The 114,602-nt window shown below is 64.5% G+C and carries 115 protein-coding genes and 1 tRNA gene (1 of these 116 running past the window's edge); 84 read left to right on the forward strand and 32 right to left on the reverse strand.

What is annotated here, in order from left to right; all coding sequences use genetic code 11:
- Window positions 1-256 precede the first annotated feature (256 nt).
- On the forward strand, window positions 257-1,465 hold the full coding sequence (locus DL891_RS11390) for a VIT1/CCC1 family protein (RefSeq protein ID WP_111720568.1): 1,209 nt from the start codon (window positions 257-259) through the stop codon (window positions 1,463-1,465).
- A gap of 147 nt (window positions 1,466-1,612) precedes the next feature.
- Here DL891_RS11390 and DL891_RS11395 read toward each other — a convergent pair whose 3' ends face one another.
- The 4 genes from DL891_RS11395 to topA form a co-directional block, all read right to left on the reverse strand.
- Window positions 1,613-3,166: an alpha/beta hydrolase gene (locus tag DL891_RS11395; RefSeq protein ID WP_111720569.1), complete on the reverse strand. Its 1,554-nt coding sequence runs from the start codon at window positions 3,164-3,166 to the stop codon at window positions 1,613-1,615.
- Window positions 3,166-4,353, reverse strand: coding sequence for a DNA polymerase III subunit delta' (locus tag DL891_RS11400; RefSeq protein ID WP_111720570.1), 1,188 nt, complete (start codon window positions 4,351-4,353; stop codon window positions 3,166-3,168). Before DL891_RS11400 ends, DL891_RS11395 begins: the two co-directional genes overlap by 1 nt.
- Before the next feature lie 69 nt (window positions 4,354-4,422).
- Entirely contained in the window at window positions 4,423-5,046 is a 624-nt protein-coding gene (gene tmk, locus DL891_RS11405) for a dTMP kinase (RefSeq protein WP_111720571.1), read from the reverse strand.
- Window positions 5,047-5,049: 3 nt separating this feature from the next.
- The gene (gene topA / locus DL891_RS11410; protein ID WP_111720572.1) at window positions 5,050-7,956 is read right to left on the reverse strand and encodes a type I DNA topoisomerase; all 2,907 of its coding nucleotides are present in this window, start codon (window positions 7,954-7,956) and stop codon (window positions 5,050-5,052) included.
- A 330-nt stretch (window positions 7,957-8,286) separates the two neighbouring features.
- Here topA and DL891_RS11415 point away from each other — a divergent pair, with 330 nt between their 5' ends.
- Window positions 8,287-8,541 (forward strand): hypothetical protein, encoded by a 255-nt coding sequence (locus DL891_RS11415; RefSeq protein WP_111720573.1) that lies wholly within the window; start codon window positions 8,287-8,289, stop codon window positions 8,539-8,541.
- A 468-nt stretch (window positions 8,542-9,009) separates the two neighbouring features.
- Here the strand turns inward: DL891_RS11415 and DL891_RS11420 are convergent, their stop codons facing one another.
- The 6 genes from DL891_RS11420 to DL891_RS11445 form a co-directional block, all read right to left on the reverse strand.
- The gene (locus tag DL891_RS11420; protein WP_157962483.1) at window positions 9,010-9,381 is read right to left on the reverse strand and encodes an Rv3654c family TadE-like protein; all 372 of its coding nucleotides are present in this window, start codon (window positions 9,379-9,381) and stop codon (window positions 9,010-9,012) included.
- Complete coding sequence (locus DL891_RS11425) at window positions 9,381-9,710, reverse strand: TadE family type IV pilus minor pilin (RefSeq protein ID WP_232819131.1); 330 nt, start codon at window positions 9,708-9,710, stop codon at window positions 9,381-9,383. Before DL891_RS11425 ends, DL891_RS11420 begins: the two co-directional genes overlap by 1 nt.
- A 256-nt stretch (window positions 9,711-9,966) precedes the next feature.
- Entirely contained in the window at window positions 9,967-10,248 is a 282-nt protein-coding gene (locus tag DL891_RS17800) for a DUF4244 domain-containing protein (RefSeq protein WP_368665630.1), read from the reverse strand.
- Window positions 10,217-10,900: a pentapeptide repeat-containing protein gene (locus DL891_RS17805; protein ID WP_111720576.1), complete on the reverse strand. Its 684-nt coding sequence runs from the start codon at window positions 10,898-10,900 to the stop codon at window positions 10,217-10,219. The genes DL891_RS17800 and DL891_RS17805 overlap by 32 nt, the downstream gene beginning before the upstream one ends.
- A complete protein-coding gene (locus tag DL891_RS11440) occupies window positions 10,819-12,111 on the reverse strand; it encodes a type II secretion system F family protein (RefSeq protein WP_111720577.1) in 1,293 nt (430 codons plus the stop codon). The genes DL891_RS17805 and DL891_RS11440 overlap by 82 nt, the downstream gene beginning before the upstream one ends.
- A 3-nt stretch (window positions 12,112-12,114) precedes the next feature.
- A complete protein-coding gene (locus DL891_RS11445; protein ID WP_368665631.1) occupies window positions 12,115-13,395 on the reverse strand; it encodes a CpaF family protein in 1,281 nt (426 codons plus the stop codon).
- Window positions 13,396-14,040: 645 nt separating this feature from the next.
- Here DL891_RS11445 and acs point away from each other — a divergent pair.
- Window positions 14,041-15,999 carry an acetate--CoA ligase gene (gene acs, locus DL891_RS11450; RefSeq protein WP_111720578.1) on the forward strand — a complete coding sequence of 653 codons (1,959 nt, stop codon included), beginning with the start codon at window positions 14,041-14,043 and terminating at the stop codon, window positions 15,997-15,999.
- 130 nt (window positions 16,000-16,129) lie between these two features.
- Here the strand turns inward: acs and DL891_RS11455 are convergent, their stop codons facing one another.
- Together DL891_RS11455 and DL891_RS17130 are read right to left on the reverse strand one after the other, a co-directional pair.
- Entirely contained in the window at window positions 16,130-16,600 is a 471-nt protein-coding gene (locus DL891_RS11455; protein ID WP_111720741.1) for a RidA family protein, read from the reverse strand.
- Window positions 16,601-16,790: 190 nt separating this feature from the next.
- Entirely contained in the window at window positions 16,791-16,955 is a 165-nt protein-coding gene (locus tag DL891_RS17130) for a DUF4177 domain-containing protein (protein ID WP_157962484.1), read from the reverse strand.
- A 71-nt stretch (window positions 16,956-17,026) separates the two neighbouring features.
- Here DL891_RS17130 and DL891_RS11460 point away from each other — a divergent pair, with 71 nt between their 5' ends.
- The 33 genes from DL891_RS11460 to map all read left to right on the forward strand — a co-directional run bounded on the left by DL891_RS11460 (window position 17,027) and on the right by map (window position 41,807).
- Window positions 17,027-19,648 carry a transglycosylase domain-containing protein gene (locus DL891_RS11460; RefSeq protein WP_111720579.1) on the forward strand — a complete coding sequence of 874 codons (2,622 nt, stop codon included), beginning with the start codon at window positions 17,027-17,029 and terminating at the stop codon, window positions 19,646-19,648.
- Window positions 19,649-19,673: 25 nt separating this feature from the next.
- Entirely contained in the window at window positions 19,674-20,651 is a 978-nt protein-coding gene (locus DL891_RS11465) for a metallophosphoesterase (RefSeq protein ID WP_232819143.1), read from the forward strand.
- A gap of 80 nt (window positions 20,652-20,731) precedes the next feature.
- Window positions 20,732-20,805 (forward strand) — tRNA-Pro (locus DL891_RS11470).
- A gap of 378 nt (window positions 20,806-21,183) precedes the next feature.
- Complete coding sequence (rpsL, locus tag DL891_RS11475; RefSeq protein ID WP_111720580.1) at window positions 21,184-21,558, forward strand: 30S ribosomal protein S12; 375 nt, start codon at window positions 21,184-21,186, stop codon at window positions 21,556-21,558.
- On the forward strand, window positions 21,558-22,028 hold the full coding sequence (gene rpsG / locus DL891_RS11480) for a 30S ribosomal protein S7 (RefSeq protein WP_111720581.1): 471 nt from the start codon (window positions 21,558-21,560) through the stop codon (window positions 22,026-22,028). Before rpsL ends, rpsG begins: the two co-directional genes overlap by 1 nt.
- 124 nt (window positions 22,029-22,152) lie before the next feature.
- Complete coding sequence (gene fusA / locus DL891_RS11485; RefSeq protein WP_111720582.1) at window positions 22,153-24,267, forward strand: elongation factor G; 2,115 nt, start codon at window positions 22,153-22,155, stop codon at window positions 24,265-24,267.
- A 160-nt stretch (window positions 24,268-24,427) separates the two neighbouring features.
- Window positions 24,428-25,618: an elongation factor Tu gene (gene tuf, locus DL891_RS11490; protein WP_111720583.1), complete on the forward strand. Its 1,191-nt coding sequence runs from the start codon at window positions 24,428-24,430 to the stop codon at window positions 25,616-25,618.
- A gap of 203 nt (window positions 25,619-25,821) precedes the next feature.
- Entirely contained in the window at window positions 25,822-26,361 is a 540-nt protein-coding gene (locus DL891_RS11495; protein WP_157962485.1) for a hypothetical protein, read from the forward strand.
- Window positions 26,362-26,564: 203 nt separating this feature from the next.
- On the forward strand, window positions 26,565-26,774 hold the full coding sequence (locus DL891_RS11500) for an Rv0909 family putative TA system antitoxin (protein WP_111720585.1): 210 nt from the start codon (window positions 26,565-26,567) through the stop codon (window positions 26,772-26,774).
- Between the two features lie 372 nt (window positions 26,775-27,146).
- Window positions 27,147-28,109, forward strand: a complete 963-nt coding sequence (locus DL891_RS11505) for a type IV toxin-antitoxin system AbiEi family antitoxin domain-containing protein (protein ID WP_111720586.1) — start codon at window positions 27,147-27,149, stop codon at window positions 28,107-28,109.
- Between the two features lie 874 nt (window positions 28,110-28,983).
- A complete protein-coding gene (gene rpsJ / locus DL891_RS11510; RefSeq protein ID WP_038295541.1) occupies window positions 28,984-29,292 on the forward strand; it encodes a 30S ribosomal protein S10 in 309 nt (102 codons plus the stop codon).
- Window positions 29,293-29,300: 8 nt separating this feature from the next.
- The gene (gene rplC / locus DL891_RS11515; RefSeq protein WP_111720587.1) at window positions 29,301-29,960 is read left to right on the forward strand and encodes a 50S ribosomal protein L3; all 660 of its coding nucleotides are present in this window, start codon (window positions 29,301-29,303) and stop codon (window positions 29,958-29,960) included.
- A 3-nt stretch (window positions 29,961-29,963) separates the two neighbouring features.
- Complete coding sequence (gene rplD, locus DL891_RS11520; RefSeq protein WP_111720588.1) at window positions 29,964-30,641, forward strand: 50S ribosomal protein L4; 678 nt, start codon at window positions 29,964-29,966, stop codon at window positions 30,639-30,641.
- The gene (gene rplW, locus DL891_RS11525; protein ID WP_111720589.1) at window positions 30,638-30,937 is read left to right on the forward strand and encodes a 50S ribosomal protein L23; all 300 of its coding nucleotides are present in this window, start codon (window positions 30,638-30,640) and stop codon (window positions 30,935-30,937) included. Before rplD ends, rplW begins: the two co-directional genes overlap by 4 nt.
- Window positions 30,938-30,962: 25 nt before the next feature.
- Entirely contained in the window at window positions 30,963-31,799 is an 837-nt protein-coding gene (gene rplB, locus DL891_RS11530) for a 50S ribosomal protein L2 (RefSeq protein WP_111720590.1), read from the forward strand.
- A gap of 15 nt (window positions 31,800-31,814) precedes the next feature.
- Window positions 31,815-32,096, forward strand: a complete 282-nt coding sequence (gene rpsS, locus DL891_RS11535) for a 30S ribosomal protein S19 (RefSeq protein ID WP_111720591.1) — start codon at window positions 31,815-31,817, stop codon at window positions 32,094-32,096.
- A gap of 25 nt (window positions 32,097-32,121) precedes the next feature.
- On the forward strand, window positions 32,122-32,565 hold the full coding sequence (gene rplV / locus DL891_RS11540; protein ID WP_111720592.1) for a 50S ribosomal protein L22: 444 nt from the start codon (window positions 32,122-32,124) through the stop codon (window positions 32,563-32,565).
- The gene (rpsC, locus tag DL891_RS11545) at window positions 32,565-33,335 is read left to right on the forward strand and encodes a 30S ribosomal protein S3 (RefSeq protein WP_111720593.1); all 771 of its coding nucleotides are present in this window, start codon (window positions 32,565-32,567) and stop codon (window positions 33,333-33,335) included. Before rplV ends, rpsC begins: the two co-directional genes overlap by 1 nt.
- A gap of 2 nt (window positions 33,336-33,337) precedes the next feature.
- Window positions 33,338-33,757: a 50S ribosomal protein L16 gene (gene rplP / locus DL891_RS11550; RefSeq protein WP_111720594.1), complete on the forward strand. Its 420-nt coding sequence runs from the start codon at window positions 33,338-33,340 to the stop codon at window positions 33,755-33,757.
- Window positions 33,757-34,095: a 50S ribosomal protein L29 gene (gene rpmC, locus DL891_RS11555; RefSeq protein WP_111720595.1), complete on the forward strand. Its 339-nt coding sequence runs from the start codon at window positions 33,757-33,759 to the stop codon at window positions 34,093-34,095. The genes rplP and rpmC overlap by 1 nt, the downstream gene beginning before the upstream one ends.
- Entirely contained in the window at window positions 34,095-34,394 is a 300-nt protein-coding gene (rpsQ, locus tag DL891_RS11560) for a 30S ribosomal protein S17 (RefSeq protein ID WP_111720596.1), read from the forward strand. The genes rpmC and rpsQ overlap by 1 nt, the downstream gene beginning before the upstream one ends.
- 34 nt (window positions 34,395-34,428) lie before the next feature.
- Window positions 34,429-34,797 carry a 50S ribosomal protein L14 gene (gene rplN, locus DL891_RS11565; RefSeq protein ID WP_111720597.1) on the forward strand — a complete coding sequence of 123 codons (369 nt, stop codon included), beginning with the start codon at window positions 34,429-34,431 and terminating at the stop codon, window positions 34,795-34,797.
- Window positions 34,798-34,799: 2 nt separating this feature from the next.
- A complete protein-coding gene (rplX, locus tag DL891_RS11570) occupies window positions 34,800-35,159 on the forward strand; it encodes a 50S ribosomal protein L24 (protein ID WP_111720598.1) in 360 nt (119 codons plus the stop codon).
- Window positions 35,159-35,752 carry a 50S ribosomal protein L5 gene (gene rplE, locus DL891_RS11575; protein ID WP_111720599.1) on the forward strand — a complete coding sequence of 198 codons (594 nt, stop codon included), beginning with the start codon at window positions 35,159-35,161 and terminating at the stop codon, window positions 35,750-35,752. The genes rplX and rplE overlap by 1 nt, the downstream gene beginning before the upstream one ends.
- A gap of 131 nt (window positions 35,753-35,883) precedes the next feature.
- Complete coding sequence (rpsH, locus tag DL891_RS11580) at window positions 35,884-36,282, forward strand: 30S ribosomal protein S8 (RefSeq protein WP_111720600.1); 399 nt, start codon at window positions 35,884-35,886, stop codon at window positions 36,280-36,282.
- A 6-nt stretch (window positions 36,283-36,288) separates the two neighbouring features.
- Window positions 36,289-36,825: a 50S ribosomal protein L6 gene (gene rplF, locus DL891_RS11585; protein WP_111720601.1), complete on the forward strand. Its 537-nt coding sequence runs from the start codon at window positions 36,289-36,291 to the stop codon at window positions 36,823-36,825.
- Between the two features lie 2 nt (window positions 36,826-36,827).
- The gene (gene rplR / locus DL891_RS11590; protein ID WP_111720602.1) at window positions 36,828-37,199 is read left to right on the forward strand and encodes a 50S ribosomal protein L18; all 372 of its coding nucleotides are present in this window, start codon (window positions 36,828-36,830) and stop codon (window positions 37,197-37,199) included.
- Between the two features lie 80 nt (window positions 37,200-37,279).
- Window positions 37,280-37,927, forward strand: coding sequence for a 30S ribosomal protein S5 (rpsE, locus tag DL891_RS11595; RefSeq protein ID WP_304598467.1), 648 nt, complete (start codon window positions 37,280-37,282; stop codon window positions 37,925-37,927).
- Window positions 37,927-38,112: a 50S ribosomal protein L30 gene (rpmD, locus tag DL891_RS11600; RefSeq protein WP_111720604.1), complete on the forward strand. Its 186-nt coding sequence runs from the start codon at window positions 37,927-37,929 to the stop codon at window positions 38,110-38,112. The genes rpsE and rpmD overlap by 1 nt, the downstream gene beginning before the upstream one ends.
- A complete protein-coding gene (gene rplO, locus DL891_RS17525) occupies window positions 38,112-38,900 on the forward strand; it encodes a 50S ribosomal protein L15 (protein WP_111720605.1) in 789 nt (262 codons plus the stop codon). Before rpmD ends, rplO begins: the two co-directional genes overlap by 1 nt.
- A gap of 93 nt (window positions 38,901-38,993) precedes the next feature.
- Window positions 38,994-40,316 carry a preprotein translocase subunit SecY gene (secY, locus tag DL891_RS11610; RefSeq protein WP_111720606.1) on the forward strand — a complete coding sequence of 441 codons (1,323 nt, stop codon included), beginning with the start codon at window positions 38,994-38,996 and terminating at the stop codon, window positions 40,314-40,316.
- Window positions 40,313-40,948 (forward strand): adenylate kinase, encoded by a 636-nt coding sequence (locus DL891_RS11615; protein ID WP_111720607.1) that lies wholly within the window; start codon window positions 40,313-40,315, stop codon window positions 40,946-40,948. Before secY ends, DL891_RS11615 begins: the two co-directional genes overlap by 4 nt.
- 13 nt (window positions 40,949-40,961) lie before the next feature.
- Window positions 40,962-41,807 carry a type I methionyl aminopeptidase gene (map, locus tag DL891_RS11620; protein WP_111720608.1) on the forward strand — a complete coding sequence of 282 codons (846 nt, stop codon included), beginning with the start codon at window positions 40,962-40,964 and terminating at the stop codon, window positions 41,805-41,807.
- A gap of 13 nt (window positions 41,808-41,820) precedes the next feature.
- On the opposite strand, the gene DL891_RS11625 is transcribed toward map, so the two are convergent.
- Window positions 41,821-43,563, reverse strand: a complete 1,743-nt coding sequence (locus tag DL891_RS11625; protein WP_157962486.1) for a hypothetical protein — start codon at window positions 43,561-43,563, stop codon at window positions 41,821-41,823.
- A 106-nt stretch (window positions 43,564-43,669) separates the two neighbouring features.
- Here DL891_RS11625 and DL891_RS11630 point away from each other — a divergent pair, with 106 nt between their 5' ends.
- From DL891_RS11630 to DL891_RS11695, 14 genes are all read left to right on the forward strand, one after another.
- Entirely contained in the window at window positions 43,670-44,164 is a 495-nt protein-coding gene (locus DL891_RS11630) for a MarR family winged helix-turn-helix transcriptional regulator (RefSeq protein ID WP_111720610.1), read from the forward strand.
- The gene (locus tag DL891_RS11635; RefSeq protein ID WP_111720611.1) at window positions 44,161-45,411 is read left to right on the forward strand and encodes an MFS transporter; all 1,251 of its coding nucleotides are present in this window, start codon (window positions 44,161-44,163) and stop codon (window positions 45,409-45,411) included. The genes DL891_RS11630 and DL891_RS11635 overlap by 4 nt, the downstream gene beginning before the upstream one ends.
- 235 nt (window positions 45,412-45,646) lie before the next feature.
- Window positions 45,647-45,868 (forward strand): translation initiation factor IF-1, encoded by a 222-nt coding sequence (infA, locus tag DL891_RS11640; RefSeq protein ID WP_111720612.1) that lies wholly within the window; start codon window positions 45,647-45,649, stop codon window positions 45,866-45,868.
- A gap of 82 nt (window positions 45,869-45,950) precedes the next feature.
- On the forward strand, window positions 45,951-46,064 hold the full coding sequence (gene rpmJ, locus DL891_RS11645) for a 50S ribosomal protein L36 (RefSeq protein WP_030148013.1): 114 nt from the start codon (window positions 45,951-45,953) through the stop codon (window positions 46,062-46,064).
- A 176-nt stretch (window positions 46,065-46,240) separates the two neighbouring features.
- On the forward strand, window positions 46,241-46,615 hold the full coding sequence (gene rpsM / locus DL891_RS11650) for a 30S ribosomal protein S13 (protein ID WP_111720613.1): 375 nt from the start codon (window positions 46,241-46,243) through the stop codon (window positions 46,613-46,615).
- Between the two features lie 43 nt (window positions 46,616-46,658).
- Window positions 46,659-47,057, forward strand: a complete 399-nt coding sequence (rpsK, locus tag DL891_RS11655) for a 30S ribosomal protein S11 (protein ID WP_111720614.1) — start codon at window positions 46,659-46,661, stop codon at window positions 47,055-47,057.
- 178 nt (window positions 47,058-47,235) lie between these two features.
- Window positions 47,236-48,225, forward strand: coding sequence for a DNA-directed RNA polymerase subunit alpha (locus tag DL891_RS11660; protein WP_111720615.1), 990 nt, complete (start codon window positions 47,236-47,238; stop codon window positions 48,223-48,225).
- A 53-nt stretch (window positions 48,226-48,278) separates the two neighbouring features.
- Entirely contained in the window at window positions 48,279-48,857 is a 579-nt protein-coding gene (gene rplQ, locus DL891_RS11665; RefSeq protein WP_111720616.1) for a 50S ribosomal protein L17, read from the forward strand.
- 152 nt (window positions 48,858-49,009) lie between these two features.
- Entirely contained in the window at window positions 49,010-50,014 is a 1,005-nt protein-coding gene (locus tag DL891_RS11670) for a tRNA pseudouridine(38-40) synthase TruA (RefSeq protein ID WP_232819132.1), read from the forward strand.
- A gap of 381 nt (window positions 50,015-50,395) precedes the next feature.
- Window positions 50,396-50,842: a 50S ribosomal protein L13 gene (rplM, locus tag DL891_RS11675; protein ID WP_111720617.1), complete on the forward strand. Its 447-nt coding sequence runs from the start codon at window positions 50,396-50,398 to the stop codon at window positions 50,840-50,842.
- 38 nt (window positions 50,843-50,880) lie between these two features.
- Complete coding sequence (gene rpsI, locus DL891_RS11680) at window positions 50,881-51,366, forward strand: 30S ribosomal protein S9 (RefSeq protein WP_111720618.1); 486 nt, start codon at window positions 50,881-50,883, stop codon at window positions 51,364-51,366.
- 28 nt (window positions 51,367-51,394) lie between these two features.
- Window positions 51,395-52,756: a phosphoglucosamine mutase gene (gene glmM, locus DL891_RS11685; RefSeq protein WP_111720619.1), complete on the forward strand. Its 1,362-nt coding sequence runs from the start codon at window positions 51,395-51,397 to the stop codon at window positions 52,754-52,756.
- A gap of 451 nt (window positions 52,757-53,207) precedes the next feature.
- Entirely contained in the window at window positions 53,208-53,666 is a 459-nt protein-coding gene (locus tag DL891_RS11690) for a hypothetical protein (RefSeq protein ID WP_111720620.1), read from the forward strand.
- 52 nt (window positions 53,667-53,718) lie between these two features.
- Entirely contained in the window at window positions 53,719-54,927 is a 1,209-nt protein-coding gene (locus tag DL891_RS11695) for an alkaline phosphatase family protein (protein ID WP_232819133.1), read from the forward strand.
- Between the two features lie 32 nt (window positions 54,928-54,959).
- On the opposite strand, the gene coaA is transcribed toward DL891_RS11695, so the two are convergent.
- A complete protein-coding gene (coaA, locus tag DL891_RS11700) occupies window positions 54,960-55,925 on the reverse strand; it encodes a type I pantothenate kinase (protein ID WP_111720621.1) in 966 nt (321 codons plus the stop codon).
- Window positions 55,926-55,967: 42 nt separating this feature from the next.
- On the opposite strand from coaA, the gene glmS reads away from it, so the two are divergent.
- From glmS to DL891_RS17730, 9 genes are all read left to right on the forward strand, one after another.
- Complete coding sequence (gene glmS, locus DL891_RS11705) at window positions 55,968-57,815, forward strand: glutamine--fructose-6-phosphate transaminase (isomerizing) (RefSeq protein ID WP_111720622.1); 1,848 nt, start codon at window positions 55,968-55,970, stop codon at window positions 57,813-57,815.
- A 16-nt stretch (window positions 57,816-57,831) separates the two neighbouring features.
- A complete protein-coding gene (locus DL891_RS11710; protein ID WP_111720623.1) occupies window positions 57,832-58,191 on the forward strand; it encodes a holo-ACP synthase in 360 nt (119 codons plus the stop codon).
- Entirely contained in the window at window positions 58,188-59,474 is a 1,287-nt protein-coding gene (gene alr / locus DL891_RS11715) for an alanine racemase (RefSeq protein ID WP_111720624.1), read from the forward strand. The genes DL891_RS11710 and alr overlap by 4 nt, the downstream gene beginning before the upstream one ends.
- Entirely contained in the window at window positions 59,471-60,190 is a 720-nt protein-coding gene (gene tsaE, locus DL891_RS11720) for a tRNA (adenosine(37)-N6)-threonylcarbamoyltransferase complex ATPase subunit type 1 TsaE (RefSeq protein ID WP_368665632.1), read from the forward strand. The genes alr and tsaE overlap by 4 nt, the downstream gene beginning before the upstream one ends.
- 3 nt (window positions 60,191-60,193) lie before the next feature.
- Entirely contained in the window at window positions 60,194-60,817 is a 624-nt protein-coding gene (gene tsaB, locus DL891_RS11725) for a tRNA (adenosine(37)-N6)-threonylcarbamoyltransferase complex dimerization subunit type 1 TsaB (RefSeq protein ID WP_111720625.1), read from the forward strand.
- The gene (gene rimI / locus DL891_RS11730; protein WP_111720626.1) at window positions 60,817-61,311 is read left to right on the forward strand and encodes a ribosomal protein S18-alanine N-acetyltransferase; all 495 of its coding nucleotides are present in this window, start codon (window positions 60,817-60,819) and stop codon (window positions 61,309-61,311) included. The genes tsaB and rimI overlap by 1 nt, the downstream gene beginning before the upstream one ends.
- Window positions 61,312-61,316: 5 nt before the next feature.
- Complete coding sequence (tsaD, locus tag DL891_RS11735; protein WP_111720627.1) at window positions 61,317-62,417, forward strand: tRNA (adenosine(37)-N6)-threonylcarbamoyltransferase complex transferase subunit TsaD; 1,101 nt, start codon at window positions 61,317-61,319, stop codon at window positions 62,415-62,417.
- A gap of 194 nt (window positions 62,418-62,611) precedes the next feature.
- The gene (locus DL891_RS11740; protein ID WP_111720628.1) at window positions 62,612-62,953 is read left to right on the forward strand and encodes a DUF4190 domain-containing protein; all 342 of its coding nucleotides are present in this window, start codon (window positions 62,612-62,614) and stop codon (window positions 62,951-62,953) included.
- Window positions 62,954-63,127: 174 nt separating this feature from the next.
- Window positions 63,128-63,799 carry a DUF4190 domain-containing protein gene (locus DL891_RS17730; protein WP_198668871.1) on the forward strand — a complete coding sequence of 224 codons (672 nt, stop codon included), beginning with the start codon at window positions 63,128-63,130 and terminating at the stop codon, window positions 63,797-63,799.
- Window positions 63,800-63,841: 42 nt separating this feature from the next.
- Here DL891_RS17730 and DL891_RS11750 read toward each other — a convergent pair whose 3' ends face one another.
- A complete protein-coding gene (locus DL891_RS11750) occupies window positions 63,842-65,029 on the reverse strand; it encodes a class I SAM-dependent methyltransferase (RefSeq protein ID WP_111720629.1) in 1,188 nt (395 codons plus the stop codon).
- A 132-nt stretch (window positions 65,030-65,161) separates the two neighbouring features.
- On the opposite strand from DL891_RS11750, the gene groES reads away from it, so the two are divergent.
- The 4 genes from groES to DL891_RS11770 all read left to right on the forward strand — a co-directional run bounded on the left by groES (window position 65,162) and on the right by DL891_RS11770 (window position 68,842).
- Window positions 65,162-65,458 carry a co-chaperone GroES gene (gene groES / locus DL891_RS11755; RefSeq protein ID WP_111720630.1) on the forward strand — a complete coding sequence of 99 codons (297 nt, stop codon included), beginning with the start codon at window positions 65,162-65,164 and terminating at the stop codon, window positions 65,456-65,458.
- Between the two features lie 84 nt (window positions 65,459-65,542).
- Window positions 65,543-66,529 (forward strand): EamA family transporter RarD, encoded by a 987-nt coding sequence (rarD, locus tag DL891_RS11760; protein ID WP_232819134.1) that lies wholly within the window; start codon window positions 65,543-65,545, stop codon window positions 66,527-66,529.
- 43 nt (window positions 66,530-66,572) lie between these two features.
- Window positions 66,573-67,376: an ABC transporter substrate-binding protein gene (locus DL891_RS11765; RefSeq protein ID WP_111720632.1), complete on the forward strand. Its 804-nt coding sequence runs from the start codon at window positions 66,573-66,575 to the stop codon at window positions 67,374-67,376.
- Between the two features lie 188 nt (window positions 67,377-67,564).
- Complete coding sequence (locus DL891_RS11770) at window positions 67,565-68,842, forward strand: ABC transporter substrate-binding protein (RefSeq protein ID WP_111720633.1); 1,278 nt, start codon at window positions 67,565-67,567, stop codon at window positions 68,840-68,842.
- Between the two features lie 488 nt (window positions 68,843-69,330).
- Here DL891_RS11770 and DL891_RS11775 read toward each other — a convergent pair whose 3' ends face one another.
- The 4 genes from DL891_RS11775 to DL891_RS11790 all read right to left on the reverse strand — a co-directional run bounded on the left by DL891_RS11775 (window position 69,331) and on the right by DL891_RS11790 (window position 73,345).
- The gene (locus DL891_RS11775) at window positions 69,331-70,134 is read right to left on the reverse strand and encodes an ABC transporter ATP-binding protein (RefSeq protein ID WP_111720634.1); all 804 of its coding nucleotides are present in this window, start codon (window positions 70,132-70,134) and stop codon (window positions 69,331-69,333) included.
- A complete protein-coding gene (locus DL891_RS11780; RefSeq protein ID WP_232819148.1) occupies window positions 70,121-70,969 on the reverse strand; it encodes an ABC transporter ATP-binding protein in 849 nt (282 codons plus the stop codon). The genes DL891_RS11775 and DL891_RS11780 overlap by 14 nt, the downstream gene beginning before the upstream one ends.
- A 67-nt stretch (window positions 70,970-71,036) precedes the next feature.
- Window positions 71,037-72,020 (reverse strand): branched-chain amino acid ABC transporter permease, encoded by a 984-nt coding sequence (locus tag DL891_RS11785; RefSeq protein WP_111720636.1) that lies wholly within the window; start codon window positions 72,018-72,020, stop codon window positions 71,037-71,039.
- Between the two features lie 8 nt (window positions 72,021-72,028).
- The gene (locus DL891_RS11790; protein WP_368665633.1) at window positions 72,029-73,345 is read right to left on the reverse strand and encodes a branched-chain amino acid ABC transporter permease; all 1,317 of its coding nucleotides are present in this window, start codon (window positions 73,343-73,345) and stop codon (window positions 72,029-72,031) included.
- Window positions 73,346-73,609: 264 nt separating this feature from the next.
- On the opposite strand from DL891_RS11790, the gene guaB reads away from it, so the two are divergent.
- A complete protein-coding gene (gene guaB, locus DL891_RS11795) occupies window positions 73,610-75,112 on the forward strand; it encodes an IMP dehydrogenase (RefSeq protein WP_111720637.1) in 1,503 nt (500 codons plus the stop codon).
- 29 nt (window positions 75,113-75,141) lie between these two features.
- Here the strand turns inward: guaB and DL891_RS11800 are convergent, their stop codons facing one another.
- Window positions 75,142-76,287, reverse strand: coding sequence for a MalY/PatB family protein (locus DL891_RS11800; RefSeq protein ID WP_111720638.1), 1,146 nt, complete (start codon window positions 76,285-76,287; stop codon window positions 75,142-75,144).
- Window positions 76,288-76,503: 216 nt separating this feature from the next.
- On the opposite strand from DL891_RS11800, the gene DL891_RS11805 reads away from it, so the two are divergent.
- The 6 genes from DL891_RS11805 (at window position 76,504) to guaA (ending at window position 88,053) form a co-directional block, all read left to right on the forward strand.
- Window positions 76,504-77,622 (forward strand): GuaB3 family IMP dehydrogenase-related protein, encoded by a 1,119-nt coding sequence (locus DL891_RS11805; protein ID WP_111720639.1) that lies wholly within the window; start codon window positions 76,504-76,506, stop codon window positions 77,620-77,622.
- A gap of 45 nt (window positions 77,623-77,667) precedes the next feature.
- Window positions 77,668-79,410, forward strand: a complete 1,743-nt coding sequence (locus tag DL891_RS11810; protein WP_111720640.1) for a glycerol-3-phosphate dehydrogenase/oxidase — start codon at window positions 77,668-77,670, stop codon at window positions 79,408-79,410.
- A gap of 378 nt (window positions 79,411-79,788) precedes the next feature.
- A complete protein-coding gene (locus tag DL891_RS11815) occupies window positions 79,789-85,014 on the forward strand; it encodes a cell wall-binding repeat-containing protein (protein ID WP_198668873.1) in 5,226 nt (1,741 codons plus the stop codon).
- Between the two features lie 185 nt (window positions 85,015-85,199).
- On the forward strand, window positions 85,200-86,015 hold the full coding sequence (locus tag DL891_RS11820; RefSeq protein WP_111720642.1) for an SURF1 family protein: 816 nt from the start codon (window positions 85,200-85,202) through the stop codon (window positions 86,013-86,015).
- A 9-nt stretch (window positions 86,016-86,024) separates the two neighbouring features.
- The gene (locus DL891_RS11825) at window positions 86,025-86,468 is read left to right on the forward strand and encodes a DUF3817 domain-containing protein (protein ID WP_111720643.1); all 444 of its coding nucleotides are present in this window, start codon (window positions 86,025-86,027) and stop codon (window positions 86,466-86,468) included.
- A 13-nt stretch (window positions 86,469-86,481) separates the two neighbouring features.
- Window positions 86,482-88,053, forward strand: coding sequence for a glutamine-hydrolyzing GMP synthase (gene guaA / locus DL891_RS11830; protein WP_111720644.1), 1,572 nt, complete (start codon window positions 86,482-86,484; stop codon window positions 88,051-88,053).
- Window positions 88,054-88,201: 148 nt separating this feature from the next.
- Here the strand turns inward: guaA and DL891_RS11835 are convergent, their stop codons facing one another.
- From DL891_RS11835 to DL891_RS11850, 4 genes are all read right to left on the reverse strand, one after another.
- Window positions 88,202-89,812, reverse strand: a complete 1,611-nt coding sequence (locus DL891_RS11835; RefSeq protein ID WP_111720645.1) for an ABC transporter permease — start codon at window positions 89,810-89,812, stop codon at window positions 88,202-88,204.
- Window positions 89,809-90,765 (reverse strand): ABC transporter ATP-binding protein, encoded by a 957-nt coding sequence (locus DL891_RS11840; protein ID WP_111720646.1) that lies wholly within the window; start codon window positions 90,763-90,765, stop codon window positions 89,809-89,811. Before DL891_RS11840 ends, DL891_RS11835 begins: the two co-directional genes overlap by 4 nt.
- Window positions 90,762-91,406 (reverse strand): TetR/AcrR family transcriptional regulator, encoded by a 645-nt coding sequence (locus tag DL891_RS11845; RefSeq protein ID WP_111720647.1) that lies wholly within the window; start codon window positions 91,404-91,406, stop codon window positions 90,762-90,764. The genes DL891_RS11840 and DL891_RS11845 overlap by 4 nt, the downstream gene beginning before the upstream one ends.
- A 258-nt stretch (window positions 91,407-91,664) precedes the next feature.
- Window positions 91,665-92,453 carry a Bax inhibitor-1/YccA family protein gene (locus DL891_RS11850; RefSeq protein ID WP_111720648.1) on the reverse strand — a complete coding sequence of 263 codons (789 nt, stop codon included), beginning with the start codon at window positions 92,451-92,453 and terminating at the stop codon, window positions 91,665-91,667.
- Between the two features lie 203 nt (window positions 92,454-92,656).
- Here DL891_RS11850 and DL891_RS11855 point away from each other — a divergent pair, with 203 nt between their 5' ends.
- The 3 genes from DL891_RS11855 to DL891_RS11865 all read left to right on the forward strand — a co-directional run bounded on the left by DL891_RS11855 (window position 92,657) and on the right by DL891_RS11865 (window position 97,678).
- Window positions 92,657-93,733 (forward strand): glycerophosphodiester phosphodiesterase family protein, encoded by a 1,077-nt coding sequence (locus DL891_RS11855; protein ID WP_111720649.1) that lies wholly within the window; start codon window positions 92,657-92,659, stop codon window positions 93,731-93,733.
- 52 nt (window positions 93,734-93,785) lie between these two features.
- Complete coding sequence (locus DL891_RS11860; RefSeq protein WP_232819135.1) at window positions 93,786-95,090, forward strand: LssY C-terminal domain-containing protein; 1,305 nt, start codon at window positions 93,786-93,788, stop codon at window positions 95,088-95,090.
- A 146-nt stretch (window positions 95,091-95,236) separates the two neighbouring features.
- A complete protein-coding gene (locus tag DL891_RS11865) occupies window positions 95,237-97,678 on the forward strand; it encodes an ATP-dependent helicase (RefSeq protein ID WP_232819150.1) in 2,442 nt (813 codons plus the stop codon).
- On the opposite strand, the gene DL891_RS11870 is transcribed toward DL891_RS11865, so the two are convergent.
- The 5 genes from DL891_RS11870 to DL891_RS11890 form a co-directional block, all read right to left on the reverse strand.
- The gene (locus tag DL891_RS11870) at window positions 97,679-98,110 is read right to left on the reverse strand and encodes a hypothetical protein (protein WP_111720651.1); all 432 of its coding nucleotides are present in this window, start codon (window positions 98,108-98,110) and stop codon (window positions 97,679-97,681) included.
- Window positions 98,097-98,291 carry a helix-turn-helix transcriptional regulator gene (locus DL891_RS11875; RefSeq protein WP_111720652.1) on the reverse strand — a complete coding sequence of 65 codons (195 nt, stop codon included), beginning with the start codon at window positions 98,289-98,291 and terminating at the stop codon, window positions 98,097-98,099. Before DL891_RS11875 ends, DL891_RS11870 begins: the two co-directional genes overlap by 14 nt.
- A 210-nt stretch (window positions 98,292-98,501) precedes the next feature.
- Window positions 98,502-99,989: a serine hydrolase gene (locus DL891_RS11880; protein ID WP_157962487.1), complete on the reverse strand. Its 1,488-nt coding sequence runs from the start codon at window positions 99,987-99,989 to the stop codon at window positions 98,502-98,504.
- 116 nt (window positions 99,990-100,105) lie between these two features.
- A complete protein-coding gene (locus DL891_RS11885) occupies window positions 100,106-100,846 on the reverse strand; it encodes a YggS family pyridoxal phosphate-dependent enzyme (RefSeq protein WP_111720654.1) in 741 nt (246 codons plus the stop codon).
- 20 nt (window positions 100,847-100,866) lie between these two features.
- A complete protein-coding gene (locus DL891_RS11890) occupies window positions 100,867-101,472 on the reverse strand; it encodes a DUF4232 domain-containing protein (protein WP_111720655.1) in 606 nt (201 codons plus the stop codon).
- A gap of 60 nt (window positions 101,473-101,532) precedes the next feature.
- Here DL891_RS11890 and DL891_RS17350 point away from each other — a divergent pair, with 60 nt between their 5' ends.
- Window positions 101,533-101,691, forward strand: a complete 159-nt coding sequence (locus DL891_RS17350; RefSeq protein ID WP_198668874.1) for a hypothetical protein — start codon at window positions 101,533-101,535, stop codon at window positions 101,689-101,691.
- Between the two features lie 39 nt (window positions 101,692-101,730).
- Here DL891_RS17350 and DL891_RS11895 read toward each other — a convergent pair whose 3' ends face one another.
- Window positions 101,731-102,549 (reverse strand): oxygenase MpaB family protein, encoded by an 819-nt coding sequence (locus DL891_RS11895; RefSeq protein ID WP_232819136.1) that lies wholly within the window; start codon window positions 102,547-102,549, stop codon window positions 101,731-101,733.
- Window positions 102,550-102,688: 139 nt separating this feature from the next.
- On the opposite strand from DL891_RS11895, the gene sucC reads away from it, so the two are divergent.
- From sucC to DL891_RS11925, 6 genes are all read left to right on the forward strand, one after another.
- Window positions 102,689-103,858, forward strand: a complete 1,170-nt coding sequence (sucC, locus tag DL891_RS11900; protein ID WP_111720656.1) for an ADP-forming succinate--CoA ligase subunit beta — start codon at window positions 102,689-102,691, stop codon at window positions 103,856-103,858.
- A gap of 33 nt (window positions 103,859-103,891) precedes the next feature.
- A complete protein-coding gene (sucD, locus tag DL891_RS11905; RefSeq protein ID WP_111720657.1) occupies window positions 103,892-104,779 on the forward strand; it encodes a succinate--CoA ligase subunit alpha in 888 nt (295 codons plus the stop codon).
- Between the two features lie 254 nt (window positions 104,780-105,033).
- Window positions 105,034-105,534, forward strand: coding sequence for a hypothetical protein (locus DL891_RS11910; RefSeq protein WP_157962488.1), 501 nt, complete (start codon window positions 105,034-105,036; stop codon window positions 105,532-105,534).
- Window positions 105,535-105,705: 171 nt separating this feature from the next.
- Window positions 105,706-107,019: an ion channel protein gene (locus tag DL891_RS11915; protein WP_111720659.1), complete on the forward strand. Its 1,314-nt coding sequence runs from the start codon at window positions 105,706-105,708 to the stop codon at window positions 107,017-107,019.
- The gene (locus DL891_RS11920; RefSeq protein ID WP_111720660.1) at window positions 107,019-107,900 is read left to right on the forward strand and encodes a potassium channel family protein; all 882 of its coding nucleotides are present in this window, start codon (window positions 107,019-107,021) and stop codon (window positions 107,898-107,900) included. Before DL891_RS11915 ends, DL891_RS11920 begins: the two co-directional genes overlap by 1 nt.
- A 266-nt stretch (window positions 107,901-108,166) precedes the next feature.
- On the forward strand, window positions 108,167-108,829 hold the full coding sequence (locus DL891_RS11925) for an endonuclease/exonuclease/phosphatase family protein (protein ID WP_232819137.1): 663 nt from the start codon (window positions 108,167-108,169) through the stop codon (window positions 108,827-108,829).
- A gap of 25 nt (window positions 108,830-108,854) precedes the next feature.
- Here DL891_RS11925 and DL891_RS11930 read toward each other — a convergent pair whose 3' ends face one another.
- Window positions 108,855-109,295 (reverse strand): Lrp/AsnC family transcriptional regulator, encoded by a 441-nt coding sequence (locus tag DL891_RS11930; RefSeq protein WP_232819138.1) that lies wholly within the window; start codon window positions 109,293-109,295, stop codon window positions 108,855-108,857.
- Window positions 109,296-109,451: 156 nt separating this feature from the next.
- Between DL891_RS11930 and pdhA the strand changes: the two genes are divergently transcribed.
- The 4 genes from pdhA to DL891_RS11950 all read left to right on the forward strand — a co-directional run bounded on the left by pdhA (window position 109,452) and on the right by DL891_RS11950 (window position 113,862).
- On the forward strand, window positions 109,452-110,564 hold the full coding sequence (gene pdhA / locus DL891_RS11935) for a pyruvate dehydrogenase (acetyl-transferring) E1 component subunit alpha (RefSeq protein WP_111720662.1): 1,113 nt from the start codon (window positions 109,452-109,454) through the stop codon (window positions 110,562-110,564).
- A gap of 2 nt (window positions 110,565-110,566) precedes the next feature.
- The gene (locus tag DL891_RS11940) at window positions 110,567-111,592 is read left to right on the forward strand and encodes an alpha-ketoacid dehydrogenase subunit beta (protein WP_111720663.1); all 1,026 of its coding nucleotides are present in this window, start codon (window positions 110,567-110,569) and stop codon (window positions 111,590-111,592) included.
- A complete protein-coding gene (locus DL891_RS11945; RefSeq protein WP_111720664.1) occupies window positions 111,592-113,073 on the forward strand; it encodes a dihydrolipoamide acetyltransferase family protein in 1,482 nt (493 codons plus the stop codon). Before DL891_RS11940 ends, DL891_RS11945 begins: the two co-directional genes overlap by 1 nt.
- Before the next feature lie 114 nt (window positions 113,074-113,187).
- Window positions 113,188-113,862, forward strand: coding sequence for an HhH-GPD-type base excision DNA repair protein (locus tag DL891_RS11950; RefSeq protein WP_111720665.1), 675 nt, complete (start codon window positions 113,188-113,190; stop codon window positions 113,860-113,862).
- Between the two features lie 53 nt (window positions 113,863-113,915).
- Here DL891_RS11950 and fgd read toward each other — a convergent pair whose 3' ends face one another.
- Window positions 113,916-114,602: the 3' portion of a glucose-6-phosphate dehydrogenase (coenzyme-F420) gene (fgd, locus tag DL891_RS11955; RefSeq protein WP_111720666.1), read on the reverse strand. The gene runs 318 nt beyond the window's last position; 687 of the gene's 1,005 nt are visible here — the last part of the coding sequence; the start codon falls outside the window, past its right edge; it ends in the stop codon at window positions 113,916-113,918.

The raw sequence follows: 114,602 nt of genomic DNA on the forward strand, positions 1-114,602 counted from the left end.
GCCCTGGCGAAGAAGCCCGCCGCGGTCAAACCAGCCGTGAACCAGGCCTTCGTTCGGTGACCCCTCCGGAGGTTTCCATTTGAGGCAATGAATAACCTTCCCGGAGGTATTGACATGAGGCAATAGGACACTCACGGCCAGCACCCAGAGCGGTCGTGCCTACTCGGGCCGCAGATCGCAGGAAGCCTTGAGCCCCGCGGCGAACAGCCCGCTCGGACAGAGGTGGGATCGGGTCAACCCTGTCAGACTTGACCCTGTGACCCACCACTCTGCTCCACCTGCCGACGACCCGCGAGCGTCTGCGTCATCTGCCCCCACGGCAGCCGACATCGCCCGGTGGAAGCTGTATCTGGCGGATGAACGCGCAGAGGCTGCGGTCTACCGCGACCTCGCCCAGCGGCGTGCCGGTGAGGAGCGTGAGATCCTGCTGGCACTCGCCGAGGCCGAGGGCCGGCATGCGGCCCACTGGGAGACCCTGCTCGGCGAAGACGCCGCCGGGGTGACGAAGCCGCGCCTGCGCAGTCGTGTGCTGGGTTTCTTCACCCGCCAGTTCGGCTCGGTGTTCGTGTTGGCGCTCGCACAGCGGGCCGAGGCGCGCTCGCCGTACAGCCGGGATCATGATGCCACGCAGTCGATGGCCGCCGACGAACGCATCCATGAGGAGGTCGTGCGCGGCCTTGCTGCGCGCGGGCGCAACCGGCTCTCCGGCTCGTTCCGGGCTGCTGTGTTCGGAATGAACGACGGTCTGGTCTCCAACCTCGCGCTGATGCTCGGGGTGGGCGCAACCGGGGTTCCCACTGGTGCCGTCCTCATCGCAGGGCTTGCCGGGTTGCTGGCCGGTGCTCTCTCGATGGGGGCAGGCGAATACGTGTCGGTGCGCTCCCAGCGTGAACTGCTGGAGGCATCGAGCCCCAACAGCGACACCAGCACCGCATACCCCCACCTCGACGTCAACGCGAACGAACTCGCGCTGGTCTACCGCGCCCGCGGCATGAGCGCCGATGAGGCCACCGCCCAGGCGAACGCCGTACTGCGCGGCCACAGCATTGATCCAGGCAGCATGGATCCAGGCAGCATGGATCCAGGCAGCATGGATCCGCACAGCGCGGATCCGCACGCCAGGAGCGCGGCCGGGGGAGCGTTGGCAGCGGCGCAGGCCGAGGAACCCACCGATGAGCACGAGACGATCGGAACCGCTTTCGGTGCCGCCATGGCGAGTTTCTGGTTCTTTGCCTCCGGCGCGATCATCCCGGTTCTGCCCTACCTGTTCGGAATGGAGGGCATCCCGGCGCAACTGGTCGCGACCGGGCTGGTGGGGATCGCCCTGTTGGTCACCGGCGCGGTCGTCGGCCTGCTCTCTGGCGGCCCACCGCTCAGGCGCGCCCTTCGCCAACTCACGATCGGGTTCGGGGCGGCCGCCGTGACCTGGCTGCTCGGGCTGGTGCTCGGCCGAACCATCGGCTGACGACCCCGATCGCTGCGGCTCAGCCCGCAAGCTCCGTGAGTGAGAGAATTCGTGCCTTCCCATCCGAGGCGAAGGCACTTGTCTGCTCATTCAGTGAAACCCGGGTGGGGCAAGGGGGATGAAAGAAAGGGGACAGGCAGGGGGGCGTCAGCACATGGGGTCGGTGGCCGGCACCTCGCCGCGCAGCAGGAAGTTGTCGACGGTGTCGTTCACGCACTTGTTCGACTTGTTGTAGGCCGTGTGCCCCTCACCGTGATAGGTGAGCAGGTGCCCGTTCTCGAGTTGCTTGGCCAGGTTCTGCGCCCACACGTACGGGGTGGCCGGATCGCCCGTGGTGCCGACCACCAGTATCGGCGGGGAGCCCGCAGCCTGGATCGGTGCCCGGGTACCGGTGAACTTCGCCGGCCAGACCGAGCAGAGAATGTCGCCGTAGGACATGTACTTGCCGATCACCGGGGCCGCCTGCTCCAATTCGGCTGCTTCTGCGCGCATGCGCTCGACAGCAGCGTCGTAGGCGTAGTCGGTGCAGTTGATCGCAATGAACGCCTCGGTGGAGTTGTCTTTATAGGTTCCGTCGGCGTTGCGCCCGTTGTAACCGTCGGCGAACTGGAAAGCGACCGAGGCGTCTCCCTGCATGACCGAGGCGAACATGGCGCTCAGGTACTCCCACGAGGTGGCGTCGTAGAGCGGGTAGATGATCGCCGTGACGAGGGTGTCGGCGCCCAACTGCCGGCCGTCGGCGTTGCGGATCGGGCTCGCATCGACCGCAGCCAATAGCGCCGAGATCTTCGCCATTGCGGTGTCGACGGTGCCGGAGAACGGGCACGAGGTGCGGGTGAGACAGTCGGTGAGGTACGCCTTGAGGGCGTTCTCGAAGCCGACCGCCTGGGTGCGGGTCACCTCGAAGTTGGTGGTCGACGGATCGATCGCGCCGTCGAGAACGAGACGACCGGCCTTCGCGGGCTCCAATCCGGCAAAGGTCGCACCGAGGAATGTGCCGTAGGAATAGCCGAGATAATGCAACTCGCTGTCACCCAGCACGGCGCGCAGCAGGTCGAGGTCGTGTGCCGCGCTGACCGTGTCGACGTGCTGCAGAAGGTCGCCCGAGTTCTGCTCACAGGCATCCGCGAACTCCTGGCTCGAGTTGGTCTGCTCGGTGATCCACGCGTCGGATCCCCGCTCCGCCGTGGACAGGCCGTAGAGGAAGTCGTCCATCTTCTTGGGTCCGTAACAGGTGACGGCGGTGGAGCGGCCGACACCGCGCGGGTCGAAGCCCACCACGTCGTACTGCTTCTGCAGCGCGGCGTCGGTGGCGTAGTCGACCGAGTCGAGCACGAAGTCGTACCCTGACCCACCGGGCCCACCCGGGTTGACCAGCAGTGACCCGATGCGGTTCTTGCCGGTGGCCGGCTTCCGAACCACCGCCAACTCGACCTTGTCGGCCGAAGGCTTCGCCCAGTCGAGCGGGGCCATCACCGTGGTGCACTGCATCCTCTTGCCGCAGTCTGACCACGACAGTTTCTGGTGGTAGAACGGCGTCAACTCGGCGGAGACATTCTCACCGGTCGGCGTCGACGGCACTGTGCCGGTGCCGATACCCACACCCGGCGGGGCAAATGTCGTGCAGCCTGAGGCGATCACGGCCACGGCTGCGAGCAGCGCAACCAAACCGAAGCGGCGGGGACGGGGCATGCGGGGCATCAGCCCTCCTTCTGAACGGCTGTGACGAGCATTGATTCGAGTGCGAGTGCGGGGGCGACGTTGGCACCGATGCGTGCGCGGGCGAGAGCGATCGCGTCCATGGTCGCGAGGGTGGCTGAGGGGGTGGATGCCGATGCGGCCGACCTCACGTCTGAGTCGAGTTCGGTATTGACGAGGTCGCCGCCAGATCCCAGTTGCACCTTCATCACGTCACGGTACAGGGAGAGCAGGTCGACCAGAATGCGGTCGATCCCGTCGCGCAGGCTTCTGGTGGCCCTTCGTTTCTGGTCTTCTTCCAACTGTCGGATGTGCGAGCGCAGCGCCATGGGAACGGCAGCGCCCGGTTCCACGCCCAGCGAGCGCAGGGTGTGTTCGCGTTCTTCGGCATCGCGCTCGGCGGTGATCGCCTTCGCATCGTCGCCGGCGATCTGCAACAGGCGGGCGGCCCCGATCACCGCATCAGACACACTGCGCAGGTCAAGGGCGATCCGCAGGGTTTCTGCGCGTCGGTCACGCGCCTCGGGGTTGGTGGCCAGTCGCAACGCCATGCCGATGTGGCTCTGGGCCTCGCGGGCGGAACGCAGGGCGGTCTGCTCGTCGACGTCGACGCGGCGAAGAATGAGCTCGGCCACGTCGGCCACGTCGGGCACGCGCAGGCGAACGGTGCGCACCCGGGAGCGGATGGTCGGAAGGAGGTCTGCGGCACTGGGGGCGCAGAGTATCCAGACGGTGCGCGGCGGCGGTTCCTCCAGCACCTTCAGCAGCAGGTTCGAGGTGCGTTCGGTCATGCGGTCGGCGTCTTCGACCACCATCACCCGGTAGCGGCCGACTGATGGCGAGAACTGGGCGCTGGTCACCAGGCGGCGCACCTCATCGATGGTGATGATCACCCGGTCGGTGGCGAGTGCCGCCAGGTCGGGGTGGGTGCGGGCGGCCACCTGCTGGCAGTGCGGGCAGACACCGCAACCGGCGTCCGGGCAGAGCAGTGCCGCCGCGAACGCGTAGGCGAGGTTGGAGCGCCCCGAGCCGGGGGGGCCGGTGATCAGCCAGGAGTGGGTCATCGAACTGCGAACGGATGCCTCGTCGCCGCGGGGCTCGGCACTTTCCCCGGCCGAGGGCACAGTGGCCGCCGCCCGAAACACGGCGATCGCGTCGGACTGTCCCGCCAGATCGTCCCACACAGTCATGCGCCTAACCTACCGTGCGAAAGGGGACTCTGACTGAGTGTGGGGTGACCGATGCACACGTGATATCTGTCAGAGCAACGGCTCGACCCGGGCGCGGATTGCCGCGGCAATCGCGGCCGGTTCATCGGACGCATCCAACACGATGAAACGCTCCGGTTCGGCCGCAGCCAGCGCCAGGTAGGCGTCGCGCACCCGGCCGTGGAAATCCAGCTTCTCGGCCTCGAGCCGGTCATACCGGGTGCGGGCCCCGTCGAGGCGGGTGCGGGCGGAGGCCGGGTCGAGATCGAGCAGGATGGTGACATCCGGCAGCAGTCCCTCGCTTGCCCAGAGGGAAAGATCGCGCACCTGAACGGCATCGAGCACGCGCCCGGCGCCCTGGTACGCGACGGAGGAGTCGAGGTAGCGGTCCTGGACGACGACCTGGCCGTCGGCCAGCGCTGGTCGCACCTTTGTCTTGATGTGGTGCGCCCGGTCGGCGGCGTACAGCAGGGCCTCCGCTCGGGGCGCGATGTCTCCGCGGTGGTGCAGCACGATCTCACGGATCTCGTCGCCCACCTCGGTGCCACCGGGCTCCCTGGTGCGCACCACCGAGCGGCCGCGGGTGACCAACCATTCGGTGAGCAGTTCGGCCTGGGTGGTCTTGCCGGAGCCGTCGCCGCCCTCGAGGGTGATGAACAGCCCGCGCGAGCCCACCGCCTAGCCTTCGCTCGACGTGCTCGGCAGCCCGGACTTCCCAGCCGGCGTGCGTGCGGCCGCTTTCTTCACGACGGTAGTGGCGCCGGTCTTCGTGGCTGCAGGCTTTTTCGCCGCCGGCTTCTTGGCCGCGGGTTTCTTCACGGCCAGCTTCTTGGCGGGTGCCTTTTTCGCCGGTGCCTTCTTCACGACCGGCCCCTTGGCCCGCTTATCGGCCAGCAGCTGCACCGCGCGATCGAAGTCGATGTCATCGATCGATTCGCTCTTCGGAATGGTCGCGTTGGTGATCCCATCGGTCACATAGGCGCCGAACCGGCCGTCCTTGATCAGGATCGGCTTGCCCGACTCCGGATCCTCCTCGAACTCCTTCAGATGGCTGGCCGCACGACGGGCCCCATACTTCGGCTGCGCGAACAGTTCCAGAGCCCCGGCCAGGTCGATGTCGAAGATCATCTCCTCACTGGTCATCGACCGGCTGTCTGTGCCCTTCTTCAGGTACGGCCCGAACTTGCCGTTGTAGGCCAGGATCGGCTCGCCCGACTCCGGGTCGACCCCGACCTCGCGAGGCAACGACAGCAGTTTCAGCGCCGTGTCCAGGTCGATCGTCGCCAGATCCATCGATTTGAAGACCGACGCCGTGCGCGGCTTCACGGCCGCGGCTTTCGCCGTTTTCTTCGGCTTGGCGGCGGTGGCTGCCTCGGTCACCTCTCCTGTGGCCGGGTTCACCGCGCCCACCTCGGCCACGGCCTCCACCGGCGGATCGATCTCGGTCACGTAGGGGCCGAACCGGCCGTCCTTTGCGACAATGTTCTTGCCGTTCTCGGGGTTGACGCCGATCACACGATCGGTGACCACGGGAGCATCCACGAGTTCTTGGGCCTTCGCAGGCGTGAGCTCGTCCGGCGCCAGGTTCTGCGGCACGTTGATGCGCCGCGGCTTGGCCGGTTCTCCATCGGCGGTGGGGGCCGCATCCGGATCCGGCACCTCCAGGTACGGCCCGAACTTGCCGATGCGCAGGGTGATGTCATCGGTGATCTGGATCGAGTTGATGCTGCGTGCGTCGATCTCGCCGAGGTTGTCGATCACCTGGCGGAGGCCACGGTTCTCCTCGTCGCCGAAGTAGAACTCGGTCAGCCAGTGCACCCGGTCGGTCTCGCCACCGGCGATGCGGTCGAGGTCGGCCTCCATCTCGGCGGTGAAGTCGTACTCGACCAGATCGGCGAAGTGCTGCTCGAGCAGGCGCACCACCGAGAAGGCGATCCAGTTCGGAACCAGGGCGGTGCCGCGCGGAGAGACATAGCCGCGGTCGATGATGGTCGAGATGATCGCGGTGTACGTCGAGGGGCGGCCGATGCCGAGCTCTTCGAGCGCCTTTATCAGGCTCGCCTCCGTGTAGCGCGGTGGCGGCGAGGTCTCGTGACCCTTGGCCTCGACCTCGTCGAAGGTGAGTTTCTGGCCCTCGGTGAGGGAGGGCAGTTTGGCGTCGGCTGATTCGGCCGGCGCGTGCCGCTCCTCGTCGCGACCCTCTTCATAGGCGTACAGGAACCCGCGGAACGTGATCACGGTGCCGCTGGCGGTGAACTCGGCGCGTGTTTCTGGCTCTGCACCGGATGCCGCAGCCACCGCCTCGATCGTGACAGTCGCCGTCGATCCCTTCGCGTCGGCCATCTGCGAGGCGACGGTGCGCTTCCAGATCAGCTCGTACAGTTTCAGGTCATTGCCGCGCAGCACGGAACTGAGCTCCTTGGGCGTGCGGAACGTGTCTCCGGCGGGGCGGATCGCCTCGTGGGCCTCCTGCGCGCTCTTGTTCTTGCCGGAGTACAGGCGCGGCTTGTCCGGTACCGTTTCTGCACCGTACAGGCTGGCTGCCTGGGAGCGGGCGGCCGAGATCGCCTGCTGCGACAGCGACGGGGAGTCGGTTCGCATATAGGTGATGTACCCGTTCTCATACAGCGACTGGGCGACGCTCATCGTCTGCCGGGAGGTGAAGCGCAGCTTGCGCGCCGCCTCCTGCTGCATCGTCGACGTGGTGAACGGGGCGGCGGGGCGCCTGGAGTACGGCTTCGACTCCAGTTTCGACACCGTGACCAGGGCATTGTCGGCGGTGAGGCGGGCGGCCAGCGCCGTGGCGGCCTCCTCGCCCAGAACCGCGGCCTTCGACTTCAGTGCGCCGGAGTCATCGAAGTCACGACCTGAGGCGATGCGCTCGCCGTCGAGGCGCACCAGGCGGGCCGAGAACGGGAGGCCGGCGTCGGCATCCTCGGCGGTCTGGGGGTTGACGATGGCGGTGAGGTCCCAGTATCCGGCTGCGACAAACGCCAGTCGTTCGCGCTCACGATCCACGACCAGACGGGTGGCTGCCGACTGCACGCGCCCGGCGCTCAGCCCCGGGCCGACCTTGCGCCAGAGAACGGGGGAGATCTCGAAACCGTAGAGCCTGTCGAGAATGCGGCGGGTCTCCTGGGCGTCGACCAACGCCTGGTTGATCTCGCGGGTGTTGTCCCTGGCGTGCTGGATCGCTTCTTTGGTGATCTCGTGGAACACCATGCGGTGCACAGGCACCTTGGGCTTGAGCACCTGCAGCAGGTGCCAGGCAATGGCCTCGCCCTCGCGGTCCTCATCTGTGGCCAGATAGAGCTCGTCTGCCGTTGTGAGCGCCTTCTTGAGCTCGGCGACCGTCTTCTTCTTCGCCGTGGAGACGACATAGTACGGTTCGAAGCCGTTATCGACGTCGACCGAGAACTTGCCGAGCGAACCCTTCTTCAGCTCTGCCGGAAGGTTCTTCGGCTCCACCAGGTCGCGGATGTGCCCGACCGATGCCAGCACCTCATAGCCGTCGCCGAGGTATTGGGCAATCGTCTTCGCCTTTGCCGGCGACTCGACGATAACCAGCTTCTTGGTGCTGGACATGTTCTCCTCTTTATTGCTTTTATTGCTGAAATCTGAAGTCGGTGTGATTCAAGAAATGTGAAGGACGGGGAAACCGTGGGTGCCGCGCTCCGCGCTCTGGGGCATCGGTGATGCTCGCCTGACACGATACACAATTGGTGAGAGTACACCCCCGACGTTCGCACGGGGCGAATTGCCAGGTTGCCCGGTTGCCCGGTTGCCCGGGGCGGCAACGGTAACCGTCAGGCACACCCTACACATCTTGGCCGCGACATGACCCAGTCGTTCTGAGTTGCCGGCGTATTGTCCCGTCTGCTTGGCAGGTGAATCCCCAGCGTTCACAATGGCTTTATGACCCCACCAGCACGCGCGAGCTATTCGGCGAAATTCATCGATGGGCCCCTCGAGGGCAAGACCATGCGTGTCGACTTTCTCGAATCAGGTGATCCTCAGCCGAGGTTGGAGATTGCGGCCGACTCCGACGAGAAATCGACGAAGCGTTTTGTCTACACCCGCGGATCCGGCATCGAGTTCGACGAGAGCCAACCCGGCCGGGAGCAGCCGAGCGCCGTGGACTACAGGTACGTGGAAGTCTTGGCCGAGTGATCTGTGCGCCGGTGCCGGCATCGGGGCGGCGGTGGCTTCGATGTCTGCGCCGGTGCCTGCGCCAGGCGACGAAGTTGATCAAGCCCATGTAGACCGCGGTGCCGGCGCCAGCCCCTCAGCCTAAGAATCGCGCCACCAAGAACGCTTCGCGCCGGTTCGAACCGGGGCGAAGTGTGCCAACTGGCGCGCGGAGGACGTTATGCCGCGAGGCTGAGGTGACGAGTCGAACGGGCAGGTCCGCGGGCGACGGTAGAGATACCCACTCAACCTAGGGCGTGCATGACAAGGATGCGGCTGGCGGCCGCGACAGCACTCCGAGGCCAGGGAATCCGGGGCGCCAGGGCATCAGCCGAAGAATCGCGCCGCTGGGAACGCATCGCGCCGGTTCGAACCGGGGCGAAGTGTGCCAACTGGCGCGCGGAGGGAATTGTGCCGCCAGACTGCTGTGACGGAGCCGGCGCCGCTCCTCTACGGGGGTGGGCCGCCACCCGGGGGCGTGCCCGCCCGACTGCGGGCGGTGAGTTCGAAGCCCAGGATGGTGCGGGTGACTGTAACGGTCGCGATGTACCCGTCAAGGGCGCACTCAGTGAGGAATGTGCGGTTGAGCTCAGCCGCCTGCCCGGCCCGTTCGCACGGGTGGCCCCACGCTGCGCCCGACGCGGTGTCGGCTGCGGCGAGGGCTGCGGCGTCGGCTGCCGCACGCACGCTCGGGCGCAGCGCCAGCACGGCGAGAAGGGGAACCGCAATCGCGGTCACGGTCAGCAGCACTGCGATGAGGGCGAGTGCGACAAGTGTTCCCGACCCTCGGTCACGCCAGCTGGGGGCATGGGTTCGAGCCATCACAGGCCACCGGCCAGCGCGCACCCGTGGGCTGATGCGGTGAAGCCGAGCAGATCAATCGGGCCCACGCCGTTTTTGCCGGAACCGGTTGAACTCAGGGTCACGCACACGAACTCGCCGCGGTGCTCCGTCTCAACCCGCACGTCGCCGACCAGCGTGCGCACCTGTTGCGCGGCGACCTCGAACGGCTCACCGCGGGCGAGGCTTCGAGAACAGACCGCGGCCGCATCCGCCAGTCGCACCTGGAAACCCATCGCGGCCACGGCCGCCAGGCAACAGGCCAGAACGACGATGACGGCCGGCAGCACCACGGCGAACTCTGCCGTCACGCTGCCGCGATCGCGTGATTGGCCGCGTTTTGGCGGATCCCAATCTTTTGGTGAGTGCCCGCGACTCAGTGAGCCCCTGTGTGACCAGCGCCCGCGTGAATGCCAGCCCCTATGTGAATGCCAGCCCCTATGTGAATGCCAGCCCCTATGTGAATGCCAGCGCCCTTGTGGATGGCTGTGTTCGTGGCCACCTGAACGCCTGAGCGTTCGATCGCTCGCCGGATGAGGGTGCGCTTCTGGGCGTGGGGGGCCAGGCTCAACCCGCGACACTGAGTGCATTGCGCACGAGTTCGGTCAGGATGCCACGCACTTCGTCGCCGCGCAGAATCACGACCAGAAGCCCAGCGAACCCGACCGCCGCCATGGTGGCCACGGCGTACTCGGCGGTGACCGAGCCTCGATCATCGGCGTGCGTGCGTGCGCCAATACAACGAATGCGGGCGCGGAGACCGAGACCGCCAGTGGCGGCCGGCGGTCGTCGTCTGGCCTGAGCGGCGAGGTCTGGGTTAGTGGAGTCTGGCGTTGCGTGGTGGGGCAATGGCCCGCGTGATGCTGTGATGAGTAGTGCTGAGTCCTGTGGCGCTGTGTCGTGTGGCGCTGTGTCCTGTGGCGCTGTTACGAGTAGCGCTGTGTCCCGTGGTGCTCTGTCGCTTAGCGCCATTCTTCGTGGTGCAGTGTCGTGTGGTTGGTGATCGCGGAGCTTGGGGCTGCGTCGCTGTGGACTGCGTGAGTTGGGACTGCGTGATTTGCGGCTCTGTGATTCGAAGCCGTGTGATTCGAAGCCATGTGATTTGATGCCGTGTAATTCGAAACTGTGAGTTCTGGAACCGTAAGTCCCGGAACCGTTTGTCTCGGAACCGTTTGTCTCGGAACCGTGTGTCTCGGAACCGTGTGTCTCGGAACCGTGTGTCTCGGAACCGTGTGTCTCGGAACCGTGTGTCTCGGAACCGTGTGTCTCGGAACCGTGTGTCTCGGAACCGTGTGGTCTGGTGTGCATCGTCTGTACCCTTCTGAGGAACGCGGCCGGCGTTGAACGGGGCACGAACATCACCAGTGTGCGCCGAGTTGCAGGTGCGGGCATCCAACGATGTGGAGATTGTCGGGTGGATCAGAACTCGGCGATTGTGGAGGACAGGACAGCCATCAGCAGCGGGGCCACGCCCAACAGCATGAACGCCGGCAGCACGCACAACCCCAGCGGAATCATCAGTTTGACCGCGACTGCCGCCACCGCCTTCTGGCCGTCGTACCTCGCCTGGCGACGCAGTTGCGCAGCCTCCGCGCGCAACAACTGCGCTGCCGGAATACCGGCCCGCGTCGCCAGCGCAAGCACGTGATCGACAATCGCATGTTCACAGCTGTTTGGCTCACAGCTGCTGAATTCACGGCTGTTCGGTCTATTGCTGTTCGGCCCATTGATGTTGGCTTCGCGGCCGTCGTGGTTCCGATCGCCACGGCGGTGCTCGGGTCGCTCGGCCTGCTGTGATGAGGATCTGGGATGGGGCTGTTCACCAGTTGTCGCGCGGGCAGTGCGCCTCGGGGCCGGAGGAGCGTGGGCCGCCTTGACGGTGGCATCCGGGCTGCCGAGAAAGCGTCGCGCGGCGTCGGCAGCCAGCATGCGGGCGGCGTCGACTGAACCGCCACCGGCCATCGCAATGGCGGTCAGGTCGACGATCAGCCCGGGAGTCGTCTGCTGCGGCTGGGCAGCGCGAATCATCGCGCGGCTCCAGCGCCCGCCGGCCAGCATCAGGCCCCCTCCGAACGCAAGACACAGTAGCCCGGGAACGCTGCCGAACAGCACACCGAGGGTGTCGAATCCGAGCACCGCCCCAAATAGCACACCCACAACAGGAAGCCACATCACCATGCGGGCCGTTGCGGCCGGGCCGGCCAACGCAACCTCCAGCTCGCGTTGCCTGCTGCCGTGTTCGTCGAACGAGTCTGCCATTCGGTGCAAACAGTCGGCCAGCGGTGCTCCAGTGTCGGCGGCCACCGACCAGGCGGCAGCCAGGGAGCGCCAGGCAGATTGTTCGGCGGCCCCGGAGCGCGCCCTCGTCGACGACGGAGCCGTCGATGTGTGAGCCGATGACGATGTACCGCCAACAGCGGCGATCACCGCATCCGGCACCGATCCTCCGTCGGTCTGGGCATCGACAACCGCATCCACGACGGTTGCCAGCCCAGGACCCAGAAGCGTGTCTGATACCGGCTCCGCCCGGCTATCTCTGCGGCCGGTGGCGGTGGAACCCGCGGTGGCGGAGCGCCCGGTGTCTGCGAGATAGCCCCAGGCGGAGCCGGGTGTGACCCCAGCGGCCAACAGAACTGCGAGTCGGCGCGTGAGGCGTGCCACCTGTTCGATCGCGGGTGGGCCGGTGCGGCCGCGGCCGGGCAACTGTCGCATGGCCTACCCGTCGCCTTCGGGAAAGCGGTGCGTGGCCCGGATTCGAACCGGCCCCGCCGACCCCCGGGGCGGGGCATCCGGCCCCGTGCCTCGAGGCGGCAGGTAGGCGGCGTCGACCTTCACCCTCAAACGGTCGCCGGGTCCGAGCCAGAAGTGTCCGGCCTGGGCCAGATACCGGATGCCCGCCACGCGCCCCAGGTGCAGCACCAGGCCGATCGCCCCGACCGCCTGCCGGGCCACCGCCTCCGGTGACATGCCCGCCAACGCGCCCAGGGCCTCGAGCCGGGCGGGAACCGACTGCAGTGAGTTGGCGTGCAGGGTTCCGGCGCCGCCATCGTGGCCGGTGTTCAACGCGGTGAGCAGCTCGCGCACCTCGCCGCCTCGGCACTCGCCGAGCACGATGCGGTCTGGGCGCATGCGAAGTGCTTCGCGCAGCAGTGCCTGCACGCTCAACCCGCCGGCGCCCTCCAGATTGGCCTGCCGTGCCTCCAGGGAGATGAACCCGGAATGTTCGACGGCGAGTTCCGCGACATCCTCGATCGCGACGATCCGCTCGCTCGGTGCTGCGCACGCCAGGAGGGCGCCCACCATTGTCGTCTTTCCGGTCGCGGCGGCGCCCGTGACCAGCACATTTGAGCGCTCGGAAACCGCCTCGCGCAGCAACGACTCCACCTCGCCGTCGAACATTCCACCCCGGCGCAGATCGGATAAGGACAGCGGGCGCGCTCGCGGCAACCGGATCGACAGCAGTGTGCCCGCCGTCGAGATCGGGGGAAGCACCGCGTGCACGCGCACTCCCACCCCACCTCGCACGCCACCTTCACGCGTGTGGCCCAGACGCACATCCACGCACGGAGCCGCCTCGTCGATGTGGCGCCCGCCCGCAGCGATCAGCTTCACCGCGAGGGCCCTGAGCGCCGGCTCCGCGAGGTTCCATCCCGGCTCACGCTCAAGCCCGGCGCCCCGATCGATCCATAGCCCCCGAGTCCCGTTGATGATGACATCAGTGACCCGCTCGTCACGCATATGCGCCGCGAGCGGGCCGAACACGTCGAAGTTTCGGGCGGATGAAGCGGGCATTGCGATGGCGGTCGAGGTCGGCGTCGCCGTGTCATCGAGTGCGCCTTCCCGCGGCCCCTCGTGCAGCGGCGCGGCTGCGATCGGGGGATTCCCGGGCGCCGGCGCCCGCGCAACCGGTGGCACCCGTGCATACCCGGCCGCGGGTTCTTCGGTCGCCGAATCGGATACCGTCGTCGGCCTCTGGACCACGAACGGTTCGAGCATGCGGCCACACTATGTCGCTGTCTCCGACACGGCTCACGGACGACGGTCAGTTGGGGATCGCAGGCGGCGACGCGCCTCTGTGCAGGAGAGGTCGGTTCAGGACCGGGGGCTGCAGGATGAGGTCGGTTCAGGACTGGGGGCTGCAGGATGAGGTCGGTGCAGGTGCGATCAGCGCAGGTGCGATCAGCGCAGGAGAGGTCGGTGCAGGAGCGATCAGTGCAGGGGCGATCCACGTAGGAGCGGCCGATGTCGGGAGAAGAGAAGAAGCAATCGGGGGAGCAGCCGTTTCACAAGAACGGCGGCAACCTGAGCGCTTGAAAAGCTAAGGGTTAAAAGAAGAGGGCGACACCTATTGGGGGGAACAGGTGTCGCCTCGTGACGCGCGAATTGGGGGGAACTCTTCGCGCCACATGCCAGAAAATCATTCGGCTAATGGTGAGTCTACGCCACACCGCCCGAAGCGCAAGCCCCAATTAGTCCGAAAGCACAACCCCCAATTCGCGCCGGTTGCCGGTGTATCCCCCGGCCGTGTGAGCGATCACAGAGTTCCGGGCTTTTCGTGACGACCATTCTTAGGGAGTAGCCTCGATGAATCACAGCCCGCCGGCTGGTTCGTCACGTATTGCAAAGGAGCAACCCCGCACCATGGTTCCCGAGATCCAAAATCTTCTGCACGAGGCACGCAGGTTTCCGCCCACCCAAGAGTTCGCCGCGCAGGCGAACGCATCGTCTGAGTTGTATGAGCAGGCGAGCGCGGGCCGTGAGGAATTCTGGGCCGATCAGGCGCGCCAGTTGCTGCATTGGCACACCCCGTTCACCACGACGTTGGACTGGTCGAACCCGCCGTTTGCGAAGTGGTTCGACGACGGCCAGCTGAACGTCGCCTACAACTGCCTCGACAGGCATGTGCTGGCGGGCCTCGGTGATCGGGTGGCCCTTCACTGGGAGGGCGAACCGGGAGACACCCGCACCGTCACCTACGCGGAGCTGACCGCGGAGGTGAAGCGCACCGCCAACCTGCTGGTCAGTCTGGGTATCACAGCCGGCGACCGGGTGGCGATCTACCTGCCGATGATTCCGGAAGCGGTTGTCGCCATGCTCGCCGTCGCCCGGATCGGGGCGGTGCACTCGGTTGTCTTCGGCGGATTCAGCGCATCCAGTCTGCGGTCGCGCATCGACGATGCCAACGCAAAAGTTGTCATCACGGCAGACGGGGGCTGGCGCAAGGGTAAGGTCATGCCGCTGAAACCGGCCGTGGATGCCGCGCTCGCCCAGGGCGGCCCGGAGAACCCGTCGAGTGTGGAGCATGTGCTGGTCGTCAAGCGGGGCGACAACGAGGTGGAGTGGACCTCCGGCCGCGACCTGTGGTGGCACGAGGAGGTGCCGGCCATGGACGCCGAGCACGAGGCACAGCCGTTCGCGGCCGAGCATCCGCTGTTCATCCTGTACACCTCCGGCACGACAGGAAGCCCGAAAGGGATCCTGCACACCTCGGGCGGCTACCTCACCCAGGTGGCCTTCACCCACAGGAATGTGTTCGACCTGAAAGCAGAAACGGATGTGTTCTGGTGCACCGCCGACATCGGTTGGGTCACCGGGCACAGCTATGTGGTCTACGGGCCGCTCGCCAACGGGGCCACGCAAGTGCTCTACGAGGGCACCCCGGACGTGCCGCACCCCGGACGCTGGTGGGAGCTGATCGAGAAATACAAGGTCACGACGCTCTACACCGCACCGACAGCGATCCGCTCGTTCATGAAGGCCGGCCGGGAGATCCCGTTGGGTTTCGACCTGACCAGCCTGCGGGTGCTCGGTTCGGTCGGAGAACCCATCAACCCCGAGGCCTGGATCTGGTACCAGGAGATCATCGGTGGGGGACTGACCCCAGTGGTCGACACCTGGTGGCAGACCGAGACGGGTGCCATCATGATTTCGGCGCTGGCCGGGGTGACCACGACCAAACCGGGTTCCGCTCAGGTTCCGATTCCGGGGATCAGCGTCGACGTGGTGAGCGAGGCAGGCCAGTCGCGCCCCAAGAACTCGGGTGGACTGCTGGTGGTCACCGAACCGTGGCCAGCCATGCTGCGTGGCATCTGGGGCGACCCGGAGCGGTTCAAGAAGACCTATTGGGATCAGTTCGAGGGCAAGTATTTCGCCGGCGACGGCGCCAGACTCGACCGTGACGGCGAGGTCTGGGTGCTGGGCCGCGTCGACGACGTGATGAACGTGTCGGGCCACCGACTGTCCACCGCCGAGATCGAGTCGGCGCTGGTGTCGCACCACATGGTGGCTGAGGCCGCCGTGGTCGGAGCAGAAGACGAGGCCACCGGTCAGGCCGTGGTGGCGTTTGTGATTCTCAAACGCAGCGCGGACACGCACGATGTGGCCTCTGCCAGCGACATCCTGCGCGCCCATGTCGCGGCGGAGATCGGTGCGATCGCGAGGCCACGTTCGGTGTTCATCGTGCAGGAACTGCCGAAGACACGGTCCGGCAAAATCATGCGTCGCCTGCTGCGCGACGTCGCCGACGGCCGTGAGGTCGGAGACACGTCGACGCTTGCCGACACGCAGGTGATGCAGACCATCTCCGACACGGTGCGCTAGCTTCACAGCTCAGCAGGCGAGGCCCTTCCGAGCTTCGCGCCCGTCCAAACACTTCGCCCCGGTTCAAACCGGGGCGAAGTGTTTCGGGGGGCGCGCAGCGCGAAGGGAACAGGCGGGGAGACCCCTCGAGTTACGCGAAGGCGACGATGAGCTCGATCTCGACGGGGGTGTCCATCGGCAGGGACGTGACGCCGACAGCCGAGCGGGCGTGCGAGCCGACCTCGCCGAAGATCTCGGCCAGGCGGTCGGAGGCGCCGTTGATCACGCCGGGCTGCCCGGTGAACGACGGGTCGGAGGCAACGAAGCCGACGACCTTGACCACCTGTGTCACCCGGTCAAGCGAGCCGATCACACTCTCCACCGCCGCGAGGGCATTCATGATGCAGGTGGCCGCGTGCTTCTTGGCATCCTCGGGAGAGACCTGGCCGTCGGCGGTGCCGACCTTGCCGGTTGCCTGCAGGGTACCGTCGACCATGGGCAGTTGGCCCGAGGTGTAGACGTGGTTGCCCGAGACGACTGCCGGCACATAGGCGGCGACCGGGGTCGCGACGGCGGGCAGGGTGAGGCCGAGTTCGGCCAGGCGATCGGTGATCTGTGACATATGAATCTTCTTTCGTTGATGGTTGGGTTTGAACAGTACGAGAAACGCAGGTCCGGAGGCGACCAGGGCCTGTGGCGCGATCAGTACCTTGTCAGAAGGCAAGCAGAGCACTCCCAGAAATCGGGGCTGGGGTCGGGAGTGGACCAGCGCTGCTGCCGACAAATCAGTGGCCGGACGAATGCACCCAGGCCTAGACGTCTGTCAGCGGACGCTTGAAATAAGCCACGAGGCCACCTTCGGGGCCGGTGACGACCTGCACCAGTTCCCAACCGTCTGAGCCCCAGTTGTTCAGGATTGCCTGGGTGGTGTGTATCATCAGCGGTGTGGTCAGGTATTCCCACTTGGGAGCAGACATAGAGGTCTCCTTTTGTTGTCATCAGGTGTTACTCAGGCCATTATCATGAATCGTCACCTACTCTAAAGTCTATGTCTGCCCAAAAACGATCTGTAACCGGCGTTGTCGGAGGAGTTCTCGGCTTCCTCGGGATGAGTGTTGTGGCGGGGCTGTTGGTCTCCGCCGCAGTGACCCCAGCACTGGCGCTGACCGGAATGGCCGCGAACAACACCATCGGTGTCTTCGACAACCTGCCCGGCTACCTGGCGATCCAACCGCTGGCGCAGAAGAGCAGCATCTATGCAAAGAACGCCGAGGGCAAGGACGTGTTCCTGGCCTCCTTCTATTTCCAGAACCGCGAAGAGGTGCCGTGGACGGGGGTCTCCCAGGTCACGAAGGATGCCGTGGTCGCCGGTGAAGACCGGAGGTTCTACCAGCACGGCGGGGTTGACCTGCGCGGTACCGCCCGCGCCATCGTGGCCACTGTCACGGGCGACGACCTGCAGGGCGGATCGACCATCACTCAGCAGTACGTGAAGAACGTGCTGGTGCAGAAGGCCGAAGCGATCCAGAATGACGCAGAACGGGCCAAAGAGTACAAGATCGCCACCGAGACGACCCCCGAACGCAAACTGAAAGAGATGAAGCTCGCGATCGAGCTGGAGAAGACCGCCACCAAGGACCAGATTTTGCTCGGTTACCTCAACATCGCCGGATTCGGCGGCACCGTGTACGGCATCGAGGCAGCCGCGAAGTACTACTACAACGTTCGCGCGAAGGACCTCAACATCCAAGAGGCGGCCAGCCTCGTCGCCATCGTCAACGAGCCCTCCGCGTTGAAGCTCGATGATCCCGAAAGCACCACCAACGGCGAGGCCAATGGCTACGCGGCGAACAAGGTACGCCGCGACAGCATCATCGGCGACATGCTCGAAGAGAAGAAGATCACCCAGAAGCAGCACGACGACGCGATCGCGGCGCCGATCGAGCCGAAGATCACGCCCACGAGCACCGGCTGCCAGTCGGCCGGCGGTGCCGCCTACTTCTGTGACTACGTCACGCACGACGTGCAGCATCTCGACGCGTTCGGCGCAACCGAGGATGAGCGCTGGATGAACTTCCGTCGCGGCGGCTTCAAGATCTACACCACCCTCGACGTGGCCATGCAGAAGGCCGCAGAGCAGTCGACCAGCGGCAACGTGCCGCCCACCTCGTCGTGGGGCAACATGGGCTCGGCGTCAGTGGCCGTGCAGCCGGGCACCGGCGACATCCTCGCCATGGCGCAGAGCAAGAAATACAGCCAGGACCCCGATGTCCTGAAGAACCCCGATTACACGGCGATCAACTACAACGCCGATTTCGACTACGGCGGATCCAGCGGATTCCAGGCGGCATCGACCTATAAGGTGTTCACCCTCGCGGCCTGGCTGGAGGCCGGCCACCCGCTGCAGGAGAACTTCGACGGCCGACCGCGACCCATCAACTACTTCCACAACAGCTGCAACGGTGACTGGTCCGGCGAATTCTTTCCGGCGAACGATGACAGCACCGGCGCCAACAACGCGATCAGTGCCACCAAGTATTCGGTGAACTCCGCCTTCATGGCCATGGCCGAGAAGCTGGACCTGTGCAAGATCAAGCAGACCGCGCAGGCATTCGGCATCCACCGGGCGAACCTGAAGCCGCTCGGTTGGACGGAGAAGAACCCAGACGTGCCCAAGGACGGCGTCATGTACCCCTCCGACGTGCTGGGCACTCAAGAGGTCTCCCCGCTGACGATGGCCACCGCGTTCGCGGCGATCGCGAACAAGGGCGTCAAGTGCACGCCGGTGTCGATCAAGAAGATCATCGCCGCGAACGGCGACGAACTCGAGGCGCCGAAGACGAAGTGCTCCGAGGCCGTGCCGCCCAAGGTCGCCGCGGCCATGGCCTACGCCATGCAGACGACGTTCGACGGCGGCACCGCTACGGCGTCGAACACCTATACCGGCGTGGCGCACATTGGCAAGACCGGTACCAACGACGACAACATCCAGACCTGGATGATCGGCGCGAGCACCAAGGTGGCGCTGGCCACCTGGGTGGGCAACATCACCGGTGACGCGAACCAGCGCCACAATTACTTCGACCGGACCACGGGGTACGATTCCCAAGCCGCGACCGCGCGTCACCGCATCTGGCAGCCGATCATGCTGGTCGCCGACCAGGAATACGGCGGAGATGCATTCCCCGACGTCGAGAACAAGCTGCTCTACGGCGAGAAGGTCAATGTGCCGGACGTTCGCGGCAAGAGCCTCGACGAGGCCCAGTCGCTGCTGAGGAACCTCGGCTTCAACCTGTACAGCTCACGTGAGGTCGACTCCGAACTGCCCAAGGGCCAGGTCGTCGGCAGTGACCCGGGCGGCGGCGCATCGGTGATCAAGGGTGCCTTCATCACCGTGCTGACCAGTAACGGCGTGCTGAAGGTCGTTCCGGATGTCACCAACTACAGTCCCGGTGATGCCCAGGCCGCACTCAGCGGATTCAGCGTGAAGGTGACGACCGAGAAGGTGTCGAACCCGCAGCAGGACGGCCTGGTCATCCGCACCGACCCGGCAGCCGGAAGCGGCGCCAAACAGGGGCAGCAGGTCACAATCTTCGTGGGCAAGTACGAGGCTCCAAAGCCCGGCAAGGACAAAGGCCAGCCCGGCAAGGACAAAGGCAAAAATGGCTGACTGGCCGGCGAACTGAGTGATTGAGCTGAGTACGCTTCGACGGATCGCGGCGGGCACCGTGGTCGCCGGTGCCGCGGTCACCGTGTGGGCGACCGCCGTCGAGCGCAACCTGTTCACGCTCCGCCAGTACGACATGCCGGTGCTCCCCGCGGGGAGCGCCCCAGTGCGCGTGCTGCACATCTCCGACCTGCACATGGCGCCGTGGCAGCACCGCAAGCAGGACTGGGTGCGCTCGCTCGCCAGCCTGCGCCCCGATCTCGTGATCAACACCGGAGACAGCCTCGGCCACAGTCGCGGGCTGCAGGGCGTGGAGTACGCCCTCGCTCCGCTCGCCGGCACTCCTGGTGTCTTCGTGCACGGTTCGAACGACTATTTCGCCCCGCAGTTCAAGAACCCCCTGCGCTACATCATCGGACCCTCGAAGGTGCCGCATGCTCCAGCCCGCCTGGACACCGCCGCGATGGAGCGATTCTTCACTGACCGGCTCGGCTGGCAGAACCTCAACAACACCGCCGTTGGGCTGGAGTTGAACGGCACCCGACTCGAATTGCTCGGTGTGGACGACCCGCACCGTCACCTCGATCGGCTCGACACGCTCGCCGGCAAGGTCGACGAGCTGCGTGCAGGAGGCGCCGACTCGGATGCCGACGGCGTCGTTGTCGGTGAATATGACGGCGGTGTCTCCCACGGGGCGACCGTCACGGTCGGGGTCAGCCACGCGCCCTACCAGCGCGTACTGAACTCGTTCCTCACCTACGGGGCCACCGCGATCTTCGCGGGGCACACCCACGGCGGGCAGGTCTGCCTGCCCGGATACGGGGCGATGGTGACCAATTGCGACCTGCCCCGCGACCAGGCGAGCGGGCTCAGCCTCTGGCGGCATGGGCTGTCGGCGGCGTACCTGCATGTCTCCGCGGGCATCGGAACGTCGATCTACGCGCCCGTTCGCCTCGCCTGCCGCCCGGAGGCCGCACTGGTCACGCTGACGCCGGCCGCGCGCTGACCCGGGTGTGACACGGGGGCCAGATTTTTCGGGTACTATTTTCTGTAGCGGCACCGACCCCTCGGGGATGCCGCAAACATCGGGGTGTGGCGCAGCTTGGTAGCGCGCTTCGTTCGGGACGAAGAGGTCGTGGGTTCAAATCCCGCTACCCCGACACTGGTGCATCAGAGGATCTGTCTCCGCCCTGCCGAGCGCAGGGCGGAGACTTTCCTTGAGGTTGCCGCGAAGAAAAGTATGGCAATGTGCTGGGTGTTTCCCATCGGCCCACTATCGCGCTTGACCCGGGTAAGAATCACGGGCTAGGCTCTTTCGGGTGTGTGTTTTGACACACGCTCGTGCCGTGCCCAAAATACGTGCCGAGCGTGTGACGAAGTAAACACCCAGGGCACCATGCCCCCACGGCATATCAGCTCGACACATGTGAATCGCGTGTCCGCGGCTGATCTATGTGAACGAAGCATCCGAGAATCGAATGTTGACGTTCAACGCAGTGCATCACTGTCACCGTGCAGTATTTACAAGGAGTAACTCAGTGCCAACAATTCAACAGTTGGTCCGAAAGGGACGCAACCCGAAGGTCACCAAGACCAAGGCGCCCGCCCTGAAGGCCAACCCACAGCAGCGCGGTGTTTGCACCCGCGTCTACACGACCACTCCGAAGAAGCCGAACTCGGCTCTGCGCAAGGTCGCCCGTGTGAAGCTCTCCAACGGCACCGAGGTGACCGCCTACATTCCTGGCGAGGGCCACAACCTGCAGGAGCACTCGATGGTGCTCGTGCGCGGCGGTCGTGTGAAAGACCTTCCTGGTGTTCGCTACAAGATCGTGCGAGGCGCACTCGACACCCAGGCTGTCAAGGGCCGCAAGCAGGCTCGCAGCCGTTACGGCGCGAAGATGGAGAAGAAGTAATGCCTCGCAAGGGACCAGCACCCAAGCGCCCCGTTGTCGCAGACCCCGTCTACGGAGCCCCCATCGTCAGCCAGCTCGTCAACAAGATCCTTGTCGACGGCAAGAAGGGCCTCGCCGAGCGCATCGTCTACGAAGCGCTCGAAGGCGTTGCCGCCAAGAATGGCCAGGATGCCGTTGTCACTCTGAAGAAGGCGCTCGACAACGTGCGCCCCACGCTGGAGGTACGCAGCCGTCGTGTCGGTGGCTCCACCTACCAGGTGCCCGTCGAGGTCAAGCCTCACCGCGCCAACACCCTCGCGCTGCGCTGGCTCACCAGCTACGCCAAGGGTCGCCGCGAGAAGAGCATGATCGAGCGACTGACCAACGAGATCCTGGACGCTTCGAACGGCCTCGGCGCCGCGGTGAAGCGTCGTGAGGACACCCACAAGATGGCAGAGTCGAACAAGGCCTTCGCGCACTACCGCTGGTAATCGCTTTCGGGTGGGGGTGAGCGCCTCGGCGTTCGCCCCTGCCCGCACCGCAGCAGCCCGTCTGGGAAAACCCCAGACAGGGCTCCCAAGATTTCGCTTTGACACATCATATTTGGAGGAACCCGTGGCACAGGAAGTGCTCACCGACCTGAACAAGGTCCGCAACATTGGCATCATGGCGCACATCGATGCCGGCAAGACGACGACGACAGAGCGCATCTTGTTCTACACGGGTGTCAACCACAAGATGGGCGAGACCCACGACGGTGGCGCGACCACCGACTGGATGGAGCAGGAGCAGGAGCGTGGCATCACGATCACCTCCGCGGCTGTCACCTGCTTCTGGAACGACAACCAGATCAACATCATCGACACCCCCGGCCACGTCGACTTCACCGTCGAGGTGGAGCGTTCGCTGCGCGTGCTCGATGGTGCCGTTGCCGTGTTCGACGGCAAGGAGGGTGTGGAGCCACAGTCTGAGACTGTGTGGCGCCAGGCCGACAAGTACAACGTTCCGCGCATCTGCTTCGTCAACAAGATGGACAAGCTCGGCGCCGACTTCTACTTCACCGTCGACACCATCATCAAGCGTCTTGGCGCCAGGCCGCTGGTCATCCAGCTGCCGATCGGTGCCGAGTCGGAGTTCGAGGGCGTCGTCGACCTGGTCGAGATGCGCGCGCTCACGTGGCGCGGAGACTCGAAGGGTGACGTCGAGATGGGCGCCAAGTACGCCATCGAAGAGATCCCCGCCGACCTCGCCGAGAAGGCTGCCGAGTACCGCACCAAGTTGCTCGAAGTCGTCGCTGAAACCGATGACGCGTTGATGGAGAAGTACTTCGCTGGCGAAGAGCTCACGGTCGCAGAGATCAAGGGCGCGATCCGCAAGCTCACCGTCAACAGCGAGATCTACCCCGTGCTGTGTGGTTCGGCGTTCAAGAACCGCGGAGTGCAGCCCATGCTGGACGCCGTGGTCGACTACCTGCCGAACCCGCTCGACGTCTCCGGGATCGAAGCGCATGACCCGCGCGACGAGGAGAAGGTCATCATGCGTCACGCCGACGCGACCGAGCCCTTCGCGGCGCTCGCGTTCAAGGTGGCGGTGCACCCCTTCTTCGGGCGCCTGACCTACATTCGCGTGTACTCGGGTCATCTCGACTCCGGCGCCCAGATCGTCAACTCGACCAAGGGCAAGAAGGAGCGCATCGGCAAGATCTTCCAGATGCACGCCAACAAGGAGAACCCGGTTCCGTCGGTCACCGCAGGCCACATCTACGCGGTCATCGGTCTGAAGGACACCACCACGGGCGACACCCTGTGCGATGCGAACAACCAGGTCGTGCTGGAGTCGATGACGTTCCCCGAGCCGGTCATCGAGGTTGCGATCGAGCCGAAGACGAAGGCCGACCAGGAAAAGCTGGGCATGGCCATTCAGAAGCTCGCAGAAGAAGACCCGACGTTCCGCACCGAGCAGAACATCGACACCGGCCAGACCCTGATCAAGGGAATGGGCGAGCTGCACCTCGACATCCTGGTCGACCGCATGAAGCGTGAGTTCCACGTCGAGGCGAACGTGGGCAAGCCCCAGGTCGCCTACCGTGAGACGATCCGTCGCATCGTTCCGAAGCACGATTTCACCCACAAGAAGCAGACCGGTGGATCCGGCCAGTTCGCGAAGGTGCAGATCTCGCTGGAGCCGATGGAGTTCACGGCCGACCACATCTGGGAGTTCGAGTCGAAGGTCACCGGCGGGCGCGTTCCGAAGGAATACGTCGGCTCGGTCGACGCAGGAATGAAGGATGCGATGCAGGTCGGCATCCTCGCCGGCTACCCGATGGTCGGAGTGAAGGGCATCCTCCTGGATGGCGCCGCACACGACGTCGACTCGTCGGAGATGGCGTTCAAGATCGCCGGATCGATGGCGTTCAAGGAAGCAGCTCGCAAGGCTGACCCTGTGCTGCTCGAACCGTTGATGTCCGTTGAGGTGCGCACGCCCGAGGAGTACATGGGCGACGTGATCGGCGACATCAACTCGCGCCGTGGACAGATCCAGTCGATGGAGGATGCGACCGGCGTCAAGGTGATTCGTGCCATGGTGCCGCTGTCCGAAATGTTCGGGTACGTTGGAGACCTGAGGTCGAAGACCTCCGGCCGCGCCGTGTACTCGATGACCTTCGACAGCTACTCCGAGGTGCCGCGTGCGGTGGCCGAGGAGATCATCCAGAAGAGCAAGGGCGAATAGGCCCTGATGCAAGAACTTGACCGCGCGGTTGTGTAAGATGTTTTCGGCCGTCTCGCAAGCGCAGAGTCAAACCAATAAAGTAATCAATCAACCCAGCGGGGCATCCGGTTGTCGTAAGACATTTCGGATGACCGCACACGAGTCCTGAGGAGGACCCACAGTGGCGAAGGCAAAGTTCGAGCGGACCAAGCCGCACGTCAACGTAGGAACCATTGGTCACGTCGACCACGGTAAGACCACGTTGACCGCGGCGATCTCCAAGGTTCTCGCAGACAAGTATCCGACGTTGAACGAGCAGGCAGACTTCGGGAAGATCGACTCGGCTCCTGAAGAGAAGCAGCGCGGTATCACGATCAACATCTCGCACATCGAGTACCAGACCGAGAAGCGCCACTACGCGCACGTTGACGCTCCAGGCCACGCTGACTACATCAAGAACATGATCACCGGTGCCGCTCAGATGGACGGCGCGATCCTCGTGGTTGCGGCGACCGACGGCCCGATGGCTCAGACCCGCGAGCACGTTCTGCTCGCCCGCCAGGTCGGCGTGCCGTACCTGCTGGTTGCGCTGAACAAGTCGGACATGGTCGATGACGAGGAGATCCTGGAGCTCGTTGAGCTCGAGGTTCGTGAGTTGCTCTCCTCGCAGGGCTTTGACGGCGACAACGCTCCCGTTGTGCGCGTCTCGGCGCTGAAGGCTCTCGAGGGCGACCCCAAGTGGGTCAAGTCGATCGAGGACCTGATGGACGCCGTTGACGAGTCCGTTCCGGACCCGATCCGCGACAAGGACAAGCCGTTCTTGATGCCGATCGAGGACGTGTTCACGATCACCGGTCGTGGAACGGTTGTCACCGGCCGCGCCGAGCGTGGAACGCTGAAGATCAACTCCGACGTCGAGATCGTCGGCATCCGTCCCACCCAGAAGACGATCGTCACGGGTATCGAGATGTTCCACAAGCAGCTCGACGAGGCCTGGGCCGGCGAGAACTGTGGTCTGCTGCTTCGCGGTACCAAGCGTGAAGACGTTGAGCGCGGCCAGGTTGTCGTGAAGCCGGGTTCGGTTACGCCGCACACGAACTTCGAGGGCACCGCCTACATCCTGTCGAAGGATGAGGGTGGCCGTCACAACCCGTTCTACGCGAACTACCGTCCGCAGTTCTACTTCCGTACCACCGACGTCACCGGCGTCATCACGCTGCCCGAGGGCACCGAGATGGTCATGCCCGGCGACACGGTTGACATGACCGTTGAGCTGATCCAGCCCATCGCCATGGAAGACGGCCTCGGCTTCGCCATCCGTGAGGGTGGACGCACGGTCGGCGCCGGAACCGTCACCAAGGTTCTGAAGTAACACCCGTTTCACTGGGTTTCGTCGCGTAGCGGCAGCCCGACGACCGAGGGGTCGAGCCGTGTGGCTCGGCCCCTTTGTCGTTCCCGCAAGATGTGCCATGCGGCGTGGCGCACGGCGCGGCGCACGGGGTGGCGCACGGTTGGCCCCCGGTTTGGAGCCACGGATTGGCAAGGTGACCTTTCCTCAGTCCGTTAGCGTTGAGTGTGACGACGACGAGCGGGTGGGGAAAACAGTTGTACAGATCCCGGGGGCGGGTGATCATCGAGGCAACTGTGGCAACCGCACTCGTCGTCATCATGATGTCTGTGGGCGCCACGGGTTTGAATGCACTGTTCGGCCCCTCTCAGCCGCCCGGGCACGGCTGGTGGGACCACACCGTTGCGGGGCTGGCAGTTGTTGGGGATCCGATATCCGGCGTCGGAGTGGCCGCGCCACTCTGGGTGGCCGTGATCGTTGTCGTCGGTCTGGTCACCCGGGCGTCAACCGGGCCGGTCCGCTTGTTTCTGGGTGCGAGCGTGACAGTCGTGGTTTCAGCGATGACATTGATGATCGCGTCTGTCGCGGCTCTCGTCCACGGCCAGGTGGCGGTTCAAACGGTGGCGATGACGATGGTTGTCGTGCTGCTCTTCCTGGTGGCGGCAATCTCGTCTCTCGCCCTGGTGAACCTCGTCATCTTTCGTGACCGCCATCGCATTCCGGCGTACATCCGGGCCCGAGAGCGCAGCTTCACCCGCGCCGCCTGACCCGCGCCGCCCGACTTGCCAGCTCACCATCAACCCGCCCTCGCGCCCGATGGAACACTTCGCGCCGGTTTGAAAGGGCGCAAAGTGTTTCAACTGCAGCGAATCCCGGAACGGACGCTGCCGCTGGCGAACTTGCGAGGGCCCAATGAAGAGCCTAGGTTTGTCCCACGGTCGAACGGCCGCTCATGACGAAGGAGCAGACTATGGGAATCGAAGACATCTCCAAAAAGGCACAGGATCTGCTGAACGACAGCAAGGTTCAGGATGCCCTCAAGAGCGACCAGGCCGAGCAGATCAGCGACAATGCGCTCGACGGAGCTTCAGGCCTTGCCAACAAACTCACGGGCAACAAGTTCGCCGATCAGGTCGAGGGTGTGCGCTCCGAGGCCGACAAGAAGGTCGGTACCGAGTAGACGCAATCTTTTGAACGCGGCTGAGCGCCGAGGAGCGAAGGAGAGCCGGGCACCTGCCCGACTCTCCTTCCTCGTTTCCTGTACCCACAGGAGGCGTCTCTCGGGATATCTCCCTCGAAAAACGCGCTTCCTCTCCCACCCCTACCCCGCCCCACATCTCTCGAGGGATGCCCTTTCCCCCGAGAGATAGCCATGAGGTCGAAAGATACGCGCATGCGAGTATCTTTCGACCTCATGACCATCGGTCACTCTCGCCGCAGTGCTCCCGACTTGTTCCTGCGACTACTCCAAAGTTGGTTCGGGTGCTGGGTGTTATCCACTGAAGCACTGCTCACCACGGCAAGCACCCCAGCCTGTTGCCATCATCGGCAGATGGATGCCTTCACATTGCCCGACCATGGGCTCATTCGGGTGGCGGACGTGATGAGGGAGGGGGCCAACGACCGCAGCCTGAGAACCGCGGCGTCAGCGGGCACAGCGATCCGCCTCGCGCGTGGCTGCTATGTGCGTACGGCCACCTGGAGTGAGATGTCGCCCGACCAACAGTATCTTCTGCGTATCCAAGCAACAGCTGCCACTTTGTCCGAAGGAGCAGTGTTCTCCCACTATTCGGCCGCGGCAATCTGGGGGTATTCAATCGTCGGGCCGTGGCCACTCCAGGCGCATGTCAGCGTGGGGTCAGCCAGTGGTATGCGATCAAGCCGTCACATCCGTCGCCACGTTGTCACCGTGCCCGACAACGAACGTGAGTTGGTTGACGGCCTGCTCGTGACGAATCCACTTCGCACGCTCTGCGACCTTGCGCGAACCATGACCTTTCCCTCGGCTGTCGTGATGTTCGACGCGGGGCTGCGTGCGTCCGCGCCCGCACGGCCACAGGGTGATCCGCTGCAGCGGGAACAGATCCTGGAACGGCTCGCCCAAGATGCCGGCCGCCGTGGCATCAGGGTGGCCACGTCGGCCGCACACTTTGCCCGTGCCGGAGCGCATACCGCGGGCGAATCACTGAGTCGCGTGATGATCCATCGACTTCGGATGCCCGAACCACAACTCCAGGTCCCGGTGCGAGACGCACAGGGCAGGCTCCACCACACAGACTTCGGGTGGGAACATGCCCTCGGTGAGTTCGACGGGCGCTTCAAGTACAGCCGTGACGAATACACCCAGGGGCGTCCGCCGGAGGAAGTGGTGTGGGCCGAGAAGCTGAGGGAGGACGCGATCCGGCAGGCGAGTGGCAAGACCATGGTTCGCTGGGTGTGGAACCACCTCCAGGATCTTGCCAGTTTCGAGCGGCTGCTGCGAGGTGCGGGCATCCACCCGGTGTCAGCACGCTGAAAGCTCCAGCGTGGCGGGTGTGGGGTCGCTCTGCCGAGTGATGTGGCTGCGGTCGAGAGATGGTTGCGTGCGCGTATCGCTCGATCGGATGGCTATCGCTCGACGGGATGGGTATCGCTCGCGGTCGGTAGTGAGCGGAGGCGAGTGAGCGGTGGGGCCTTTGACCTGGGCTGGGCTGGGCGAGGCTCGCGTGGGTGGTCAACCGAGAGGGGGCAGGCGGGCTTGTCTGCCGAGTGATGTGGCTGCGGTCGAGAGATGGTTGCGTGCGCGTATCGCTCGACCGGATGGGCATCGCTCGACGGGATGGGTATCGCTCGCGGCTGTGGGGGTGAGATTACGCCGTCGGGGGGCCCGAATGGCGTGGGTTGCGGAGACGGCGCGGGGCCGCACAGAGAGCCCGCGACACGCCCGGGTTGCACAAATGGCACAGAGTGTGGCAAACTCGTCTAGTTCAACATTTCCGATGGGCGCAGTTTGTGTCGGGTTCGGAATCACTGCCAGGCAGTGCATAACGCTGGGAACGTGAGTTCCCGGGTTAGGCCGCGGGTAGCAGAACAAGGAGAACTTCCACGAGTCCTTACGGATCCGTTGGAGCAGAGCTTAATCGATCGTCAACCGGGCAGTGAACTCTGCTGCCCCGCTGTGTGCCCACGGGCATGGAGCGGAGAACGGCCAGGGGATCGGTGAACATGTCCTCTCGCCTGAAACACGGCGGGTCGGCGTGCTGGAGAAGCAGCGGGTCTATGGCCCGAGGCAGAACCCAGACATTGACAGAAGAACAGCGGTGCGACACCAGTGGTGCCCTGCGTATTTACGCAAACGCGTCCAATGCGGCTGAAAGGCTGTAAGACGCTTGAAAGAGAGAGAGTCAGACATGGCGGGACAAAAGATCCGCATTCGACTTAAGTCGTACGACCACGAGGTCATCGACAGCTCCGCGCGCAAGATCGTTGACACGGTCACTCGCGCGGGTGCCACGGTTGTCGGCCCCGTGCCGCTGCCCACCGAGAAGAACGTGATCTGCGTGATCCGTTCACCTCACAAGTACAAGGACAGCCGTGAGCATTTCGAGATGCGCACCCACAAGCGTCTGATCGACATCATCGACCCGACCCCCAAAGCGGTCGACTCGTTGATGCGTTTGGACCTTCCGGCTGATGTCAACATCGAAATCAAGCTGTAAGAGGAATCATGGCTACCAAATCCAAGAGGATCACAAAGGGACTGCTGGGCACCAAGCTCGGCATGACCCAGGTCTGGAACGCTGACAACAAGCTGATTCCGGTCACCGTCATTGAGCTTTCGCCGAACGTCGTCACCCAGCTGCGCACCGAGGAGCTCGACGGTTACACCGCCGTGCAGATCGCTGCCGGCCAGATCGACCCGCGCAAGGTCAACAAGCCGTCAACCGGCCACTTCGACAAGGCCGGGGTCACCCCGCGCCGTCACCTGACCGAGCTCCGTACCGCGGATGCCGCTGACTACTCGATCGGCCAGGAGCTCACCGTTGACGGTGTCTTCGAAGCCGGCCAGAAGGTCGACGTCATGGGTACGAGCAAGGGTAAGGGCTTCGCCGGTGTGATGAAGCGTCACAACTTCCACGGTGCCCGCGCCTCACACGGTGCGCACCGCAACCACCGCAAGCCGGGCTCCATCGGCGCCTCGGCGACGCCGGGCCGCGTGTTCAAGGGCAAGAAGATGGCCGGCCGGATGGGTGTCGACCGCGTGACCGTGCTCAGCCTGACCGTGCACTCCATCGACGCCGACAAGAACCTGATGCTGGTCAAGGGTGCCGTTCCCGGCGCCAAGGGCCGCCTCGTATTCGTTCGCAACGCAGTAAAGGGGGCGTAGTCCATGGCTTCCACTGACTCCGTCAAACTGGCACTCGACGTACTCGACGTACTCGACGCCAACGGCAAGAAGACCGGACAGGTCGACCTGCCGGGGGAACTCTTCGATGTTCAGGCCAACGTTCCACTGATTCACCAGGTCGTTGTTGCCCAGCTCGCCGCGGCGCGCCAGGGCACGCACAAGACCAAGAACTTCGGTGAGGTCTCGGGTTCCGGTCGCAAACCGTTCAAGCAGAAGGGAACCGGTCGCGCCCGCCAGGGATCGATTCGGGCTCCGCAGATGCGTGGCGGTGGCGTTGTGCACGGCCCCGTGCCGCGCAACTACGACCAGCGCACCCCCAAGAAGATGATCGCCGCCGCCCTGCGCGGTGCGATCTCCGACCGCGCCCGCGGTGACCGCCTGCACGTCATCGAGGCGCTGAGCACCGGCGACACCCCCAACACGAAGAACGCGGTTGCGCTGCTCGCAGCTCTCTCGACCAGTAAGCACATTCTGGTTGTTCTGGAGCGCGACGACCTCGTCAGCTTCAAGAGCGTTCGCAACATCCCCACGGTGCACGTGCTGTCCCAGGACCAGCTCAACGCGTACGACGTACTCGTGAGCGATGACATCGTCTTCACCAAGGGTGCATTCGACGCGTTCGTCGCCTCCAAGACCACGAAAGAGGAGGTCTCAGCATGACCGCCATGAACAAGGATGCGCACGACGTCATCCTGTCGCCGGTTGTCTCTGAGAAGAGCTACAACCTGATCGATCAGGGCAAGTACACCTTTCTGGTGGATCCGCGCTCGAACAAGACCGAGATCAAGCTCGCCATCGAGCAGATCTTCAACGTCGAGGTCGCCGCGATCAGCACCATGAACAAGAAGGGCAAGACGCGCCGTACCAAGTTCGGCCTGGGCAAGCGCAAAGACACCAAGCGTGCCATTGTCACGCTCAAGTCCGGCTCCATCGACATCTTCACGGCCATCGGCTAAGGGTCGGGACCAGAGGAAATAAGACATGTCTATTCGTAAGTACAAGCCAACGACCCCCGGTCGTCGCGGTTCCTCGGTAGCAGATTTTGCCGAGATCACCCGGTCGACCCCAGAGAAGTCGCTGCTGCGCCCACTGTCCAAGACCGGCGGCCGCAACAGCTCCGGGCGGATCACCACCCGTCACATCGGTGGTGGCCACAAGCGCCAGTACCGTGTCATCGACTTCCGCCGCAATGACAAAGACGGCGTCAACGCCCGTGTCGCACACATCGAGTACGACCCGAACCGCACCGCGCGCATCGCGCTGCTGCACTTCGTCGACGGGACCAAGCGGTACATCATCGCCCCGGACAAGCTCAAGCAGGGCGACATCGTCGAGTCGGGCGCCAGTGCGGACATCAAGGTGGGCAACAATCTGCCGCTGAAGAACATCCCCACCGGTACCGTCATCCACGCGATCGAACTGAAGCCGGGCGGGGGCGCCAAGATGGCTCGTTCCGCCGGTGCCTCGGTTCGCCTGGTCGCCAAGGACGGACCCTACGCGCAGCTCCGGCTGCCGTCGGGCGAGATTCGCAACGTCGACGCACGCTGCCGCGCCACCATCGGCGAGGTCGGCAACGCCGAGCAGGCGAACATCAACTGGGGTAAAGCAGGGCGCATGCGCTGGAAGGGCGTTCGCCCGACCGTGCGCGGTGTCGTGATGAACCCGGTTGACCACCCGCACGGTGGTGGAGAGGGCAAGACCAGTGGTGGACGCCACCCGGTCAGCCCGTGGGGCCAGAAAGAGGGCCGCACCCGCAAACCGAATCTTCCGAGCGACAAGCTCATCGTTCGCCGCCGCACCGTCGGCAAGAAGCGCTAGTAGGAGTTGTAGAAGATGCCACGCAGTCTCAAGAAGGGCCCCTTCGTTGATGAGCACCTCCTTAAAAAGGTTGTCGCCGCGAATGAAGCCAAGAACAAGAACGTGATCAAGACCTGGTCGCGCCGCTCGATGATCGTCCCGGCAATGCTCGGACACACCATCGCGGTGCACGACGGTCGCAAGCACATCCCGGTGTTCATCACCGAAACCATGGTTGGGCACAAGCTCGGTGAGTTTGCCCCCAGCCGCACCTTCCGTGGACACGAGAAGGACGACAAGAAGGGTCGTCGCCGCTAACGCGGTGGCGTGAGGAGGAGAGAAAATGGTGGAATCGACCGCATCCGTGCGTCATATCCGCATCACCCCCATGAAAGCTCGTCGTGTCGTCAACATGATCCGCGGCAAGCAGGCAGTGGAAGCCTTGGGCATCCTGAAGTTCGCACCACAGGGCGCGAGCGAGCCGATCTACAAGTTGGTCGCCAGTGCCATGGCCAATGCGCGGGTCAAGGCAGATGCCGAGAACAGCTACCTGGACGAGCAGGATCTCATGATCTCGGCCGCCTACGTCGACGAGGGCGCAACGCTGAAGCGTTTCCGCCCCCGCGCGCAGGGCCGCGCCGCACAGATCCTGAAACGCACCAGCCACATCACCGTTGTGCTGGCCACACCAGACATCGTTCTGGATGAGGCCACGACCGGCTCGGACACGTCCGCGCAGCGCAAATCAACTGAGCGCAAATCGACTGCGAAGGCAGGAAAGAAGTAATGGGCCAGAAAGTACATCCCTACGGCTTCCGTCTGGGAATCACCACCGACCACGTGTCGCGCTGGTTCTCTGACAGCACCAAAGCCGGTCAGCGTTACAGCGACTTCGTCGCCGAGGACGTGAAGATCCGCCAGTTGTTGGCAACCTCGCTCGACCGTGCCGGAGTGGCACGCATCGAGATCGAGCGCACCCGTGACCGTGTTCGCGTCGACATTCACACCGCCCGCCCGGGTATTGTGATCGGCCGTCGTGGCGCCGAGGCCGAGCGCATTCGCACCGACCTTGAAAAGCTCACCGGTAAGCAGATCCAGCTGAACATCCTCGAGGTGAAGAACCCCGAGGCCGAGGCTCAATTGGTTGCCCAGGGCATCGCCGAGCAGCTTGCCGGTCGGGTGGCGTTCCGCCGCGCGATGCGCAAGGGCCTGCAGGGCGCACAGCGCGCCGGCGCCAAGGGTGTTCGCATCCAGGTGTCGGGTCGACTGGGCGGCGCAGAGATGAGCCGGTCGGAGTTCTACCGCGAGGGCCGGGTGCCACTGCACACCCTGCGCGCGAACATCGACTACGGCTTCTACGAGGCCAAGACCACCTTTGGTCGCATCGGCGTCAAGGTGTGGATCTACAAGGGTGACATCACCAATAAGGAACTCGCCCGCGAGCAGGCACATGCCAAGAGCCAGCGCCCGGATCGACGGGACGATCGTCCCCGTCGTGGCGGCCCCGCTCAACGCAGCGAAGCCCCCGCGCAGGCGCCAGCAGGAGTTGAGGCGTAACCATGTTGATCCCACGTAAGGTCAAGTTCCGTAAGCAGCATCACCCCGGCCGTTCCGGCCAGGCGACCGGTGGCACGACGGTTTCGTTCGGCGAGTACGGCATCCAGGCTCTTTCGCCTGCGTATGTCACCAACCGCCAGATCGAGGCCGCTCGTATCGCGATGACTCGTCACATCAAGCGTGGTGGAAAGGTGTGGATCAACATCTACCCCGACCGCCCGCTGACGAAGAAGCCCGCCGAGACGCGCATGGGAAGCGGTAAGGGTTCACCCGAGTGGTGGATCGCGAACGTCAAACCCGGTCGCGTGCTGTTCGAGTTGAGCGGGGTCGACGAGACCACCGCTCGCGAGGCGCTCACACGCGCCATCCACAAACTGCCATTGAAGGCGCGCATCATCAAGCGCGAGGAGGGCGACGCATAATGGCGATCGGATCCAAAGAGCTCGCTCCGGCGGAGCTCGACACATTCCAGGACGACAAGCTGCTCGAAGAGCTGCGCAAGGCCAAGGAAGAGCTGTTCAACCTGCGCTTCCAGGCGGCCACCGGCCAGCTCGAGAGCCACGGCCGTCTGCGCGCGGTCAAGCGCGACATCGCTCGGATCTACACGGTCATGCGCGAACGCGAGCTGGGCATTCGTGCCACGCCCGCGCCGGTCGAGGTGCCCGAGAAGGCAGCCAAGGCGTCCAAGAAGTCCAAGAAGGCAGACGCCGCGGCTGAGGCCGCCGCTGACGACGCCGAGACCACCGAGGAGGCCAAGTAATGGCTGCAGAAACCCAGGGCACCGAGGGTGTGACCACCGACGAGCAGGCTCGCGGTTATCGCAAGACCCGTCGAGGCGTTGTCACCAGCGACAAGATGGACAAGACCATCACGGTTGAGGTTGAGGACCGCGTCAAGCACCCGCTGTACGGCAAGGTCATTCGCCGCAGCTCCAAGGTGAAGGTACACGACGAAGAGAACACCGCCGGCATCGGCGACGTGGTCCGCATCGCCGAGACCCGTCCGCTCAGCGCCACCAAGCGCTGGCGCCTGGTCGAGGTTATCGAGAAGGCCAAGTAAGCCTCCGCGCTTCACTTGAAATAGAGGACACAGCATGCTTCAGCAGGAATCACGAGTCAAGGTAGCCGATAACACCGGTGCCAAGGAACTCCTCACGATTCGCGTACTCGGTGGCTCCGGCCGCAGGTACGCGGGTCTCGGTGACGTCATCGTCGCCACCGTCAAAGACGCCATCCCCGGCGGTGCCGTGAAGAAGGGTGACATCGTGAAAGCGGTCATCGTTCGCACCAAGAAGTCGACCAGGCGCCCTGACGGTTCGTACATCAAGTTTGACGAGAACGCCGCAGTGCTCTTGAAGACCGACGGCGACCCGCGTGGTACCCGTATCTTCGGGCCGGTCGGGCGTGAGCTTCGCGACAAGAAGTTCATGAAGATCATCTCGCTGGCGCCGGAGGTTATTTAATCATGGCAAAGATCAAAAAAGGCGACCTGGTACAGGTCATGACCGGCGCAACCCAGGCCCGCGGCGGAGACCGCGGTAAGCAGGGGCATGTCATCGCGGTGTTCGGCCACAAGAACCGAGTGATTGTCGAAGGCGTGAACTTCGTCACGAAGCACGTTCGCGTCGGCCAGTCACAGGGCGGCACCCGCACCGGTGGTATCGAGACCATGGAGGCCCCGATCCACGTGTCGAACGTGGCTCTGGTCGACCCCGAGACCAAGAAGCCGACCCGGGTCGGCTACCGCGAAGAAACAGTGACGAAGGACGGCGTCTCGAAGACGGTCCGCGTTCGTTACGCCAAGACCTCAGGTAAGGATCTGTAATGTCAGACACAGCCACCGCTGCAGAAACGGTCAAGATCACACCGCGGTTGAAGGAAAAGTACCGCACCGAGATTGCCCCGCAGCTGAAGAAGGATCTCGGCTTCACGAACGTGCACCAGGTTCCGACGCTCACCAAGATCGTTGTGAACATGGGTGTCGGTGAGGCTGCCCGAGACGGCAAGCTCATCGACGGTGCAATCGCCGATCTGGCGCTCATCACCGGACAGAAGCCGCAGGTCAACCTGGCCCGCAAGTCGATCGCGCAGTTCAAATTGCGTGACGGGCAGGCCATCGGCGCCCACGTCACGTTGCGTGGCGACCGGATGTGGGAATTCTTCGACCGGTTGATGTCGCTGGCGCTGCCGCGCATCCGCGACTTCCGCGGCATGAGCGATCGCCAGTTCGACGGCTCAGGCAACTACACGTTCGGCCTGAACGAGCAGTCCATGTTCCACGAGATCGATCAGGACAAGATCGACCGGGTTCGCGGCATGAACATCACCATCGTCACGACCGCCAAGAACGACAACGACGGGCGCGCACTGCTCAAGCAGCTGGGCTTCCCGTTCAAGTCGAGTGAAGTGGTCGGCTGACCCACGCGGGCTCTGCCTCCAACTGAAGACGTAGCACCGGGCTCCTGACACCTCAGGGGTCCTCAGCACCACAGGTCTTGACCCGTGTAACGGGTTCCAAGAAACCTGGTGAACCAAAGGAAACAAACCACATGACAATGACAGATCCGGTCGCAGATATGCTGACCAGACTGCGCAACGCGAATTCGGCGTACCACGACAGTGTGTCCATGCCGAACTCCAAGCTGAAGGCGCACATCGCCGACATCCTGAAGACCGAGGGTTACATCGCCGGCTGGTCCGTCGCGGATGCCCGTGTCGGGCAGACCCTCACTCTCGACCTCAAGTTCGGAATCGACCGTGAGCGTTCGATCGTCGGCATCAAGCGGGTCTCCAAGCCCGGCCTGCGCGTATACGCGAAGTCGACCGAGATTCCCCAGGTTCTGGGCGGACTCGGCATTGCCATCCTGTCCACGTCCTCCGGTCTGCTGACCGACCGGCAGGCCCAGAAGAAGGGTGTGGGTGGGGAAGTCCTCGCCTACGTGTGGTAATAACTCATGTCACGTATTGGAAGAATGCCGATCGACGTTCCTGCGGGAGTCGACGTGCACATCACAGGCCAGATCGTCACGGTCAAGGGCCCGAAGGGTGAGCTCATGCTCACCGTTGCCAGCCCGATTGTGGCGACCATCGAAGACGGGCAGGTGCTCGTCACCCGCCCCGACGACGAACGCGAATCCAGGTCGTTGCACGGCCTGACCCGTTCGCTCATCCACAACCAGATCATCGGTGTGACCGAGGGCTACTCCAAGGGTCTCGAAGTGGTCGGCACCGGTTACCGGGTCGCCGCCAAGGGCTCCACGCTGGAATTCGCCCTGGGCTTCTCACACCCGGTCACGGTTGACCCGCCCGCTGGCATCACGTTCGCGGTCGAGGGAAACAACAAGATCACGGTAAGCGGCATCGACAAGCAGCTCGTCGGCGAGACCGCCGCGAACATCCGCAAATTGAAGAAGCCGGAGCCCTACAAGGGCAAGGGCGTGCGGTACGCGGGCGAAGTCGTTCGCCGCAAGGCCGGAAAGGCTGGTAAGTAACCATGGGTGTCGGAACTAGAGGCAAGAGCAAGCAGGCCGCCCGTCGCCGCAGGCATGTTCGTCTGCGCAAGAAGATTGTCGGCACGACGGTTCGTCCGCGTCTGGCAGTCACACGGTCGGCCCGCCACGTCTTCGTGCAAGTGATCGATGACTCGAGGGGTTTCACGCTGGCATCGGCGTCAACCCTTGAGGCCGATCTGCGCGCGTTCGACGGTGACAAGACCGCCAAGGCACGCAAGGTGGGCGAATTGATCGCCGACCGGGCGAAGGCAGCCGGTATCGAAGCAGTTGTATTTGACCGAGGCGGCAGCCAGTACGCGGGTCGCGTTGCGGCAATCGCCGAGGGTGCCCGAGAGGGTGGATTGAGCCTGTGAGCCAGACTGAGAACGACAAGAAAGTGACCAAGGAGCAGCCCGTGACCACACAAGCAACCGAGGCCGAGGCCCCGGCAGCTGTGGTGGAAACCGCCGCTGGTACCGCACCGACGACCGAGCCTCGTGAGGCTCGTCGCGGCGGACGTGACCGCAACCAGAGCCGCGACCGTGGCGCTCGCGACGACAAGAACCAGTTCCTGGAGCGCGTCGTCACGATCAACCGTGTCTCGAAAGTGGTCAAGGGTGGTCGGCGTTTCAGCTTCACCGCCCTGGTCATCGTCGGAGACGGCAATGGCATGGTCGGGGTCGGCTACGGCAAGGCCCGTGAGGTGCCGACCGCGATCTCCAAGGGTGTCGAAGAGGCGAAGAAGAACTTCTTCCGCGTTCCGCGCATCCTGAAGACCATTCCGCACCCCGTGCAGGGTGAAGCGGCTGCCGGTGTGGTGCTCCTGCGCCCCGCCGCAGAGGGTACCGGCGTCATCGCCGGTGGTCCGGTTCGCGCGGTGCTCGAGTGTGCCGGTATCCACGACGTGCTCAGCAAGTCGCTTGGATCGTCGAACACGATCAACATCGTGCACGCGACCGTCGCCGCACTCAAGCAGCTCGAAGAGCCGCGTGCCGTCGCCAAGCGCCGCGGTCTCGAGTATGAAGCCGTTGCAACGGAGCGGTTCCTGCGTATCGACGCAGACGCCGCTCGCGCTGCCGCAAGCGAAAAGACAGGTGCATAATGGCCGCGAATCTGAAGATTACCCAGATCAAGTCCAAAATCAGTGAAAAGCAGAACCAGCGCGACACGCTGCGGAGCCTCGGGCTTCGTCGCATCGGCATGACCGTCATTCGCGAGAACAACTCGCAGAATCGCGGCTACGTGGCCACCGTCGCTCACCTGGTGAAGGTCGAGGAGATTGACTAATGGCTGAAGAAACCAAGCCGGACGCCAAGAAGGCGACCGCCGAGAAGGCTGCTGACAAGGCAGCCACCACGAAGGCTGCGCCCGCGAAGAAGGATGCTGCCAAGGCTGCGCCCAAAGCGAAAGCCACCGAGAAGGCCGCACCCAAGGCGAAGGCTGCCGACAAGGCCGCGACCGACAAGGCTGAGCCGAAGGCGAAGGCTGCCCCGAAGGCGAAAGCTGCCGACAAGGATGCGAGCGAGAAGGCCGCGCCCAAGGCGAAGGCTGCCGATAAGGATGCGAGCGAGAAGGCTGCACCCAAGACGAAGGCTGCGCCCAAGGCGAAGGCCAAGGTCGAGCCCGAAGCTCCCCGTGAGCAGGTCTTGAAAGTGCACCACCTTCGCCCGGCCGTCGGTGCCAAGAAGGCGAAGACGCGAGTCGGCCGTGGTGAGGGATCCAAGGGCAAGACCGCGGGTCGCGGAACCAAGGGCACCAAGGCCCGCTATCAGGTGCGGCTCGGATTCGAGGGTGGCCAGATGCCGCTGCACATGCGCACGCCGAAACTGCGCGGATTCAAGAACCCGTTCCGCATCTCCTACCAGGTGGTCAACCTGGACAAGCTGGCCGAGTTGTATCCCGGTGGCGGCGACGTCACGATCGATGATCTGGTCGGCAAGGGTGCGGTTCGTAAGAACGAAAAGGTCAAGATTCTCGGAAACGGGGAGATTGACGTTAAGCTGAACGTTGCGGTCGACAAGGTCTCGAGCTCAGCAGAGCAGAAGATCGTCGCCGCCGGCGGCTCAATCAAGTAATTTTGAACGTCGATCGAACTCGCCCAAACCACCTCGCACCTGCGGGACACGGTTTGCGGCGGGTTCGATCAACGCCATTAACTGGAGGCCTTTTTGTTTAGCGCCATCGCGCGGATCTTTCGCACCCCCGATCTCCGCAAGAAGATCCTCTTCACTGTCTTTGTTGTCGCTTTGTTCCGCTTCGGCTCGTTCATTCCCGCGCCGTTCGTCAACTTCCAGAACGTCCAACAGTGCCTGGCCAACAGTCAGACCACCTCGGGCCTGTACGACATGGTCAACCTGTTCTCTGGTGGCGCCCTGCTGCAACTTTCGGTGTTTGCGCTCGGAATCATGCCGTACATCACCGCGGCGATCATCGTGCAACTGTTGCGGGTGGTTATTCCGCACTTCGACACCCTGCACAAAGAGGGTCAGTCCGGCCAGGCCAAACTGACCCAGTACACCCGCTACCTCACCATCGCCCTCGCTATTCTGCAGTCGACCACGCTGATCACAGTGGCCCGCAGCGGCGCACTGTTCGGCAACTCCGGCGGCCCCGAGTGTTCCGCCCTGATCAATGATGACGGTTGGTACACCATCCTTCTCATGGTGATGGCGATGACCGCCGGCACCGGCGTCATCATGTGGCTCGGTGAAATGGTCACCGAAAAGGGCGTCGGCAACGGCATGTCCCTGCTGATCTTCACCTCGATCGCGGCGGCCTTCCCGGGTTCGTTCAGCGCCATCCTGGCCCAGCAGGGCTGGGACATCTTCGTCATCGTGATCGCCGTCGGACTGGTGATCACGGCTCTGGTCGTGTTCGTCGAACAGTCGCAACGGCGCATCCCTGTGCAGTATGCGAAACGAATGGTCGGCCGACGAACCTACGGCGGCAACAACACGTACATCCCTATCAAGGTCAACCAGGCCGGTGTGGTGCCGATCATCTTCGCATCCAGCCTGCTGTACCTGCCCGCCCTGATCGCACAGTTCAACCAACCGGCACCCGGTCAGGAACCGGCCGCCTGGGTGACCTGGATCAACAACACGCTCGTGGGCGGCGATTCGCCGACCTACATGCTCATCTACTTCCTGCTGAACGTCGGGTTCTGTTACTTCTATGTCGCGATCACCTTCAACCCCGAAGAGGTCGCCGACAACATGAAGAAGTACGGTGGATTCATCCCCGGCATCCGCGCGGGCCGCCCCACCGCCGAATACCTCGAGTATGTGCTCAACCGCGTCACGTTCCCCGGCTCGCTCTACCTCGGTATGGTGGCGCTCATCCCACTGGTTGCCTTCGTGCTCATCGGTGCGAACCAGAACTTCCCGTTCGGTGGTGCGTCGATCCTGATCGTCGTCGGTGTGGGGTTGGAGACAATCAAGCAGATCGACTCGCAACTGCAACAACGTCACTATGAAGGACTCCTGCGATGAGCCGCCTGTTGATCGTCGGCCCACCCGGAGCCGGCAAGGGAACGCAGGCCGCCCGTCTGGCCGAGACGTTCGGAATCCCCGCGATCGCCACCGGCGACATCTTCCGCTTGAACATCAAGAACGAGACCCCGTTGGGCCTCGAAGTGAAGTCGATCGTCGATGCCGGCGACTATGTGCCAGACACGCTCACCAACGAACTGGTGAGGAACCGCCTTCACGAGGCGGACGCCCTCGACGGCTTTCTGCTCGACGGCTACCCGCGCACGACCGACCAGGTCAGGTATCTGGAAGAGATGCTCGCCGCGCGTGGTCAGAGTGTGGATGCTGTCATCCAATTGGTCGCCGACCGCGAAGAGGTGGTCAGCCGACTGCGCAAGCGCGCGATCGAACAGGGTCGGGTCGACGACTCTGAAGAGGCGATCCGCCACCGGCAGGATGTCTTCATGCGGGAAACATCGCCGTTGCTCGCCATCTACGAGGACAAGGGTCTTCTGGTTCCCGTCGATGGACTCGGCGATCTCGACGAAATCACCGAGCGGATCATGGCGGGCCTCGCCGCCCGTGGCATCACGCCGGATGGGGTCGCCGATTCCGCTGACTCGCACGCCGCCAATTCCAACCTTGGCTCCTAGCGCCGGGTCAGACATGGGTTTTCGCCGTTCGATCTACAAGTCACCGGCCCAACTGAGGCTGATGGTCGCTCCGGGGCTGGCCACCGCTGCGTCCCTGGCCGCTGTGCGTGCCGCGATCAAGCCGGGTGTGACCACGCTCGAGCTCGACGAGATCGCAGAGCAGGCGATCCACGCCCACGGTGGCGTCTCCAACTTCAAGATGGTGCCCGGCTACCGAAACACGGTCTGTGCCTCGGTCAACGACGCGGTGGTGCACGGCATTCCGAACGACGTGCGGCTTGCCGCAGGTGACATCGTTTCGATCGACAGTGGTGCTGAGATCGACGGATGGAACGGCGACTCCGCCATCACCGTGGTGATTCCGGATCCGGCCAGACCGGAACTGGTTGCCGAACGCGAACGTCTGTCCGAAGTGACCCGCATGTCGCTGTGGCACGGGATCGCCCGGCTCGCCCGCGCCACGCACTTGAACGAGGTGGGCGAGGCCATCCAGGATTACGTCGAGGCGAACCCGCCTGCCGGCGGCGGAGAGTATGGCATCCTGACCGAATACATCGGGCACGGCATCGGCCGGAGCATGCACGAGGAGCCGCCGGTGTTCAACTACCGGGTGCGCCCGAAGGGGCCCGAGGTGAAGCCCGGTCTGGTAGTGGCGATCGAGCCGATGATCGTGGGCGGCACGACCGACACGTACGTCGGAGACGATGACTGGACGGTTTTCACCTCGGACAAGGCATCCGCCGCGCACTGGGAGCACTCGGTCGCCGTGCACAAAGACGGAATCTGGGTGCTGACGGCGCCCGACGGCGGTGCTGCCGACCTTGCACCGCTCGGCGTGGTTCCCGTACCAATCGCCTGATTCTTTCCTGCGATCACTGGTAGGTGATCAGGTTCGGCGTGGGGCGCACGCCGCTCATGGTCTCCTCGGGCGTGAGCATGGGGTGGTCCTCGTCGATGAAGTTCTTCCAACCCCAGAACGCCCCGGGTGGGGCATCCACGTGCAACGCCCGCCACGTCTCCTGCTTGGCCGGCTGGCTGCCCTGCCCGTCGGCGTGGATGACCGTGGCCAATTCGGGGCGGCTCATGTCGATGGTCGACCTGTCTTGAAGCATCTTCAGACTGAACTGGTGCAGGACGAAAAGCTTCTGGGGCAACTGGTTGTCCCGGGTCAGATCGGCCAGCCACTCGCTGACCTGGTCGACCTCGGCGGCGCTGACCTGCCCGATCTGCTTCAGCGGAACCTCTTTCGGCTTCAGCCGCCACTCGGGGTCGAGCGCCAGACCCACATTCGGCAACATCAACACCTTCTGGTACTGCTTGGCCTGGCTCAGAAAGTCGCTGCGGCCGGGCTGCAGGTCGACCACCACCGCGAACCCGGCATCGTCGGCCGCCTGGGCCCAGTGGAAGATCGTGTCAACATCCAATTCGTTCGAGTAATTGCCGTCACCCCCGGCCTGCGCCGCGGCGACCGTGGCGATGATCTCGAAAGCGGGCACCACCGTCGTGTCGGTCAATGCGCGGTACGGCGCAGCCATCGTCTCCGCCCGCTTCAACGACGCGGCGAGGTCCTGCTCGCCGAGTACGCCGAGCGCCGATGTCACGGGCGTGCCGTAAAGGCCGACCAGGGTGTGCCCGGGGAACCACTGGCCGCCGCCGCCGGGTAGTTGCCGCCCGGAAGACGCGACCTCGAACTTCCAGGGCAGCGCCATCCCCCCGGCCGCGTCAGCGGCAAACACATCGCCGATTGCGAGCAGGTGTGTCGCCCGGTCCTTGCGGACAGCGGTCATCACTGTTGCGGTCAGCAGCGGGTCGTCTGCTGTCGACACGTGCGCCTGGCCACCGGCCGCCCGGGCGGTGGCTTGGGCGGCGATCAGCGCCGGGGAGTCGTCGGAGACCGCGGTGAGCCCGGTCACGCCGGCGCCTCGTTGCCCGGGCCAGTCCTCGACGAACCCGTTTACAGCCTGGGGGATGGTGTCGAGTTGGTGCACCTCGCGCGCCTGCCCGGTGAGTTGCTTGGTCCAGTCAGCCGCCCAGGGGTGCGCGCGATCGTCGGCTGGATCGTTCGTGCCCACAGTGGCGACCTGCTCCACCTGCAATCGGTCCAACTCTGCGCGGAGGGCCGTGAACTCTGCCTCGGTGGAGTCGGCGTGCGCGGAGCTCTCGGCCGGGGGACTCGGCGCGGGGGAGGGAGTCATCGTCGGCTGCTGAGTCGGTTCGGGGCTGGCGGAAGAGTTTGCACCGGCCGTGGCAGCCGGGGGCGCGGGTCCGACGAGTACCGGCACCCCGAGGGCCACCGCGCCCACTGCGGCCAGTTCGGCGGCCTGGTCGTCACCGGCGGGCACCACGAACGCCACTGGTGCACTGCTGAACAGGGTTGCACTCACGGCGAGGGACGCAGTGATGGGGTCGGCCGAGTCCACGACGGTGACCTCGTCGGCAGGCAGCGCCACGCGTGCGGGAGTGGGAAGATCTGGGGCCGGGCTTGAGGAGGTGCCGGCGCCTGGTACTGGTGCGGCCACCGGGGCCCAATTGGTGCAGCCGGCGAGCGTGACGAGCACCGCAACGGCCAGTGCGCCGCGTGCCACCAAGCGATGAATGCGCAGGTTCCTCATCATCCCGCCACGATACGGGACCCGACTGGACGTCTACGGACACCCGCGGGAAGCGGGACGATTCGGCCGCGCAGTAGCGATACATAGCTCAGCTATGTATAATAATGTGATGACCGCAATACTCCACGAGCACCAGAAAATCGAAACCGAACACCTTCTTGCCGATCTCCTCGTAGCCGCAAACCGGCTCACGCGGGTGGCGGCCTCCGCCACCGGGGACTCGACGTCGCCTGCAATCTGGCGCACGCTCAGTGTTCTGGACAACCACGGGCCGATGCGGCTGGGGGAGTTGGCGACCGAGACACGCATCTCGCAGCCGACCGCGACCAAGATCGTGCAGAACCTCAACGAGCTCGAGTGGATCAAACGAATCCAGGACCCGCACGACGCCCGTGTGCGCACTCTGGCAGTCGCGCCCAAGGGAGCCCAGGCGCTGAAGGACTGGAAGCAGCGACTGGGGCACGCTCTCACACCGCTGTTCGGTGACCTCTCCACCGCCGAGTGGGGCCACGTGAAGGCGACCGTTGACCTGATCCGTCAGCGGGTGCGGATGAGTGAACAAGGAGAAACCACAATCGGAGACCGTTCGGAGCGCGGAGAATGAGCGGGCCGCGGGCCACAGCTGAGCCGGGCCGCTCATCTTCTGCGTCGATCCTGCATCAACCGAAAGCGGTCTGGGCGGTGGCGGCCGCCTCTGTCGTCGCGTTCATGGGGATCGGTCTCGTCGACCCGATCCTGCCGGCCATCGCCGAAAGCCTGAACGCCACCCCCACCCAGACCGAGTTGCTGTTCACCAGCTACCTGCTGGTCACCGGCGTGGCCATGTTCTTCACCAGTTGGCTCTCCAGCCGTATCGGCGCAAAGAAGACGCTGATGATCGGCCTGGCCCTGATCGTCTTGTTCGCGTTCGCGGCGGGGATGGCCCCGAGCGTCGAAGCGATCATCGGCTTTCGTGCCGGGTGGGGGCTCGGCAACGCGCTGTTCATCTCGACCGCCCTCGCGACCATCGTGGGTGCGGCCAGCGGCGGACGGGCAGAAGCCATCATTCTCTACGAGGCCGCGCTCGGCCTCGGCATCGCTGTCGGGCCGCTTCTCGGGGGCCTGCTCGGGTCGTGGGCCTGGCAGGGTCCGTTCTTCGGCACCGCGATCCTCATGGCCGTCGGCCTCATCGCGATCGCCGTATTCTTGAAAACTGACGGTGCGCGGCCCACGCCGACCGCCCTGACAGCCCCGCTCAAGGCGCTGCGCATCCCCGCATTGGGCGTGCTGGCGACCGCGGCCCTGTTCTACAACATCGGATTCTTCGTTCTTCTGGCCTACACCCCGTTCCCGCTCGGCCTGGATGCCATGGGGCTCGGATTCACCTTCTTCGGCTGGGGTGTCGGCCTTGCCGTCACCAGCGTCTTCGTGGCCCCTCTCCTGACCGCCCGGATGCCGGCACGCCGGGTGCTTGCACTGATGCTGCCACTTTTGGCAGCCGACCTCATAGCGGCGGGGCTCCTCATCAACTCGACCGTCGGGCTGATTATCTGCGTGATCTTCGGGGGACTCGTCCTCGGCGTTCTGAACACGGTCTTCACGGAGTCGGTGATGAGCTCCACCGACCTGCCCCACTCGGTCGCGTCCAGCGCCTACTCCGGAGTGCGCTTTCTGGGCGGGGCGATCGCGCCCCCGGCGGCAGCCCTCATCGCGGTGTGGCTTGCGCCGCAAGCGGCATACTACTTCGGGGCTGGGGCGGTCGTGGTGGCATTGATCGTCATCCTCGCCGGAAATCGCGTGCTCGCCCGCGTACAGATCGAACCAGAGGATGACTACGAGAAGGCCCAGATGCTGACCGCAGCTGATGCCTGATCGCGGCCGGGTTCCGAAGGATACGCCGGTTGTGGCGGCGTCAGCGGTGTCGCCGCCGGCGGGTTGGAGATTCACGTGGAGCCGGAGTTGGCAATCGGACGATTAATCCCATAAGATTGACCCTTGGTGTTTTGTGCACGTTTTCGTGCGCGCGAATCCCGCCCAATGGGCGCTTCTTCGGGCACCGACAATCCACGCATGACCAGCAGACAATACTAATAGCGACAGTGAGGCTATGGCCAAAAAAGACGGTGTCATCGAAATTGAGGGCGCAGTGGTCGAAGCTCTGCCCAACGCGATGTTTCGCGTTGAGCTGACTAACGGACACAGGGTTCTTGCCACCATTTCCGGCAAGATGCGTCAGCACTACATCCGAATCCTTCCGGAGGACCGGGTGATCGTGGAGCTGAGCCCTTACGACCTGACCCGTGGCCGGATCGTCTACCGCTACAAGTAACGACTGCTGCACAAGTAACGACCGGGCAGCCGCTTTCACGCGAGCCTGTGCCGGAACGACGACAGCGAAATAAGGACACACAATGAAGGTCAACCCCAGCGTCAAGCCGATCTGCGAGAAGTGCAAGGTCATCCGTCGCAACGGCCGCGTCATGGTCATCTGCGAGAACCCGCGTCACAAGCAGCGCCAGGGCTAGAAGCATCCGGCGCGCGCACGCACGGCGGTGTGCGCAACACAGATTCAACGAGAAGTACAACTAAAAATCGTGGCGTAAGAACGTGCTCGGCCTCAGGGCCGGGCGGGGGACACCACCGGAAGAGGCCGGTGCCAGCGTCACGACAGACCTCTGAAACAAAAACAGGAGAAGCCGCCATGGCACGTCTAGCAGGCGTAGACATTCCACGCGATAAGCGCGTGGAGGTCGCACTGACATATATCTACGGCGTCGGCCGCACGAGAGCCCTCAAGACTCTCGCCGACACCGGCATCAGCGGAGAAATCCGCGTCAAGGACCTGACCGATGACCAGCTCATCGCGCTCCGGGATCACATCGAAGGCAACTACAAGGTAGAGGGTGACCTTCGCCGTGAGGTTGCCGCCGACATTCGCCGCAAGGTCGAGATCGGCAGCTACCAGGGCATCCGTCACCGCCGTGGCCTGCCCGTACACGGGCAGCGCACCAAAACCAACGCTCGCACCCGCAAGGGCCCGAAGCGCACCGTAGCCGGCAAGAAGAAGGCCCGCTAGGCCAACGCCTAGCCGCCAACGCCTTTAGGATTCAGGAGAAATCATGGCAACACCAAAATCGGTCGCGCGCAAGCCTCGCCGTAAAGACAAGAAGAACGTGGCAGTGGGCCAGGCCCACATCAAGTCGACGTTCAACAACACCATCGTCACCATCACCGACCCCACCGGGGCTGTGCTCAGCTGGTCGTCCTCCGGGGTCGTCGGCTTCAAGGGTTCGCGCAAGTCGACCCCGTACGCCGCGCAGATGTCGGCTGAGGCCGCTGCCCGCCAGGCGCAGGAGCACGGTGTCAAGAAGGTCGACGTGTTCGTGAAGGGACCGGGTTCCGGTCGCGAAACCGCGATCCGCTCACTCCAGGCCGCGGGCCTCGAGGTCGGCAGCATCAACGACGTGACGCCGCAGGCGCACAACGGATGCCGCCCGCCGAAGCGTCGCCGCGTCTAAGTATCCGCTGACGGGCGCGACGAGGGCGCGAGACACACAGTCTCGCCCCACGCCGCGCCGGTCGCGCGGGACGGAGGCGACCTCGGGTCGCCGATGAATCCCGACACGCTCTTACACAACTCAATACCTCGCTCACGAAAATGTCATATAGCGGACATTTCGCCGAAAGGAATCAACAGTGCTCATTGCACAGCGCCCAACGCTCACCGAAGCCAACATCTCGGAGTACCGTTCACGGTTCACCATCGAACCGCTCGAGCCCGGCTTCGGCTATACGCTCGGTAACTCTCTTCGCCGCACACTCTTGTCCTCGATCCCGGGCGCCGCTGTCACCAGTGTGCGCATCGACGGGGTGTTGCACGAGTTCAGCGTCGTCCCCGGTGTGAAGGAAGACGTCACCGAGATCATCTTGAACATCAAGGGTCTCGTCGTCTCCAGCGAGCACGACGAACCGATCACCGCGTACCTGCGCAAGCAGGGGTCCGGCGAGGTCACCGCCGCCGACATCTCGGCTCCGGCGGGTGTGGAGATCCACAACCCGGAACTGGTCATCGCGACCCTGAACGACAAGGCCAAGTTCGAGCTTGAGCTGACCATCGAGCGCGGCCGTGGTTACGTCACCGCGACCCAGAACCGCCCGGAGATCTCCGAGGCTGGGCAGATTCCGATCGACTCGATCTACTCGCCCGTCCTCAAGGTCACCTACCGGGTCGAGGCGACTCGTGCCGGTGAGCGCACCGACTTCGACAGCCTCGTCGTCGATGTGGAGACCAAGCCGGCGATCAGCCCGCGCGACGCCATCGCGTCGGCCGGAAGCACGCTGGTTGAGCTGTTCGGCCTGGCGCGCGAACTGAACACGGCCGCTGAGGGCATCGAGATCGGCCCAGCGCCGGTGGATGTGGTGCTCAGCTCCGAGCTGTCCATGCCGATCGAGGATCTGGACCTTTCGGTTCGCAGCTACAACTGCCTCAAGCGCGAGGGCATCAACAACGTGAATGAACTGGTTGCCCTCTCGGAGACACAGCTCATGAACATCCGCAACTTCGGCCAGAAGTCGGTCGATGAAGTCAAGGACAAGCTCGTAGAGCTCGGCCTGTCGCTGAAGGATACGGTCACCGGTTTTGACGGTGCCCACTTCTACAGCGGCTACGACGACGAAACCGTCTGAGGCACGTCGCTCGCGACACGTCTTTCACTAATTGATTCTGGAGAATACCGAAAATGCCTACCCCAACCAAGGGCCCACGCCTCGGCGGTGGACCAGCGCATGAGCGCCTCATGCTCAACAACCTGGCCGCTGCCCTGTTCACCCACAAGAGCATCAAGACGACCGAGACCAGGGCCAAGCGCCTGCGTCCGGTCGCCGAGCGCATGATCACGTTCGCCAAGCGCGGCGACCTGCACGCACGTCGTCGCGTTGCGGGAATGATCAGCGACAAGTCGGTCGTGCACGAACTCTTCACCGAGATCGCGCCGCAGGTCGCCGACCGCCAGGGTGGTTACACGCGCATCACGAAGCTTGGCTTCCGCAAGGGCGACCAGGCCTCGATGGTGCAGATCGAACTCGTTCTCGAGCCGGTCACCCCCAAGGCCAAGTCTGCGAAGAAGGCCGCCCCGGCTGCCCCGGCGCCGGTCGTCGAAGAAGCTGCCGAGGACGTCGTGGCAGAAGATGCCGAGACCGAGACCAGCGCCGACGAGACCGCTGAGGTTCAGAACACCGAGGCCGCTGAGGCTCCCGCCGACGAGGCCACGCAGGAGGAGGCCACGCGGGACGAGGCCACGCAGGACGAGGCCAAGTAAGCAACGCGCTCAGTCGTAAGACTTGAAGACCCCGGGGCTCATCGAGCCCCGGGGTCTTCTGCGTGCTTCACCGCCACGCGCACCCGAGTGGCGTCGTTCTCGGCCGCTGGAGCAGGGCACGGGTGACAGGGGTGGGCAATAGGATTGCCGGTGTGATCGAAACGACGGCGGATGCGAACGTGACCCCGGGCACGCTTCGGTTCCGGTTGGACATCGCCTATGACGGCACCGACTTCCATGGGTGGGCTGTGCAACCTCGGCTCCGCACCGTGCAGGGCACCGTGGAGAGCGCTCTCGCCGAGATCTTTCGCCGATACCGGGTGCAACCGCGGTTGGTCGTCGCGGGACGCACCGATGCGGGCGTTCACGCCGCCGGTCAGGTCGCGCACCTGGATCTCGCGCCCGAGCTCGTGGCCTCGCTTCGGTCGAGCAACGCGCACCGCGCCCGGCGCAAAATCGCGCCGAGCGAGCCGACCAGCCCGGAAGGCAGCCGGGAAGTCAGCCCGGAAGACAATCTGGCAGACAATCTGGCAGAAGACTCCGTACGCAGTGGGGAGCATGCTCCTGCCCGGGTGATCCAGCGCCGCCTGCGGGGCATCCTGAGCGCCCACCGCGACATCGTCGTGACGGGGGTGACGCCGGCTCCTGCCGGGTTCGATGCTCGCTTCTCGGCCGTCTGGCGCCGATACCAGTACCGGGTCGCCGACACCGTGACCGCCTTCGATCCACTGCAACGCCATCGCACCGAGTGGTATCCGGCCGCACTCGATGTGCACGCGATGGATGCGGCGGCCAGCACGCTGCTCGGCCTGCACGACTTCGCCGCCTATTGTCGTCCGCGTGACGGGAGCACGACGATCCGCACGCTTCAGCACTATTCGTGGCACCGGGAACACGACGGCGTTCTCGTCGCGGACATCACGGCCGACGCGTTCTGTCACTCCATGGTGCGTGCGCTGGTCGGGGCCTGTGCTGCGGTGGGGGCGGGCCGGCTCGAGGTCGGCCAACTCGCGCGGCTCCGCGACCAGCGGGAGCGCACCAACGCGTTCCGCGTGATGGCCGCGCGCGGGCTGACCCTCATGGAGGTGGGGTATCCGCCCGATCACGAGCTCGGCATCCGTGCCCTGCAGACCCGCGCCCACCGCACCCTCGCCTGAACCGCGCACGTCGCCTCAACCGCTCGTGGCTTGACCGGTCGCCACTCGGCGCCAGGGGAAGGCGCTATGGGGAGACGCGCATCGCGCGCAAGGCATCCGAGCGAAAGATGCCCGCACGCCCCTAATCACTCAAAGTAAGCACCATCGCTCGACGAGGGGTCGAGGGCCGCCGGGCCGTAACTCGAAGCTGGCGACAACCGGCGAGTTGACCCACGGCGACCGGGTGATCTAGGATAGGGCGTTGGTGTGTGCGCTGAATCCATGGCGTGCCCACTCGAAGTTGAGCCCTCCACTGCAATCGTCTCATCGGGTCTCCGATGAGCACGTGCCCGGAGCGGGATTCACGAACACCTCATTTCGACACAAGAAAGCAGCACTACTGTGACGCGCACTTATTCCCCCAAAGCCGACGAGATCCAGCGTGACTGGGTCGTCATCGACGCCACCGACATCATCCTGGGCCGGCTGGCCAGCCAGGCAGCGATCCTGCTGCGTGGCAAGCACAAGCCGACCTTCGTCCCACACCTGGACTCGGGTGACTTCGTCATCATCATCAACGCCGAGAAGGTGGCCCTGACCGGCGCCAAGCTCGAGCAGAAGCGTGCCTACCGCCACTCCGGTTACCCGGGAGGCCTGCGCTCCACCACCTATGCCGAGCTTCTGGAGAAGAACCCGGTGCGCGCGGTGGAGAAGGCGGTGCGCGGAATGCTGCCGAAGAACAGCATCGGCCGTGACCAGCTGACGAAGCTCAAGGTGTACGTAGGAGCAGAGCACCCGCACGCCGCTCAACAGCCCAAGCCGTTCACCCTCACCCAGGTCGCGCAGTAGCGCTCGACCGCAGACTTTAGACAAAGGACTCACACATCGTGGCGAAGATCGCAGATTCCATCGAAGCGGCACCAGAGAGCTTCACAACCGAAACCCCGGAGGCCCAGGCCCCCAAGGCGCCCCGCGCCGTGCTCAGCGTGTCCGGCGGCGCCGTCGGCCGGCGCAAGCAGGCCATCGCGCAGGTGCGTATCGCACCCGGCTCGGGCAGCATCACCATCAACGGCCGCGAGTTCGCGAATTACTTCCCGAACAAACTGCACCAGCAGCTGGTCACCGACCCGTTCAAGGTGCTCGACCTGTTGGGCAGCTACGACGTGATCGCGAAGATCACCGGTGGTGGCCCCTCGGGTCAGGCCGGTGCGTTGCGCCTGGGCATCGCCCGTGCGCTGAACGTCGTCGACGAGGAGAACAACCGCGCCACCCTGAAGAAGGCCGGCTTCCTCTCGCGCGACGCGCGCATCAAGGAGCGCAAGAAGGCCGGCCTCAAGAAGGCTCGTAAGGCGCCGCAGTTCTCCAAGCGCTGATCCGGCTTCGGCTCTAGTCGTTCAGATCATGCCTCGTCTTTTCGGAACCGATGGTGTTCGTGGGCTGGCCAACAGGGATCTCACTGTTGGCCTCGCCCTCGAACTGGCCCAGGCCAGCGCCACAGTGTTCGACCAGGGTCACCGGGCGGACGCCCGCCGTCGCGCGGGCCGCCGTGCGGTGGCCGTGGTAGCACGGGATCCCCGTGTTTCTGGCGAGTTCATCGCTGCTGCGATGGCTGCTGGGTTCGCAAGCTCCGGGTTCGACGTACTCGATGCTGGTGTCATCCCGACTCCGGCCGCTGCATTTCTGATCGCAGACATCGACGCCGATTTCGGCGTGATGGTGTCTGCCTCACACAATCCGGCGCCCGACAACGGGATCAAGTTCTTCGCCTCGGGGGGCACCAAACTTCCCGATGAGGTGGAAGACCGGATCGAGGCGGCACTCGCCTGGGAAAAGCTGACGCCGGTTGGCGCTGGGGTGGGCCGGATCATCCGCTTCGCCGATGCCGAAGACCGCTACGTGGTGCACCTGCTCGGTACCCTCCCCGCCCGGCTCGACGGAATCCATGTCGTTCTCGACTGCGCGAACGGAGCCGCCGCGGGAGTATCCCCCGAGGTCTTCACGAACGCCGGAGCGACGGTCACCGTGATCGGTGCCGACCCCGACGGTATGAACATCAACGACGGTGTCGGCTCGACGCATCTTGACAACCTCGCGAAGGCCGTACTCGAGCACGGTGCCGACGTGGGGATCGCCCACGACGGCGACGCCGATCGTTGCCTCGCGGTCGACCATGAGGGAAACATCGTCGACGGCGATCAGATCATGGCGATCCTGGCCATCTCGATGAAGGATCGCGGCCTGCTCGCCCAGAACACCCTCGTCACCACGGTGATGAGCAACCTGGGTCTGCGTCGCGCCATGGCCGACAACGGCATCGACGTCGTCGAGACGCGGGTGGGTGACCGCTACGTGCTCGAGGCGCTGAACGAGCGCGGCTTGAACCTCGGTGGCGAGCAGTCGGGCCACGTGATCATGGCCGACCACGCCACCACGGGTGACGGCATCCTGACCGGGTTGCATCTGTTGGCCGAGATGGCACGCAGCGGCAAGTCGCTGGCCGAGCTGGCCGGCGTGATGACCGTGTTCCCGCAGACCATGGTCAATGTGCGCGACGTCGACCATCACAGTTTCGCCCGCGATGAGGTTCTGGCCCAAGCCGTCTGCGACGTTGAGGCCCACCTGGGCGACAGCGGGCGCGTGCTGCTTCGCGCCTCCGGCACCGAACCGATGGTGCGGGTGATGGTGGAAGCCGCCGACCAGCTGACCGCCGACCGCCTCGCCCACGAACTGGCAGGTGTCGTTCGCGAGCGTCTCGGCGGCTGAACCTCCGCTGTGGATTCCGTGGTTACTCGGTCATCGGCCTAGCCGCAGCGCACGCCGGGAAAACACGCCGGCCGCAACGTTTCCGTTGAGACCGGCGTCGGGCGAACCTCGTTATTGCTACTTGTAGACCCTCACCCAGTCGACGTGCATCGACGCCGGCGTTGTTTTCTTGCCGCTGGGGAATCCGTCAAGCTGCAGTGTCTGGTGCAACCTCGGCAGTTCGATCGCTGGTGCGCCCGTCGACGAGTACAACCTCGTAGCCGGCGTTATCACTGCCGTTTCGATTGCGCCTGTCAGGGCGAACGGGGCAACCCGTGGCGGGAGGGGCCGCTTGCGAATCACAGGAATTGGGCAGAAACTGAATCGTAAGCGTTTTCCGCCGCGACCTTGGGTGCCGACCCGAGCATCTCGAGTGCTCGTCGAATCGAAAACACCAGATCGGCGGTAATTGATGTCGGATGGAGATCATCGTGACTGCCCGTGGTTCATCAACGTGCTTGGCGCGTGGCAGCTGAGCCGTGACGGAAGTAGGCACACAGTTGGCGCACGCCAGCAGAACCTGATCGCGGCTCTCGCAGTGCATGGCAACCGGTCGCGGGCGTATCTGGCCGGACTCTTCTGGCCGGACCAAACGCAAGAACACGCATCCGGGAGCCTGCGCTCCTGCATCTGGCAGGTCACGCACCAATTTCCCGGTCTGCTGGCTGAAGCCCACGACCCGGTGGGGCTCGCCCGCGGGGTGCGTGTCGACCTTGACGCGGTGGGGGAGTGCCTGAACGACATCGAGCAAGGTGATGCGAACGCGTTCAAGGACGCACGCCCACAGGCGCATCGCGTGGCGGCCGTTTTCGCTGCTGCGGGTGTCGCGCTCGAAGATGGTGGGCCCGAAGTGCAAATCGCGCCCAGGTGAGTGGGTTCGTGCCCAGAGCAACGCCGCCTCAGGTCGAGCGAAAGTAAAAGCCATGCGAAAAATGTTCAGGGTGTTCGCCGCCGTTGCGGCCCTCGCTTCGGCGGTCGCCCTCGCCAGTTGTGCTACGTCGTCCCCGCTCGCCCCGACGCTCGCCTCCCCCATACCGACGGCACCCGCGCCCGGGACCTCGCCGGCGGCATCCGCCTCGGGCATTCATCACGTGTTCGTGATCGTGTTGGAGAACGCCCCGTATGCCGAATCGTACGGTCTTCATTCCAAATATCGTTATCTCGCGCAGACGCTGCGCCCTCAAGGCACCCTGCTCAGCCAGTATTACGCGACCGCTCACTACAGCCTCGGTAACTACCTGGCAATTATCGGCGGGGTGGCCCCGAACAAGGAAATCCAGCTCGACTGCGGCAATTATCAGGCCATGGTTAACCCGACAAACGCCGCCGACGGGCAGGTGAGTGCCCGGAGCGGCTGCATCTTCCCGGAGCAAACGCCGACCCTGGCCGGCCAACTCACCGCGGCGAACCTGAGCTGGAAGGGATATATGGAGGACATGGGCAATGTCAGCGGTCGCGAGCAGGGCACCTGCGGGGTGCCGTCACTTGGGAACGCATCCGCCGATTTGACACAGAAGGCGGTTGCCGGTGACGCCTACGCCGCCCGACACAATCCGTTTCTCTACTTTGACTCGGTGGTGAACAGCCCCACGTGTATCACCAATGTGGTGCCGCTGAGCCAACTGACGAAAGACCTCGGCTCGATCGAATCGACACCCAACTTCTCCTTCATCTCACCAAGCCTGTGCAATGACGGCCACGACGACAGCTGCCAGGGGCAACCGGCTGGCCCGGCGGCTGAAGACGCGTGGCTCAAGACCTGGGTGACGCAGATCACCCAGTCGGCCGCGTTTCGAACTGACGGCGCCCTGATCATCGTCAACGACGAGGCCTCCGGCGATTCCAGCGCGTGCTGCAGCGAGCCGTCGGGCCCGAATATCGCCTATCCCGGAGGCACGGATGCCGCGTTGATGCAGGCGGCTGGCGGTGGCAAGGGCGGCGGGCGGACCGGTGCGCTCGTTCTGTCACCGTTCGTGGTGCCTGGGGCCGTGAGCGCAGTGCCGTACAACCATTACTCGTTGCTGCGCACCGTCGAGGACATCTTTGGGGTCAGCCACCTCGGCTACGCCGGGCAACCGGAATTGCACCCGTTCGGCACCGACGTGTGGACGGCCGCGGCACACATCGGCTGACAGGCCAGCATCGGCCGGCTGGCCTGGCGCGCCTAGAGTTTGCGCAACAGCACCTTCGACACGGTGTGCTTGCTGCCCTTTCGGAGCACCAGCGTCGCGCGGCTGCGAGTGGGGCGGATGTTCGCGAGCAGGTTCGGTTCGTTGGTGCGTTTCCAGATGCTGTGCGCCTTCTCCCTGGCCTCGACCTCGGTCAGGTCCGCGTACCGGTGAAAGAATGACAACGGGTCGGCGAACGCTCCGCGCTGCAGCCTGAGAAAACGCTCTTCGTACCAGCGTTCGATGTCTGCGGTGCGAGCGTCAACGTAGATGGTGAAATCGAAGAGGTCGCTGACCGCCAACCCGGAACCAGAAACCGGCGGCTGCAACACGTTCAAGCCCTCCACGATCAGCACATCGGGCTGCCGCACAATGATCTCCCGGCCGGGCACGATGTCGTAACTCAGGTGCGAGTAATAGGGTGCACGTACTTCGGCCGCGCCACTCTTCACCTCGCTGACGAAACGCAGCAGCGCCTTCCTGTTGTACGACTCGGGGAAGCCCTTGCGCTCCATCAGCCCCCGCATCTCCAGCTCTGCGTTGGGGAACAGGAAACCGTCTGTCGTGACCAGTTCCACCTGGGGTGTGTGTGGCCAGCGTCCCAGCAGTTCCCGCATGAGCCGCGCGATGGTGGATTTGCCCACCGCAACCGAACCGGCGATGCCGATCACGAACGGGGTGCGCTCGGCGCGCTCACCGAGAAAATCGCTGGTCGCCCGGTGCAACTGGGCGGCGCTCGCAGAATACAGCCCGATCAGTCGGCTGAGCGGAAGGTAGACCTCGCTGACCTCGGCCAGGTCGAGTGGGTCACCCAGTCCGCGCAGTTGCACAAGCTCGGCCTCCGTGAGCGGAGTCGGATGGGAGTTCGCGTTGGCCATCTCGGCCCAGTCGGGCCGGGCGATCTCGATGAACGGCGTTGGGTGTCCACTGCCCTGTGACTTCGTAGCTTGCCGGTCGGCCATAAGGATCAATGCTAGGGGATGGGTACCGCTAAAATTGAACCCATGTGTGGAATCGTCGGATACGTAGGATCGCGTGGAGCCCAAGATAATTTGCTCGGGGGCCTGCGGCGCCTGGAATACCGGGGCTACGACTCGGCGGGCATCGCAGTCATCGACGAACACGGAACGCTCGACATCCGTAAGAAATCGGGCAAGTTGCGTGTTCTTCTCGAGGACCTGGCGGCGCATCCGATGGCCGACGGGGCGACCGGCATCGGGCACACCCGCTGGGCGACCCATGGGGGCCCGACAGATGCGAACGCGCACCCGCACCTCGGCGACGACGGAAAGCTTGCCCTGATCCACAACGGGATCATCGAGAACTTTTTTGCGCTGAAAGACGAACTGGTGGCCGAAGGCTATGAGTTCAGCTCGGATACCGACAGCGAGGTGGCTGCGGTGTTGCTCGGCCGCGAGTACCGTGCCACCGGCGACCTCGTCGAGGCCTTCGGTCGCGTGGTCGGGCGGTTGAACGGTGCCTTCACCCTGCTGGCCATTCACCAGGAACAGCCGGGACTGGTGGTCGGCGCCCGTCGCAACTCGCCGCTGGTGGTGGGGCTCGGAAACGGAGAGAACTTCCTCGGCTCCGATGTGGCGGCGTTCATCGAGCACACCCGCCGTGCCGTCGCAGTCGGCCACGACCAGATCGTGGCGATCACCGCCGACGGAATATCGATCACCGACTTTTCGGGGGCAATGGTCCCCGTTGAGGAGTTCGAGGTGGCCTGGGACGCCGAGGCGGCCGACAAGGGCGGCTGGTCGTCGTTCATGGCCAAGGAGATCTCGGAGCAGCCCGAAGCCGTGGCGAACACGCTTGCCGGTCGGATCACGGCCGGCCGGGTCGATCTGACGGAGCTGGCTGGGATAGCCGACGTGCTCAGGAGCATCACCCGCATCGTCATTGTCGCCTGCGGCACCGCCGCCTATTCGGGCATGGTCGCGAAGTACGCAATCGAGAAGTGGGCGAAACTGCCGGTTGAAGTGGAACTCAGCCACGAGTTCCGGTATCGGGAACCGGTCCTCGATTCCTCAGTACTGGTCATATCGGTCAGCCAGTCGGGCGAGACCATGGACACGCTGATGGCCGTCAAGTACGCCGCCGAGGCCGGTGCGCACACTCTTTCGGTGTGCAACACCCAGGGGGCCACCATCCCCCGGGAATCATCGGCCGTGCTGTACACGCGGGCGGGGCCGGAGGTCGCTGTCGCCTCCACCAAGGCGTTCGTCGCCCAGGTCGCTGCCCTGTATCTGTTCGGGCTGCACCTGGCCGCGTTGCGCGGCACGCTGGGCGACGCCGAGCAGGCCGAGGGCGCGGCCGGTCTGCAGGCGATCCCCGAGAAGCTGACCGAAGTCCTGCTCGAGGGCGAGCGAATCGAGCAGCTGGCGCACTGGATGGCCGACACTCGGGCAGTGCTGTTCCTCGGCCGCCACGTCGGCTACCCGGTGGCGTTGGAGGGGGCGCTCAAACTCAAAGAGCTCGCCTACATCCACGCTGAAGGTTTCGCCGCTGGAGAACTCAAGCACGGGCCGATTGCGTTGATCGAACCGGGCCAGCCCGTCTTCGTGATCGTACCGAGCCCGCTCGGCTCTGAATTGATCCATTCGAAGGTCGTCTCGAACATTCAAGAGATCCGCGCCAGGGGCGCCCGAGTGATCGCCATCGCCGCGGCCGGTGATGTGTCGGTGTTGCCGTTCGCCGATGAAGTGATCAGGGTTCCGCTGGCAGAGCCCCTGTTCGAGCCGTTGTTGAGCGTGGTGCCATTGCAGATGTTCGCGATGCGCCTGGCCGAGGCGAAGGGACTCGATGTCGATCAACCCCGAAACCTTGCCAAGTCGGTTACGGTCGAATGAGCACAGGGGCTGACGAGTGATTGTGGGGGTGGGCGTGGATCTGGTCGATATTGCACGGTTCGAACGTGCGGTGCGACGTACGCCGGCCCTGATCCCGCGACTGTTCGCTCCTGGCGAACGAGAGTTGCCAGCCCATTCCCTGGCGGCACGATTTGCCGCCAAAGAGGCATTGGTCAAAGCCGTCGGCCATTCCACCGGGTTCGGGTGGCAAGACATGGAGGTCGTTTCCGACGCGGAGGGCAACCCGTCCTTCCGCATCGGCGGAGGCCTGGCAACATTGGCCGATCGCCTGGGCATTCGTAGTTTTCACCTGTCCATGACGCACGACGCCGGCGTCGCCTGCGCGTTCGTCGTGGCCGAGAGGAGCGCAGCATGACCCCGCTTGAGGTAGCAGCCGGCACAACGACAGACTCAGCCGCCACAGACACGAGCACGGCAGGCAGGGCGGGGGCCGACGCTGTGGATACAAGCGCGTTGGAGGCAGGCTCTGTGAAATCGCGCACGTTTGCTGACGACGGTGTCGGCGCGTTCCGTGAAGCGGTGATCGACCTGGACGCGATCACCGGCAATGTGAAGCACCTCCGGTCGATCGCCGGCACACCCCACACGATGGCGGTGTTGAAGGCGGATGCGTACGGTCACGGAATGGTCGAGGTGGCGCGAGCAGCGCTGGCCGGTGGTGCGGATTGGCTGGGAGTGGCTGACCTCAATGAGGCACACATTCTGCGTCAGGCGGGTCTGCGTGCGCCAATTCTCGCCTGGCTGCACGACCCGGCCGACGACTTCATCCGCGCGATCAACGACGACATCGACCTCGGAATCTCCTCACTGGCGCAGTTGGGGACCGCAGCGGCGGCCGCACGCTCTCTGGGTTCGACGGCGAGCGTGCACTTCAAGGTCGACACCGGTCTCAGCCGAAACGGAATGCCGGAGGAGAAGTGGAAGCAGGTTTTCGAAGCGGCTCAGGAACTCGCGGAGGAAGGCGTCATTCACGTGCGTGGCATCTTCACGCATCTCTCGCTCACCTCGGTCCAGGACGACCTGGATGCGGTCGAGGTGTTCCGTCGGGCGCAGCGTGCTGCGGCCGAGGCTGGAATCGAACCCGAACTCGTGCATGCGGCGGCCACAGGCGCAACGTTGCGCACGCCCGAGGCACGATTCAACATGGTGCGACTGGGTATCGGCATCTACGGGGTGAGCCCGTTCGGGGAACAGTCCGCCCACGAGTTCGGCCTGACGCAGGCAATGACCCTGCGCGGTCGTGTCGCCGGAGTGAAGAGGGTTTCGGCCGACACCGGCATCTCCTACGGGTACCGGTATCGCACCACGAAGGAGACAACGCTCGCGCTGGTTCCTCTGGGCTATGCAGACGGAGTCTCCAGGCAACTGTCGAACGCAGGAGAGGTTCTGATCAACGGCGAGCGGTTCACCATCAGTGGCACCGTGGCGATGGACCAGTTCGTGGTCGACGTGGGGGACAAGGGCGTCGAAGTCGGTGATCCGGTGGTGCTGTTCGGTGACCCGACCACGGGCGCACCGAGCGCCGACGACTGGGCGACGACTGCTGGCACCATCGGCTATGAGATCGTCACCCGCATCGGTGCCAGGGTGGTGCGCCGATATGTCGGGGGCGAAGCGCCCATAGACCCTGACGCGTGACGGCACGAGCCGACATGGTGCTGGACAGTGACGAGCAGGACAATGATGAGCAGCACACCGTCGGGCCGGAAAACGACCAGCAGAACTGCGAGGCGCGGGTCACCGATGTGCAGGTCAGCGATGTGCAGGTCGGCGCGGTGCGGGTAGAAACTCCGGAGGCTATGGCTGAATTCGGGGTACAGCTCGCCGGCCACTTGCGCGCGGGCGACCTCGTCGTGCTGAGCGGGCCGCTGGGAGCCGGCAAGACAACCCTGGTTCGAGGGATCGGGGAGGGGCTGGGAGTGCGCGGGCCGGTGACCAGCCCGACCTTCGTGCTGGCGCGTACACATCCTTCGCTGGTGGGAGGTGCGCCTCTGGTGCACGTGGACGCCTATCGGCTCGGCAGCGCTGTGGAGCTCGACGATCTTGACATCGACTTCGCCGGTTCGGTCGTTGTGGTCGAGTGGGGGGCCGGAATGCTCGACGGGGTCGCTGAATCCTGGTTGGACGTGAGGATCGAGCGGCCGGTTGGGGCAACCGTGGCCCCAGGGGTTGCGGCCTCGGTGTCCTCCGACGACGATGCTGATACCACTGATGCTCATCCTGGTGCTGGTGCTGGTGCTGGTGCTGATGCTGATGACGATTTCGGCGAGGAGCCCGTCGAACCTCGCACGGTGACGATGATCGCGGTCGGGCCGCGCTGGGCGGGCGTCGACCCTGCCGGCGACTACGCTTGAGAGGTGCTGCTCGCTCTCGACACCTCCGCCGGAACCAGTGTCGCCATCGTCGACGCTGGTGGCGGCATCCGTGCCGAACGCTCGACCGACGACACCATGCGCCATGCCGAAGTCATCGGTGGGTTTCTCTCTGACGCGTTGGACGAAGCCGGTGTGCGGCCCACAGAGCTCACTGCCATCGCCGTGGGTATGGGCCCAGGCCCGTTCACCGGGTTGCGGGTGGGCATCGCAGCGGCGCGTGTGTTCGCCCTCGGGGCGGGCGTCCGGCTTCTGCCCGTGATCAGCCACGACGCCATCGCTCTCGATCGGTACGAAGCCGGGTTCGCAGGGAGGATGCTCCTGGTCACCGATGCGCGACGGCGTGAGCTGTACTGGTCCCGGTACGACGGGCTCGACGAGCGTGGCGTGCCCCGGCGGCTTGACGGGCCCGGGCTGGCCAAGCCCGATGCTCTGCCAGCGACCGAAGGCGACTCGGCCGAGCGGGTGGATGCCCACCGGGTTCCGGCCGGGGCACTCGGAATTCTCGCTCAGCGCATGCGTCAGCATGACGTTCCGTTCGCCGCCGACGAGCCGCTCTACCTGCGGTCTCCCGATGTGACGCTCTCAACCCGCAAGCGGGTGAGCTGATGGTCTGGCAGTTGCGACGGGCGAACGCCGCCGACCTCGATTCGATCATGGCAATCGAGACCACGGTCTTCAGCCGTGATGCCTGGTCGCCGGAAATGATGCGGGCCGAACTCGCCTTCGCCGACAGTTACTATTTGGTCGCTTTCAACCCGGCCACCCCAGAGCAGATCGACGCCTACGCCGGACTGCGGTGTCTCGCGGGCTCCGCTGAAGGCGATGTGCAGACGATCGCCGTGGCCGAGCGTGCTCGCCGTCACGGCCTGGGGCGCACGCTGGTGATCAGCCTCGTCAACGAGGCCCGGCGGCGGGGCGCCCGGGAGATCTTCCTGGAGGTGCGGGTCGACAACGAGCCCGCAAAGCACCTCTATCGAGAGCTCGGCTTCGAAGTGCTCGGAGTGCGGCCCGGCTATTACCAACCCGAGAACGTGGATGCCGAGGTGATGCGACTGACCGTTCCAGATCCGGTCACAGCGCCGGCGGTCGGTCAGGAGTGAACGCGATGACCCGAGCACAGACCGACGTGCCGAACCGTGTCAACCCGCTGGTTCTCGGAATCGAGACCTCCTGTGACGAGACCGGGATCGGCATCGTGCGCGGCACCGAGCTGCTTGCGAATGTGATCTCCTCGTCGATGGAGGAGCACGCCCGCTTTGGCGGAGTGGTGCCAGAAGTGGCTGCCCGCGCTCACCTGGAGGCGCTTGGCCCGGCGATACGACAGGCGCTCGCGGACGCGAACGTGGGTTTCGGCGACCTCGACGCGATCGCGGTCACCAGCGGGCCGGGCCTCTCAGGGGCCCTCATGGTCGGTGTCGGTGCGGCGAAGGCGCTCGCCGTCTCACGGAGGCTTCCTCTCTACGCGGTCAACCACCTCGTGGGCCATGTCGGTGCAGACCTGCTGCAGGGGCCCAGCGAATCGGCTGAAGAACATTCGCCCCTTGAAACTCCAACCATCGCCCTACTCGTCTCGGGCGGGCATACCTCCTTGCTGCTGGTCGGCGACCTGGTCAGCGATGTGCAACTTCTCGGCGAGACCATCGATGACGCGGCCGGTGAAGCCTTCGACAAGGTGGCCCGGGTGCTCGGCCTCGCGTATCCCGGTGGCCCCCGCATCGACATGGCGGCGGCGAACGGCGACCCTCGGGCGATTCGGTTCCCGCGCGGGCTCACCCAGCCCAAGGATATGGCGAAGAATCGCTATAACTTCTCCTTCTCCGGGCTGAAGACGGCGGTGGCCAGGTGGGTGGAGCAGCGACAGGATGCCGGCGAGGAGATTCCGATCGCCGATGTCGCGGCCAGTTTTCGTGAAGCAGTCGTCGACGTGCTGGTCGGCAAGGCGCTGGCGGCCTGCGCCGACCTCGGGGTTCCCCGGTTGCTGCTCGGCGGGGGAGTGGTGGCCAACCAGCGCCTTCGGGAGATCGCCGAGCAGCGTGCGGCTGCGGCGGGAGTGACGCTTCGAATCCCGCCTCTTGCCCTGTGCACCGACAACGGGGCGATGATCGCCTCACTGGCCGCCCAGCTGATCATGGCCGGCGCCGACCCGTCTTCGCTCGATTTCGGTGCGGACTCCACATTGCCGGTCACCCAGATTCAGGTGCTGTGACCGCCGGTGCCCGGGTGGGGCGGATGGTGCTCTGGGCCGAGGGTGCCGCCAATTTCGGATACAGATCCACCGGAGTGCCCGTTTGACAAGCACACATCGGACTGTCACTATGACACCGATCGCTATCTGGCGAACATAATTCACGCGAAGCTCACGCGACGTATTTTGAGCTTTCACCCAGAGAGGCAACACTCATGACCAACCAGAACCTCAACCAGCCGCCCGCCGGCCCGCCGCCCGCTTACGCGCCCGCCCCCGGTCAGCCGTACGCGCAGCAGCCCGCCGCGGGCGCGAAGACCAACACACTGGCCATCATCGCGTTGATCGGTGCTTTCGTGTTCGCGCCGGTCGGCATCATCTGCGGCCACATGGCACTCGGACAGATCAAGAAAACCGGAGAAGCCGGGCACGGTCTCGCGCTCTGGGGCACAATCCTGGGTTACGTGTTCACCGCGCTCTGGCTGCTCATCATGATCTTTGGAGTGATCATGCCGATGATCCTGCTCGGCAGCATGGCCTCGATCAGCTCGTACTGATCTGGTCTCGCACCTCCCGTGCTCGTTGCCCGATCGGGCGATGCGGCCTGAGGGCATAGTTTGTGAATAGCCAACGGGCCCCACTGCGATTAAGGTTGCAGTCGGGGCCCGTTGGTCATTTCGTGCCGCATGTCCAACCGAATCATTGAGCCAGACCCACTGAAAGAGAGCCACGTGACCGACCCAAACTCCTCGGAGCAGTACACCCCCAATGATGGGGTCAATGGTGGGGCCACAGAGCCGCAGTCGGAACACCAGTCGGAGCCGCAGCCGAAGCCGGGGTCGCAGCCGCAGCCGGATGAAGTTGATGGGTCGTCGGAGGCGCCGCCGATCGCCCCGCAGTGGGAGCAACCGAACGAGCACGGGTACGCCGTGCCGAACGAGCAGCCCCATGGCCAGCCATTTGCCCAGCCCAATGAGCAGCAGTACGGCCAGCAGGGCCAGCCATACGCACAGCCGTACGCCCAGCCCTACGCCCAGCCCAATGAGCAGCAGTACGGCCAGCAGGGCCAGCCATATTCGCAGCCCTACGGCCAGCCCTATTCCCAGCCGTACGCACAACCGTACGCCCAGCCGTACGCCACGGGGCCGAGCACGAACACCCTCGCGATCATCGCGTTGATCGCGGCATTCGTGTTTCCACCGGCCGGAATCGTTTGCGGCCACATTGCATTGGGGCAGATCAAGACCACAGGGGAGTCCGGTCGCGGCCTCGCGCTCGCCGGCGTGATCATCGGTTATGTGTGGGCAGCCCTGATCCTCTTGATGATCGTCTTCTCGTTGGTGCTGCCGCTGGTCATGATGGGTATGTTCGCCCCCGCCTTCGTCGGCCTCGGCGGCATGTGACGCAGGGGATGGGGCGCACGGGATCCAGTCCAGGAACCGACGCTAATCGAGGCGCTCAACCAGGAGCGCGGTGTGACGCCCGGCTACGCGGGTGAGCACCAGGGTCGCGCTCTCGGAACCACGCAGCGCGAACCGCTTGCGCAGTTCGGCCGGGTCAACGTCGACGCCGCGCTTTTTGATCTCGAGCACTCCAATGTTGCGACGGCGCAGCTCGGCTCTGAGCATCCGCTCGTCCAGATGCCATGATTCCAGCACCCGAAAACCTGCCGCGAACGGGGTGGGCAGGTACTGATCTGAGCTGAGGTACGCGATCGCCTCACTGATCGGATGCGCGTTCAGGCGTCGGGCCAGATCACCGATGAGGCGGGCGCGAATCACGGCTCCGTCTGGCTCGTACAGGTACTCGCCCACGGGGCCCACTGGCTCGTCTGGGCTGTCAGCGGTCGCCGTCAGGTCGGCGGCGGCACCGTCAGAAAGGAGCAGGGCCGAGCGGCCCACTCCAGGCCGGGCAAGAGGTCCGAACCACAGCCCCATCTCGACGACCTGGCCGTTCACCGAGACCCATTGGGCTTCGCAGCCGGGCGGGATGAGCTCGCGGTCCATTCCGGGGCCGAGCTTCACCCCCACGGGCATGCGCTCGGTAAGGGCGAAGGCAAAGTCAAGGGACGGCGAGTAGTCGGATGCCCGAACTCGCTGCGTCTCGCTGTGCCCGGCCGTACGCCGGGCCGGGTCGAGGAACGCGGCGTCGTGGCCGGCCAGGTCGAACGATTCAGCGGCGGAATGCACCACTTCCACATTCGGGAACGGGGCAAGGTTGTAGCTGGCTAGGGCCGCGGTCACCTCGTCCTGATCGACGGCGGTCACTGCCAGGTCGAGGGCGGCCAGGCTCATCGCGTCACCGCCGATTCCGCAACCGAGGTCTGCGACCCGCCCCACCTTTGCCGTCGCGAACCGGCCGGCATGCCCGGCGGCCACCTTGAGCCGGGTGGCCTGCTCGAGGCCAGCCGTGGTGAAAAGCATCCGTGCGGCGAAGTCACCGAATTTCACGCGCGCCTTCGCGCGCAACTTCCACTGGCTGAGAACGACGGCCACCAGTGCCGGCGGGTGGCCCTCACGGCGCAGACGAGTGACCAGGGCGAGCACATCAACGCCCGGGTCGTAGGCGGGCAAGGAGTCGAGCAGCCCCAGGCCGTCGGCCGAGAACAGTTCGATGAGCTCCGTTCTTTCCATGGGTTCACCGTACCGGTATCACTCGAGAATTGGCACTCACATTGCGCGAGTGCCAACCCACCCCCTAAACTCATAGTTAGCACTCGCATGGTGCGTGTGCTAACTCAGAACTTATGTAGAAAGAGGTCAAACGTGACGGTCTCCATCAAGCCGCTCGAAGATCGCATCGTCATCAAGCAGATCGATGCGGAGCAGACGACTGCTTCAGGTCTTGTCATTCCGGACACTGCCAAGGAGAAGCCCCAGGAGGGCGAAGTTGTCGCAGTCGGCCCCGGCCGCATTGACGACAACGGCAACCGCGTGCCGCTCGACATCTCTGTCGGCGACCGCGTGATCTACTCGAAGTACGGTGGTACCGAGGTCAAGTACGACGCCCAGGACTACCTGGTGCTCTCGGCCCGCGACGTTCTCGCCGTGGTGGTTCGCTGACCACTCGCAACAACCTGCAGAAGACCCGGACGGCCATCGGCCGTCCGGGTCTTCGCCTATCTGCGTGCGGAGTACGATCTAACAGTGCCACAATCCCCAGAGTCCGCCCCGACGGTGCCGATGCCCGCGACCGATCGGCCCGGCCCGGCCGCCCAGGCCGGTATTTCGCGCCCGGGACTGGTCTTCGGTGTTCTCGCCTACATGATCTGGGGGTTTCTGCCGGTCTATTTCATCGCGGTGGAACCCACGGGTGCGTTCGAGTTGGTCGCCATGCGCGTCCTGTTCTCGCTGGTCTTCTGTGTGCTGATCATCCTCGTGACCCGGGCGTGGAGGCCGCTGGCAATCGTGGTCAGGAGCCCACGGCCGCTGGGCATCCTCGCCATTGCGGCGGGCCTCATCTATCTCAACTGGCTGACCTACGCCTGGGCGGTGCTGAACGGGCATGTGATCGAATCGGCGCTGGGATACTTCATCAATCCGATCGTCACCGTGTTCCTCGGCGTGGTGGTGCTGCGGGAACGTCTGCGCCCGGCGCAGTGGGCAGCCGTAGCAATCAGTGGGGTCGCAGTCGTGGTTCTGGCGATCAACTATGGTGCGGTGCCCTGGATTTCTCTCGTGCTGGCCTTTACGTTCGCCTCCTACGGCCTGACCAAGAGCAAGGTCGGCGGTCGCGTCGACGCGGTCAGCGGACTCACCGTGGAGACCGCGCTCCTGGTGCCGATCGCGGTCATCCAACTGATCATCGTCGGCTCGATCAGTGGTCTCACCTTTGGCCAGATCAGTCTGGGCCACAGCCTGCTGCTGATGGCCTCGGGGATCATCACTGCGGTGCCCCTGCTTCTGTTTGCGGCGGCGGCCCGCAGGTTGCCACTGGTCTACGTTGGGCTTCTGCAGTACCTGGCGCCGGTGCTTCAGTTCGCCTTCGGCGCCTTCATCTTGATGGAGCCCATGCCGCCCGGTCGCTGGGTCGGCTTCGCCATCGTCTGGTTGGCACTCATTGTTCTCACCGTCGACATGTTGGCGAGCTCGCGGGGCCTCAGACGATCGCGCATGCCCGTCGCGCCCGCGTGACCCGATCCGTGCCCACCCACAATCTTCAAGGAGAATTACGCAGATGCCGCTGTTGACGAAGACCAGATTGATCGTGCTCGGCACGATCGCCGCGCTCGCGCTCTCCGGGTGCACGGCGGAGACGGTGCCCAGCGCCTCCCCCTCGGTCTCAAGTTCGCCGAGTGCCACCGCGGCGCCGATCGAAGCATCCGGAGATGGCGTGCTGCGCATCGGGACACTGTTCCCCGCGAGCGGTGACCTCGCGTCAGTGCAGGTTGCGGCTGCGGCAGGCGTCGAGGTCGCTGTTCGGGAGATCAACCAGCAGGGCGGCGTATTGGGGGCTCCGGTGGAAGTTCTGCACCGCAACTCTGGCGACGGAAAGCCGGAGGTCATGGCCGCGGCCCTTGCCGACCTCATCAAGCGCGGGGTGGACGTCGTGGTGGGCCCCCCGAGCGCAGCCCTGGCAGAAATTCTTCGAGCCGACCCCGAGTCGGCAAAGGTGACCATTGTCACGTTCGATGCGGTTGGAGCCGACGGAAAAATCGCCGAAGGCTGGACGGCTGACGCTGACCTGGTGGCGCAGTTGAAGATGGCAGATCCGGCGGTCACGGACACACGCTTCGGCGCGGAGGCCTATGAGGCGACGGTGCTCGCGGCTCTCGCTGCGCTGGTTCGCGGCGATGATGGAGCGAGATCGATCGCCGCCGGTCTGACCGAGATCACGGGCGACGGAATCCCTTGTTCCAGCTTCGGCGAGTGCGCAGACACTCTGTCGACCCAGCCCGCAGTCCAGGTGCTGTACGACGGGCAAAGAGTTGAGTTCGCTTCTGAGTCAGAGCCTGAATCGGGATTTTTCCTACTGAGATGAAAGCAGGCGCGGGCCATATGGTCTGTGCCGGCGATTGGACGGCAACCGAGTAATGCTCGTAACGTAACGATTTAGCTCCGTTACTTCGGTTGTGATGCCGATTTGCCCCGACTCTGACTTACGCCCCGTAGTGTGACACCTAGCAGTCTCCAATCGGACTGCGAATTTCAATTCATTAAAGGAGAAACATGAGCGTATTTACAAAGGCGTCCTCCCGCTCTCAGAAAATCGGCAGACTTGGAGGCCTCGCGCTCCTGACCGCGAGTGCACTGGTGCTTGCCGGTTGTGCAGCAGGGACGACAGCCGATCCTTCGGAGTCGGCCGCACCAGCGCCGGGTGGAGAGCCGATCGTTTCGGACCTCACGCTGAAGATCGGAACGATCCTGCCGCAGTCCGGACAACTGGCCTACCTCGGCCCGCCCGAAGAAGCCGGCGTGCAGCTTGCAGTCAATGAGATCAACGAAGCCAACATGGGCATCAAGGTCGAAGCCACATTCCGTGACTCCGGTGACACCACCACTGACATCGCAACCATCTCGGCCACCGACCTGCTTGCCGCAGGCGTGACCTCGATCGTTGGGGCGGCCTCTTCGGCCGTGTCGTTCAACATCATCGACAAGATCACCGATGCAGGCGTTCTGCAGATCTCGCCGGCGAACACCTCGCCAGACTTCACCGACTACGACGACGGTGGACTGTACTTCCGTACCGCTCCGTCTGACCTCCTGCAGGGTGAGGTGCTTGCCAACCAGATCGCTGAAGACGGCAAAAGCGCGCTCGGCATGATCGTGCTGAACGACCCGTACGGCACCGGTCTGGCGGCGTCGCTGAAGGAGAACTACGAGGCCGCTGGCGGCAAGGTTGTTTCCGAGGCGCTGTTCAACGAGGGTGACACCACCTTCGATGCACAGATCTCCACGGTCATGGCGGCCAAGCCCGACGCGATCGCCGTGATCACGTTCGAGCAGGCCAAGGTCATCATTCCCGCGCTGGTTGCTGCCGGTGCGCCGAACGACAGCATGTATCTGGTTGACGGAAACCTCGCTGACTTCAGCGCGGACTTCGAGCCGGGCACGCTCGAGGGCTCCAAGGGCACCCAGCCCGGCCCGGCGCTGTCGGCTGACTTCCACGACAAGCTGATGGCAATCGACCCGACGTTGAAGAACTTCAACTACGCGGCCGAGTCCTATGACGCTGTGGTACTCCTCGCGCTGGCTGCGCTGGCAGCCCAGGACACGTCCGGAAAGGCCATGGCTGGCAAGATGGTCGAGGTCTCCGGTGGATCAGGTGACGGCACGAAGGCGACCACCTTCGCTGACGCCGCCAAGATCATTCTGGACGGCGGAGTAGCCGACTACGACGGCCCCTCCGGTCCGATCACCTTCAACGAGAAGGGTGACCCGACTGAGGCTGCCATCGGTATCTTCCAGTACCAGAAGGACAACACCATCAAGCGCATCAACTAATAACTGATCCGCTCGAGCACGAGGCCCCCGGTTCTGCCGGGGGCCTTTTGTGTGCGTGGTGCACCTCCGCCCGGGTCTCAAGGCGGCGTCGTGCAGGCTCCTCGCAGGCGGGGCCGCGCCCCATCGCTCCGCCGAACGCGGTCAGCCACCATTGTGAAAATTCAGGAGCTGGGGATCGCGGATGCACTGGGTGCATCGGCGCGGCTCTCCGCCTGAATTTCTGAATCCGTCAGTGCGTGGAAGTCAGGAGGAGAACAGGGTGGGCGCGTTGGGTGCGGCGACGGCGCTCGCCTCCTGAAGTGCTCTCCTCCTGAAGTGCTCTCCTTTTGGAGTGCTCTCCTCCTGACGTACTGCGTGCGACAGCGTTGTGGGACCGGATTGTGGGACAGGGGCGAAGCCACACAACCCGCCTCCGACCCGCGAGTGCGGAACGGGCACAACGAAAAGGGGCCCGGGTGCGCTGCACCCGGGCCCCGATTCACAATGGGTCAGTCGTCGTCTTCATCCCCGAGGGTGCCGAGGTACAGCGAGATGACCTTGGGGTCGCCCAGCAACTCGCGCCCGGTTCCCGTGTAGGCGTCGGTGCCCTGGTCGAGCACGTAGCCGCGGTCGGCGATCTCAAGGCAGCGCTGGGCGTTCTGCTCAACCATGATGGTGGTGACACCAGCGCGGTTGATCTCCTTGACACGGAGGAACGCCTCATCCTGGCGTACGGGGGAGAGACCGGCGCTGGGCTCATCCAGCAGCAGCACGTGTGGGCCCATCATGAGCGCGCGCGACATTGCCACCATCTGGCGTTCACCACCGGAGAGTGAGCCCGCTCGCTGCTTCAGGCGCTTCTCCAGCTCGGGAAAGATTCCCAGCACGAACGCGAGCCGCTCATCGATCTCTTTGGGCTTCTGGAACAGGCCCATCTCGAGGTTCTCGCGAATGCTCAGCGTGGGGAACACGTTCTCCGTCTGCGGCACGAAACCGACACCGCGGGAGACCAGCTCGTTGGCCTTCAGGTTGGTGATGTCCTCACCGTAGAGGTTGATCTCCCCACCGCGCACCTGCACCAGGCCGAAGATCGCCTTGAGCAGAGTGGATTTGCCGGCTCCGTTCGGGCCGATGATACCGATCAGCTCTCCCTTGTAGGCGGTGAGCGAACATTCGTTCAGAATGTTGATCCCTGGCAGGTAGCCGGCCGTGACGTTCTTCGCCTCGACCACCAATTCGCGGGTCTCAGCCACGGGGGAGCCTGGCTCTGCGGCGGATACTTCAGTGGCCGCCTCCGGTTTAACGTTGGTCATCGAGCAGCTCCTTCATGGTGTTGACGGTGTCGGTGTCGGTCCCGAGGTCTTTGCCGTGGTTGCTGCCGAGGTAGGCGTCGATCACGGCCTGGTTGCGCATGACCGTCTTCGGGTCACCTTCTGCTACCACGCGGCCCTCCGCCATGACCACCACCCAGTCGGCAATGTGCTTGACCATCTGCATGTCGTGTTCGACGAACAGAACCGTCATTCCCTCTGACTTGAGGTCGATGATGTGGCTGAGCAGCGACTGTGTCAGCGCGGGGTTCACCCCGGCCATGGGCTCGTCCAGCATGACCAGCTCCGGCCGGCACATCAGCGCACGCGCCATCTCCAGCAGTTTGCGCTGGCCACCGGAGAGGCTGGCCGCGTAGTCATCCTTCAGCTTGACGAGCTTGAATCGCTCCAGAAGGTCGAGGGCCCTCTCGGTGATGTCGTCTTCCTGCTTGCGCCACATCGACGGGATGATGGCTTGGAAGAAGCCCTCACCGGTCTGATTCTGGGCACCGAGCAGCATGTTGTCCATCACCGTCATCATGCCCAGTGCCTTGGTGAGCTGGAAGGTGCGCACCTGGCCCATTCGGGCCACCTTGAACGCGGGCACACCCTTCAACGACTTGCCGTTCAGGGCCCAGTCACCGGTGTCGGGTTTGTCGAACCCGGTGAGCAGGTTGAACAGGGTGGTCTTGCCCGCCCCGTTGGGCCCGATCAGCGCGGTGATCGCGTTGCGTGGAATCTGGAGGCTCTCGACATCGACTGCCTTCAACCCCCCGAAGGTTCGGGTGATGTTGGTTGCCACGACGATGGGGTCACGCTTGGGCACGCCGGGAAGCATGTCTTCGGGGCCGCCGACATGAAGGTCGGTGGCCTTCACAGGCTTGGCCGTGGTCTTCGTTTGCATATCACTGTTTGACAAAAGCGAGCTCCTTCTTGCTTCCGAAGATGCCTTGCGGCCTGTAGATGACGATCACCATCAGTGCAATACCCACCAGGATGAACCGCACCTGGCCCGCCTGCAGGCTGGTCATGAACGGCAGCCAGCCGATTTCTACTGCCCGGGCAGTGAAGCCAGAGAAGATGGAGAGCAGGGTCCAGAAGATCATCGAGCCGATGATCGGTCCGAAGATCGTCGCGGCCCCACCCAGCAACAGGATGGCGTAGATGAAGAATGTCAGCGTTGGCTGGAAGTTGCCCGGCTGCACCGACCTCGGCAACACGAACACCATTCCGGCGAATGCACCCATCGCGCCTCCGAGCACCAGAGACTGCATCTTGTACGAGTAGACGTTCTTGCCGAGCGCCCGCACCGCATCCTCATCCTCTCGGATGCCCTTGATGACTCGACCCCAGGGGCTTCGCATCAGGAGCCAGATCAGCAGTGCTGCCAGGCCGACCAGGCCCCAGGCGACGATGAGCAACCAGACCTCGTTGTGGTCTCGTACCCACGGGCCGATATTGTAGTTGCCCGCAGGGATGGGATTCATCGCCTGCCAGGAGGTTTTGTATCCGGAGAGCCCGGCAGCGGAGCCGGTCACAGCCGCGAAGGTGTTCGTCGTGAACAACAGGCGCACGATCTCAGCGGCGGCGATGGTGACGATCGCCAGGTAATCGGCCCGCAACCTCAGGGTCGGTATACCCAGGATCAACGCGAGCACGACGGAGGCGGCGATACCGGTGAGCAACGCTGCCCACCACGGGAACCCGAAGGTCAGTGTCGAAATCGCGAAGCCGTAGGCGCCGACGGCCATGAATCCGGCCTGGCCGAAGTTGAGCAGGCCGGTGTAACCGAAGTGAACTGCCAGACCCATTGCCGCAAGCGCGTAGGCCGCGGTGGTGGGACTGATAATTTCGTAGGCGGCGTTGGTGAAAAGTGATCCCCAATCCATGATGGCCCCTAACCGACTCTCTCTTTACGACCCAGAATTCCTTGGGGTCTGACTAATAGGACGAGGATCAGAATGCCGAGCGCACCGACGTACTTCATGTCGGACGGCAGCCATAGTGTGGACAGCTCCACGAACATGCCGACGATGAGTGAGCCGACCAGGGCCCCGAAGGCGGTTCCGATCCCACCGAGGATCACCGCGGCAAAGATGAGCAGCAGCAACTGGAAGCCCATGTCCCAGTTCACACCCGGACGGAAGTAAGCCCAGAGGATACCGCCGGTACCGGCCAGAAGACCGCTGATGATCCAGACGATGCTGGTGACGCGCTCGACGTTGATGCCGCTGACGGCGGCGAGGGCCGAGTTGTCAGACACCGCGCGGGTGGCCTTGCCGATGCGCGTCCTGGTGAGGAAGAACGCCACAGCGAAGAGCAACACGATACTGATGCTCATGCTCCAGACATCCACGATGGTGAACGAAATCGGACCGACGGTGATCACTTCGGCACCGGTCGCCCCGGGCAACTGCTCGGTCTGGCCGCCGTAGATGTATTGGTAGAGGTAGCGGAGGGTGATCGACAAGCCGATGCTGACGATCATCATCTGCACGATGCCCACCCGGCGCTTGCGCAATGGTCTCCACAACGCATAGTCGTTGAGGAACCCGAACAACCCGGTCAGCAGCACAGCGATGGGGATGGCCAGCCAGATCGGGAACCCCAGAACAGGGCCGAAGGTGAAGGTCATGAACGCGCCGAAAGTGAGCATCTCAGCGTGCGCGAAGTTGACCAGCCCGGTGGTCCCGAACACCAGCGACAGGCCGATGGAGGCCAACGCCAGAAGCAGACCGAAACTCAGACCGTTGAACGCGCGGTCGAGGAACTGGTCGAAGAAACTCACAGTGACCCGTTCGCCCTGCCCGAGGAAGAAGTTCATCGCCTTCGTCTTCGACTGGCCGAAGGTCACCTCGGCGACATCCTTGCCCTCCTCGGCGACGATCACACCCTCGGGGAGGGTGTCCTCCACGAGGGTCACCGTATAGGTGCCGGCCTCGGGAACTCCGATCTTCCATTTGCCGTCGGCACCGGTTTTGACCTCGGCGTTGTAGCCGTTTCCTTCGACTTTGATCAGGACTCCGTCGAGCGGTTCGTCCTGGAACTTCACAAAGCCCGAGATCGCATAGTCGTATTCGTCTGTGCCGACTTCGTCGGCGTGCGCGGCCGGAGCCACTGCCAACGATGAGAGCATGAACGCCGCGAAAATGAGCCCGAACAATGCAACAAAGATATTTTTGCGTAGGCGTAACGCCCTGCGGTGGTAAGCCACTAAACCTCCATCGGAACACCTCGCGACATTTTCGGCGCTGGGCATCAGGTTTGTCGCCGACTGCCTCGTCGGCGATACCTGACGATTATGACTCATATTCAGTCTCGGTTGCGAACTCATCAGTACGTCGTTACCCGAGTGAAACATCCGGGCCCCAATCTTCACTCGGCACACCGCCCGGGAATCGATTAATATGAGACGGTTGTCTTTCACCCGCTGAGGCAAATGTCTGCGCGGGAATCGGCGTGAATATAAGGGGTGTTGATGGACCAGTCAGATCCGTTCGGCTTTGTCGGCTTGACGTATGACGATGTATTGCTGCTTCCGGGGCACACCGACGTCATCCCCAGCGAGGCTGACACCTCTTCACGGTTGACCCGGCGCCTCACCGTGGCGACCCCGCTGCTGTCCGCGGCGATGGACACGGTCACCGAGGCCCGAATGGCAATCGCCATGGCGCGCCAGGGCGGTATCGGCATCCTGCACCGCAACCTGTCCATCGCCGATCAGGCGGAGCACGCCGACAAGGTCAAACGCAGCGAGTCGGGCATGATCACGAATCCGGTGACAACGACGCCGGATGCCACGGTCGCCGAGGTCGACGCGATCTGCGGGCATTTCAGGATCAGCGGGCTTCCCGTCGTCGACGGTGATGGGCTGCTGGTCGGGATCATCACCAACCGTGACATGCGGTTCGTGTCGAACACGGCAAAGGCGACGACGCTGGTTCGCGAAGTGATGACCAGAACCCCCCTGATCACCGCTCCGGTCGGTATTGACCAGGACGGCGCGGTGGCCATTTTTGCGAAGCACAAGATCGAGAAGCTGCCGCTCGTCGATGAGGCGGGCAAACTGCGCGGGCTGATCACGGTGAAGGACTATGACAAGTCGGAGCAGTATCCGCTCGCGACCAAGGACGAGGACGGGCGGTTGCGGGTGGGCGCGGCCATCGGCTTCTTCGGAGACGCCTGGCGGCGTGCCACCACGCTGGTCGACGCGGGCGTCGATGTGCTGGTCGTGGACACGGCGAATGGCGACAGTGAAGGGGTGCTCGGGATCATCCGAAGGCTGAAGGCCGACCCGGCGTTCAACCACATCGACGTGATCGGCGGCAATGTGGCCACACGCGGCGGCGCACTGGCGTTGATCGAGGCCGGCGTCGACGCGGTGAAGGTGGGAGTTGGGCCGGGCTCGATCTGCACGACCCGCATTGTGGCCGGGGTGGGCGTGCCCCAGGTGACCGCGGTGTATGAGGCGGCGCAGGCGGCGAAGGGCAGCGGTGTGCCGGTGATCGCCGACGGCGGGTTGCAGTACTCCGGTGATATCGCCAAGGCCTTGGTGGCCGGGGCAGACACGGTCATGGTCGGGTCGCTGCTGGCCGGCTGTGATGAGAGCCCGGGCGACCTGGTGTTCGTCAACGGCAAGCAGTTCAAGAACTATCGCGGCATGGGTTCGTTGGGTGCGCTGCAGACGCGCGGCGAACAGACGTCGTATTCGAAAGACCGCTATTTTCAGGCGGATGTTCCGAGCGACGAGAAACTCATCCCGGAGGGGATCGAGGGACAGGTGCCGTACCGCGGGCCGTTGTCAGCGGTGGCGTTCCAGCTGATCGGCGGGCTGCGGCAGTCGATGTTCTACGTCGGCGCACGCACGATCACCGAGTTGAAACAGCGCGGAAAATTCGTGCGCATCACCGCGGCCGGTTTGAAGGAGTCGCACCCGCACGACGTTCACATGATCGCCGAGGCGCCCAACTATCGCAAGTAATCCGCTGGGCCGTGGCCCTGACCGGGCCGTCAGCCGGCGAGGCGGGTGACTGCCTCGACCAGAATCTCGGGGGAGCAGGCGAAGTTGAGTCGCACGAATCCGTTGCCCTCGGCTCCGAATGTCGGCCCGGGGTTCAGTGCCACCCGGGCCGACTCGAGGGCGTGCGCCGATGGGTCGTCGCCCCAGCCGAGCGCGCGCAGGTCAAGCCAGGCGAGGTAGCTCGCCTGTGGTTCCGCGTAGCGCACGCCCGGCAGGTGTTCGGCCAGTAGGTTGCCGAGCAGGCTGCGATTGGACCGCAACTGCACCAGGGCGCTGTCGAGCCACTCCTCGGCCTGGCTGAACGCCGCCACTGAGGCGAGGTAGCCGAAGATGCTGGTGCGCCAGTTCACCTCGTCGGGCATACCGCCCACAATCGTCGCCTTGTTCGGGTGTGCGGTGACCATCAGAGCGCACTTGAGGCCCGCGATGTTCCATCCCTTGCTGGCGGCGGTCACACAGACGCCTTGGCGGCGTGCGGCATCGGAGACGTCGAGAAACGGGGTGAACGTGGCATCCGGATAGGTGAGTGGCCCATGGATCTCGTCGCTGACGACAGCCACGTCATAGCGTTGCGCCAGTTCGGCCACTGCGGCCAGAGTTTCGCGCGAATGCGGTAGACCGAGCGGATTGTGCGGGTTGCAGAGCAGAAAGGCGCGGGCACCGCCGGCGAAGGCCGCTTCGAGGCCATCGAGGTCGATCATCCAGGCGCCGGCACCGTCCGGGGCGAGGGGAACCTCCTTCACCCGGTGCCCGGCCTCGGGGATGAGGTCGAAGAACGGCGGGTAGATCGGTGGGTTGACGACCACTTCGCTGCCGACAGGGGCAACCCGGCGCAACGTCTCGACGATGGCGACGCTCACATCGGTGGTGGTCCAGACCTGGCCCGGGTCGACTGTCCAGTTCCATCGGCGGCCGGCGAATGCGGCGAACGCTTCGGGCAGTGCCGTGTGGGGAAACTGGTAGCCGGTGTCGGAGCGCCTGATGGCCGCCATCAGGGTCTCGGCGATCGGTTCGGCGAGCTGGAAGTCCATCTCGGCGACCGGCAGCGGCAGCACGTCGGGCTCGAACACCGTCCACTTCGCGCTGGTGCGGGTGCGGAGTGTTTCGAGGGAGTCAAAGATGGGTGCAGGGGTCATGACCCTAGCCTGCCCCATCGCCGGGCCTGTGTCAGTCGCCCACTTGTCACCTGCAGAAATGCAGGAGGGCAGGAACGCCGACCCGCTCTACACCTCCGCAACCCTCGTCTCCTGAAATTTTGACAACCCCAGAACCCCCACAGTGGCACGGGTCGCCGGTCAACCGCCGGGCGCGGACCGCAACGCGGCATCATGTCCTAGTCTTGAACGGTGAGCATGGAGATAGAGATCGGCCGCGCGAAGCGTGGGCGCCGAGTGTATGCCTTCGACGATGTCGCGATCGTGCCGTCGAGGCGCACCCGTGACCCCGAGGACGTGTCGGTCAGCTGGAGCATCGACGCGTTCCAATTCGACATCCCCTTTATGGCCGCCCCGATGGACTCGGTGGTCTCGCCGGCCACTGCTATCCAGATGGGGGAGCTCGGCGGGCTCGGCGTGCTCGACCTGGAGGGGCTGTGGACCCGCTACGAAGACCCGGAACCGCTCCTCGCCGAGATTCGCGAGCTTGCTCCCGACGCCGCCACGGCTCGGATGCAGCAGATCTACGCCGAGCCGATCAAGCCCGAGCTGGTCACCAGCAGGCTCGCCGAAATCCGCGCCGGCGGTGTCACGGTCGCTGGTGCGCTGTCGCCGCAGCGCACACAGGAGCTGTACCAGACCGTCGTCGACGCCGGGGTCGACCTGTTCGTCATCCGTGGCAACACCGTCTCGGCCGAACACGTCTCCAAGGAGCGTGAGCCACTCAACCTGAAGAAATTCATCTACGAACTCGATGTGCCGGTGATCGTAGGCGGTGCGGCCGGGTACACACCGGCACTACACCTGATGCGAACTGGCGCTGCCGGGGTGCTCGTCGGCTTCGGCGGCGGCGCGGCGGCCACCACGAGGGCGGCACTCGGAATCCACGCCCCGATGGCGACCAGCGTCGCGGATGTCGCAGGGGCGCGACGGGACTACCTCGACGAGTCGGGCGGACGATACGTGCATGTGATCGCCGACGGCGGCCTCGGCACTTCCGGCGACATCGTCAAGGCCATCGCCATGGGCGCCGACGCCGTGATGCTGGGAGCGTCGCTGGCGCGGGCCTCCGATGCCCCGGGTGGCGGCTGGCACTGGGGGCAAGAGGCGCACCACGGCCAATTGCCGCGCGGCAAGCGGGTTCGTGTCGGAACGATCGCGCCGCTGGAACAGATTCTGTACGGTCCGGCTACCGTCGCCGACGGCACCGCGAACCTGGTCGGTGCGCTGAGGCGTTCGATGGCGACAACCGGTTACTCTGATCTGAAGGAGTTCCAACGGGTCGACGTGGTCGTCGCGCCATACGTGTCGCAATAGTTCACCATCGCCACGCGGCGACTGGTCGGAAGGAGGGCAACGCACATGGCCAGACTCAAATCGGTCACTCTTTCGACGAAGCTCGGGATGGACGAGCGTGATGAGGCGCTGAAGGCGCTGAAATCACGCGAGTTCGACGTGCTGGTGATCGGTGGCGGAATCGTCGGCACCGGCGCCGCCCTGGACGCCGTGACCCGTGGACTGAGCGTGGGGCTGCTCGAGGCGCGCGACTGGGGGTCGGGAACCTCGAGCCGTTCATCGAAGCTCGTGCACGGCGGCATCCGATACCTTGAGCAGCTCGACTTTCGGCTGGTACGGGAGGCGCTCATCGAACGTGGCCTGTTGTTGCAGCGGATCGCGCCACACCTCGTCAAACCGGTTCGTTTTCTGTACCCGCTGAAGCGACGGTTCATCGAACGACTGTACGTGGGTGCCGGAATGCTGCTCTACGACGTGTTCTCCTACACGGGCGGGCGGCCACCGGGGGTGCCGCACCACAGGCACCTGTCCAAAAGGCAGATCCAGAAGGCGATGCCATCACTGTCGTCGAACGCCCTGGTCGGTGGGATCGCCTACTGGGATGCCCAGGTTGATGATGCGCGTTACGTGTCGTCCTTGGCACGCACCGCTTCGTCATATGGCGCGCACGTGGCCAGCCGAGTGCGAGTGGAGGGATTCCTCAAGGTCGGCCAACGCGTCGTCGGTGTCGAGGCGCACGACCTCATCACGGGCGAGAAGTTTGAGGTGCGGGCGAAACAGGTCGTGAACGCGACCGGGGTCTGGACCGACGACACCCAGCGCATGGTGGGGGAGCGCGGCACGTTCAAGGTGCGGGCCTCGAAGGGCATTCACCTGGTGGTGCCCAGAGACAGGTTCCAGTCGAAGATGGGCCTGCTGCTGCGCACTGAGAAGAGTGTGTTGTTTGTCATCCCCTGGGGCCGGCATTGGCTGATCGGCACGACCGACACCGACTGGAACCTCGACAAGGCGCACCCGGCCGCCACCGCAGCCGACATCGACTATTTGTTGGAGCACGTGAACAAGGTGCTGAACGTGCCACTCACCCGCGAAGACGTCGAGGGCGTCTATGCCGGGCTCCGGCCACTGCTGGCGGGTGAATCGGATGAAACGTCGAAGCTGTCCAGGGAGCACCTGGTGGGGCACTCGGTACCCGGCCTCGTCGTGATCGCCGGCGGCAAGTGGACCACGTATCGCATCATGGCCAAGGATGCGATCGACGCGGCAGTCGATGCCCTCGACGGGAAGATCCCGGCCTCCGCCACCGCCGACATCGCGCTGCTCGGCGCCGAGGGCTATCAGGCCGCGTGGAACAAGCGCGGCAAGATCGCCCGGGCGTTCGGTGTGCACCCGGTACGGATCGAGCACCTGCTGAACCGGTACGGAACGCTCACGGACGAACTGCTCGACATCATCGGAGAGGATCCCTCGCTGGCGGAGCCGTTGCCGTGCGCCGACGACTACATCGGCGCTGAGGTGGTCTACGCCGCGTCTCACGAGGGGGCGATGCATCTGGACGATGTGCTCGCCCGGCGCACCCGCATCTCGATCGAGGCGTGGGACCGCGGAGTGGCGGCGGCGCCGGTCGCCGCGTCGCTCATGGCGGGGGTTCTCGGCTGGGATGCCGAGCGCGAGCAGCGTGAGGTGGCGTTCTACCTGGAACGGGTTCAGGCGGAGCGTGACAGCCAGGAGCAACCCGACGATGAATCGGCCGACCGGGTGCGTCTGAAGGCGCCCGACATTACCGCGGCTCCGCAGCCAGACGCGTAGGCAGGCGTCAGGCATGCGTGCCCCGGGGCATGCGGGGAGCTGAGACGGGCTCAGAGGCGCCTCTGCGATGCGGCTGAAGTCGTTGCCTTCGAGCACCCCGCAGACATGAAATCGCCGAGTAATGAATTATCTTCACCCCCCACTTGGAGGGGTGAAGAATATTCATCTTGACCAGCGTTTTCTTTTTTTCATTGGCCGTGCCCAGCTGAGGAAAACTATTTAAGAATCCTCATCTCCTGTTAGTGTTTCCTGAGTTTCGCTCGTCTATCGCTGTGCTCACCCGTGCACACGGCGCCGGAGCTATTTTTCGGGAGTTCTATCTTGTCTGTGACATCGTCGCGCCTCATGCGCATCGTCAGTGGCATCGCCGCTAGTGCAATGGTCTTGACTGGGGGGGTGTTGGTGGCATCGCCGGCCTCTGCCGCCGCAGGGGATGAGAGCATCGCGGTGACTCCCGGTGAGAACATTCAGGGTGCTATCAACGACATCGCCTCGGGCGGCGTGATCACATTGGCTCCTGGAGAGTACGACGTCAGCAACACGTTGCGAATCGTCAAAAGTCTGACGTTGCGGGGAAGCGACGACGGGCCGGTCATTCTCAAGCAAGTTTCTGCCGGTGAAGGCAAGTTCATCGACATCTTTGACACCAACGATGTCGTTCTGGAAAATTTCGCTCTGGACGGCAGCGCCACGACGCAAGCCAACAAGACAACGGGAATTGACGTAAACAGTGTTAACGGGTTGACCCTGTCCAATGTCACGGTGGCAGATTTTAAGAAGAACGGCATCTCCGTTTCCGCATCGTACAGTGGCACCGAGACCAACCAGTCGCAAAATATTCACTTCAACAACGTGACGGTGGTGAACAGCGCGTGGGCTGGTATTGCGTTCTACACGAAGAGTTCGCTGGGCATCAACACTGACATCTCCGATGTGACCTTTGCCGGGGTGACGACCCTCACCGGAAATGCCAGGGGCATCCAGTTTGGTGATCCAGGCGATGTCAACGGTGTCAGAGGTACCGACAACGGTCCAGTGAAGCTCGGCACCGTCCACTTCACCGGCGGTTCAGCCTTTGTCGCCAATCTCGACGACAGCGTGGTCTACCTTGAGCGTTCATCGTCAACTGTCGACGGCAATGCGCCCACTCTTCTCGACTTCCCTCCCACTAAGGCGCCATTCGGGGAAGCAACCACCACGCTCACGTTGGTTCCCGTTGTCATGGCGAATGAATGCGTTGATCCACAGGCTGGTGGCGTTGCCTCGAACCTGAACTTCAACGGTTGGACGATCCCCAATTCGGGTGCAGAGTTCGTTGAGGGTGGCTTGAAATTGACCTCGGACGCGTGGGAGGACATCGAGATCACTCGAAACGTTGACTTCAAGCTGGCCGACGCGCGCAACCTGATGCTCGACCCGGAGACCGTTCCCGCGGGCCAGGGGCTGGGGATAATTCTGGAGACCGCGAGTGGCGCCCTGCACTGGGAAGGGATCTATGCTTCCGAGTTCTGGAGTAATGATGCGGTATTGCCTTTTCGGCCGACCACAGGACAGGGCGGCGACTACAGCGGTAGCCTGCAGGATGCCCTGGACACCATCGGCAACGTAGATGTCACCAAGGTGACGGTGCTCTACTCCGCTGGAGAGCTCAATTCTGTAGTCCTGCGGTCCGCCGGGGTCAACTGCGCGAGCTACTTTTTCAACGGGATTTTCCTCCCGAGCGTTCCCGAGGCGCCGTCCGCGGCGCTCGAGGGCCACTCAGACATCAAGGTCACCTGGACTGCGCCCGCCAGCGATGGCGGATCCGCGATCACCGAGTACACCGTGACGCTCACCCCGACAACCGGCGGGAGCTCTCCGCTCGTCGCCACGGTCGGCGCAGGTGAGACCTCGCATGTGTTCGCCGACCTGACCGCAGCGCTCTCTTACACAGCGACCGTGGCCGCCACGAACAGTGCGGGAACCTCGGCAAAGTCCGCGGCATCCAACGCGGTGCGGACAAACATCCAGTTGTGTGAGATCGTCACCGACGGTGGCGTGTCCACCAATGGGTTCAACGCGGCCAACGGTTGGGCTTCGAGCGCCGGGAGCGCCGGACGCTACCAGTACGTCGAGAACGGGCTTCACGTGTGGACCACCAGCAACGCGCCGACGGTCTCCAAAGTCTCTGGATACAAGAGCATCACGCCAATCTCTCTGGCGCAGCTGGGCGAGCCCAGTATCGAATTCGCTAGCCACACGGGCGTCCGCCCGAGCATCCAGTTGCGGGTATCGAAGACCGGTAGTTCGATCGGTGGCAACTATGTCGTCGGTGAGCCGTGGGCCTACGACCAGTGGATGTGGTGGAGCGCCACTGACTTCGGCGTCGGAGGCGGCCTTGGGTACAAGAGCTACGGCACGCTGACCGACTATCTGGCTGCCAACCCGAACGCGAAGGTCAACCAGATCGGCTACAGCCTCGGTTCCGGCGTTCTGGGCGACGCGACGATCACGTCGATCACGGTCGGGTGTGCGGAGTATACGTTCGACCTGGCCCCGGTGATTCTGCCGGGAACCCCGACCATCAGCGGCAACGCTGTGTTCGGCTCAGTCCTGACCGCAAACCCGGGCACCGACTGGACGCCCACCGACGCTACCTTCACCTACCAGTGGTACCGCGATGGTGTGAGCGTCGGTACGTCCGGCAGGAGCATGACCTACACCCCGGTTGCGGCCGATATCGGCAAGAAGATGACGGTTATCGTGACCGGTGCCAAGACTGACTACACCGGTGCTTCTGCACCCTCGGCGCCCACTGGAACAGTCGTCCCCGCCTCGATGGCCGGCCAGTCGTCGATCAGCGGTACGACGGTCGTGGGCGACACGCTGACGGCGGAGACCGGAACTTGGAACCCCTCGAACGCGACGTTCACCTATCAGTGGTTCCGCAACGGCGTCGCCATCTCGGGTGCCACGGCCAAGACCTATGTCTTGGCGTCTGCGGACATGCGGGCGATGATCACCGTCGCCATCACCGGCTTAGCCACCAGTTACAGCGCGGCGACCTTAACGTCTGGACCAACGGGGGTCGTCACGGTTCCCGCGGTGGTCGAGATGTGCACGGACGTTGACGCTGGACCACTGTCGACCAACATTGACAACAACGGGTGGAATTTCAGCGACACACGGGCAACAGGTCACAACGACTTCGTTGCCGACGGCCTGCACGTGTGGACAGAAGGCGACACGTCGACCGATAAGACGGCGGGTTACCGCGCACTGAGCATTCCGCTGGCTGATGTCGGAAGTGTCTCGATGGACCTGAGCAACGGAGTCGCCGGCTTGCCGAGCATCCAGCTGGGTGTCGACCGCGACGGCAACGGAACCTGGGACGGCTACCTCGTGAATGAAGGCGACCTCTACGGCGCAGGAATGTGGTGGACGAACAAGTCCGGTTTCGGGGTTCCCGCTGGCGGTGGCTATGACAGCCTCGGCACCTTGGACGAATACATCGCCGCGAACCCGAACGCAAGGGTCGTGAGCTTCGGCTACAGCCTGGGCTCTGGTCTCAAGGGTTCTGCGGTGATCCACTCGATCACGGTCGGCTGCGTGGAATACTCCTTCGAGGGACGGATCGTTGGCGCCACGCCCACGATCTCCGGGCCCACCAAAGTTGACCAGGTGTTGACCGCAGATGGCGCTGAGCCCAATTGGTCTCCGACCGGCGTGACGTTCGGCTACCAGTGGCTGCGCAACGGCAACCCGATCACCGGAGCCACTGCTACCACGTACACGCTGGTTGCCGCAGACCAGGGCGCCAAGCTCTCGGTCTCGATTACCGGATCGAAGACCGGCTATACGGATGTCACCAAGACCTCTGCAGAAACGGCCACGATTGCCAAGGCAACGTTCGTCTCGTTGAAGCCCGTGATCGACGGCACAGCACAAGTCGGCCAGAACCTCACGGCCACCGACCCCGAATGGACACCCGTCGCCCCCACGAAGACCTACCAGTGGTTCGTCGATGGCGTTGCCGTGACCGGAGCCACCAGCAAGGTCTACACGGTTGCAGCTGGCGACCTCGGCAAGAACGTCACGTTCACCGTGACCGGAACCAAGCCCGGCTACACGACCGCAACGGCGACATCGCTTCAGGCCGGTCCGGTCATAGCAGGTACGTTGTCGCAGACGACCCCGAAGGTCACGCCGGCTCTGGGCGTTCGGGTCGGAAACACGGTCTCCGCGATCCCAGGAGACTGGGGGCCCGCCCCAGTTCAGCTGACATACCAGTGGTTCGCCGATACCGTGCTGATCAGCGGAGCAATCGGATCGTCCTACACGATCCAGGGTGCAGACTCTGGTAAGCGCATCTCCGTCAGGGTCACCGGTACCAAGACCGGCTACACCACGGCGAGTAAGCCGTCGGGTGGCACAGACACGGTGCAGCGCGCCGGGCAGACGTCGGGTGCTGTGTCGATCACGGGTAAGACGACCAGCGGTTCGAAGCTCACGGCTTCGGTCACCGGTTGGACGCCCGCCGATGCGCAGCTCGGCTACCAGTGGTACCGGAACGGTGCGCTCGTGACCGGGGCGACCGGTACGACCTACACCCTGGGCGCTGCCGATGTCGGTTCGAAGATGACAGTGAACGTCACGGGCAAGAAGGTCGGCTACGGCGATGCCTACACGCTCTCGGCACCGACCGCCGTGGTCACATGGGCTCCGACGGTCAAGCGCATTCAGGGTGACGACCGCTATGTGACGGCGATCAACATCTCCAAGGCCGGGTTCACGTCTGCAAAGACCGTGTTCGTGGCAACCGGACAGGACTACCCCGACGCACTGTCGGCCGCTCCGGTGGCCGCCAAGCAGGGTGGTCCGCTGCTGCTGACGCTGAAGAACTCGTTGCCGGCTTCGGTCGCGAACGAGATCAAGCGGTTGAAGCCGACCAAGATCGTCATTGTTGGTGGTTCCGGCGCGGTCTCGAACGCGGTCATGACCCAGCTGAAGAAGATTGCGTCGACCGAGCGAGTCTGGGGCAACGACCGTTACGCGACCTCGTACAACATCAACACCAGCAAGTACGGTTTCCAGACGGCGGCGAAAGCCTATGTCGCGACCGGCCAGATGTTCCCTGACGCACTGTCGGCCTCGGCCGCGGGTGCGGCGGTCGGAGCACCGGTCATCCTGGTGAACGGCTCTGCCAAGGAGCTGGACGGTGCGACCAAGTCGCAACTGTCGAAGCTCAAGGTGAAGAACACGATCATCGCCGGTGGAACGGCAGCGGTCAGCACGGGTGTCGCGAACGGGCTGAAGGCGGCGACCGGTGTGGCTCCTGACCGCCGTGGCGGATCGGACCGTTACGAGACGAGTCGAATGATCGGTGCGGATGTCTTCGCTCCAGCGAAGAGCGTCTACCTGGCGACCGGGGCCCAGTTCCCGGATGCTCTGGCCGGCGCTGTCCTGTCGGGCCAGAACAAGGGGCCGCTGTACCTGGTGCAGCCGAACTGTGTTCCGAAGCCCACACTGAACCAGATCACGGCGGCGGCACCGTCTGCGATCACCTTGTTCGGTGGTACCGGGGCGCTGAGCAACAACGTTGCCGACTTGAAGGCCTGCAAATAGCTGAATAGTCGACACTGCCAGTCGGGCCCGTCTTCGGACGGGTCCGACTGCGTCGTTAAGGGGGCCATCCCCTATATAAGGAGTAACCCGCCCACGAGCAGGCAAAGACTCAGCCGCCGGTGGCTAGAATATTGTGGTTGCCGGCGTGCTGTGCCCGCGGCACGATTCAAGGAAACGAGTCTGTCATGCTGCGTGTCATGCTGCGCCCCCGGTGGCTGCTGGCGCTCGCGCTGGCACTCGCGGTCGCGGCTGCCTTCGCCCTGCTCGGGCAGTGGCAGCTCGAGCGTTCGGTGATCACCGGGGAGGTCACGTACCGTGACACCGAGACCCCGGTTGCGTTGACCGAATGGACGTCGCCGACCGAACCGGTCACCACCGACGTCGACGGCCAACGGGTCACCGTGCAGGGCCACTTCGACCCGCGCGACTACGACATTCTCACCGGGCGGCTGAACGGCGGTGAACCCGGATTCTGGCTGGTGGGTCATTTCGTGGTGGATCCCGACTCTGCCGGGCTCGCCGTCGGCCTCGGCTGGTCGGCCGACCGGCAGGCTGCCGAGGATGCCCGCAGGGAACTGACCAAAGCGCAGAACCAGACCGAGATCGTCGGTCGCTATCTGGCCGCCGAGGCGCCCGAGGTGCCCCCAACAGGTGCGCCAGCGGACCAGATGACGACCATGTCGGTGGCTGCCTTGATCAACCTGTGGCACGATTTCGACGAGGTGCCCGTCTACGGCGGCTACCTGGTGCTCGACCATCCGCCGGCCGGCCTCACCACGATCGACTCCGCGGTGCCCGAGCCGATCATCGCCGTCAACTGGTTGAACATCTTCTACGCCGCAGAATGGGCGATCTTCGCCGGCTTCGCCATCTTCTTCTGGTACCGGTTGGCGAAGGACGCCTGGCTCCGCGAGCAGGAACTCGCCGAGATCGAGGCCCGCGAAGCCGAAACCGGTGGGCTGGGCGCGGGCGCTCAGCAGGAGCCGAACCTTCGACCGTAGAATAACGGAATGGCACTTGAACCGAAGCGCGTCGATTTTCCGCGCATCCGTGGCTCTTTGAAGTTCTACCAGATCTGCTCCATCATCACCGGTGTACTGCTGCTTCTGCTTGTGGTCGAGATGGTGCTCAAGTACACACCGCTCGGCCTGGTGGTCGAACTCGGTGGCGAGAGCGGGTTTCTGGCACTGGTGCCCGATGGCACCACCACGGCCATCAACCTGAGCACCGGCATCCTGATGGTGCACGGCTGGTTCTATGTCGTCTACCTGTACTCCGACTTTCGGCTGTGGTCGCTCATGCGCTGGCCCCTCAAACGGTTTCTCCTGATCGCGCTGGGCGGTGTGGTGCCGTTTCTGTCGTTCATCGTCGAGGCGCGTGTCGCCCGCGAGGTGAAGACGTACCTCGAACGCCGTGAGGCACACGAGACGGCACCCGTGGCGGTGTCCCATTAGTGCGCCGGCCGGCGTGCCCGGCAACCCGCGTACCGTGCTGGTGGTCGACTTCGGCGCCCAGTACGCCCAACTGATCGCGCGCAGGGTGCGCGAGGCGGGAATCTATTCAGAGATCGTGCCCCACACGATCAGCGCCGAAGAGGTGGCCAAGCGGGCACCAGCGGGGATCATCCTGAGCGGAGGCCCATCGAGTGTCTACGAAGAGGGTGCTCCCGGGTTCGACGACGCGGTTTTCGAACTGGGTATTCCGGTTCTGGGCATCTGTTACGGATTCCAGCTCATGGCGCGCGCCCTGGGCGGGGATGTCGCGCACACCGGCCTGCGAGAGTACGGCGCCACCGACGTGACGGTCGACGCCATTGACAGCCCGCTGACCGCCGGACAGCCAGCACACCAGACAGTGTGGATGAGCCACGGCGACCAGGTGGCGAGGGCCCCGGCCGGGTTCACCGTTCTGGCCTCCACTGTGGCAACCCCGGTGGCCGCGTTCGCCAACGAGGAACGCGCCCTCTACGGGGTGCAGTGGCACCCCGAGGTGCGCCACACGGAGAACGGCCAACGTTTGCTGGAGAACTTTCTCCACCGTGCGGCCGATATCAGCCCGGACTGGAACAGTGAAACCGTCATCGCCGACCAGATTGCCCTGATCCGTGCGCAGGTCGGTGACGGCAAGCTCATCTGCGGACTCTCCGGAGGGGTCGACTCTGCCGTGGCTGCTGCCCTCGTCCACGAAGCGGTTGGCGACCAGCTGATCTGTGTGTTCGTCGACCACGGGCTGCTCAGGCAGGACGAACGGCGCCAGGTCGAAGAAGACTACGTGAAGGCGACTGGCGTTCGTCTGGTCACCGTTCATGCCCGGGATCAGTTCTTGGATGCGCTTCGCGGGGTCACCGATCCGGAGCAGAAGCGCAAGATCATTGGGCGCGAGTTCATCCGAAGCTTCGAACGCGCCGCAGACGAACTCGTCAAAGAAGCAGCCATGGATGGCAAGTCGATCGACTTTCTGGTTCAAGGAACCCTGTACCCCGACGTGGTCGAGTCGGGTGGCGGTGAGGGCACCGCGAACATCAAGAGCCACCACAATGTCGGTGGACTCCCGGAAGACCTGAAGTTCGCCCTGGTCGAGCCACTGCGCACCCTGTTCAAGGACGAGGTGCGTGCGATCGGGCGCCAACTGGGACTTCCGGAGGCCATCGTCGCCCGACAGCCGTTCCCCGGGCCCGGCCTCGGCATCCGCATTGTCGGCGAGGTGACCCCCGACCGTCTCGAACTGCTGCGCAAGGCGGATGCGATCGTACGATCCGAGCTGACCGCTGCCGGGCTGGATACGGAGATCTGGCAGTGCCCGGTGGTGCTGCTGGGCGACGTGCGCTCTGTCGGCGTGCAGGGAGATGCCCGCACCTACGGGCATCCGATCGTGTTGCGGCCCGTGTCGTCCGAAGACGCGATGACCGCCGACTGGAGCAGGGTCTCCTACGACGTGCTCGCCCGCATCTCGAACCGGATCACCAACGAGGTCGACGGTGTCAACCGCGTCGTGCTCGACATCACCTCGAAGCCGCCCGGCACCATCGAGTGGGAGTGATCAGTGGGGCCGCTCGAGAAGGACGGTTCCCCTGACAGAAATCGGGCCTCACCGTTTTCGACCCTGTTGTCGCTAGCTCGCGAGGGTGGGTGCGGGATCGGTCGCGCGCGTCGAATTCGATATGAGGGGCGTCTGGGCCGTCGACGCGTTAGTTCTGGGGCACGCCTCGCCGCCGAAAGGCTGCGAAACCAACCGCGACGAGGACGCCGGCGAGTGCTGACAGCGCGATGAGTGCTCCGGACTGGACCGCGCCCATCGGCGGGTTGCCCACCTGCGTGGTCGGGGAGAGATCGAGCGCCCACTGTGGAAAGTTCAGGCCGGGGCCGAGGAAAGCGATGAACGTCATCGCGGCATATCCAGCCCAGACGATCCCGAACAGCCGAGGGCGCATTCCGTAGACCGCCAGAGCTACCCCGGCGAGCACCAGCTCTGCTGGAAGGTACGCCAGTCCCGACAGGAGGGCTGGGCCGAACTCGGCCATGTCGCCAGCCGACAACGCGGTCGCCAGCCCCAGGACGAGCGACGAGATGAGCACGATCGTCATGAGGCCCCCCAGCAGAACCACGGCGTGTGACGCCAGCCAACGGTTGCGGGAAAGCACCCCGGAGAGCCGGGTCTCCAGACGGCCGTCGCCTTCCTCTCTTCGCAGCGTGCCAACGGCCTGAACGAGGTACCCCGCGGCGATGACGGCCAGGTAGAGCTGGGTAGCCGCGACCAACCCGTCCATGGGCGGACCGTTACCGATGCCGATGGCCTGGGCGAGAGCGGGGTTGCCTGCCATCGCGCCGAGGAACTGATGGGACAGGGCGCCCATCATCCCGGTGAGCAGCACGCCGCCGGCCAACCAGCCGAGAATTGCGGGCCGGTGGATCCAGACCGCGAACCCGATTGGGCTGCGCAGTCGCGCGGAGGCCCGGTCGGGACCGGTGCCGCCCCGGACCAAGGCGCTGCCCAGGTCGCGGCGGCCGGCAAGCCACGACGCCGCGGCGCCCAGGGCGAGGCCGGCCGCGAGGGGGATGACCAGGGTCCACCACCGCTGGTCGCCGAACGGCGCCGCCTTCTCGGCCCAGCCGAGAGGGGACAACCAGGTCACCCACGTGTTGGTCACGTCACCGACACCTCGCAGGGCGTACGAGGCTGCGAGGATGATCAGACTCCAGGTGTAGACCCCGCGGGAGTGCAGGGTGAGTTGTGCCAGCAGGGCCGCGAGGCCGGCGAAGACGAAAGCCAGACCGCCCACCGAGAGGGCGTAGAGCACCGAGCCCGCCAGCGGAACGCCGAAGAGCGCCAACCCGGCGGCAAACAGCCCTGCGGTGCTGACGATCGTTGCGGTGGTCACCAGGAGCGCTGCCACCGTGGGGTCGTGGCGGGCGATGCGGCCTCCAAGCAGCAGCTCGAGCCGGCCGCACTCCTCCTCACGGCGCGTCGCCCTTGCCACCAGGCTGATACCGAGTAGCGGCATCAGAAAGGCGACCATGAAGCCGAACTCATCCTGGATCACCCCACCGAGGGAGTCGATGCCCTCCACCTTGCCGTTGATCGCCACCAAAGTGCTACCGGTGGTGACGGCCGCGGCGTAGGTGTGGATCTTGGCAGTGGTGTCGTAGAGTGCGGCGACGCCGGCTGCGGTGCCGACCAGGCTCGCGCCCAGCACCAGCACCCACGTCAGCGCGCTGCGCCGCTGGATTCGGGCGACGATGCGCAGCATGGTTTCCAGGCTGCGCGGGCGGTCGTCGGGGGCCAGATGCAGGGCGCTCATCGGCCGGTCTCCGCGAGACTCTCTTCGCCGACGCTCTCATCGGGGCCAGGTGTCTCGCCGTAGCTCCGCAGGAACAGGGCGGCGAGGCTGGGGGGCGTGACCGTAAGGGTGTGGATGCCGGCCTCGTGGAGTCGTCCGATGGCGGTGTCGAGGTGGGCGGTGTCGATGGTGAACCGGGAGTCCGTGAGCTCAGCGAGCCGCTCGCGCTGATGGTCTGCGAGACCCTCGATGTCGGTCAGCACTCCGGGGTCGGCCATGGTGACGGCACGCACGACGGTCCGGGTGTGCCGGCGCATGTCCGACAGAGTACCGGAGGTGACGGTGCGGCCGCGCCGGATGATCGTCACTTGGTCGGCCAGGGCCTCCACCTCGCCCATGATGTGACTGGACAGTAGCACCGTCACGCCCGTCTCACGCCGGTCGCGAACGCACCGCTGGAACGTCTGCTCCATGAGCGGGTCGAGACCTGACGTCGGTTCGTCGAGCACAAGCAGCTCGGCGTCGGCCGCCAGGGCCGCGACGAGAGCCACTTTCTGGCGGTTGCCCTTCGAGTAGTCCCGGACCCGCGTGGTGGGGTTGAGCTGGAACTGCTCGACGAGGTCGGCACGACGTCGCTCGTCGAAGGCGCCATGGGTGGAGCCCAGGACGTCGAGGCACTGACCTCCGGTCAGCCCCGGCCAGAGGGCGACGTCGCCGGCGACGTAGGCCAGCCTGCGGTGCAGCCGCGGCGCGTCGCGCCAGGGGTCGCCGCTGAACAGCTCGACGCGGCCTGAGGTTGCCTTTATGAGTCCGAGCAGGACTCGGATCGTCGTGGACTTACCGGAGCCGTTGGGCCCGAGGAAGCCGTGCACCTCGCCCCGGCGCACGGTCAGATCCAGACCGTCGAGGGCGCGGACCCTGCCGAAATTCTTGGTGAGCCCCTCGACGCGGATCACGGGGGCAGTATCGGTCATGACGGCGGCTCTTTCGAGGGGGGCGAGAACGCGCCCCTGGCGTAAACGGCGGTGGCGTATCTGGCCCAGCGATCGAGGCCCGCGGGCGTCAGCGGGTCGTCGCCGATCGCGGTGGCGATCTGGTTGCGCAGCAGGATCACGGCGAGGTCGTTGACCAGCAGGAACGCCGCCTGCACGGGCGGATCCTCGCTGGGCGCGGCGGCCCCCACCTCAACCATGGCGTCCAGCACTCGCCGGGTGACGGCGTACCAGCGGCCGAAGATCGCTGCCCCCGCCGGGTCGTTGGTCAGCAGGAGACGGCGCAGGTATGCAGGCAATGGGGACCCGTGGGGGAAAGACCGGGCGAACGCTTCCGCGACCGATGTCGTGACCTCGCCGCTGGCGAGCACCTGGGCGAGGTCTTCTCCGCCGAACTCGGCGAAGACCGCGTCGAATGATGCGACCGCGTCGGCGTCGACGGCGGCCCGGAGGCCGTCCTTGCTCCCAAAATGGTGCACCACGAGAGCTGGCGAGACCCCCGCGCCGATAGCGATCTCGCGCACCGTCACCGCGTCGTGTCCGCGCTCTGCGAACATCCGCAGCGCGGCGTTGCGAATGTTCGCGCGGGCGGTCAGGTCCCTCTCGTCGCGAATTGAACTCATGTTCAGTATACTAAACGCTTGTGTTGCCAGCGGCAAGGGGCGCCGTCGACTGCTCTCACGCCTGTCCCGTCGCCGAAGTCACCTGTCCCATCCCATCCGTCTGGTGGTGTGGTCGTCAGCTACACGGAACCAGCGGAACACCCGATGGCCGGTTCGGTAACGGGCCGTGACTGATGCCGTGTGGTACCTCCGCGCAGACACGAAACCCCTCGAGCCGATACGGATACGAGGGGTTTCGTGTGAGGCAGGTAGAAGCCGCTAATCCCTTGCGATCGCGAACATGCGCAGCAGTTCGACGTAGAGCCAGATCACGGTGACCATGATGCCGAATGCGCCCCTCCAGCCGTACTTGCGCGGGGCGCGGTTGGCGACACCACGCTGGATGAAGTCGAAGTCGAGCACGAGGGAGTAGGCGCCGAGGAGCACCGCGAGGATGCCGAGCACGATGCCGAGCGGGATGCCGAAGATCGTCATACTGCGCACCCCGAACGGGCTCTCGATCGTGCCGAACGAGATCAGCGCGAAGTTGATCAACGAGAACACCAGATAGCCGACCATGACGATCAGGAACACCTTGGTGGCCTTCTTCGACGCCCGTATCTTGCCGCTCGCGAACAGCGCGAGGGTCACCCCCACCACGGCGAGGGTCGCCAGCACCGCCTGGGTGACTATGCCCGCGTACATCTGCTCGAAGAACATTGAGATCGCACCGATGAACAGCCCTTGGGCCGCTGCGTAGAGCAGGATGAGCCCGGGGCTGGGCTCCTTCTTGAAGATATTGACCAGCGCCAACACGAAACCGACGATCATCGCCGGGATCATCACGGCCGGGAACATCCAGCCGATCACGGCGGTGGCGACCAGGATGACGAATGAGGCGACGGTCTTGACGATGGTGTCTTCGACGGTCATCCGGTCGGTGTCGTGCCCCGTTGCGTCGGGCCCCTCATACAGTTTCTGCAGTTCGGCGGCGCTCAGGGTCGCCTGTGCCGCGGTCGGCGCCTGAAAGGCCGATGACCGGGTGAAGGCCGGGTTGGACATTGCCATGTGGATCCAGTTCTCTCAGTTAGGCGCTGGTGCGCGTCATGACTTGCCGTGTGTGGCTGTCGCGCACCGTCAAAGTAGTGAACCCAAGGGTATCCCAGTGAACCTGAAAACACCGTTTGAGCGGGTACTTTCTTGCGAAACAGTCGTCAGGGGTCCGGGTGGGGACAGCCCAGTGCATCGATTTCGTGGGTTAGCCTTGCCGCATGACCCGGAGTCTCCCGATGATCATCGGCCACCGCGGCGCGAGCGGGTATCGCCCGGAGCACACCACGGCCGCGTTCGAGCTCGCGTTCGCCCTCGGGGCCGACGCCGTGGAACCCGACATCGTTCCCACTCGAGACGGCGTGCTGGTGGTCAGGCACGAGAACGAGATCTCCGGCACGACGGATGTCGCCGACCGGCCTGAATTCGCCGACAGACGCACCACCAAGGAGTTTCTCGGGCACCGTGAGACCGGCTGGTTCACCGAAGACTTCACCTGGGCCGAGCTGAGCACTCTGCGAGCCAGGGAACGCGTGCCCCATATTCGGCCCCCGAACACCGCGTACGACGGCCGCTACCCGATTCTGCGTCTGGCTGACTTGTTCACCCTGGTCGACGAGGCATCGGCCGCAACATCGCGCGCCCTCAGTTTGGTCGCCGAGCTCAAGCACGCCAGCTACTTCGAGTCGATCGGATTGCCGCTCGATGATCTGTTCAGCGGCGAGCTGGCCGACGCCGGTTGGGCGGATGACCCGCGGCTCGTCGTGGAGAGCTTCGAGCTGACTGTGTTGACCCAATTGCGCAGGCGCGGCCTCGGCGCGCGCCAGGTTTTCCTGCTGGAGGCGCAGGGTGCACCGGCCGATGAGATCGCCGCCCACGGGAGCGCTGCGACGCCGTATGCCGCCCATCTCGGCCACGACGGGCTCGAGCGACTGGCAACGCAGGTCGAGGGCATCAGCGTGGACAAGGCGATGCTGATCCGCGCAGAGGCAGACGGCGGGGTGTCCCCAGTCCCCTCGGTGGACGGTGCAGCGTCAGCCGATACTGCGCCAGCCGATACGGCGTTTGCCGGTGCCGCGCTGGTCGACGCCGCGCACTCCGCGCACCTCGACGTCTACTGCTGGACACTGCGCCCGGAGAACACCTACCTGAGCGAGGCGTTCCGGACGGGTGCGGGCGACGGGGCGTTCGGGCGGTGGCAGGAGGAATTCGCATTGGTCATGAATACCGGGGTGGACGGGGTGTTCGCCGATCATCCCGACCTCGCGATTTCGGTGCGCAACGACCTGACTGCCTGACGGACTGCGCCGCTGGTACGTTGAGGCCATGAGGCAGTCCCGAAGAAGATCGGTGCGATCGGGCCAGCTTGTCCAACGCTCGGTTCCCGCCCTCTACGATAACATCTTCTTCGTCTTCGGCGGGGTAGCGTCGGTGTGGCTCGCGTGGTTGGTATTCACCGAGTCCGTGCGTGCCGGGCCATGGATGATCGCCGTCTTCCTCCTGTTCTGGCTTGTACTCGCCTACATCGCCCTGCCCCGGCTGACCCGGATCCTGACCAGCATCTACCTGCCCGACTACTTCATCGGTCGTGCCCGCACCAGTGACGGCCTGATGGGGGATCCGATCAACGTGGCGGTGCTCGGCAGTGGCGAGCAATTGACCGAGGCGATGACAGCAGCGGGCTGGATCCGGGCCGATCCGATCACACCGGCCAGTAGTTGGCGTATGGTCACGTCGACGGTCCTCAGGCGCAGTTACGATCAGGCGCCGGTCAGTCCGCTGCTCCTGTTCGGTCGGCAGCAGGACGTCGCGTGGCAGCAGGAGATGCTCGGCAACCCCGCCAAGCGACACCATGTGCGTTTCTGGCGATGCCCCGATGACTGGTTGCTTCCCGGCGGGCATCGGACGGACTGGTTGGCTGCCGGCACCTTCGACCGCAGCGTGGGGTTCTCGCTGTTCACCCTGCAGATCACCCACAAGATCGAAGCGAACACCGACATCGAGCGCGATTACATTGTCGAGTCGGTACTGAACGCAGAAGTCGGGGCCGAAGTGCAGCTGATTCTCAACTTCTCCACGGGCTACCATTCCCGCAACGGCGGTGGCGACCTGATCGAGACCGATGGTCACCTGCCCGTGATCGACCTGCGTGAGGTTCGGCTGGAGCATAAGCCGTCGGCTGCTGCCGCTCCGATCGGCCCCGAGGCCGCTGTGGGCGCACGCCCCATCCAGACCTCGATCGGAGCGGCGCTGGTGGTGGCCCGCGCACTGGCCGGCATCCTGTTCCTCGTGGTCACCTTCGACGGTATCCAGCAGCTCATCCATGATGCAGTCGTCCGGGGAGACGCGACGATTTCTGGCGGTTCAGTAGACCAGGCTCATCTTGCGGTCTGGTTGGTGGCGATCGCATTGGCGATTCCGGTTCTGTTCTACCTGTTTTTGGCTGTGCTGGCGTTTCGGGGAAGCAACCGAGCCCGTGTCGCCGCGATGATGGTCAGCTCGGTGCTCGTCATCCTGACCGCGGTCGACTTCTTCAACGGTGGGTCGCCGATCACCGTCACGACCAATCTTCCCGGGCTCGCCCTCGACATTCTGGTGCTGCTCGCGCTGTCGAGCACGAAGGCCAGAGAGTGGGCCAGGGCCGCACGCGACTGAAGTCAGAGACGGGCTCTACACTCGATGGTGACATGATGCGCTCTTTTGACCCAGATGAACTCTCCCCATCCAGCAACCTGTTCGGCGGATCGAGTGCACCCGTTGATGCCGCCGCTGACATGGCTTCGACTGCACGTTCGTCGAGCATGCCAGTCATCGTCGCGCCGGGTGCGGGACCGGGCACTGGGCCGGGCTTCGGGAGGGGCGCCGACGAATCGGCCGACGCGTTGCTCGACGGGTTGAACCCCGAGCAGCGCCGAGCCGTTGAATACCGCGGGCCCGCGCTGCTCATCGTCGCCGGCGCCGGCTCGGGCAAGACCAGCGTGCTGACCCGGCGCATCGCCAGTCTGATTGCGGGGCGCGAGGCGTGGCCGAGCCAGATCCTCGCCATCACGTTCACCAACAAGGCAGCAGCGGAGATGCGCGAGCGGGTGCAGCACCTGCTCGGCCAAGCGGCAGACGGCATGTGGATCTCAACGTTCCACTCGGCCTGTGTGCGCATCCTGCGCCGGGAGGCCGAGAGGGCGGGTCTCAGCCCCACGTTCAGCATCTATGACTCGGCCGACACCCGGGTCACACTGAAACGCATCATCAAGGCATATAACGCCGACACCCTCGGCTTCACCCCGGCCGGCACCGCCGCCAGGATCTCCAACCTCAAGAACGAGTTGGCCGATGCCAGCTCGTACGCCCGCAACGCGAACATGGACGACCCGCAGGAAGAGATGTTCGTCGCCATATTTCGGGAATACTCGGCCAGGCTGCGGGCGGCCAACGCGCTCGATTTCGACGACCTGATCGCCGAGACCGTGTACCTGTTTCGGGCGTTCCCCGAGACGGCGGCGTTGTATCGTCGCCGGTTCCGGCACATCTTGGTTGACGAGTACCAGGACACGAACCACGCCCAGTACGCATTGGTGCGCGAACTGACCCTGCCGGTGGCGCTGGCGCAGGCCGAGGGGCTCGAGGCACAAGGAATGAGTGTCCGGCCGCTGCAAGACGCGACGGGTCAGATCCCGGGAGCCTCGCTGACGGTCGTGGGCGACTCCGACCAGTCGATCTACGCGTTCCGCGGTGCGGACATCCGCAACATCAGCGAATTCGAGCGCGACTTCCCTGGCGCCTCGGTGGTGCTGCTCGAGCAGAACTATCGGTCGACCCAGAATATTTTGTCGGCCGCGAACGCGGTCATCGGACACAATTTCGACCGCAAGGACAAGAAGCTGTGGACGGCTGTCGGCGATGGCGAGAAAGTGGTCGGCTACACCGGCTATTCGGCGCACGACGAGGCCCAGTTCATCGCCGATGAGATCGAACGACTGCGCAGTGCCGGCATGCCGTACCGGGAGATGGCGGTCTTCTATCGCACGAACGCGCAGACGCGTGCGCTGGAGGAGATCTTCGTGCGCGCGGCCCTGCCATACCGTGTGGTCGGCGGCACCAAGTTCTATGAGCGAGCCGAGATCAAAGATGCTCTCGCCTACCTGATCGCCGTTGCAAACCCGCAGGACGAACTCGCCCTGCGCCGCATCCTGAACACGCCGAAGCGCGGCATCGGGCCCGCGACCGAGACACAATTGGCCAATTTCGCCGAAGCGAACAATTTCAGTTACCGGCAGGCCATGCGCGACGCCGACTCGTTGGGGCTCGGGCCGAAGGTCACCGGTGCGATCAGGCAGTTGGCCACGCTGCTCGATGAGGCGGCACTCATGCTCGACCCGGAGAACCCGGCGGGTGTCTCCACCGTGGCGGATGTGCTGCAGTTTCTGCTCGACGGAAGCACGCTTCTGTCGACACTGCGCACCAGCCGTGACCCCCAGGACGAGGTGCGGGCCGAGAACATCGAAGAACTTCTGGCGCAGACGAAGGACTTTCACCGCGACTACCCGGATGCTGGGCTCGTCGACTTTCTGACCCAGGTCTCCCTGGTGGCGGCCGCCGACGACCTCGACGATTCGTCTGGAACCGTGTCATTGATGACCCTGCACACCGCGAAGGGCCTCGAATACGACGCCGTTTTCCTCACCGGTGTGGAAGAGGGGCTGCTGCCCCACCAGATGTCGGCGACCGAACCGGGCGGGCCCGCAGAGGAGAGGCGCCTGTTCTATGTGGGCATCACCCGGGCCAGACAGCGGCTCTACCTGACGCTGGCCATGTCACGTGCGCAGTTCGGCGAGACGAATGTGGCGATGCCCAGCCGCTACCTGCAGGAGATCCCGGCAGACCTGATCGACTGGCGGCAATCGCCGGGGATGGCGAACTCGCGTGGGGGAACCCAGTCGAGGGCCCTGAACGCCAGGCGCGACGGGCGCACCAGCGGCGGCTTCGGCTCCCGTTTCGGCGAACCCGCGGCGCTACCTCGAGCGGCCAAGCCCAAGACCGAATGGGCGAACAAGATCACGGCCCAGGTGCGCGACAACGGCGATCTGACCCTGGCGCCGGGCGACCGTATCCGGCACGTGGACTTCGGCGACGGCCGGGTGGACCAGGTCACGGGCGAAGGCACCAAGAAGGTGGCGCATGTGCAATTCGACAGTGCGGGCACCAAGAAACTGTTGATCAAGATCGCACCGATCGAGAAGCTCTAGTTAGTTGCGGTGGTTGATGATGACGAAGGCGACGACAAGAACGCCGATCTGACCGGCGAGCAGGAGCGCGACCACGACCGCCACCGGTGCGCCGAGGGCCAACGCGATGCCGGCGACGCCGGTCAGCGGTAGCGACACCGCCCCCACCACCGCAAGACTGCGGGTCAGGATGGCGTCATCGCGCTCGTCGCCGTGTTGAAGGATGGCGCGCTCGACGATCGTCGTGCTGGTTGGGGTGAGGGTGACCCGCACTGCAGCGATTGCGGCACCGAGCGCTGCGAGTCCGGCGCCGATGAGGAAACCATTGCCCATGTTGCCGGGGCCGTACTCGCGTAGCACGAGTCCGACTGCGACGAGCAGGACGACGACGACCACTACAGTGGCTCCGATGATGAGGCGTCGTCCGGTCGCTGAGAGGTTAGTGGTCGACATGAAAAATCTCCTCCACGGTTGAATTGAAGTAGCGGGCGATGGTGATGGCAAGCGGGAGTGACGGGTCGAAGCGGCCGGTCTCGATCGAATTGATCGTCTGGCGGGAGACTCCGAGGGCGACCCCGAGCTGGCCCTGGGCCAGTCCGCGTGCCTCGCGCAACTCGCGTACGTCGTTTCGCATTTCCCCTCCTGACAAGTCCGCTTGACAGGTCTCACGATAATCGACCCATTGCCGGCTGTCAAGTAAGCTTGTCATCGCAGCGCCAGCCTTAGCGGGGTCGGCGCCTCAAGAATGACGGAGCCTCACCCAGGCGGCGCGTCGTGTTCGGTTGCGATGGGTTCCGTGCCCTGGCGCAGGCGGCCGCCGTGAGCTACACGCGGTCGCTGTGAACTACACGCGGTCGACGGTAACAGCCAGGCTCTGCACGCGGGGCGGATTCTCTGGGGTGAGCTCGATCTCGGCCCGCAACCGTCCGAACGCACCGGGGATGAACCAGACCAGGTGCGACGGTGCCGCGGAGCTTTCGCCGGCGAGACCGGCCGCGGCGAGACCGGCCGCCAGACCCGCGCTTCTGGCGTCGGTCGGCAGCTCAGTGGTCGGCAGGTCAGAAGTCGCCGCTTCTTCGGGGACCAAACCTCCGATGGCGTCGAGCGACTCGCCGATGATCCGGCGGCGCTCGTCGAATGGCATGTCCCACGCGACGTTCTCGGCGAACACGGTGCGGGCTGCGTCATCCGACCACTCATGGATGAGCGCAGTGATCGCTGCCTGTGCGGCCCGCGTTGCGGGCCAGACGTCAACGGGGCGCGGGAGGGTGGGGAACGCAGCATCGAGGGCAGCGGATGCCGGAACCGCGGAACGTGAGAACGTGGCGTTCTCGAATGCCACGATGCCTTCTCCGGTCTCTGGCAACCACCGCATGTGTGACGAGAAGCCGGGGTAGCCGCCAGAATGCGACACGACCGTGCGACGTGCCGCTGCATGTTCCACGAACACACCAAAGCCATAGCCGCTGGCATGGGTGTCACCGGGAGGGGTCGGACGGTGCAACTGCTGCAGCTCGCGGCGGGAGGCGCGGGACAGGGGCGCATCCGCTTCCTCCGCTGCGGCCGGGTCGAACGCCTTGGCAAGCCACGTCGACCAGTGTGCGAGGTCAGCAGCAGTACTGAACAGGCCGCCGATGGGGGAGAACGCGCCGGGTGGCGAGAACGGAACGTCTTCCCAGGCACCACGCAACCAGCGGGCACCGATGGCGATGCCGCCGGCCGCCGGAACGCTCTGGTCGAAACCGGTGCCGGTCAGGCCCAGCGGGCCGATGAAGCGCTCCTGGATGAACCGTCGATACGGCTGCGCCGTGACGTGTTCGATCACGTACCCGAGCAGGGCGTAGCCGAGATTCGAATACGCGAATCGGGTTCCCGGGATGCTGTCGAAGCGGAGGCCATTCGAAAGCAGCGCCATGAACTCGGCTTCGGTGAGCGACTCCTGCCGGTCGCCCCAGGGGTTGTCGGTGGGGAACCCAGCCGACATGGTGAGCAGCATCCGCACCGTGGGGACGGGGGAATCCGCCGATGGCAGTCTCACCTTCGTGAACGCGGGGACGAAGTCGGTGATGGGAGCATCGAGCTGCAGTTCACCGGCGTCGCGGAGGCGCAGAACGGCGGCGGCGGTGAAGCTCTTGGTACACGAGGCGACCCGGTAGGCGGTGTGCTCGTTGGGCGGTGTTCCGGGCGAGAGCTCACCGGCCGAGGCGAAGTGCACCAGACCGCTCCGGTCGAAGACGCCCCACGCCGTGGTCGGTGCCGCGCCGCGAGCGTGATGTGCCCGAAAGATCGTGTCGATGAGGGCCAATTGGGTTTCAGAGATCCGAGAAGTCACCCGGTCAGTCTGCCACCTCGCCGGGGGCAGTGAGCGAGTTGTCTGAATGGGCTGGCGTGAATGGGGTGGCGTGAACGGGGTGGCGTGAACGGGGTGGTGTGAATGGGGTGCCTGAGTCAGCCGCTCGGCGGCCAGTAGTCGAGCGGGTTCAGTCGGGCGCCGAAGATCGCCTGGCCGATACGCACCACCGTGGCGCCGTGTGCGATCGCGAGTTCGAAGTCACCGCTCATCCCCATCGAGAGCTCGTCGTAGTCGCCGCTGGCCCTGTCGTTGTCACGCAGCCGCTCACGCAACTGCTGCATTCGGGTGAAGCAGGCGCCGACACGTTCGTGGGATTCGGAAAACACCGCCAGCGTCATGAGACCCCGGATGCGCAACGACTCGAACGGATGCAGCGATTCGGCAAATGCCTCCACCTCGTCCGGGGGCAGGCCAAATTTGCTCTCCTCGCCCGAACTGTTCACCTGCACGAAGACGTCGATTGCCCGCCCCTCGGCCTGCAGGCGCTTGTCGAGCTCGCGGGCGACACGGAGAGAGTCCAGCGCCTGGAACTCGGAGGCGAAGCGGGCCACGAAGCGCGCCTTGTTGGTCTGCAGGTGCCCGATCACTGACCATTGGATCGACGGGGTGTCGGCGAGCAACTCGGCCTTGTGCTGCGCCTCCTGCACCTTGTTCTCGCCGAACAGGGCACACCCGTTCGCGTGCAGGGCGCGGATCTTGTCGATCCCCATAGTCTTGCTCACCGGCAGGAGGCGAACCGAGGCCCGGTCGCGTCCGGAACGCTCACAGGCCACGCGGATGCGGTCATTCACCGCGGCCAGGCTCCCTCCAAGCTGCGCGATGAGTTCGTCGGCCATGATTTCAATCTAACCCCGGATCAACCGGCGGCCACGGCAGTGACGGACATCCAGACCACTGTGTTCGAGCAGGCGGGCACGCCTGGTGAGGCGACGAAGACCGAGTCGAACGAGTGCGGCGGATAGACCCGGTAGCCGTCGCCGGTTGTGACGGTGCACTGGTCGGCGAGCGGGCCGCCGTCGGTGCCGATGTTGACCGATTTCAGGGTGGCCTTCGCGGTGCCGGAGGGGGCCAACTGGATCGTCGGCGGATTCGCGGGTTCGGTCTGCTCGGCGGCCGCCCCGATCTGGGAACCGTTGCCGCCGCCGACCACCGAAACCCCCGGAGCGCCACGCAACGCACAGGGCTCGCTGCCGGTGTTGGTGAAGATGATGTCAACGTATTCGGAACCGGCTGCCCCATCCGGCTGGCCGAGTGACAGCGCGAGGTTCTCGTTCAGGCACTGGCCGGCGGGCGCGTTCGGGGCGACGGAGGGCGACGGCAACGGCGCAGTCGTCTCGGGTGGGGCCCGGGTCACCGTGGTGGTCGGAGCGGGAGCGGGGGAACTTGCGGACGGTGCTCCGGCGCATCCGCCGAGAACAAGTGTCGCGAGCACTGTCAGAGGCGCCAACGCCGTGCGTTTCATTTTTTCACTGTACGACCAGATGTCCGTGCCTACCACCCCCGGTCGCGGTAGGGTGAAAACATGACCACACTTGCAGTAGTACTCATTGTTATCGGCTTGATCGCGCTGTTCTTCGGCGTCTTCGTCGCAGCCGTGAAGTTTCTCCTGTGGATCGGCATCGTGATCCTGATCATCGGCATCATCATGTGGCTGATGAGGGTGATCCGACGCAACGCCTGACCCATCGATTCGGGGATGCCCGGAAGCCCGGGTTGAGATTCAGCGTGCGTGCAGACTGCGGTCGAGAGCAGCCAGGCAGCGGTCGCGCAGACGAAAGCGCAGGCGGCGAGGCAGCGGGGGGTAGATCGTTGCAATGATACGCACTGCGCGATCGAAGCGGCGTTGTCTTCGCGCATCCCAGCGAAACCCATAGTCGGCTCGCACGCCGGGCGGCAACAGCCCGGCGGTCACAAAGCGCAACGATGGCAGCAGCGCTCGCAGCCACCATGGTGCCCCGGTGGGATGGAACAGATCACGGGCCACGTGGCGTGCGGCGGCTCCGATGAGGAGCGAGTCGAGCTGGCCGTTCCAATAGGTGGTGAACTCCATGCGATTCGCCGGCCAGGAACCGGCCGGAACCTGCAGGCTCGTGCCGAGCACGGCATAGTCCTGGTAGATGCGGTCGGCGGATTCCGCATCGAGCGATCCGAAGACCCGTTGGTAGACCGACACGGCGGTTTCGTAGAGGGTGGCCGCCACCCACAGCTGCAACTGGGGGTCGAACGCGTTGTAGCCGACCGGTTCAGACCCTGCCGGCCCGGCAACTGGAGTCGGCGACCCATGCACCGGGCCGTGCGCCCGGTTGACCCGGCGCACCACCTCGGCCCTCTGGTCGTCGGTACCGTAGGTCACGGCGTAGACGTAGGTCATGGTCGCCTTCAGCCGGTCGAGCGGACGGGAGGAGAAGTCGCTGTGCCCGGCCACGCCCTGCCCGACGTGCGGGTTCGCCACCTGGAGCAGGATCGCGCGTGCGCCTCCCGCAAGAAGGATCCCTTCGGCACCGATGTCGGTGAGAGAGAGCGTCCGATTCCCTGTCAATGTTTATAGTCCTCGCGCAAGACGTAATAGAGTTCTTATGGCGAAGGGTTCTGGGCATTGACTTGTTCTGCCGAAAATTCGCCGTTCATACGCAACTTTATGCGCACCTGACCGTGCGCCAGCCGTGGATTGGATAAGCGTGGATCTGTTCGAGTATCAGGCCAGAGACCTGTTCGAGAGTTACGGGGTTCCGGTTCTGCCGGGCATCATCGCAGACACTCCTGAGGAGGTTCGTGCAGCCGCAGAGAAGATCGGCGGTGTGGTCGTCGTGAAAGCGCAGGTGAAGATCGGTGGCCGCGGCAAGGCCGGCGGCGTGAAGGTCGCCAAGAACGCGGATGAGGCTGAGGCGGCAGCCCGCGAAATCCTGGGCCTTGACATCAAGGGGCACGTCGTGCGCCGGGTGATGGTCGCCGGTGGCGCACGAATCGCGCAGGAGTTCTATTTCTCGGTGCTGCTGGACCGCGCCAACCGCTCCTACCTGTCGCTGGCCAGCGTCGAGGGCGGCGTGGAGATCGAGGTTCTGGCGGTGGAGCGTCCTGAGGCGCTGGCGCGCATCGACGTGAACCCGTTGGCCGGTATCGATCTGGCCAAGGCGGAAGAGATCGCGCGGGCGGCGAAGTTCCCAGAAGAGCTGATCGGCAAGGTCGCCCCGGTGATCGTCGCGCTGTATGACGTGTACACGGGCGAGGACGCGACCCTCGTCGAGGTGAACCCGCTCGTGCTCACCGAGGACGGCGAAATCATCGCCCTGGACGGCAAAGTCACGATCGACGAGAACGCCGACTTCCGCCACCCGAACCATGCCGACCTTGAAGATGCGGCGTCTGCAGACCCGCTCGAGGCCAAGGCGAAGGCCGCCGGCCTCAACTACGTCAAGCTCGATGGCTCCGTCGGGGTCATCGGAAACGGTGCAGGGCTCGTCATGTCGACCCTGGATGTGGTTGCATACGCGGGCGAGGACTTCGGCGGCGTGAAGCCCGCCAACTTCCTCGACATCGGCGGCGGCGCATCTGCCGACGTGATGGCCAATGGGCTCGACGTCATCCTCGGCGACGAGCAGGTGAAGAGTGTGTTCGTGAACGTGTTCGGCGGAATCACCAGCTGTGACGCGGTTGCCCATGGCATCGTCGGCGCGCTCGCCAAACTGGGCGACGCCGCGAACAAGCCGCTGGTGGTGCGCCTCGACGGCAACAACGTCGAAGAGGGTCGCCGCATCCTGAACGAGGCGGCACACCCACTGGTCACCCTGGCCGCGACGATGGACGAGGGCGCCGCCAAGGCTGCCGAACTCGCCAACGCCGCCCGCTGACGCCCACGAACCCCAAGGACTGAAGGAACAACAATGTCAATCTTCCTCAACAAGGATTCCCGCGTCATCGTGCAGGGCATCACCGGCGGCGAGGGCACCAAGCACACTGCACTCATGCTGAAGGCCGGCACCCAGGTCGTCGGCGGAGTGAACGCGCGCAAGGCCGGCACCACTGTCACCCACGGTGACGTCGAGCTGCCCGTGTTCGGCTCGGTCGCCGAGGCGATGGAGAAGACCGGTGCGGATGTCTCGATCGCCTTCGTGCCGCCGGCCTTCACCAAGGACGCAATGATGGAGGCCATCGATGCCGGCATCGGACTGCTCGTGGTCATCACCGAGGGCATGCCCGTGCAAGACACCGCAGAGTGCTGGGCCCACGCCGTGGCCACCGGCAACAAGACCCGCATCATTGGCCCCAACTGCCCCGGTATCATCACCCCGGGCGAGGCCCTGGTCGGCATCACGCCCGCCAACATCACTCACAAGGGCCCGATCGGGCTGGTCTCCAAGTCGGGTACGCTCACCTACCAGATGATGTACGAACTGCGCGATCTCGGCTTCTCGAGCGCGATCGGTATCGGGGGCGACCCGATCATCGGTACCACCCACATCGATGCGCTGGAGGCGTTCGAAGCCGACCCAGAGACGAAGGCCATCGTGATGATCGGTGAGATCGGCGGCGACGCCGAGGAGCGTGCCGCGGAATACATCAAGGCACACGTCACCAAGCCTGTTGTCGGCTATGTCGCCGGGTTCACCGCACCCGAGGGCAAGACCATGGGCCACGCCGGAGCGATCGTCTCCGGTTCCGCCGGAACCGCCCAGGCCAAGAAAGAAGCGCTCGAGGCCGCGGGTGTCAAGGTCGGCAAGACCCCGAGCGAGACGGCCGACCTGATGCGAGAGTTGCTGAAGACGCTGTAGTTCTTCCGCTTCTTGACTGAGTGAGGGCCCGGCCGTGTGAACGGCCGACCCTCACTCGCCTGGGCCCGGGCAGACAAGTGGCAGGCACGATCGCCGTGGAACACACGTTGGATCCTTCGCATCCCGATACTCTGGAGCGGACGGGCGACCTCGGTCGACCGCCGGAGTCTGTTGTGTCCGCACCAAGGGGAATGAGCCGAGAATTGCCCGATTCCTCCCAGACGCCGCCCGCTTCTCCTCGGCACGCTCGCAGTTTGCGGGGGAGGATCCGAGCGCGGGCCTATTCCATCACCGGCAGCGAGGAGTCCGTCTACGGCACGATTCTTGTCACCGCGCTGATCGCCGCCACTGACGAGCCGACCTATTCGCCATGGGACGTCGTGTTGATTGTTCTGGTGACCGTGGTCATCTACTGGGCAGCGCACGTCTACGCGCGCACGATCGCCGGGCACGGTGTGCATGCCGGCCACGAGGTGGGGCTCCGCTATGCGTTCCGTGAATCAGTGACGCACACCGTCGGCCTGCTCACCTCGACGCTGATTCCCGTCGCCATTCTTCTGCTGGGAGGGCTCAAATGGGTTCCGGACGCCGTGGCCATCACCATCGCCCTCTGGTCGGGGGTGGGGATTCTGTTCGTGCACGGGTACGTGGCCCTTCTCCAGCGCCGCAAGAATGTCTGGTACGGGCTACTGGGGGGAGTCGTCACGGCCTCGTTCGGTGTGGTGATCATTGTGCTGAAGATGCTCTTGAAGTAGAAGCCGGCGAGTGGCGCCTTCTGATCGCCTGCGCAACCCACGGAGTCTCAACTGACGCCCCTGTGCGTGACATGGCGCGACGAGTCCGACCGATGTCACCCGGTTTGGATGTCGTCGCACGGCGTCGCTGCGGGTAGAACTGGTCGAAGACGCCTGAGTAGGAGTATCGCAATGACGACCCCAGATGAAGGGAATTCCGCGCCATCGGTGCGAACACAGGTCGTGCTTGCCGTTCCGGCTGTTCTGGCGGGAGTCCTCTCGGCATTGATCCTGTATGGCTTGGATGAACTTGCCGGCTTGCTCGACCACGGAATCTGGTCGGTTCTGCCCACGAATCTTGGCGTAGACCCGAACTCGGGCTGGTGGATCTTCGGTGTACTTTCCCTGACCGGACTGGCTGTTGGTCTTGTGCTCTGGCTGGTGCCCGGGCACGGGGGACACGATTCCGCGACGGTGGAGCTACTCGCGCCGACGCTCCGGCTCCAAGCGTTGCCCTCGGTTGTCCTGGTGACGGTCCTGGCGCTCGCTGGGGGAGTGAGCCTCGGCCCGGAGAATCCGATCATCGCCATCAACATCGGCGTCCTGGTGGCTCTGGTCGGCAAGATCTGGCCGAAGGTGCCGTCGCAACTGGTTGTCATGGTCACGCTGTCCGGCACGATCGGCGCGCTGTTCGGCACACCGGTCGCTGCGGCCCTGGTGTTCACGGGTCTCGTCGGATCGTACGCGGCGGGAGGTGCGCTCTGGGACCGGCTCTTTCTGCCGCTCGTTGCGGCGGGCGCTGGCGCCATCACCATGCTGATGCTGGCACACCCGACCTTTGTGATCGTGATGCCCGCCTACACCGCGATTGCCCCTCTTGACCTGTTCAGTGCCGCAGTGATCGCGGCACTCACCGCTGCGTTCGGCCTGGTTGCTGTGTTCATCTTTCCCCACGTGCACCGGTGGCTTCGCCTATTGCGCAATCCGGTGCTCTATGTGACGCTCGGAGGCGTTCTCCTGGGCGTGCTGGGGGCGGTCGGCGGCCCGATCACAATGTTCAAGGGGCTGTCCCAGATGAACCAACTGGTGACCGATCGCAGCGATTACGGCAATGACCAAATCCTCCTGATCGTGGTGGTCAAGACCGTCGCGTTGGTGATCGCGGCCGCCGCCGGTTTTCGCGGTGGCCGCATCTTTCCCTCGGTGTTCATCGGCGTGGCGATCGGTGTGCTGGCCAACGGCCTGCTGCCGTCGATACCGTTGACCGTCGCCGTTTCCGCGGGAGTTGTCGGAATGGTCCTGGCCGTGGCACGCGATGGCTGGTTGGCCCTCTTCATCGGCGCAGCTGTCGCCGGCAACATCGTCGTGCTGCCGCTGCTGTGCATCGCCATTCTTCCCGCCTGGCTGATCGTGTCGAAGGCACCACCGATGATCGCGCACGTGCCGGAGCCGAACCCAGAGACCCAGCCGGAACCGAAGACAGAGCCGGCCGGTGACACCTCCTGATGGCGCGGCGAACGGAGCACGAGACTCCCGACAGCGATGGCCCCGTTGCCCCGGTCGGCGGCACACCCTCGGCGCCCCCGGCTCGAAGGGCCGGTGTGGCCTCGGGCATCCGATTCAGAGACCGGTGGGAGCGCACAACTCGCTGGCCGTTGCTTGTCCTTTCTGTGGCGTTCATCGTGGCCTATTCGTTCCTGGTGCTCGCGCCTGAGGCGCCCGCGGCCCTTCACCTGTTCTTCGCCGTGGTGCTCGCCGCTGCCTGGGTCGCCTTCATCGTGGATTTCTCGGTACGAGTTGCGATGACGCCCCGAGGTGGACGAGCCGGGTACGTGCGCAGTCACAAGGTGCATCTGGCCTCGGTCGTGTTGCCCCTTCTGCGCCTCTTCTGGCTGTTACGACTGCTGAACCGGATGCCAACTTTTCAGGGCAATGGGGGCACGGCATTGCGATCGCGCGTGGTGGTGATCGCAATCTCATCCACGGCCGTGTTTGTGTACGTCATCGCCCTGACAGAGCTCTCAGTCGAACGGGGCGCACCGCATGCGACTATCATCACTTTCGGCAATGCCGTCTGGTGGGCGTGCGTCACAATCGCGACTGTGGGTTACGGAGACTTCACCCCCGTCACCTGGCTTGGCCGTGTGTTTGGTGTCGTACTGATGATCGGTGGGGTGGCGATCATTGGAACCTCCAGCGCGCTCATCGTCTCCTTCCTGTCTGAACGGATCACCCATCGCGTGCACGACGGCCAGCCGTTGGGCCGTCACGACGACGTTTCCGGCCACAATTTCGAAGAGCAGACCGTGAAAACGACGGACTCATCTCTCGAGCATCCCACCGCACCCGAAATCGCGCCGGAGGCCTCACCACCAGAAAACACGTGAGTCGCGTCCCCTCGAAGTGGGGATGAACACGTTTCCTCGATCATTGTGCAGAGACCATTGCTACATTAGAATTCACGAAGTGGGGATGTGCGATTTCAAGGGGCTTTCGTCCCGTCACGTGGGCGCATGCGGCTGTGGCGACACGGCAGTGTGCACAGGTGGCATACGGCGAGCACCCAGCTCGGAAAACTATTGTGAAAATAATCGGCGTCGTGCCGAATCAGCCAATGGGGTGAATCTTTCTGTTCAACATCATCAGCTATAACTTGCGCGAGAACCGCGCCATCGGTGAACTCTTCGAACTGACCCAGCGTTTCAGTGTTGACATGCTCTGTCTCCAAGAATGTGACACCACCACTCTGCCTGACACGGTCGGGGGTCTGCGACTCGCCGATTCGACGAAGCGGAACCGATTGGGCTTGGCCATCTACTATCGGTTCGACCGGTTCACCGCCGAGGAGACCAAGACCTTCGCGCTGAAGAAGTCCCTTCACGACCATGTGATGGCACCGGCGCACGAGCGACTGATCGGTACGCGGATGATCGACAAGTCCAACGACCGCTCGCTAGTTGTGGCTTCATTCCACGCCGCGCCGTTGACCGCATCGAACTCGCTCAGGCGCAAGCAGATCCACGCGGCGCACACCGAGCTGGGCAGCATCGGGGAGGGCTTGCCGACGGTGATGGTGGGCGACTTCAACTACCCGTTCTTTCGGAAGAACCTCACCGCGCGAGTGCGTGACACCGGCTATGAAGTGACTGCGAGTGACTCCTCGACCTATACCCGCTACAAGTTCTTCAACGGACATTTCGACTTCGCCACCTCCTATGACCTCAACATTGGCAACGTTCGCACGCTGCCCGCGGGCGATTCAGACCACATGCCGATCCTCGTCTCGGCCTCGTACAACCTGGCCGCGGTAGCGTAGGCTCCCGTGACGGCGCCTGTCGCCGTCAGCGGGCGTCGACGTCGTCGAAGATGAGCAGGGTTCGTGTGCTGATCACCCCTGCGATGGGCTGGAGCACAGAGAACACGATTCGCCGCAGGTCGGCATTGTCCGTGGCGCGCACCAGCAGCAAGACGTCGAATTCGCCCCCGACCAGCGCGATGTGTTGCACCTCGGGGATCATCGTCAACTGCTGGCGCAATTCGCGCCAGGAATCCTGCCTCACATTCAGGGTGACATAGGCCGAAGCCCGCAGGCCAGATTTCTCGGGGTCGATGATTGCGGAGAAGCGCTGGATCACGCCCTCTTGAGTCAGTCGAGTGATGCGGGCGTAGGCGTTCGCCCTCGAAATGTGCGCGGCCTCGGCCACCGCCGTAACCGACATGCGGCCGTCTCGAGTGAGTTCGGAGAGTATCTGCCGATCGATCGCATCCAACTCTGTGGTCACCTGTCGCGCTCCCGTCCTTAGCTATCCGATGATTGTCACTCTGTCTGATTCTAGAGTGGATTAAGACCGAACGTCTTGAGTTCGTCGGGACAGTGGAAACATCTGCGCAGTGATTCGAGAATTGAGCATACTAATTGACTTTGCGATGGAGGAAAGATGCGTCCGGATGTGGCGATCGGAGAACTGAGCGAGCGGGCGATGCTGCCTTCAGAGCATCCGGTGTGCCTGATAGACGAGAACGGAAGGCCACAGCCCGACCGGCGATATGCGCTGCCGTCTGCCGAGCAATTGGTCGCCGGCTACCGAGGCATGGTCATCGGCCGTCGCATCAACGACCAGTGTTCGGCGCTGGTGCGTCAGGGCCGGCTGGCGGTATACCCGTCATCGCACGGGCAGGAAGCCTGCCAACTCGCGAGCGTGCTGGCACTCGGTGATGAGGACTGGCTGTTTCCGACGTACCGCGACACGATCGCGGTGATGGCACGCGGCGTCGACCTGCTTGAGACGATGGTGTTGTTGCGCGGAACCTGGCATTCGGGCTATGACCCCACCAAGTACCGGGTTGCACCGCAGGCCACTCCCTTGGCCACGCAGTTGTTGCATGCCGTCGGGGTAGCCCACGCAGCGACTCTGCAGGGACAGAAGACCGTCGTACTGGCCCTGTGCGGTGACGGTGCGACGAGCGAGGGCGACTTCCACGAAGCGCTCAACTTCGCCGCCGTCTTCAACGCCCCCGTGGTCTTCCTGGTGCAGAACAACCAGTACGCCATTTCGGTTCCGCTTCACAGGCAGACGAAGGCGCCGTCGCTCGCTCACAAGGCGATCGGTTACGGGATGCCGGGTGTTCGTGTCGACGGAAATGACTTCGCCGCGCTGCAGGCAGTAGTGACCGAAGCGATATCCTCGGCGCGCGCCGGACAGGGCCCCACCCTCGTCGAGGCCCACACCTACCGAATCGAAGCTCACACGAACGCCGATGACGCCGCTCGGTACCGCGACCAGAGCGAGGTGACCGAATGGATCCCCAAGGATCCACTGATCCGAATGAAGACGTACCTGACCGACGCGGGTCTGCTCGACTCAGACCTGCAGAAGCTGATCGAACACGAGGCGAACGAGCAGGCGGCCGTGCTGCGTCACGGCTTGAACAAAGATGTGGAGCTCGATCCGGCCGTCTTGTTCGAGCACGTGTACAGCGTGCCGACCCCCCAGTTGCGCGAGCAGGCGGCCCTGTTGGCGGACGAACTGGAGCGGGAGGACGCACAGTGACCATGGTGGATTCGGCGACACATTCTGTTTCTGGAATATCGGCATCGGTGCCCGAGACCTTATCGATGGCACAGGCCATCAACCGCGCACTCGGCGATGCCATGCAGGAGGACGAGCGGGTACTGATGTTCGGCGAAGACGTCGGCGCCCTGGGTGGGGTCTTTCGGATCACCGACGGACTCACCGAACGCTTCGGCGACAAACGTTGCTTCGACACCCCGCTGGCGGAGTCAGGCATCGTGGGAATGGCCGTCGGAATGGCCATGAACGGTATGCGGCCGGTGGTCGAGATGCAATTCGACGCCTTCGCCTACCCCGCATTCGAGCAAGTGGTCAGCCACGTGGCGAAGATGGCCAATCGCACTCAGGGTGCGGTGCGGCTGCCCATAGTGATTCGTATCCCGTACGGCGGTGGAATCGGCGGAGTCGAGCACCACTGTGATTCATCCGAGGCATACTACGCCCACACTCCCGGGCTCACCGTGGTGGCGCCGGCGACACCGTCGGATGCGTACGGGCTGATGCGCGAAGCGATCGCGTTCCCGGATCCTGTGGTCTTTCTCGAACCCAAGAAGTTGTATTGGTCGAAGGAGAGCGTCGACCTCACTGCGCCGGTTCCGCCGATCGGGCGCGCCGTGGTGCGCCGGGCCGGCACCGACGCCACCCTGATCTGTTACGGCACCAGTGTGCCCGTGGCGCTCGAGGCCGCCGAGGCCGCCGAGTCAGAGGGCCGCAGCCTCCAGGTTGTCGACATGCGCTCGATCACCCCGTTCGACGACGAGACGGTGTGCGCGGCGGTCGAGTCAACCGGACGCGCCGTCGTGATTGCCGAGGCATCGGGCTTCGCCTCCGTGGCCAGTGAGATCTCGGCCAGAATCTCGGAGCGCTGTTTCCACTCCTTGGCCTCGCCGGTGAAGAGAGTCACCGGCTTCGACATTCCGTTCGCGCCTCCCAAACTCGAGCGTTACCACCTGCCGAGTGTCAACCGCATACTCGACGCCGTCGACGACCTGCAGTGGGAGGACTGATGTCGCTTCAAGTATTCCGGCTCCCCGACCTCGGGGAAGGACTGACCGAGGCCGACCTGGTGCGGTGGCTGGTCGCGGTGGGAGACACGGTGGCTGTCGATGAGCCGATCGCCGAGGTGGAGACCGCCAAGTCGATCGTCGAGGTGCCCTCACCGTTCGAGGGAGTGGTGGTCGGCCTGCACGGGTCGGAGGGCGAGACCCTCACGGTGGGAGAACCGTTCCTCTCGGTCGATCTACCATCCAGCGAGGGCCCTGCAGCCGTGGGGGAGGCCGCCGAGGCGACCGCGGAGAGCACCGGGTCGGGCAATGTTCTGATCGGCTACGGAACGACCGACACGGGCGCGCGCGGTCGCACACGCCGTCGTCGAGGATCACCGGTCGGCACTCCGACGGGCTCGCGTGTCGAGCATGCCCGAGTCGCTGAAGCCCCGGGACGCGATGCCCTGGTCGGCGATGCCCTGTTCGGCGAAGCCTCTGTCAGTGAGATCACTGTTGACGAGGTCTCAGTCAGCGAATCTGCCAACGTTTCTGCCCCACGGGTCAGCTCTCCGCTGGTGAGGCAGTTGGCCCGCGAGCACGGTGTCACGCTGGGCGCCATCACCGGCACCGGCGATGGTGGAACGATCATGCGCCGCGACGTGGAACAGGCGATAGCATCCGTGGCTCAGTCGCACGGATCGGACCGGGCCGAGAACCAGCAACACGGGGCCCCGCAACACGGCATCTCACAACACGGCACCCCCCAACACGGCAGCGTTCAGCCCGAGACCGATCCGCGCAGTGGGCTGGTTATCAGCAGCCGAACGATGCCCAGCATGTTTCGGCGCACGGTCGCGGCCGCGCTCGCGAAGAGCCGAACCGAGATCCCGGAAGCGACGGTCTGGGTCGACGTCGACGCCACCGCGCTCGTCGATCTGCGCCGTCAATTCAACGCCGACGCGGGTCGCACACCGGGGGTTCTTGCCCTGGTCTCGCGATTCGTGGTTGCCGGTCTCGAGCGCTACCCGGCACTGAACGGGCGGATCGACCCCGATTCCGGGGAGCAGTTGCAATTTGACGGGGTGAACCTCGGGTTCGCCGCACAGACCGATCGCGGGCTTGTCGTTCCGGCGATTCGAGCCGCCCACACCCTGAACGTGCGCGAACTCGACGCCGAAATCGTGCGGCTGTCCGAACTGGCACGCTCGGGGAAAGCCACACCAGCCGACCTCGGCGGCGGCACGTTCACGATCAACAACTACGGCGTGTTCGGCGTCGACGGGTCGGCGGCAATCATCAATTACCCGGAGGTGGCCATTCTCGGGCTCGGCCGGATCATCGAACGGCCGTGGGTGGTCGACGGGCAGATCGTGCCGCGGCAGCTCACGCAATTGTCAATCGTGTTCGATCACCGCGTCTGCGACGGTGGTGAGGCTGCCGGGCTGCTTCGCTTCGTCGCCGATGCCGTCGAAAACCCGCTCGCCCTCTACGCCGACCTGTAGCCTGCCGATTTTTTCGCAACCGGTCAGGCTGATTGCAGCCGGGCGGGCCCGCGGCCGTCGTTCGTGCCCGCACGCTTCTGCTCCGCGGTTCCAGAATGGAGGAGGATGGAAGGCATGACGAACGACGACCTGACCAACGACGACCTGACCAACGACGACCTGACCAACGACGACTCGACCAACACCGGGCTGACCAACACCGGGCAGACCAACACCGTGCACATCACCGGTGATGCAGACGCCGATCGCTTGTTGTCCGAAGACCCATTGGCGCTGTTGATCGGGATGCTCCTCGACCAGCAGGTGCCGATGGAGACCGCTTTCGCGGGCCCCCATAAGATCAAGCAGCGCCTGGGGTCATTTGACGCCCACACGATCGCCGATTGGGAGCCGGAGGCCCTGGTGGAACTGTTTCGCACCTCGCCCGCCGTGCACCGGTACCCGGGAAGCATGGCTGGGCGGGTGCAGAGCCTGTGCCAGACGTTGGTTGACGACTGGGACGGCGACGCGGACGCGCTCTGGACGCAGGGTGCGCCCGACGGGGCCGAGGTGCTGCGTCGGCTGAAAGGGCTCCCCGGCTTCGGGGAGATGAAGGCAAAGATTTTCCTTGCCCTGCTCGGCAAACAGTACGGGTTCGCCGGCGACGGGTGGCGCGAGGCGTCAGGCGGCTACGGCGAAGAAGGCAGCCACCGCTCGGTTGCAGACATTGTTGACGCCGATTCGCTGGTGAGGGTGCGCGAGACCAAACGCGCGGCCAAGGCGGCAACAAAGGCAGCCGCCAAAGCCTGAGCCGGCCCGGGTGACCCCCGAGCCGGCCAGTTCTGGATCAGGCCAGCGCTTGATCAGGCGAGCGCGCGCAGGCCGGGCATCACGTCGCGGGCGAACTCGTCGGCGAACCGTTTCTGGTCGTGGCCGGGGCCGTGAAAGACCAAGTGGTTCAGGCCGGCGTCGAGGTATGGCTTGATCTGGGCGATCGCGTCGTCGGGAGTGGAGGCCACGATCCAGCGTTTGGCGACCTGCTCGATCGGCAGCGCGTTTGCGGCCGCCTCCATCTCGATCGGATCGTCGATCGAGTGTTTCTGCTCGGCGGTGAGTGACAGTGGGGCCCAGAAGCGGGTGTTCTCCAGCGCGGCGGCCGGGTCGGTGTCGTAGGAGATCTTGATCTCGATCATCCGGTCGATGTCGGCCAGCTGGCGGCCGGCCTTCTCAGCGCCCTCGGCGACGGCGGGCAGGAGGCGCTCTGTGTAGAGGTCCATGCCCTTTCCGGAGGTGCAGATGAACCCGTCTCCGGCGCGGCCCGCATATCGGGCGACCAGCGGACCTCCGGCGGCGATGTAGATCGGCACACCGCCATCGGGAACATCGTAGATCGATGCCCCCTTGGTCTGGTAGTACTCGCCGTCGAAGTCGACCCGGTCGCCGAGCCACAGCTCACGCATCAGGTCGACGCTTTCGCGCAGCCGGGCGAAACGTTCCTTGAACGCGGGCCACTCACCGACGAAACCGGTCGCGATCTCATTCAGTGCTTC

The sequence above is a fragment of the Homoserinimonas sp. OAct 916 genome (genome assembly GCF_003260275.1).
Taxonomy (GTDB): domain Bacteria; phylum Actinomycetota; class Actinomycetes; order Actinomycetales; family Microbacteriaceae; genus OACT-916.

Bases quoted from the DNA above. Each gene is read 5' to 3' on its own strand.
- DL891_RS11890 (WP_111720655.1), bottom strand. From the start codon at position 101,472: ATGAAACGCACGGCGTTGGCGCCTCTGACAGTGCTCGCGACACTTGTT.
- DL891_RS11765 (WP_111720632.1), top strand. From the start codon at position 66,573: ATGCCGCTGTTGACGAAGACCAGATTGATCGTGCTCGGCACGATCGCC.
- rplB (WP_111720590.1), top strand. From the start codon at position 30,963: ATGTCTATTCGTAAGTACAAGCCAACGACCCCCGGTCGTCGCGGTTCC.
- alr (WP_111720624.1), top strand. From the start codon at position 58,188: ATGACCCCGCTTGAGGTAGCAGCCGGCACAACGACAGACTCAGCCGCC.
- DL891_RS11875 (WP_111720652.1), bottom strand. From the start codon at position 98,291: ATGCGAAACGACGTACGCGAGTTGCGCGAGGCACGCGGACTGGCCCAG.
- DL891_RS11950 (WP_111720665.1), top strand. From the start codon at position 113,188: ATGACGAACGACGACCTGACCAACGACGACCTGACCAACGACGACCTG.
- rplP (WP_111720594.1), top strand. From the start codon at position 33,338: ATGTTGATCCCACGTAAGGTCAAGTTCCGTAAGCAGCATCACCCCGGC.
- tsaD (WP_111720627.1), top strand. From the start codon at position 61,317: ATGACCCGAGCACAGACCGACGTGCCGAACCGTGTCAACCCGCTGGTT.
- DL891_RS11740 (WP_111720628.1), top strand. From the start codon at position 62,612: ATGACCAACCAGAACCTCAACCAGCCGCCCGCCGGCCCGCCGCCCGCT.
- DL891_RS11695 (WP_232819133.1), top strand. From the start codon at position 53,719: ATGCGAAAAATGTTCAGGGTGTTCGCCGCCGTTGCGGCCCTCGCTTCG.
- rplV (WP_111720592.1), top strand. From the start codon at position 32,122: ATGGTGGAATCGACCGCATCCGTGCGTCATATCCGCATCACCCCCATG.
- glmS (WP_111720622.1), top strand. From the start codon at position 55,968: ATGTGTGGAATCGTCGGATACGTAGGATCGCGTGGAGCCCAAGATAAT.
- rplE (WP_111720599.1), top strand. From the start codon at position 35,159: ATGTCAGACACAGCCACCGCTGCAGAAACGGTCAAGATCACACCGCGG.
- DL891_RS11770 (WP_111720633.1), top strand. From the start codon at position 67,565: ATGAGCGTATTTACAAAGGCGTCCTCCCGCTCTCAGAAAATCGGCAGA.
- DL891_RS11460 (WP_111720579.1), top strand. From the start codon at position 17,027: ATGTCTGCCCAAAAACGATCTGTAACCGGCGTTGTCGGAGGAGTTCTC.
- DL891_RS17130 (WP_157962484.1), bottom strand. From the start codon at position 16,955: ATGTCTGCTCCCAAGTGGGAATACCTGACCACACCGCTGATGATACAC.
- rpsH (WP_111720600.1), top strand. From the start codon at position 35,884: ATGACAATGACAGATCCGGTCGCAGATATGCTGACCAGACTGCGCAAC.
- DL891_RS11455 (WP_111720741.1), bottom strand. From the start codon at position 16,600: ATGTCACAGATCACCGATCGCCTGGCCGAACTCGGCCTCACCCTGCCC.
- DL891_RS11690 (WP_111720620.1), top strand. From the start codon at position 53,208: ATGTCGGATGGAGATCATCGTGACTGCCCGTGGTTCATCAACGTGCTT.
- DL891_RS11915 (WP_111720659.1), top strand. From the start codon at position 105,706: ATGACGACCCCAGATGAAGGGAATTCCGCGCCATCGGTGCGAACACAG.
- DL891_RS11855 (WP_111720649.1), top strand. From the start codon at position 92,657: ATGACCCGGAGTCTCCCGATGATCATCGGCCACCGCGGCGCGAGCGGG.
- rplD (WP_111720588.1), top strand. From the start codon at position 29,964: ATGGCTTCCACTGACTCCGTCAAACTGGCACTCGACGTACTCGACGTA.
- guaB (WP_111720637.1), top strand. From the start codon at position 73,610: ATGGACCAGTCAGATCCGTTCGGCTTTGTCGGCTTGACGTATGACGAT.
- DL891_RS11820 (WP_111720642.1), top strand. From the start codon at position 85,200: ATGCTGCGTGTCATGCTGCGCCCCCGGTGGCTGCTGGCGCTCGCGCTG.
- DL891_RS11815 (WP_198668873.1), top strand. From the start codon at position 79,789: ATGGTCTTGACTGGGGGGGTGTTGGTGGCATCGCCGGCCTCTGCCGCC.
- DL891_RS11785 (WP_111720636.1), bottom strand. From the start codon at position 72,020: ATGGATTGGGGATCACTTTTCACCAACGCCGCCTACGAAATTATCAGT.
- rpsC (WP_111720593.1), top strand. From the start codon at position 32,565: ATGGGCCAGAAAGTACATCCCTACGGCTTCCGTCTGGGAATCACCACC.
- DL891_RS11415 (WP_111720573.1), top strand. From the start codon at position 8,287: ATGACCCCACCAGCACGCGCGAGCTATTCGGCGAAATTCATCGATGGG.
- DL891_RS11885 (WP_111720654.1), bottom strand. From the start codon at position 100,846: ATGGCCGACGAACTCATCGCGCAGCTTGGAGGGAGCCTGGCCGCGGTG.
- DL891_RS11780 (WP_232819148.1), bottom strand. From the start codon at position 70,969: ATGCTTCCCGGCGTGCCCAAGCGTGACCCCATCGTCGTGGCAACCAAC.
- DL891_RS11395 (WP_111720569.1), bottom strand. From the start codon at position 3,166: ATGCCCCGCATGCCCCGTCCCCGCCGCTTCGGTTTGGTTGCGCTGCTC.
- acs (WP_111720578.1), top strand. From the start codon at position 14,041: ATGGTTCCCGAGATCCAAAATCTTCTGCACGAGGCACGCAGGTTTCCG.
- DL891_RS11800 (WP_111720638.1), bottom strand. From the start codon at position 76,287: ATGACCCCTGCACCCATCTTTGACTCCCTCGAAACACTCCGCACCCGC.
- rplQ (WP_111720616.1), top strand. From the start codon at position 48,279: ATGCCTACCCCAACCAAGGGCCCACGCCTCGGCGGTGGACCAGCGCAT.
- DL891_RS11850 (WP_111720648.1), bottom strand. From the start codon at position 92,453: ATGGCAATGTCCAACCCGGCCTTCACCCGGTCATCGGCCTTTCAGGCG.
- rplO (WP_111720605.1), top strand. From the start codon at position 38,112: ATGGCTGAAGAAACCAAGCCGGACGCCAAGAAGGCGACCGCCGAGAAG.
- DL891_RS11825 (WP_111720643.1), top strand. From the start codon at position 86,025: ATGGCACTTGAACCGAAGCGCGTCGATTTTCCGCGCATCCGTGGCTCT.
- DL891_RS11845 (WP_111720647.1), bottom strand. From the start codon at position 91,406: ATGAGTTCAATTCGCGACGAGAGGGACCTGACCGCCCGCGCGAACATT.
- DL891_RS11810 (WP_111720640.1), top strand. From the start codon at position 77,668: ATGGCCAGACTCAAATCGGTCACTCTTTCGACGAAGCTCGGGATGGAC.
- DL891_RS11505 (WP_111720586.1), top strand. From the start codon at position 27,147: ATGGATGCCTTCACATTGCCCGACCATGGGCTCATTCGGGTGGCGGAC.
- rpsK (WP_111720614.1), top strand. From the start codon at position 46,659: ATGGCAACACCAAAATCGGTCGCGCGCAAGCCTCGCCGTAAAGACAAG.
- rplF (WP_111720601.1), top strand. From the start codon at position 36,289: ATGTCACGTATTGGAAGAATGCCGATCGACGTTCCTGCGGGAGTCGAC.
- DL891_RS11500 (WP_111720585.1), top strand. From the start codon at position 26,565: ATGGGAATCGAAGACATCTCCAAAAAGGCACAGGATCTGCTGAACGAC.
- DL891_RS11840 (WP_111720646.1), bottom strand. From the start codon at position 90,765: ATGACCGATACTGCCCCCGTGATCCGCGTCGAGGGGCTCACCAAGAAT.
- rpsG (WP_111720581.1), top strand. From the start codon at position 21,558: ATGCCTCGCAAGGGACCAGCACCCAAGCGCCCCGTTGTCGCAGACCCC.
- DL891_RS11440 (WP_111720577.1), bottom strand. From the start codon at position 12,111: ATGCGACAGTTGCCCGGCCGCGGCCGCACCGGCCCACCCGCGATCGAA.
- rpmC (WP_111720595.1), top strand. From the start codon at position 33,757: ATGGCGATCGGATCCAAAGAGCTCGCTCCGGCGGAGCTCGACACATTC.
- DL891_RS17350 (WP_198668874.1), top strand. From the start codon at position 101,533: ATGACCACACTTGCAGTAGTACTCATTGTTATCGGCTTGATCGCGCTG.
- DL891_RS11635 (WP_111720611.1), top strand. From the start codon at position 44,161: ATGAGCGGGCCGCGGGCCACAGCTGAGCCGGGCCGCTCATCTTCTGCG.
- DL891_RS11920 (WP_111720660.1), top strand. From the start codon at position 107,019: ATGGCGCGGCGAACGGAGCACGAGACTCCCGACAGCGATGGCCCCGTT.
- coaA (WP_111720621.1), bottom strand. From the start codon at position 55,925: ATGGCCGACCGGCAAGCTACGAAGTCACAGGGCAGTGGACACCCAACG.
- rpsM (WP_111720613.1), top strand. From the start codon at position 46,241: ATGGCACGTCTAGCAGGCGTAGACATTCCACGCGATAAGCGCGTGGAG.
- DL891_RS11805 (WP_111720639.1), top strand. From the start codon at position 76,504: ATGGAGATAGAGATCGGCCGCGCGAAGCGTGGGCGCCGAGTGTATGCC.
- DL891_RS11835 (WP_111720645.1), bottom strand. From the start codon at position 89,812: ATGAGCGCCCTGCATCTGGCCCCCGACGACCGCCCGCGCAGCCTGGAA.
- pdhA (WP_111720662.1), top strand. From the start codon at position 109,452: ATGCGTCCGGATGTGGCGATCGGAGAACTGAGCGAGCGGGCGATGCTG.
- DL891_RS11775 (WP_111720634.1), bottom strand. From the start codon at position 70,134: ATGACCAACGTTAAACCGGAGGCGGCCACTGAAGTATCCGCCGCAGAG.
- topA (WP_111720572.1), bottom strand. From the start codon at position 7,956: ATGTCCAGCACCAAGAAGCTGGTTATCGTCGAGTCGCCGGCAAAGGCG.
- rpsQ (WP_111720596.1), top strand. From the start codon at position 34,095: ATGGCTGCAGAAACCCAGGGCACCGAGGGTGTGACCACCGACGAGCAG.
- DL891_RS11940 (WP_111720663.1), top strand. From the start codon at position 110,567: ATGGTGGATTCGGCGACACATTCTGTTTCTGGAATATCGGCATCGGTG.
- DL891_RS11750 (WP_111720629.1), bottom strand. From the start codon at position 65,029: ATGGAAAGAACGGAGCTCATCGAACTGTTCTCGGCCGACGGCCTGGGG.
- rplW (WP_111720589.1), top strand. From the start codon at position 30,638: ATGACCGCCATGAACAAGGATGCGCACGACGTCATCCTGTCGCCGGTT.
- map (WP_111720608.1), top strand. From the start codon at position 40,962: ATGGGTTTTCGCCGTTCGATCTACAAGTCACCGGCCCAACTGAGGCTG.
- sucD (WP_111720657.1), top strand. From the start codon at position 103,892: ATGTCAATCTTCCTCAACAAGGATTCCCGCGTCATCGTGCAGGGCATC.
- DL891_RS11420 (WP_157962483.1), bottom strand. From the start codon at position 9,381: ATGGCTCGAACCCATGCCCCCAGCTGGCGTGACCGAGGGTCGGGAACA.
- DL891_RS11445 (WP_368665631.1), bottom strand. From the start codon at position 13,395: ATGCTCGAACCGTTCGTGGTCCAGAGGCCGACGACGGTATCCGATTCG.
- rplR (WP_111720602.1), top strand. From the start codon at position 36,828: ATGGGTGTCGGAACTAGAGGCAAGAGCAAGCAGGCCGCCCGTCGCCGC.
- rplC (WP_111720587.1), top strand. From the start codon at position 29,301: ATGGCTACCAAATCCAAGAGGATCACAAAGGGACTGCTGGGCACCAAG.
- rpsJ (WP_038295541.1), top strand. From the start codon at position 28,984: ATGGCGGGACAAAAGATCCGCATTCGACTTAAGTCGTACGACCACGAG.
- rpmJ (WP_030148013.1), top strand. From the start codon at position 45,951: ATGAAGGTCAACCCCAGCGTCAAGCCGATCTGCGAGAAGTGCAAGGTC.
- DL891_RS11625 (WP_157962486.1), bottom strand. From the start codon at position 43,563: ATGATGAGGAACCTGCGCATTCATCGCTTGGTGGCACGCGGCGCACTG.
- rplN (WP_111720597.1), top strand. From the start codon at position 34,429: ATGCTTCAGCAGGAATCACGAGTCAAGGTAGCCGATAACACCGGTGCC.
- DL891_RS11945 (WP_111720664.1), top strand. From the start codon at position 111,592: ATGTCGCTTCAAGTATTCCGGCTCCCCGACCTCGGGGAAGGACTGACC.
- DL891_RS11870 (WP_111720651.1), bottom strand. From the start codon at position 98,110: ATGTCGACCACTAACCTCTCAGCGACCGGACGACGCCTCATCATCGGA.
- rplX (WP_111720598.1), top strand. From the start codon at position 34,800: ATGGCAAAGATCAAAAAAGGCGACCTGGTACAGGTCATGACCGGCGCA.
- glmM (WP_111720619.1), top strand. From the start codon at position 51,395: ATGCCTCGTCTTTTCGGAACCGATGGTGTTCGTGGGCTGGCCAACAGG.
- DL891_RS11615 (WP_111720607.1), top strand. From the start codon at position 40,313: ATGAGCCGCCTGTTGATCGTCGGCCCACCCGGAGCCGGCAAGGGAACG.
- DL891_RS11400 (WP_111720570.1), bottom strand. From the start codon at position 4,353: ATGACTGTGTGGGACGATCTGGCGGGACAGTCCGACGCGATCGCCGTG.
- rpmD (WP_111720604.1), top strand. From the start codon at position 37,927: ATGGCCGCGAATCTGAAGATTACCCAGATCAAGTCCAAAATCAGTGAA.
- DL891_RS11865 (WP_232819150.1), top strand. From the start codon at position 95,237: ATGCCAGTCATCGTCGCGCCGGGTGCGGGACCGGGCACTGGGCCGGGC.
- rpsS (WP_111720591.1), top strand. From the start codon at position 31,815: ATGCCACGCAGTCTCAAGAAGGGCCCCTTCGTTGATGAGCACCTCCTT.
- infA (WP_111720612.1), top strand. From the start codon at position 45,647: ATGGCCAAAAAAGACGGTGTCATCGAAATTGAGGGCGCAGTGGTCGAA.
- DL891_RS11630 (WP_111720610.1), top strand. From the start codon at position 43,670: ATGACCGCAATACTCCACGAGCACCAGAAAATCGAAACCGAACACCTT.
- rimI (WP_111720626.1), top strand. From the start codon at position 60,817: ATGGTCTGGCAGTTGCGACGGGCGAACGCCGCCGACCTCGATTCGATC.